This window comes from Actinoallomurus sp. NBC_01490 (genome assembly GCF_036227085.1).
GTDB classification, from domain to species: Bacteria; Actinomycetota; Actinomycetes; order Streptosporangiales; family Streptosporangiaceae; genus Actinoallomurus; species Actinoallomurus oryzae.
On record NZ_CP109433.1, the window covers coordinates 6465332 to 6579261 of the forward strand.

Sequence of the window (113930 nt, forward strand, 5' to 3'; positions counted from 1 at the left end):
CGACGGCGAAGCCGAGCACCGCGCACAGCACGGCGACGATGAGCTGTCCACGGTTGAGGCGCGGGCGCAGCAGCCCCTTCCTCCCGGCCGCACCCGGGTTCTCCCCTCCGCCGGAAGGGGACTCCGGCTCACCGCTCCCCTCACCCACCGGTCCTCCCCCGCCGGAAGAGACCTCAGGCACACCACGCTCGCCGCTCCCCTCACCCACCGGTCCTCCCCCGCCGGAAGAGACCTCAGGCACACCACGCTCGCCGCTCCCCTCACCCACCGGTCCTCCCCCGCCGGAAGAGACCTCAGGCACACCACGCTCGCCGCTCCCCTCACCCACCGGTCCTCCCCCGCCGGAAGAGACCTCAGGCACACCACGCTCGCCGCTCCCCTCACCCACCGGCTCTCCTTCGGCGGAGGAGGCCTCAGGCGCGCCGGTCCGCTCGCTCTGCTCGCTCATGCCTGGAAGAGCTTGCGCCGGATCGCGGCGACGTTGGAGAAGATGCGGATGCCGAGGACGACCACGACGCCCGTGGACAGCTGCGAGCCCACGCCGAGCTGGTCGCCGAAGAACACGATGAGCGCCGCGATGATCGTGTTGCTGAGGAACGACACGACGAACACCTTGTCGTCGAAGACGCCGTCGAGCCGGGCCCGCAGGCCGCCGAACATGGCGTCGAGCGCGGCCACGATGGCGATCGGCAGGTACGGCTGAAGCCACAGCGGCACCCCGGGGTGGAAGACGAAGCCGAGCACGACTCCGGCGGCGAGGCCGATGAGGGCGATCACTTGGGGGTCTCCTCCGGCTGGGCGTAGCGGAGTTGCGGGGCGGGCGCCGCGGGGAGCCGCACGTCGTCCTCCTGGCGGATGTCGAAGCGAATGCCGAACGTGGCCTCGAGGGTACGGAAGGCGCGGCCCGCCGGGGAACCGGCGAAGTCCTTGCCGATGCCGTCGTCGCCGAGGGCGGTCACGACGTACGGGGGCGAGAGCGGCCGGTAGTCGACCAGGATGGCGTCGCCCGCGGAGCGGATCGCGGTCGTGGCGGTCATCCGCTGGCCGTTGACGGCGACCGCCGTCGCGCCGACCGCCCAGAGCCCGTTGACGAGCCGTTGCAGGTCCTGGTCGTAGATGCGACCGTCCTGCTGGGCGGTCGCGCCGTGCGCGGCGTGGGAGTCGTCCACCGTGACGACCACCCCCGCGCCGGAGGCGGGCGCCGCCGCCGCCTCGCCGGCGGCGCGGTCGAGCGACTGGTGGGCGTTCTGACCGGCGTCGCTGCGGGCCAGCGCCGAGCGGCGGAGGCTCTCGGTCTGCCGCTGCAGGGAGTCGGCCTGCCGCTGGAGGGAGTCGGTCTCGTCGGTACGCTGGCGGATCTGCGCGATCAGGGCGTTCCGCTGGCGTTCGGCGACCGGCGCGCCCCGGCGCACCTGGATGACCGCGACGGCGCCGAGCAGGCCGAGGAGCAGGGTCGCCGCGAGCAGCCGCGACACCCGCCCGGCACGGCCCGTCCGGCGGTCGGACCCGCCCGAGGCGGCCCGGCGCGCGGCGGCCTCCTCGTACCCCGGGTCGAGGCCGGAGCCGGACAGCAGGTCGGCGAGCAACGACATGGAGGCGTCCGGCCGGTCCCACCGCCTCCTCGCTCCCTCTTCGCTCATCAGATGTGCGGCGTGAAGTCCTCGGCTTTCAGGCCGGTGAGAGAACGCCGCTCCCTCCTTGGAATGTCGGTGACGGTGGTTAGCGTGTTCACATGCGGTTTCGGCTTCAGCCCACACCCACCCAGGAGCAGGTGTTGCTGGAGCACTGCACACACGCCCGATATGTGTGGAATCTCGCCTGTGAGCAGCAGAAACATTGGCGGCCGGGACGGGCGAGCACACCAGGCCATGCCGAGCAGTCCCGCCAGCTGACGGAAGCGAGGAAGGCGTTCGGGTGGCTGGCGGCAGGTTCGCAGACGGTGCAACAGCAGGCGTTGCGAGATTTCGCGCAGGCCATGGCGAACTTCTTCGCCGGGACGCATCGGCGGCCGACGTGGCGTAAGGCGGGCGTGCACGAGGGGTTCCGGATCGTCGGCCGACGTGGCAGCCATTGGGACGTACGCCGGTTGTCCCGCAAGGTGGGTGAGGTGCGGATACCGAAGGTGGGCTGGGTGCGGTTCCGCTGGTCTCGTCAGTTGCCCGGCGAGGCCAGGTCGTTTCGCGTGAACCGGGATCGGGCGGGGCGCTGGCATGTCGCATTCGCACTGATCCCTCCACCGGTGAGCGGGCCGGGTACGGATGCGGTCATCGGTGTGGACCGTGGCGTGGCCGTCTCGGCCGCCCTTTCCACCGGTGAGTTGTTGAGGGTGCCTGGCCTGCGCGAAACCGAGGCTGGACGCCTGGTGCGCTTGCAGCGCAGGCTGGCCCGTGCGCGGCGTGGGTCGAACCGCCGAAGGCGGGTCAAAGCCGCGATCGGCCGGTTGAAGGCCCGTGAGGTCGATCGGCGCCGGGACTGGGTGGAGCGGACCTCCACCGATCTGGCGCGCCGTTTCGACCTCATCCGCGTCGAAGACCTGAAGATCCGCAACATGGTCCGTTCCGCACGCGGCACCATCCACGCGCCGGGCAGCAACGTGCAGGCCAAGGCCGGACTCAACCGCTCGATCCACGCGGCGGGCTGGGGACGGCTGGTGCAGCGTTTGGAGGACAAGGCCACGGGCCGGGTGGAGAAAGTCGCTTCCGTCTACACGTCCCAGACCTGTAACGCCTGTGGGCACTGCGCAGCGGACAACCGTGAGAGCCAAGCGGTCTTTCGCTGTCGCGCCTGCGGGCACACCGACAACGCGGATGTGAACGCGGCCAAGAACATCGCGGCAGGACGTGCCGTGACAGCGCGGGGAGCCCTCCAGCCATTGGGCGGGGCTGCGAACCGCGAACCTCAACCTGCTCTCTCCTCCGCGTAGGAATGAGTGGCTTGGAATCCCCTGCCGTCAGGCGGGGGAGGACGTCAACCGCCCCATTGTGGCAAGCCCGCACCACTCACCGAACCGTGCGGGCGCTACAGACGGCTTCAGGGGAAATACTGTGGAGTTTCCGCACGGTCGGCCGGACACTTCCGGCATGACGCCGACGCAGAGTGCGCTGATCGTGCCCGTGCCCGAGGCCGAGGAGGCGGTCGCCCCGCACCGCGCGTCCCTCGACACCGCCGCCTCCTGGGGTGTGCCCGCGCACGTCACCGTGCTCTATCCGTTCCTGCCGCCCGGCCGGATCGACGACGAGGCGCTCGCCCGTGTCGCCGGCGCGGTCGCCGCCGTACCCCGGTTCGCGATGACCCTGCGGAGCGTCCGCTGGTTCGGCGACGCGGTCGTCTGGCTGGCGCCCGAGCCCGGCGAGCCCTTCCGGGAGCTCACCGCGGCCGTCTGGAGGCGGTTCCCCGAGACGCCGCCGTACGGTGGCGCGCACCCTGACTCGACACCGCACCTGACGATCGGGCACGACGCGCCCCGCCCGCTGCTGGAGCGGGCGGCCGACGCGGTCACGGCGCACCTGCCGATCCGCGCCGCCGTCGGCTCCGTCTCCCTCATCGTGGGGTCACCGGAGCCGGACTCCTGGCGCGCCGTCGCCGAGTTCCCGCTGGGCGACGGCGGGCGAACTCCCAGGGAACTCTGAGCGGGCTCGCACGTGTTCCCCAGGGCCCACCGGTGGACTGGACCCCGGCACACTCCGACGGTGGGGGGTCATCGATGGGACACACGGGGGAGGTTCCGCTCCTGCGGCTGCCGATCAGCGGCTGGACGGTGCGGGTGGGCCGGGGCGCCGCCGACCGCGCGGCGCTGGAGGTGTACGAGGGATCCCGGATGGCGGACGTCTGCGTCGCCACGCCCGTGTCGGTCTCGGTCCTGCGCGGGGCCTGGCGCAGCCCGCGCGGCGGCGTGCCCTGGGCTCTCGCCTGGGGCCAGCTTCCCACCGGGACGACCTCGGTCACCGCGGGGTTCACCACCGGCGGGCTCAGGCCGGGGGTGCGGCGGATCCCGGCGGTCGTCATCGAGGGCATCTACTGGGTGGCCGAGGCCGCGGGCGGCTTCGCCGGCGTGACCGTGCACGCGGGCCCGGTCCTGGTCAGCGGCCGGCTCCGCCGCGCACGCGCCCGCTGAGAGAGCCTTGTCAGGGACGGCGCCGGGCCGCGAGGCCCTCGACGGCGCGGGCGACCTCGCCCGGCGAGGAGATCATGGTCAGGTGACGGGCGCCCGGGATGAGGGTGGGCGGCGGGGCCCCGATCCGCCGGGCCGTGTCGGCCGCCGACGTCTTGGCGAAGACGTGGTCGTCCGCGCCGTACACGACCGCCTTGGGCAGGCTCACCCCGCGCAGCAGCTCCAGCCGGTGAGCCGGCAGGCCCGCGACGCCGTTCCGCAGCATGCCCCAGACCCCGGCCTCCGCCCCCGCGACCTCGTACGGGCGGCGCCACACGTCCACCCCGGCGGCGTCCAGGCGCGGGCAGGCCGGCCCGCACTGGGACGAGTAGATCTCGCGGATCAGCCAGTCGGAATGCACGACCATGCGCAGGAGCGTGATCCGGTACGGCGGGATCAGCAGGTGGCGGAGGACGGCCGGTGGGCCTGCGCCGCCGGCCAGCGCGTCGCCGTCGAGGAGCAGCAGCCCGCCGGCACGCGCGGGGGCGCGCAGCACCGCCTCGGCCACGATCGCGGCGCCGGCCGAGTGGCCGACGAGCACCGGCCGGTCGAGCCGCATCGCGTCCAGGAACGCCAGCAGCTGCCGTGTCTGGTGGTCCACCGTGTACGGTCCGCGGCGGGTCGTGTAGCCGGCGCCGTCCAGGTCGATGGCGTACACGCGGTGGTCGCGGGCGAGGAGCGGCGCGAGACGCGCCCAGGTGTCGGCGGACTCCGCGGCGCCGTGCACGAGCACGATCGGCGAGCCGCCGCTCCCCCACACGCGGTACCGCGTCCTCAGGTCGCCGGTCCGCACGTACGTCAGGCCGGCCGGAGGGCGCGCGCGGCCGGCCGTCGCCGCGTTGTAGATGAACGAGAAGACCGTCGCCGTCACGATGAGCGCCGCGACGACCGCCGCCAGGCGCCGCAGCCACCGCCGGACCCGGGACCGCCTCCGCGGGACGGGCGTGCCCTCGGCCGGCGCCTCCGCGGCCTCTTCCGCGCCGATCAACTACCGGCGCTCTCGACCACGCGCGCCCAGTCCTGCAGGAGGTCCTGGGCGGTGTCGCGGTCGGCTCCCTCGGCCCACAGGTGGGTGACGGCCTCCGCGGGGTCCGGCAGCACCAGGATCCAGCTCGTGTCGTCCTCGATGACGCGTACGCCGTCGGTGGTGTCGACCCGGCGGTCGCCGGCGGCCTCCACGACGTGGCGCATCACGCTGCCCTTGGCCGCCCACGGCGTGGGCACGGACCGTTTGAGCAGGTGCGCCTCGGGGATCCGATGGTCGATCTGGGACAGGGTCAGGCGCGTGCGGGCGACCAGCCCGAGCATCCGGATGAACGCCGCGATGCCGTCCACCGTCGGGCTGAACTCCGGGATGATGAACCCTCCGCGCCCGTCGCCGGCGAAGATGTTGTCCTCCGCGGCGGCGGCCTTGGTCAGCACGTCCTGCGAGGTCGAGGTCCACTCGACCTGCACGCCGTGGAAGCGGCACACCTGCTCGGCCACGCGCGTGGTGGTGACCGGCAGGGCCACGCGGCCGCCGCGCCGCTCGGAGGCGACCAGGTCGAGCACGACGAGGAGGCCGCGGTCGTCGCTGATCAGCTCGCCGTTCTCGTTGACGAGGGTGATGCGCTCGCCGACCGGGTCGAACCGCACGCCGAACGCCGCGCGCGAGGACGACACGAGCTCGCCGAGGCGCTGCAGGTCGCGCATGCGCTCGGCGAGGGTCTCGGTGGGCGACACCTCGTCGAGCCGGTTGTTGACGGTGAGGACCTCCACGCCGAGCCGGCCGAGGAGCTGCGGCAGGACGAGCGACGCGGTGCCGCCCGCGCAGTCGATGACGATCTTGAGCTCGGCCTCGCGGACGCCGCGCATGTCGATGCAGCGCTGCAGGTCGCGGACGTAGGTCTCCACGACGCGGGAGGGGTAGGTCAGCTCGGCGATCTCACCGGGGAACGCCCGGCGGTACTCCTGCCGCCCGAACACCCGCTCCAGCTTCCGCTGGGCCGCCTGGGACAGGTCGGCGCCGTGCTCGTCGAGGAAGACGATGTCGACGCCCTGCGAGTCGCCGGGCGTCGTGCGGATCACGATGCCGCCCGCGCAGTCCTCGCGCGCCGTCTCGTACCGCGCGACGGGGATCGGGCACGCCTCCAGGTCCCGTACGTTGATCGCGCTGGCGGTGAGCGCGCTCTGCACGGCCCGGTTGAGCGTGCGGGCGGCGCGCGAGGCGTCGCGGGAGGCGGTGACGCCGGCGCCCTTCTTCAGGGTCGTGGCGTACGCGCTGGCGAGCCGTACCGCGAGCTCGGGGGTGATCTCGACGTTGATCAGGCCGGAGACGCCGCGCGGGCCGAACAGGGTGCGCTGGCCGCGCGACTCCCAGATGACGCTCGTGTTGACGACCGCCCCGGCCTCGATCGTCTTGAACGGGTACACCTTGACGTCGCTGGAGACGTACGCCTCGGACTCGATCACGCACTCGTCGCCGATGACCGCGCCCTCCTCGATGCGGGCGCCGGCCATGACGTCGGTGTTCTTGCCGACGACGCAACCGCGGAGGTTCGTCGACGGCCCGATGAAGACGTTGTCGTGCACGACGGCGCGGTGCAGGAACGCGCCCTCCTTGACCACGACGTTGCTGCCGAGCACGGTGAACTCCCGCAGTTCGGCGCCGGCCTCGACCTTGGCGTAGTCGCCGATGTAGAGCGGGCCCTTCAGCACCGCCTCGGAGTCGACCTCCGCGCCCTCGGCGACCCACACTCCCGGGGAGACCTCGAAGCCGTCGGGCTCGATGTCGATCTTGCCCGACAGCATGTCGGCCTGGGCCTTGAGGTAGCTCTCGTGGGTGCCGACGTCCTCCCAGTAGCCGTCGGCGACGTAGCCGTACAGCGGGGCGCCCTCGGCGAGGAGCTTGGGGAACACGTCGCCGGACCAGTCGACCGGCTCGCCCGCCGCGACGTGGTCGAGGACCTCCGGCTCCATGACGTAGATGCCGGTGTTGGCGGTGTCGGAGAAGACCTGGCCCCACGTGGGCTTCTCCAGGAACCGCTGCACGCGGCCGTCGTCATCGATGATGATGATGCCGAACTCCAGCGGGTTGGGCACCCGCTTGAGCGCGATGGTGACGAGCGCGCCGTTCTCCTTGTGGAAGCGCACCAGGTCGGTCAGGTCGATGTCGGTGAGCGCGTCGCCGGAGATCACCAGGAAGCGCTCGTCGCGCAGGGCGTCCTGGGCGTTCTTGACGCTGCCGGCGGTGCCGAGCGGCATCTCCTCGGTCGCGTAGCTGAGGCTCATGCCGATCTCCTCGCCGTCACCGAAGTAGTTGCGCACGAGCGCGGCGAGGAACTGCACCGTCACGACGGTCTCGGTGAAGCCGTGCCGCTTCAGCAGGCGCAGCACGTGTTCCATGATCGGTTTGTTGACCACCGGCAGCAGTGGCTTCGGCTGGTTGGCCGTCATGGGCCGCAGCCGCGTCCCTTCCCCACCCGCCATCACAACCGCTTTCACGGGAGCCACTCCTTTGCGATGGGTGCGCCGATCATGGTCTGGGTTCCGCTCCCTTCAGTTCGCCGGGGCTGTGCACGGTCCGGACGAGCTGCCGGGTCTGGGCGGTGTAGAGCGCCGCCGCCCACCAGTACAGGCCGGTCCCCCAGAGCGTGAACGCCCAGCCGACGACCTTCGGGACCGTGGCCCACGCGCCCGAGTGGGCGCCCAGCAGCAGGAGCGGGAAGGCGTAGAGCAGGCAGAGGGTCGCGGCCTTGCCCACGAAGTGGACCGGGAGCGCCCCGTAGCCGTGCCGCCTGAGCACGTAGAGGGGGACGCCCATGTAGACCTCGCGGGCGACGAGCAGGACCGCGAGCCACAGCGGGACGATGTCGCGGACGACCAGGCCGATGAGCGTGGCGAAGATGTAGAGGCGGTCCGCCGCGGGGTCCAGGAGCGTGCCGATCCGGCTGGTCTGGTCGAGCATCCGGGCGAGCTTGCCGTCCAGCCAGTCCGAGAGCCCGGCGAAGACCAGAATGCCCAGTGCCCACCAGTCCTGCTCGATCAGTATGAGCCACAGAAAGACGGGGACACCGAGCAGACGGGCCAAGCTCAATGCGTTCGGCCACGTCCACAGACGGTCGTTCAACGGCCACCTCCCGCTCCCCAGCGCTGGTCATGACCTTACCTGTCGGTACTGGCGTGCCGAATAAGTGGTGCTGGACACAACCGGAACAGGCCATTGACGGCGCACGCTGCCCGGACATCTGACCTGCGCTCCGCCGGTCGCGGGCCGGGTCCGATCTTCGCGGGCCGGGCCCGTCCGGCATCGGCCAGCCACGGAGACGGCGCTGGCCCGGACCGCGCGCCGCATGTTATTGATCCGGCCCGCGGGCCGGCCGGAGCACCGCCGGATCGGGCCGTGGCGCCGCGTCCCGGCCCGCCGCCCCGGCGGCGTGAACGCCTCCGCCGGCCGCCCGCCGAGCGCCTCCATCGGCCGCTTCCGCGGGGGCCCGTGCCACCTCGACGCAGTTTCCACTCGGATTGCTCCGGCTGCTCTTTCGCCAAGCCGCAGCGGGGAGACCTGACCGCGGGTCGCTGCCGACAGGACGCATCCCCGCCCCCTTTTGAACGACACCCTCACGGGTCGTGAGCCACCACGGACCAGCGGACGCGATGGCGGTGAATGATCGGCGAGGAGACCCACGGCCCGGCACGCACACATCCGATTTGCGGACATCATAGATCCTGCACATACCCGGTGCACGTGCATATCGGCGGACCAGGTTCCGGACGCATTCGAATTCATCGATGGAGTCGGCCAAATCGCACAATAACGTCGACCGTCCACCGATGCGGCGACCGCATGAAGGGGCGCCGGGCGCACACGGCCTTGGCTGCCTGAGCCGGCGCGGCGTCCAGCGCCCGTATCGCCGGCCCCCGGATGCGCGTCAGGGCCGGCCAGTGACGGAGCCGGACCTTCTGGGGCGGATCGGGACCCCGTCATCTTCTTCTCGTTCCGCCGGCCACACGGGTTGGGCGGTGCGATTCGTTGGAGATCCACAGAGGATCGGCACACCCGCTGACCTGGTGGAACACTTCGAACGTAACTCCATGTGTCACGGCGGCGGAAGAGGATCGGGCGGACGGAAATTCGCAACGGGCGCGGCCCCGGATCCGTAACTCGCCGACGCCCCGGGCGCCGCTCGCCCCGCCGGCCGGGGCAGCTCACGACGCGGTCGTCGGCCAGGGCACCTGCGGTGAGCGGTAGTAGTTCACCGACAGCGCCGACCAGCGGGGGCCCTGCGCGGCGAGACGCAGCCGGAAGTCGCTCCACGTGCGCGCCGCCCGCGGCGACCAGCCGATCTCGGCGATGGCCGGCAGCCGCGGGAAGGCCATGTAGTCGATGTCGTCGTCGGTGACGATGGTCTCCGACCACAGCGGGGCCTCCACGCCGAGGACGTCCTTTTCGGTCACGCCGTCGACCAGCGAGGCGGGGTCCCAGTCATAGGCGTCCCGGACCTCGACGAGACCGGCCCAGTCCTGCCCCAGCCGGGTGTTCTCGTCGTACTTCATGTCGAGGTAGGCGCGGTTCGCCGGGGACATCACGACCTTGGCGCCCTGGGCGACGGCCTCGCGCACGGTCCTGGTGCCGCTCTCCGAGCCCGTGGCGGTGTTCCAGTACTGCGCGACCGACCCGGCCGGGAGTCTCCCCGCGCCGATCTCGTTCCAGCCCGCCATCTTCTTGCCGTGCCCGGTGACGATCGGGCCGATCCTGCCGATGTACGTCGCGTAGTCGGCGGCCGTCGTGCTGTGCGCCTCGTCGCCGCCGATGTGGAGATACGGCCCGGGGGTCAGCCGGGCGAGCCGGCCGAGCACGTCGTCGAGCAACTCGTACGTCACGGGCTTGGCGATGCACCAGGAGCTGAACCCGACGTCGGTGCCGGTGTAGAGCGGCGGCGCCTTGTCGTCGCAGTTGAGCCTGGCGTACGAGGCGAGGGCGGCGTTGGTGTGGCCGGGCCCGTCGATCTCCGGGACGACCGTGATGTAGCGCTCGGCGGCGTAGCGGACGATCCGGGTGTAGTCGGCCTGCGTGTAGTGGCCGCCCTTCCCCCCGCCGACCTCGGTGCTCCCGCCGTAGGAGGCCAGGCGCGGCCAGCGGTCGATCGCGATGCGCCAGCCCTGGTCGTCGCTCAGGTGCAGGTGCAAGGTGTTGATCTTGTACAGCGCGGCCAGGTCGATGTAGCGCTCGACCTGGCCCACGGTGAAGAAGTGCCGGGCGACGTCGAGCATCGTGCCGCGCCACGCGAAGCGCGGGGAGTCCTCCACCCGCACGCCGGGCACGGTCCACGGGCCGCGCTGGACGGTCGACGCCTCCACGGACGGCGGGAGGAGCTGGCGGAGCGTCTGGACGCCGCGGAACAGACCCTCCGCCGTGCCGGCCTCCAGCCGCACGGACGTCCTGCTCACGGCGAGGCGGTAGGCCTCGCCCTTCTCCCGGCCGGACAGGGCGAGCGAGATGACGTCGTGCGGGGCGCCGCCGGTGATCACCGGCAGGCGGTAGCCCGTGGAGCGGCGCAGGATGCCGGCGAGGTAGGTCCCGGCCGTGCCCGATCCGGGCCGCGCGACGATCCGGGTGGCACGGGTGAGGGTGAACGTCACCCCGGGGACGGCCCGCACCGACGAGGGCTCCGGCACCAGACGCGGCGAGGCGACGTGCGGGGTGGCCGTGGCCCGCCGGGCGGTCGCGGGAGCGCCGGGGACGCAGACGAGGGCCGTGGCCGCCGCCCCGGCGGCCAGGACACGGCGTCCGCGGTCGGTGCGCCCGGCGAGAGTGCCGCCGGGACGGTCGGACCGGGCCGGTGGTGCACCTGCCACGCGAACCTCCGCTGGGAACGGGCGGCCCGCGCGGGCCGCGTGCGCCCGGGCCCCGCCCCGCCCGGCGGTGCTCGGCCGACGTTTGTTAGGAAGGTTTCCTATATGACCCGCGACGATAAGGAAACTCTCCGACCACGTCAAGACGGTTCCTCGCCGACCATCCTAACCGTCGGTCATGGCGCGCGTCAGGACGCGCGCCCGCCTTCCGTACGAGCCGTACGGGGGTGAGCCCGGCGCGTACGCCATCGGACGTCGCGGACGACCCGGCGCCGGCGATCGCGTACCGCGAGGCGGCCCCCGGGCGGTGAGCCGGGGGCCGGGTGCGGCGCGACGAGGCGTAGCGTCGAAGGTACGGCGAGTTCGGAGGTCGGACATGAACGCGGACATGAACACCGTCGAGGAGAACCGCCACATCCCGGTCGCGGACGTCATCCTGGAGGCCGACGTCGCCGTCCCGGCCCAGGCCCGCGGGGTGGTGCTGTTCGCGCACGGCAGCGGGAGCAGCCGGCACAGCCCCCGCAACCGCCACGTCGCGAGCGTGCTGCGCGAGGCGGGCCTGGCCACCGTCCTGGTCGACCTGCTCACCCCGGCGGAGGAGCAGCGCGACGCCTGGACCGCGGAGCTCCGGTTCGCGATCGGCATGCTCGCCACACGCGTCGCGGCGCTGGCCGACTGGGTCTCGGCGTTCTCCCGCACCGAGGGGCTGGGCATCGGGCTGTTCGGCGCCAGCACGGGTGCGGCGGCCGCGCTCGTCGCGGCGGCGGAGCGGCCCGAGATCGTCCAGGCGGTCGTCTCCCGGGGCGGACGGCCGGATCTCGCCGGGGAGTACCTGCACCTGGTCCGCCAGCCCACGCTGCTGATCGTCGGAGAGAACGATCCGGCCGTCATCGACCTGAACCGCCGGGCGCTGCGCGAGCTGCCCGGCGAGGGGCGCCTGGAGATCGTCCCGGGCGCGTCGCACCTCTTCGAGGAGCCCGGGGCGCTGGAGCAGGTGTCGTCGCTGGCCCGTGACTGGTTCCTGCTGCACCTGCGGCCGGTGGCGCACGTCGTCGGGGGCTGACGCCCCCGGGTGCCGGCCGCCGTCACAGCTCCGACAGCGCGATGGCGACCCAGTGCTCGAAGCGCCCGTAGCGGTCGGCGACCTCCTGCGTGCGCGGGACCGGCATGTCCAGGATCGCGTCGGCCGCGTCGGTGAGGTCCCAGTACGGGTGCCGCAGGTCCCGGCCGGACGCCTCGCGGTAGGCCTCCTGGAACCGCGCGGCGACCTCCACCCCGTACTCGGCGGCCAGGTTGAGCCGCATCCGCGCCAGGTCGATCCCGTACGGTCCGTGGCTGCCGGTGGTCCAGTCGACGATGCCGGTCAGGCGGTCGCCGGACCACACCGTCTGGCCCGGATGGAAGTCACGGTGGATGAAGCCCGAGGGCGTCTCCGGCGCGTCCCCCGCCAGGGCGGCGAACACGCGCTCCCACAGCTCGGGGCCGGCCGACCACTCCGGCGGGCGCCGCTCACCGCGTACGGCCGGGTCGTGGTACGGGGCGTACGGCGGCAGCGCGGTGTCGAGCGGCACCTCGTGGACGCGCGCCATCGCCTGGGCCATCGAGGCGAGGAAGCCCGCCATGTCCCAGGGCCGTACGGCGGGGCGGCCGGGCACCCGCGTGGTCAGCAGCGCCGGAACGTCGCAGATCCGCCCGTACGGGTCGGCGGCGAGCAGGCGCGGCGCGGGCACCTCGGTGTCGTCGAGCAGCTCGAGCACGGCCGCCTCGTTGGCCGGGATGTACCAGGGGTCGGAGCGCAGCCGCTCGGTGTCGTGGAAGCGGCGGACGACGAGCCGCCGCGGTGGTTCGCCCGCGTCGATGGCGTGCAGGGTGGTCGAGCGGATGCCCATCGAGCGGATCGAGGAGATGCGCCCGCCGACCACGTCGCGTACCCAGCCGAGCACCGTCTCCGGCGGATGCGGAGATGCCATCTACCCGTCGGCGGTGAGAAGGCCGAGTGCGAATACCACCGGTACGCCCGCCCTGGTGACGTCCACGTGCCCACCTTCTTCCCCGTCGATACTCCGGCGTCTCCTGCTGGACACCGTCCGTTCGCCGAACACGGCTAGCGTCGCTGGGCCACATCCGACGACAAGAGGCTCAATGGCTAATTCCGATCGCATCTCCGAGGTCTACAAGGGCGAGATCTGGGCCGAAAGCACCCAGCAGGTCGCTCGTGATCGTATCGACTGGCTCGTCGCGCAGGCCACCGGAGACGTCCTGGACATCGGTTGTTCGCAGGGCATCGCCTCGATTCTGTGCGCACGGCGCGGGCTGACCGTCATCGGGGTGGACATCCAGGCCGACCGCGTCGAGTACGCGAAGGCGGAACGCGAGAACGAGCCCGAGGACGTACGGGCCCGGCTGGACTTCCGGCTCGCCGACGGCACCGCGCTCGACTTTCCCGACGGGTCGTTCGACACCGTTCTCATGGGCGAGATCGTCGAGCACTCCCCGGACGCCTCCCCGCTGCTCGCCGAGGCGGCCCGGGTGCTGCGGCCGACGGGCCGGCTCGTGCTCACCACGCCGTTCGGGCTGAGCCGCCACCACGACCACTACGCCACCTTCTACGTGGACTCCCTGGTGCGCCTGCTCGCGCCCCACTTCACCGTCGAGGACCTCGACATCGTCGACCGGTACCTGCGTGCCGTCGGGCGGCCGGGGGCGATGGCCGACCCGGACGGTCTGGTCATCGCGTCGCAGCCGCTCATGGAGCGGGCGCTGATCGCGATTCAGGAGGCGGTGCAGGACGAGAAGGAGCGGATGCGCCGCTACGACATCGCCATCGCGCGGTACGAGCAGGTCAACGCGCGGATGAAGAACCTCGAGGCACGGCTGGCGCACCAGTCCTACCGCACCGAGTACGTCACCTGGCAGCTGAAGTCGGCCAAGTCGCGCAAGTGGTGGCGGCTCGGCGAGGCGCTGTGGAGCGCCAAGCACCCGTCGCAGGCGCTGCGGCTGCCCAGGAACGTCGCCACCGCGCTGCGGGCCGCACCGCGCCTGGAGGAGCCCAGGCCGGCGGCGACGGCGGGCTCCCCCGACCGGTCGGGTCACTACTCGGCGATCAACATCCCCGAGGTGCCCGTCCCGGACGGGCCGTCGGCGCGCGACATCAAGGTCGCGGTCATCCTCGACGTGTTCTCCACGGGCGCCTTCCGGTACGAGTGGCAGCAGGTCGCCTTCGGCCCGGACGACTGGCGCGAGGTGCTCGAACGCGAACGGCCGTCGCTGCTGTTCGTCGAGTCGGCCTGGCACGGCAACGACGGCCGCTGGGCCACGATGATGAGCGCGGCGGGCGCACCCAAGCAGCCGGTGCGCGACCTGGTCGCCTGGTGCAAGGAGCAGGACATCCCGACGGTCTTCTGGAACAAGGAGGACCCGCCGAACTTCGACCGGTTCATCGAGACGGCCAAGCTGTTCGACCACGTCTTCACCGTGGACGCCGACTGTGTCCCGCGCTACGTCGAGGCGGTCGGCCACGACCGCGTCGCGCTGCTGCCCTTCGGCGCCCAGCCGCGCATCCACAACCCGGTCGCGGTGCCGGGCGGGCGCAGGCACGAGGTCGCGTTCGCCGGGACGTACCACGCGAAGAAGTACCCCGAGCGCGCCGCGCAGATGGAGACGATCCTCGGGCCCGCCCGCGAGTTCGACCTGCACATCTACAGCCGGATCTCCGACGACCCGGACTTCGCCTTCCCGCCCGAGTACACCGACCACATCGTCGGCTCGCTTCCGTACGAGCGGATGCTCGCGGCCTACAAGGCGTACAAGGTCTTCCTGAACGTCAACTCGGTCACCGAGTCGCCGACGATGTGCGCCCGGCGGGTGTTCGAGCTGTCCGCGTGCGCGACGCCGGTCGTGTCGGGCCACTCCCGCGCGCTGGAGAATGTCTTCGGCGACCTCGTCCGCCTGTCGTCCACGCCCGAGCAGACCACCGAGGCGCTCGTCGACCTGATGAAGGACGCCGACCTGCGCGACCGCGTCGGTCACCTGGCCATGCGGGAGGTCTTCGCCGAGCACCTGTACGGCCACCGGGCCGAGACCGTGCTGACGGCCGCCGGGATATCCGCGCCCCGCCGCGAGCGCTCCGTCTCGGTGATCCTGCCGACCAACCGGCCCGACCAGATCGACCACGCCATCGCCCAGGTCGCCGCGCAGGACCACCGGCCGCTCCAGCTCGTCCTCGTGCTGCACGGCATCCCCGCGGACGGCGTGGAGGCGCGGGCACGGGCCGCCGGGCTGGAGGACGTCGTCGTGCTGTCCGCCGACGCCTCCCTCACGCTCGGCGCGATCCTCAACCTCGGCATCGACGCCGCCGACGGCGCGTACCTGGCCAAGATGGACGATGACAACCTCTACGGGCGCCACTACCTGAGCGACCTGGCGTACGCCTTCGACTACACGACGGCGGGCCTGGTCGGCAAGGGCGCGCACTACTGCGAGATGCGCACGCACGGCGTCACGCTGCTGCGCTTCCCGCACCTGGAGCACACCGAGGCCGAGCTGATCCAGGGCGGCACGATCCTGGCCGACGGCGACGCGCTGCGGAAGCTGCGCTTCTCCGACCTGCCGCGCGCGGTCGACAGCGACCTGCTGCGGCGCGCGCGGGCCGAGGGCGTCGGGATCTACTCCGGTGACCGCTTCAACTTCGTGTCCGTACGCGGCGACCGTGAGGCGCACACCTGGAAGGTGAGCGACGCGGAGCTGATGCGGCACGGACGCGTCGCATTCCACGGGCCGGCCGGGGAGCACGTGCTGTTCTGATGCTCGACACCGCTTCCGAGCCGGTCGCCGAGCGGCGCGCGGCGCCCGCCTGGCGTCCGGCGGTCGTTCTCGGCGCCGTCCTGACACTGCTGTACGCCGTGGTGCTGCTGTGCGACCTGTCCGTGCCGCAGCCGGTCGACCACAGCCGCTACATGGACGCGGCCCGGTCGTTCCCGTCACGGCCGAAGGACCCGATCTTCGACCACCAGTACCTGCGCATCGGCCTGACCGGGCCGACCGCGCTGGTCATGAAGGTGTTCGGGTACTCCGAGGTGACCTACCACGCGTTCCCCGTAGCGGCGGCGCTGCTGCTGTTCGCCTCGGTGTACGCGATCGGCTGCCTGCTGTTCGGGCGTCTCGTCGGCGCGCTGTCGGCGGCCGTGCTCGGCTGCGTGGGGATCGTCGTGGTGGCGGGTACCGAGTTGCTGCCGGACCTGCCCGCGACGGCGCTGTTCACCGCGGCGGTCGCGCTGACGGTCGCGGTGCGCGAGGGGCTGCTGCCCTGGCGTCGCCTCTGGCTTGTCGTCATCGGCGTGCTGCTGGGGTGGAGCTACCTCACGCGCGAGTTCATCGTGTTCGTCTGGCCGCTGGTGCCCGCGCTGCTGTGGCGGCGGATCGGGCGGTGGGAGTGGCTGTGGGGGCTCGTGCCGGTCGCCCTCACCGGGATCGGCGAGACGGTGCTCAACGCCCACCTGTACGGCGACCCGCTCGCACGGCTGCACGCCGGGTCGGGGCTCGGTGACCTGCCCTCCCGCCCGGAGGTCGCCAGGACGTTCCACGACCTGCCGCTGTGGGTGTACCTGTGGCGGCTCCCCCAGCAGCTCGGCCACCTGGCCGAGGCGCCGGGAATGCTGCTGCTGCTCGCGCTGACGGTGGTGGCCGGGGTGTACGTCGCCGTCCGGCTGGTGCGCCGCACGTCCACGCTCCCCGAACGCCGGGTGGGCGTGTTCGCGCTGTGGCTGATGCTGCTGTGGGTGCCGCTCACGCTGGAGGGCGGCGTGCTGAACCCCGCCCACCCGAAGCTGCGGCTGCAGCTGCTGCGCTACTGGTACCCGATCTTCCCGGCGTTCGTGCTGGGCGGCATCGCCGCGCTGTGGGTCGCCGTCCGCGCGCTGCGGCCGGCCGGCCGCCGGCGGGCGGGCGCGGTGATCTCGTGCGTCGCGGTGGCCACGGCCGCGCTCGCCGTCGTCGGCCGGCCCGGCATACCGGGCTGGATCGGGTCGGACCGGGTCCGTTCGGACGCGCTGCCGGAGTTCCGCTCCTGGCTGGCCCGCTCCCCGGCGCGGACCGTGTGGGTGGACGTCAAGCTCTTCCGGATCCTGCCGATCTACTTCGTGACCTCGACGGGCCACCGGATCTGGCACGGGCGCATGCGCCCGATGACCTCATCGGCCCGGCCGCCGTCGGGCGACTACGTGGTGGTCTACAGCGTCGGCGGTGATGCCTGCCCGCGCTGCGGCGACGCCGCGCGTGCCGTCCTGCCCTCGGTGCCGCCGACGTGGCGGCCGGTCATGACCAGCCACGACCACCTCCTGCACGTGTGGCGGGTGGGCTGACCGGATGCCGGTCAGCCTCCGCTTGTGCTCTTCCTTCGAAAGGTCACTGACGCGTTACACCGGCGGGCGGCAGCGGATCGCGGTGACCTCGCCGCGCAGCACGCACTCGCCCGAGGCGTACGGGACCAGCAGCGTGTGACCGGCGCGCACCTCGACCGGCTCGGCGTGCGCGGACTCCAGCGTGCCCGCCCCCTCGACGACCACGACGAGCGAGAAGGCCGGGTCCAGCACGCTGACCGGGCCGGGCCGCAGGCGCTCGGCGGCGAAGAAGGCGTCCGCGGCCTCGGGGAACAGCCGGTCGACGCCCGGGCGTACACCGCGGCCCGCGCGGCGGGCCCGGCGCAGGTCCTCGATCCGCCCGGCGTCCCAGGAGGCGCGGTCGACGCAGCGCAGCGCCTGGTCGAACCCGAGCCCGAGGTGACCCGCGTCGGCCTCGATGTCGTAGCCCTCCCACTCCAGCAGGACCGAGAAGTCGGTGGGCTCCTGGACCTCGACGAGCAGGATGCCCTCGCCGATCGCGTGCGGAACACCCGCCGGGCAGAGGACGGCGTCCCCCGGCCGCACCGGGACGCGGTTCGTCGCGGCCAGCATCGCGGCCACCCGCTGGCCGCCGACCCAGCCCGCGAGCTCCTCCGGGTCGACGTCCCGCGCGAACCCGAGGTGCACGGCGGCGTCCGGCGCGGCGTCGACGATGACCCACGCCTCCGTCTTGCCGTACGGCGAGGCCAGGTGGGCACGGGCGAACGCGCGGTCCGGGTGGACGTGCAGCGGCAGCCGCTCCCCCGCGTCGAGGAGCTTGACGAGGATCGCCGGGTCCGCGCCGTGCGCGGCGACGTGCCCCGGGCCGAGCCACCGCTCGGGGTCCGCGGCGATCGCCTCGGCGAGGGTCCGCCCGTCCGGCAGCGTGCTCAGCCCGGCGGGCGCCGCGCCGGCGCGCGCGGTCACCGACCCGATCCAGTCCTCCGGGTGGTACGGGTCGGCCGGCAGCGGGTCACCGCGGAGACGTTCGATGCGCCCCGCACCCCGGTAGAACGAACGCGGCATGTTGGCGGAAAGCAGGAGAGGTCGCACAGTCCCCATCCTCCTATGGCGGCGATGGACCGGATCGGACGGCCCGGCGACATCGGCCGATGTCGCCGCCTTCCTCGTCTCCGGCGACGCCCGCCGGGCGACCGGCCACCTCCTGGACGCCACGGCGGCACGTTCCCCGGACCCCGCGTCCCGGCGGCCGGACGGGATACTGGCGGCGTGGGGAACGACGATGGCGAGCCGCTCGCCGGCGGGCGGATGACGCCGAGCGTCCTGCGCCGTGGCGAGCGGGTGCTGCGTCCCCTGGGGCCGTGGTCGGAGGCGGTCCACGAGTACCTCCGCCATCTGGAGAGCGTGGGCTTTCCCGGTGCTCCCCGCGTCCTCGGCGTCGAGGGAGACCGCGAGGTCGTGACCTACCTGGACGGGGAGGTGGCCGCCGATCCGAGCCGGCAGCCGGGCCACGGGCACCGCCTTCCCGCGCCCGCTCGCGGCGATGAGGCGCTCGTCGCCGCCGGACGGCTCGTCCGCGACCTCCATGAGGCGTCGCGAGGGTTCCGCCCCCACCGCACCGGCTACCGCTTCCACCCCTGCCCGCCTCGCCCCGGCCAGATCGTCTCCCACGGCGACCTCGGCCCCTGGAACACCGTCTACCGCGACGGCCGGCCCGCGGCGTTCATCGACTTCGACAGCGCGGGACCGGTCGATCCCGTGGACGAGCTGGCCGCGGCCGCGTGGGCCTTCGTGCCCCTGGCGCCCGATCGGCGCCTGCGCGAGGCCGGATTCGACCCGGTCCCCGACCTGCCGCGCCGACTGGGCCTGTTCGTGGACGCCTACGGCCTGCCCGACCGCCGCGCCGTCCTGCCCGCCCTGCGGCGCAGCGTCCTGGCCGGCGCGGAGCGCATCGCCACGTGGCCGCTGTCCCCGGCCGAGACGGCCGCCTCCCTGGAGTACCTGGCCGGCGAGCTCCGCTGGCTCCACACCGTGACCCCCGCCCTCGAACGCGCTCTCGGCGGGCGGGCCGGCGCCGGCCCGTGAGCGCGTCGCGGGACATGACGATCAAGGTTGGCCCAGCATTCCCTGCCCGTTTCCCCGCCTGCCGCGCATCGTTGCCGGGCGCTTGAGAGCACTGTCTCGCCCCACCGAGCCGATTTCTGAGGCAGGCTGTCATGACCGGCATCAACCGGCGAAGATTCATGCAACTGGCGGGCGGCACCGCTGCGGCGTCCGCGCTCTCCACCAGCATCGCCCGCGCCGCCGAGATCCCCGCGAACCGCCGCACCGGCACGCTGCACGACGTCGAGCACATCGTCGTCCTGATGCAGGAGAACCGCTCCTTCGACCACTACTTCGGCACGCTCCGCGGCGTACGCGGCTTCGGCGACCCGCACCCGGTGACCCTGCCGAGCGGCAAGCCGGTCTGGTACCAGTCCGACGGGACGCGGGACGTACTGCCCTTCCGCCCCGAGGTCGACGACCTTGGCATGGTGTTCCTGCAGGACCTGGACCACAGCTGGAACGGCGGGCACGCCGCGCTGAACCAGGGCCGCTACGACCGGTGGATCCCGGCCAAGACCGCCACGACGATGGCGTACTTCACACGCGAGGACATCCCGTTCCACTACGCGCTGGCGGACGCGTTCACGATCTGCGACGCCTACCACTGCTCGCTGCTCGGGCCGACCGACCCGAACCGCTACTACATGTGGAGCGGATACACCGGCAACGACGGCGAGGGCGGCGGCCCGGTCCTCGGCAACGACGAGCTGGGCTACTCCTGGACGACCTATCCCGAGCGGCTCGAGCAGGCCGGGATCTCCTGGAAGATCTACCAGGACGCGGGCGAGGGCCTGGACGCCACGGGCTCGTGGGGCTGGACCCAGGACGCCTACATCGGCAACTACGGCGACAACTCGCTGCTCTACTTCGACCCGTACCGCGGCGCGAAGCCGGGCGACCCGCTGTACGACAAGGCCCGCACCGGTACGAACGCCAAGGGCGGCCAGGACTTCTTCGAGATCCTCAAGGCCGACGTGTCGAGTGGGCGGCTCCCGCAGATCTCCTGGATCGTCGCGCCCGAGGCGTTCACCGAGCACCCGAACTGGCCCGCCAACTACGGCGCCTGGTACGTCTCACGGATCCTCGACACGCTGACCGCCGACCCTGACGTGTGGAGCCGCACCGCCCTGTTCATCTGCTACGACGAGAACGATGGCTTCTTCGACCACGTCGTGCCCCCGTACGCTCCCGGGGACCAGGCCCGCTCGACCGTGGATCTCACCGGGGAGCTGTACCGGCCGCCGGCCGGGGACGGGAACGCCGCCGGGCCGTACGGCCTGGGCCAGCGGGTGCCGATGTTCGTCGTGTCGCCGTGGAGCACGGGCGGCTGGGTCGACTCCGAGGTGTTCGACCACACCTCGATCATCCGGTTCATGGAGCGGCGCTTCGGCGTGCGCGAGCCGAACATCTCGCCGTGGCGGCGCGCGGTGTGCGGCGACCTGACCTCGGCGTTCGACTTCGGGCGTACCGCCACGCGGGTGCCCCGGCTACCCGACACCAGCCGCTACACGCCGCCCGACCGCGACCGGCACGACGACTACGTGCCCAAGCTCCCGGCGAAGCCGGCGCTGCCGCGGCAGGAGCCCGGCTCGCGTCCCGCCCGGCCGCTGCCGTACGACCTGGCCGCCGACGGCCGGGTCGCCGCCGGCGGCCTGCGGATCGACTTCGCCAGCCGCGGCACGGCCGGGGCGAGCTTCCACGTGACGTCGGCGACGCACACGGACGGGCCGTGGACCTTCACCGTCGGTGCCGGCCGGCGTCTGTCCGGCGAGTGGACGCCGGGCGCGTACGACGTCACGGTGCACGGCCCGAACGGCTTCCTGCGACGGCTGCGGGGCCCCGGGACGGCGGGCCCGGAGGTGTCCGCGCGCCACGACGGCGCGGGCGAGCGGGTGCGGCTGGTGCTGACCAACGCCGGGAGCACGATCGTCCGTCTCACGGTCGAGGACGCCGGCGGACACAGGTCCGAGTACCGGATCCGCCCCGGCGGCAGCGCGACGCACGAGGCGCGGACACGCGTCAGCCACGGCTGGTACGACCTGACGGTCACCTCCGACCAGGACACGGCGTTCCTGCGTCGCCTCGCCGGCCACGTGGAGACCGGCCGGCCCAGCGCGAGCGACCCCGCGCTCGGCGCGCGCTGAGCCTTTCCCGAGCGGCACCGCCCCGGGTGCGGGGCGGTGCCGTGGCCTTCCGGTCAGGGTTTGCGGCCGACCGCGGCGACGGCGAGGCGGAGTACGGGGTGTTCCTCGGCCGAGTCCTCGGTGCCGTTGGGCCGCCAGTCGGGCACGCGCACCAGGCCCGGCTCGACCAGTTCCAGGCCGTCGAGGAACGCGCGGACCTGGTCGGGGGTGCGGAAGAAGCCGCGGCCCATGCCCTGGCGCATCGCGGCCTCGGCGGCCTTTTCACCGGGCGTGCCGGCCTGGACCAGGTGGTGGAGGAACACGTGACTGCCGGACGGGAGCGCCGCGACCAGGCGGGCGATGAGGCCGGCCGGGTCCTCCTCGTCGCTGATGTAGTGGACGATGCCGCAGAGCAGCAGCCCGATGGGCCGGTCGAAGTCGATCTCGGCGCGCAGTTCGGGGGCCTCGAGCAGCCGCTCGGGCTCGCGCAGGTCGCGATCCACCACCGCCACGCCGGAGCTGCCGGCCAGCAGCGCGCGTGCGTGCGCCAGCACGATCGGATCGTTGTCGGTGTAGACCACGTGCGTCTCCGGGGCGATGCTCCGGGCGACCTCGTGCACGTTCCCGGCGGTGGGCAACCCGGACCCGATGTCGACCAACTGGCGGATCCCGGCCTCGCCGACCAGGTAGCGGATCGCCCGGCCCAGCACCATCCGCTGGGCGCGCACGCCGAGGTGGACCTCGGGCAGGGCCTTCTTGATCTGGTCGCCGAGCTCGCGGTCCGGGGGGAAGTTGTCCTTTCCGCCGAGAAGGTAGTCATAGACCCGGGCGATGCTCGGCCGGGTGACGTCGACTCCCTGCGGCAGTCGCCCTCCGGCATCGGTCGTCCATCCGCCGCCCCCCACACCCGTCACGGCGCATCCCCCTCCGAAATGTCCAAAAGATCATGAATCGCGCCAGCTTAGTCCTCGGGGCCGGGTCGCGCCGCTCCGCGGCCGGGTCCGGTAATCTTGCGGTCTCCGGCGACCGAGGAGGTGAGCCCCATTACCGCCAGAGCAGGCCGGGCGCTCTCATCTGCCTCGACTCGCCTCGGATAGGTGACGCGAGGGCGCCCTCACTCACACCGGAAAGGCGCTCTCTTGACTTCTTCCGCCCTCGTGAACGAGGGGGATTCCCGCGGCTCGCGCCGTAGGCCTTCCTGCTTCAGCACCGACAGCCCCGACCGGGAGGAATCCCACCCGAGGTCTTACACCGGCTCCACAGGCCGACACCGCCGGCCCGGCGGCCAGAAGGTTCTTCGCCGCGTTCACGTCCCGGTCATGGGTCGTGCCGCAGCCGCACGTCCACATGCGGACGTTGAGGGGCATCGTGCCGGCCACGGTTCCGCAGGCCGAGCACAGTTTGCAGGAGGGGAACCAGCGGTCGGCCACGATCACCTCGCGGCCGTACCATCGCGCTTTGTACTCGAGCATGCGCCGGAATTCGCTCCATGCGGCATCGGAGATGGCGCGGGCCAGTGTGTGGTTCTTCAGCTTCTTCGCCTTGAAACGCGGATACCTCACCGGATTGGCGAAGAAGTTCGTGAACGCGGTCTGCAAATGCCGCAACGCCTGCTGAAGCGGAACGCTGGACACCTCGTTCAAGAACGCCAGTTCCTCGGTCTTCTTCCACGCCGTCAACATCGCCGAGGTGGCGTTGTAGCCGACGCGTTCCCGCCGCGACCGCCACGCCTCGCTGCGGGCCTCCAGCGCCAGATTGTAGACCTTCCGCACACACCCGAACGTGCGCGACAGCTCCGCCGCCTGCGCGTCGGTAGGATAGAAGCGGTACTTGAAAGCACGCTTCACACGGGGGATGGTCACAGTCCGCAAACTAGCGCGTCAGAGTGTGACCGTACACGGGTTTCCGGTGGTGGACGCCGAATCGCCGTGACGGCGATCCGGCTTCACTTGCTCTGCTCCGCAGGGGTCCGACTCCTCCCCGGAGGATTCAGATGACCGAGCGAAGCGAGGGAATCGAAAACACAGCTCCCGTGGTCACTCCTCCCGGCGAGGGAAGGCCTCGGGTCTCACCGCTCTCCCTCTCCGCCGTCGTCACCAGGCTGCGCGCCGCCGGCTGCGTCTTCGCCGAGGACGAGGCGCGGCTGCTCGTCTCCGCCGCGCGGACGCCGGACGACCTCACCGCCATGGTCGAACGCCGGGCCTCCGGGCTGCCGCTCGAGCACGTCCTCGGCTGGGCGGAGTTCTGCGGCCTGCGCGTCGCCGTCGACACCGGGGTCTTCGTGCCCCGCCGCCGTACCGAGTTCCTCGTCCGCCGGGCCGTCGCGCTGGCCCGCGAGGCGCCCCGGCCGCTCGTCGTGGTGGACCTGTGCTGCGGATCGGGCGCGGTGGGGCTCGCGCTGGCGGCGGCGCTGGCACCGGTCGAGCTGCACGCCGCCGACGTCGACCCGGCCGCCGTGCGGTGCGCCCGGCGCAACCTCGCGGGCACGGGCCGGGTCCACGAGGGTGACCTGTACGAGCCGCTCCCCGATGCGCTGCGGGGGCGCGTCGGCGTCCTGGCCGCGAACGTGCCGTACGTGCCCACCGACGAGGTCGCGCTGCTGCCGGCGGAGGCGCGCGAGCACGAGGCGCGGGTCGCCCTCGACGGCGGCGCCGACGGTCTCGACGTCGTACGGCGCGCGGCGGCGGAGGCGCCCGCCTGGCTCGCGCCCGGCGGCCACCTGCTCGTGGAGACGAGCGAGCGTCAGGCGCCGTCGGCGGCCGCGGCCTTCGCCCTCGCCGGGCTGCTGCCCCGGGTCACCACCTCGGAGGAGGCGCACGCCACGGTGGTCACCGGCACCCGCCCGTCGTGAACGCCGCGCGCCCGCGCCGGCCCCAGACCACGAGTGACCGGCCTGACCTGCGTCACCGGGCCGGCTCTCCGGCCAGCCTGCCGATGAAGTGGCGGCGGCAGCCCGGGCTGCAGAATCCGTAGGTCGTGCCCTCGTGTTCCAGGATCGCCACCATGTCGCTGGCGACCATGCCGCACACCGGGTCGACCAGCGCGTTGGGATCGTCCGGGACCGGGATGTCGGTCTTGGCGTCGCTGATCATCTCCATGAGCTCCGTCTGGCCGACGATCCGGCCGAACACTCCGTATCCACCCTCCGGCACGCCGATGACATGGACTTCGACGCTCGGCTCACGGCGGCAACGCTCGGGCTCGGGGTCGGCCTGGGCGAGCGCCCGGGTGATGGCGGCGATGAGGAACGGGCTCATGGGCTTGCGCCAGGGTCCGGGTACGTACACGCGTGCCACATGGCGGGGAGGCTCGGCCGGGGTCAGCGCACGCCCGCCGGCGATCCACGTGCCGATCTCGTGCACGACGACATGGTTGATCGATTCGAGGAGGTCGAGCACCCCGGGGTTGGCGCTGGAGCCCTCGGCGGCGCCGATCACATCGCGGATGGCGTCCACATGGGTCAGCAACCGCTTCATGGTGAGGCTCTCGGCGAGCCGGCGTAGCTGTTCGTCGCTGTACGTCCCACGTGGGACGAACAGCTCGAGGAACATCATTTCAGATCCTCCGCGCTCGGCTGAGTCGGCGCTGGTCACGCGCCTCGAACGTGCTCCGCCTCACACTAGCGCGACGACGTGTCAGATCACCGTCAACCGAGTGTCAGCCGCCGGCCGGCCGACACGCTCCGATCGGTGTTCCGGACGTGCCGGCGGCCGGTCACGGGTTCACCGTCTCGGCCTCCCGGTGCGGAGCGGCCTCCTGCCGGGTGCGCAGGACGCCGGCCGTGACGGCGGCGGTGACGCAGAACGCCACGGGCAGGAAGAACGCGACGTTGAGCGGCATGAGCCGGGTCAGCGGGCCGATGACCGCGGGACCGGCGAGCATGCCGAGGTAGCCGATTCCGGCGACGCGGGAGACGTTGGTGGCGGCGGCGTCCCGATCGGCGTGCCCGGCGGCGCTGAACAGCTGGGGCACGCAGCCGGACAGTCCGGCCCCGAACACCGCCCAGCCCGCCAGGGCCAGCGGGACCCAGGGCGAGAGCGCGGCGGCGGTCAGGCCGAGCGCGGCGGCGGACGCCCCGCGGCGGAGCACGGCCGCCGGGCCGACGCGTGCGGCCACCCGGTCGGCGACCAGGCGGCCCGCGGTCATAGCGGCGGAGAAGGCGCCGTACGCGAACGCGGCGGTGGAGGCGGGCGCGTCCAGCACGTTGCGCAGGTGCAGCACGCTCCAGTCGTTCGCGACGCCCTCGCACAGCATGATCATCAGGGCGAGCGCGGCCAGCGTCCAGATGTGCCGCGGCGTCCGGCGCCGCGTCCGTACGGGCATGGCCGCCTCCGGGGCCCGGGGCTCGGCCCGCAGCAGCGCCGGCGCCGCGAGCGCGGTGGCGGCCAGGCCCAGGACGGCGACCGCGCCGAGCGACGTCGCGGGGCTCCAGCCCCAGCTCAGCGTGCGGGCGCCGACGAGTGAGGCCAAGACGCCGCCGATCGAGTAGGTGGCGTGGAACGCGGACATGACGGGCCGCGGGTAGCCGCGCTCGACCTGGACGGCGTGCGCGTTCATGGAGACGTCCATGGCGCCGGTGCCGAAGCCGTACACGACCAGCGCCGCGGCGAGCGTCCCGGCGTTCGCGGCCAGGCCGGGCAGGACCACGGACGCGGCGCAGAAGAAGGCGCTGAGCGGCACGATGACACGGGCCCCGAAGCGGTCGGTGAGCGGGCCGGAGACCTGCATCCCGGCGAAGGCTCCCGCGCCGAGCACCAGCAGAAGCCAGCCGAGCACGGCGTGGTCGATGCCCACCCGGTGCTCGACGCTGGGGATGTGGACGACCCACATGCCCATCAGGAAGCCGTTCAGGGCGAAGTAGGCGAACGTGGCCAGCCGACCGGCGCGCAGCGATCTCTCCATGCTGCGAACATAACGAACATCTTTTTTGTTCGTAAGGCTGTTTTTCGCGCGGAGATTGTGTTCAATGGGCGCCATGACCGGGACGGACCGTCTGAGACAGATCACCGAGGCCGTATGCGAGGCGGGCAGCCTCGGCGTCGCGGAGCTGGCGCGGCTCACCGGCGCCTCGGAGATGACCATCCGCCGCGACCTGGAGGTCCTCGCCGCGCAGGGCGTGCTCCAACGGTACCGGGGAGGGGCGAGAAGCCTGGTCCTGCGCGGCGAGGGGCCGCCCTTCGCGCTGCGGTCCCAGGACGGGCTGGAGGCCAAGCGGCGCATCGCGGCCGAGACCGCCGCGCTCATCGCCGACGGCGAGTCCGTCGTCCTGGACAGCGGCACCACCTGCCTGGAGGTGGCACGGGCCCTCGAACGGCGGCGCGTGACCGTGATGCCGCTGTCGCTGCACGCGGTCAACGCGCTGACCGGTGCCCCGGAGGTGACGTTGCTGGTGCCCGGCGGGCACCCCCGGCCGGGCGAACTGGCGCTGGCCGGCCCGCTGACCCAGGCCTCACTGGCCGCGCTGCGCTTCGACACGGCGGTCATCGGCTGCTGCGGCCTGAACGCGGCCAACGGACTGACCGCCTACGACCTCGACGACGCCGCCGTCAAGCGCGCCGCGATCGCCTCGTCCCGCCGCGTCGTCGCCGTCACCGAGGCCGCCAAGCTGACCCGTACGGCCCTCGCCCACGTCGCCCCGGTCTCCGCCCTGCACGCGGTCGTCACCGACGCTTCGGCCCCGGAGGAGGAGACCGCCCGCCTGACCGCGGCGGGCACGGTCGTCCACCGGGCCTGACCGCCCCGCCCCGGCTCAGCGTGCCTCCTCGCGCCGCACCTGCTCCGGCCGTTTGTCGACGCGGAGGCCGCGCCAGCTCGGATGCCTGAGGTGACCGTCGCCGGTCCACTCGGTGAAGGCGACCTCGCCGACGAGTTCCGGTTCGGTCCAGTGGGCCGCGCGGGCGACGACGCCCGGCACGGTCGTGTCGAACGGGTTCGTCTCGCGCCGGAGCGGGTCCAGCCGCCCGGCGAGGTCGCGCAGTGAGACCTCGGTGAAGCCGGTGCCGACGTTGCCGACGTAGCGCAGGCCGTGCTCGTCGTACACGCCGAGGACGAGAGAGCCGATCATGTCCGCCCGACGGCCCTCGCCCGGGGTCCAGCCGGCCACGATGACCTCCTGGTGGCGCACGTTCTTCACCTTGATCCACGGGCCGCGCCGGCCGGGCAGGTAGCGGGAGGTGAGCGGTTTTCCCACGACGCCCTCGAGCCCCTGCTCGACGCTCGCCGTGAGCACCGCGTCGCCGCCGCCGCGCCACCAGGGCGGCGTGTGGACCGGGTCATCGTCCAGGCCGAGCGCCTCCAGGGCCTCGCGGCGGGCCGTGTACGGCTCGCCCAGCAGCGAGCGGTCGTCTCGGTGGAGCAGGTCGAACACGTAGTACAGCACCGGCGCCGCGGCGACCAGCCGGGCCGGCGGGCGCCGGACGTGCATCCGCGACTGCAGCAGCCCGAAGTCCGGCCGCCCGTCCCGCAACGTGATGATCTCTCCGTCGAGGACGACCGGCTCGGTGACCATGCCGCCGAGCGCGGCGAGCTCCGGGTAGGAGCCGGACATGTCCTTGTCGTTCCTCGACATGAGGGTGACCCGGTCGCCGGCCACGTACGCGACGGCGCGCACGCCGTCCCACTTCAGCTCCCATCCGTAGGCGTCGTCATCGTCGGGCATGCCGTGCCGCAGCACGGCCATCATCGGCCTGATCAGGTGTGGTAGCTCACTCATCGGATGTCCCCCGACGGGGGACCTACCCACCACGAGCACCTCGCGGATCCGCCGGGTTCACGACCCCGTACGAGCCCCTGACGGGGCCGGTGGACGGCCGCCCAGCGGCCCTGGAACGATGCATGGCCATGAGCGAGACCCCGCGTCTGCGACCCGCGAAGCGCGACGACTACGACCGCATCGTCGGTGTGGTGGATGACTGGTGGGGCCGGCCGATCAGCTCGAGCCTGCCCCGGCTGTTCCTGGACCACTTCCACCGCACCAGCCTGGTGGCCGAAGACGGCGACGGGCTGGCGGGATTCCTCATCGGGCTGCTCTCACCCTCGATGCCCGACTCGGCCTACATCCATTTCGTCGGCGTCGCGCCACGCGCCCGTCGTGGCGGGCTGGCCCGCGGCCTCTACCAGCGGTTCTTCGATCTCGCCGCGGCCGAGGGCCGTACGAAGGTCAAGGCGATCACCTCGCCGCGGAACCAGCGGTCCATCGCCTTCCACACCGCGATGGGCTTCACCGTCACCGGCCCGGTCGCCGACTACGACGGCCCCGCCGTCGACCGCATCGTCTTCCAGCGGGAGCTACCGCTCCCCTGACGCGGCGCACCGTGCCGAAGCCCGCCCGGGCGCGACGCGCCGTGTGCCCTGGTCGTCGGCCGGGTCACGCTCGGTCCCTGTCCTCTTCGTACCGGTCGCGCGCCGAGGCGAGGATCCGGTCGAAGTCGTGCTGGGTGGCGTCGCACCAGTGCATCAGGTCCGACAGCAGCATCCGCAGATTCGCGGTCGGGCCCTGCCTCCAGCCGTCGGCCGAGAGGGTGTAGGCCCGCATCGCCTCACCGGCGCGCTCCACGTTCCGGTCGATCGTCGCCACGGTGTCCGCCCTTCCCCCTCCTCGCACCGGCCGCCCCGGGTGCGATCACCGCCGCCGGCCCTTCCGGCGAATCTTGATGTCGCGCATGTCCGTCACCGCCACCCGGAGTATCCGGCAGGGATGTCCGTGCGCCTCCAGCGCCGCGACGGCCCGCTCGGTGGCCTCCTTCTCACCGTCCTCCGGACTCGCCGGCACCTGGCAGCGGAAGGTGAACGCCGAGAAACCGCGGTCGCTGGTGAAGGTGCCCGCCTCGGTGAAGGCGGCCCCGAAGGCGTCGTCCCCGGTGAGAACGGCGGCGCGGTCGGCGGCGCCGAGCTCGCCGAACGTGCCGCGAATCGTCACTCTGAACACGGTCGGTCCTCTCGTACGGCGTAGGCGAGCAGGCGTTCGCCGAGCAGTGCCTCGACGGTGTCGAGGAGGTCGAGCACCGCCGTGGCGATCTCGTCGGGGCCCTGACCGGCCGTCACGCGCTCGCCGATCTCGGCGAAGACCAGCCCGTGGAACCAGCCGATCTGGGCGGCCACGACGCGCGGGAGCGGGTCGTCCGGCGCCGCGCCGGCCTCCTCGGCGAGCACGGCGGCGAGGGCCCCGGTCATCTGCCGGCCCAACTCGTCCAGCCGGGCGAGCAGCGTGGGGGCGGCCCGCATCATCTCGAAGACACGGCCGAACCCCTCGGTCAGCCCCAGCCTGCGGTCACGACGGCGCACCTCTTCGCGAAGCCGCGTCAGCACCGCCCGCGCGGCGGACTCGCCGGGCGGGCGCTGCCGCACGATGTCGGCGAGCCGCTGCGGGGACGCCTCGTCCGGAGGCAGGACGAGATCCTCTTTCGCGTGGAAGTAGTTGTAGACGGTGTTGACGGACACGTCCGCCGCCGCGGCGACCTCGGCGATCGTGACGCTCTCGAAACCGCGCTCCACGAACAGACCGGTGGCCACCGCGGAGATGCGCCGCCGTGTCTCACGCTTCTTGCGCTCCCGCAGCCCCTCGGACATGAGCCGGAATATAGCCGACTCCAAACTTTAAACGCATTCCAATTTTTCAGTCCGCTTCAGCATTGTGCGCGGTGGAGAGCCACACCGGGACGGCCGGCAGGGGAGCGTCGGTGACCGCGAAGTGGCCGGCCGTGACGGTGGTGAACGGGGCGATCGCATAGCAGCCGGGCAGCTCGGCGGGAGACTCGAGCACCCCCCAGGAGAAGCCCAGACGCTGGTGGCGCCCATGGCCCGCCACGCTGAACCCGACCGCGCCCGCCATGATGCCGGGCGGAACGGTCCGGGTGATCGTGCCGGTCATGGTCGCGGTGTCGCCCCCGGTGGCGAGGCAGTCCACCTTTCCCCAGGCCTCCCCGGTCACGGGCCTGCCGTCGGCACCGATGCCGCTGTGACGGAAGTGGAACGTGCCGCGCGCGAGGGTGTAGAAGCCATGGGCGTCGAAGTCGAACCGGATGTCGTCATCGGGTGCGTAGGCGTAGTGGATCTTCGCGCTGCCGACCAGGGCGGGCTCTTTCGGCGCTCCGGCCGTCGGTGTGCCGGCCGAGGCGGTCGCGCCGGTCACGGTGAGCGCGACCAGAGCGCCGATGGAGACCAGGGCCGTACGGGAGCTGAGCGAACGGTTCACGGTGTTTCCTCATCAGTTGGGCGTCGGCGCCGTCATCCGGCGCTGTCCGCAATCCTTCGGCCCGTGCCATGCCGGCGGCCTCCCCCGTGAGCGCCGGTCCCCTCCCCCGCAGGTACCGGCCCGGCACGGACTCCGGGTGTGCCGACGGCCGCGCGACCTGATTGGCTGGACGGTCATGGACTACACGCAACTCGGACGGACCGGGCTCAAGGTGAGCCGGTTGGTACTCGGCACGATGAACTTCGGACCGCTGACCGACGAGCCCGACGCCCACGCGATCATGGACGCGGCGCTCGACGCGGGCATCAACCTCTTCGACACCGCGAACGTCTACGGCTGGGGCGAGAACAAGGGGCGCACCGAAGAGATCGTCGGCACCTGGTTCGCCCAGGGCGGAGGCCGGCGTGACAAGACGGTCCTGGCCACGAAGGTCTACGGGAACATGGCCGGGGACGGCGAGGCCTGGCCGAACCACGACCGGCTGTCCGCGGTCAACATCCGCCGGGCCGTCGACGCCTCCCTCAGGCGGCTCGGCACCGACCGCATCGACCTCTACCAGTTCCACCACATCGACCGGAACACGCCCTGGGACGAGATCTGGCAGGCGATGGACGTCCTGGTCCAGCAGGGCAAGGTCCTCTACGTCGGCTCCTCCAACTTCCCCGGCTGGAGCATCGCCCGGGCGAACGAGACGGCGGCGCGGCGCGGCTCGCTCGGGCTCGTCAGCGAGCAGTGCCTGTACAACCCGGCCGAACGGCGGGCCGAGATGGAGGTCATCCCGGCCGCGGAGGCGTACGGCCTCGGAGTGATCCCCTGGTCCCCGCTGCACGGCGGCCTGCTCGGCGGTGTCCTGCGCAAGGAGCAGGAGGGCCGGCGCTCGACGTCCGGGCGCGCGGCGGCGGCGCTGGCCGACCCCGACGAGCGGGCGCGGATCCAGGCGTACGAGGACCTGTGCGACAAGCACGAGGTGCAGCCCGGCGAGGCCACTCTCGCATGGCTGCTCACCCGGCCCGGCGTGACCGGGCCGATCGTCGGCCCCCGCACGCGCGAACAGCTCGACTCGGCGCTGCGGGCGGTGGCACTGGAGCTGCCGCAGGAGTTCCTCGACGGTGTGGACGAGATCTTCCCCGGCCCCGGCCCCTCTCCGGAGGCGTTCGCCTGGTGAGACGGTGCCCTGGGGCGCGTCTCCGGGTTCCGCCGTCCTCCTGCGCGCCGCTCGCTACGGTCGGGGACTTCGGGACGCGTCCTGGGGCAGCGTGCTCCGCTCGGGCAGCACCTTCTCCAGGGCGCGGATGACCTGGGCTACGTGCCGGCGGGCCGCCTGTTCGGCGGCGGCGGTGTCGCCGGACAGGAGCGCGTCCACGATCTCCACGTGCTCGTCCAGGCTCGCCGATGGACGGCCGGGGACGGCGGTGGTGAGGTTGTGCCCGAGCCGCAGCTGGGCGGTCAGCAGGTCGGCGATGGCGGTCAGGCGCCGGTTGGCCGAGCCGCGCCAGATGAGCGCGTGGAACTCCCGGTCCAGTTCGGCGTACGCCTCCACGTCGCCCGCCTTCAGCGCGGTCCGCTGGCCCTCGATCAGCTCGCCGAGCCGGTCGAGCAGGCCGGCGGGCCGGGTGCGCGCGATGTGGCGCGCCGCGAGGGCGTCGATCGCCGACCGCAGCTCGTAGATGTCGCGCATGTCCGCGGCGGTCATCTCGGCGACGAAGTAGCCCGAGTGCTTGCGCGCGACGAGGAACCCCTCGCGTTCGAGGACGGCGAGCGCCGCCTTGACCGGGGTCGGCGAGATGCCGAGCCGCTCGGCGAACGGGCGTACGGTGACGCGCTCGCCGGGCAGCAGCCGGCGTTCGAGCACGGCCTGGCGCACGGCCTCGTACGCCGAACGGACCAGGCTGTTCAGCTCCGGGGGCGCTTCAGTCACCGGTCCCCCAGGCCGGGCGCATCGGCACGAGACGGTGCCGCGTCCAGGGCTCCAGCTGGTCGGCGTAGTGCCGGTCGCCGGGCCGGCCGGAGGCTCCGCCCGGGATCACCCACCCGGACCCGTCCAGGTCGGCGAGGTCCAGCACCTGCCGGTACACCGACAGGTTCGTGATGTCGAACGGCGTGCCCTCCTTCCAGCCGTACGCGCCGTTCTGGATGGTCTCGTTGTCACCGCCGATGCCGGCCGGAGGCGGGTCGAGGCCGGGGCCGGCGACCGCGCGCAGGGTGTGCCGCGCGGCCGTACGGTGAACCTCGCCCCAGGGCGGCGGGGACTCCGCGTCCCCGCACGCCTGCCGCCAGGCCGCGTCGAGCGCCTCGGTGAGCAGATCGTCGCCGAGCGAGGCCGCCGGCCACGCGCCGTCGTCCGGACGCGGCCACGTGAGCGCGGCGAACCAGCGCCGCAGCAGCACCGGGACCCCGGGCAGACCTGACCCCATCAACCACGAGCGCGTGTCCGCGCCGAGCTCACGATCCAGCAGGCGCCGCGCCAGCGCGCGACGGAAACAGGCATGCACCAGGCCGACGGTACTCGTGGCGGCGAGGTCGCCACCACCGGCGGCGAGAAGCGCGCGGGCCCGTTCGGCCGCCCCGGCGTACGGCCCGCGCCCGGCGAGCAACCGTCCCCACCGCCGCGCCGCGACCGAGACCGTGTCCCCCTGCCAGGCCACCATGTCGCCCGCCTCGCAGATCTCCGACGCGGCGGCGAGCTCGTGGATCCGCTCCGAGCGGTAGCAGTCGTTCATCGAATGTGACACGAACGGCCGTTCGGCGGCGGTCACGGTGTTGTTCGCGGTGACGATGATGCCCTCGGGCGGGTCCTCCATCCGGGGCATCTCGGTGAACGGCACGCGTCCGCGCCAGCCGTGGCCCGGCTCCCAGCCGGGCACCGGGACCTGGGTGGGCGCCAGGGTGTCCCGTGCGGGCAGCTCGCCGCGCAGCAGGTAGCCGATGTGCCCGCCGGTGTCGGCGGCGACCAGGTTGTTCAGCGGGTCGACCCAGCCCTCCTGCCCGTCCAGCAGGGAGCGTACGTCGCCGGCCAGCAGCATCCGCCGGAGCACGCCGAACTGCGCGCACGGCCGGTCCGTCGCGGTCCAGCGCAGCGAGAGCGCGGCACCGCTCGCGGGGTCGCCGTGCACGACCGGGCCGTTCGGCGTCGCGTGGCACCGCTCGACGTGCTCCTCGCCGCCCCGTACGGCGATCCGCTCCTCGCGCACCGGCACCGGCTCCCAGCCGGTCGCCGTGCGCACTTCCGTGCCGCCGCGGCGGAACTGCTCGACGTAGAGGTCCTGCGCGTCGCCCGCGGCGTTCGTGATCGCCCAGCCGACCCGGCCGTTGTGCCCGAAGTGCGGGAAGCCCGGGAGGCCGGGGAAGGTGGCGCCCGACACGGTGAACTCCGGGCAGCGCAGGTGCGCCTGCCAGTAGGCGTTCGGCGTGTCGAGGGCGCGGTGGGAGTCGTTGACCAGCAGCGGCCGGCCCGTCCTCGTACGCCCGGCGCCGATCGCCCACGCGTTGGATCCGCCCTCGGCCTCCGCCAGGAAGCCGAGGTACGCGGCGGCGCTCTCGACATCTTCGCGCGCCTGCTCGGCCAGGGCCGCCCGCGGGTCCTCGCGCGGGACGCGGCCCAGCGGCGGCACCGTCACCCGCATGCCGGGCAGCGGCCGGGGGTCGAAGGCGTCGGCCGCCCGGCGTCCCGCACGCGCGCGCAGCACGGCGCGGGCGACCTTGTACTGCCAGACGCCCATCAGCACGTGCCGGATCTTGAACGCCAGCACCGAGTCGCGGGGCGTCCACTCCTCCCACCCGATCCCGGCGACCGCGTACTCCGGCGGCAGCCCGGACGCGCGGACGTACGCGTTGACCCCGTCGGCGTACCGCTCGAACGTCGCGGCGGTGACCGGGTCCATCGCGGCCAGGTCCCGTTCGGCCGCGTCGGCCAGCCGGAGCCGCCGGGCCAGCCGGTCGGCCGGCAGCGCCGCCGCCCCCACCACCTCGGCCCACCGTCCGCGCGCCCGCCGGCGGTCGTACTCGAGCTGCCACAGGCGGTCCTCCGCGGCCGCCCAGCCCAGCCCGAACCAGGCGAGCGGCTCGGACTCCGCGTCGATCGAGGGGATCCCGTACGCGTCCCGGGTGATCGTGAGACCGTCCGGCAGGCTCATGCCGCACCGGCCCGCGACGACTCGGCGTAGTGGCAGGCCGCCTTACGTTCCGTGCCGGGCAGCGCGCGCAGCGGCGGGTCCTCGGCGCGGCACAGGGCGGTCGCGAGCGGACAGCGCGGGGCGAACGCGCAGCCGCGGCCGCGGCCCAGGGCGCTCGGCGTGTCCCCCGCGACCGTGACCGGCGTCGTGTCCCGGTCGCGTACGCGCGGGCGCGGGGCGGCGGCGAGCAGCAGCCGCGTGTACGGGTGCCGCGGATCGGTGAACAGCTCGCCGGCCGACCCCTCCTCGACGATCCGGCCGAGGTACATCACCGCGACCCGCTGCGCGAGGTGACGCACGAGCGCCAGGTCGTGGCTGATGAACAGGTACGTGATGCCGCGCTCGTCCTGCAACCGCCGCAGCAGGTTGACCACCTGGGCCTGCACCGACACGTCGAGCGCGGACACCGGCTCGTCGCAGACGACGAAGGCCGGGTCGAGCGCGATGGCGCGGGCGATCGCCACCCGCTGGCGCTGGCCGCCGGACAGCTCGTGCGGGTACCGGCTCGCGAGCGCGGGATCGAGGCTCACCGTCGTCAGCAGCTCGCGCACCCGGGCCGGGAGGTCGCCGTCGACGCGGTGGACCCGCAGCGGTTCGGCGACGATCCGCTCGACGGTCATCCGGGCGTTGAGCGCGTCGTAGGGGTCCTGGAAGACCGGCTGCATGGTGCGGCGCAGCGCGCGCAGGTCGCGCCGGCCCAGACCGTGCACCTCCTGGCCGGCCACGGTGACGCGGCCGGCGTCGGGGCGTTCGAGCGCGAGCAGCAGCCGGCCCGTCGTGGACTTGCCGCAACCGGACTCGCCGACGAGCGCGAGCGTGGTGCCGCGCTCGACGCGCAGATCGACGCCGTCGACCGCGGCGAGCATGCCGCGCCCGCGTACGGGATAGCGCTTGACCAGCCCCTCGGCCACCACCAGGTCGTCAGTCATGAGCACTCCCTCGTGCCTCCGTGAGCTCGTGCGGGTGCCAGCAGGCGACGGCGCCACCGGGGCCGGCCGGGGTCAGGTCCGGTGGGGTCAGGCACCGGTCGCTCGCCCGCGCGCAGCGGGGGCGGAACGGGCAGCCCTCGATCCGCTCGCCGACGGCCGGGACCTGGCCGGGGATGGTCGGCAGCTCGCCCGCGACCGGGCGGTCGGGGTCGGGCACGGACCGCAGGAGCGCCGCGGTGTACGGATGGCGCGGAGCGTCGAGCACGTCGCGGACCGGGCCGGTCTCGACGATCTTCCCCGCGTACATCACCGCGACCCGGTCCGCGATCTCGGCGACGACGCCCATGTCGTGGGTGATGAACAGCAGGACCGTGTCGCGGGCGCGTTCGCGCAACAGCGCGAGCACCTGGGCCTGCACGGTCACGTCCAGCGCGGTGGTGGGCTCGTCGGCGACCAGCAGGTCCGGCCGGCCCGCGAGCGCGATGGAGATCATCACTCGCTGGCGCATCCCGCCGGACAGCTGGTGCGGCATCTGCCGTGCCCGCGCGGCGGCGTCGGGGATGCCCACCGACTCCATCAGCTCCACCGCCCGGCGGCGCCGCGCGGACCGGCTCATCCGCGTGTGGATGGCCAGCACCTCGGCGATCTGCGCGCCGACCGGCGTGGTGGGGTTGAGGGAGCTCATCGGGTCCTGGAACACCATGCCGGCGCGGGCGCCGCGGATTCGCCGCAGCGCGCGCTCTTCCCGGCCGACCAGCTCGGTGCCGTCCAGCACCGCCGAGCCGGTCGCGCTCGCGCCGGGAGGCAGCAGGCCCAGGAGCGCGAGCGCGGTGAGGCTCTTGCCGCAGCCGGACTCCCCCACGAGCGCGACGGTCTCGCCGCGTTCGGCGCTCAGGTCGACGCCGCGCACGGCCTCGCGCCCCGGGCCGAAGCCGACCCTGAGGTCGCGGATCCGCAGGAACTCCGTCGCCGGCTCAGTCATGGGCGGGCCGATCGAGCCGGTCCAGGGTGACCGTGCGTCCGCCCTCCTGGGCCCGGTGGTGCGCGGCCAGGTCACGTACGGTCGGGGTGCACAGCTCGGCGTCGGCGACGACCGGCGCGAGCAGTTCCTCCAGGGCCGCGACGCGTGCGGGACGGCCGGACAGCCACGGATGCACGGTGATCATGCAGAGCGTGCCGTGCCTCTTGGCGGCGGCGATCTCGGCGGCCCAGGCGTCGCGCACCGGGCCGGTCGGCGCGGGCGGACGCGGGTCGCCGCCGACGTAGCGGTAGTACGGCGCGTCGTCGGTGGCCCAGTCGACCGGGACCTCCACGACGCCGTCCACCTCGTACGGGCGGTCGTCGCCCATCAGCGAGCTGTCGTAGCCGATGCCCAGCGCCCGCAGCACCGGGAAGACGCCGCCGGTCATGTCCCAGCTCGGCGACCGGTAGCCGACCGGGCGTTCGCCGGAGATCCCCTCCAGCGCACGGATCGCCCGGTCGAGGGTCGCGTGCAGGTCGTCGCCGGTCAGGCCCGTCGGCGGCTCATGGCACCAGCCGTGCAGGGCCAGCTCGTGCCCTCGCCGGTGGACCTCGGCGACCTGCTCGGGGTAGGTCGCGGCGATCCAGCCGGGCACGAACACCGTCGCCCGCAGGCCCAGGCCGTCCATCATCGACAGCAGGTTCGCCATGCCGCGGCGCGGGCCGTACCGGCGCTGTTCGAGCTCGCCGACGGCGTCGTCACGCCGGTCCCGGTTACGCCACAGGTACGGCGACTCGCCGTCGAAGTCGAGCGTGAAGCACACGGCGGCCCGCGCGCCGCCCGGCCATGGATAGCTCAATTCGCACTCCCGTTCTGCCTCGCTGCCGGGACGAAGTCGCCGGCGGTACGGCCGCCGTCGACGTCGAGGGTGGTGCCGGTGACGAATGAGGCCGCGCCGGAGCACAGCCACAGGACCGCCGCGGGCGCGTCGTTCGGTCCGGAGGTACGGCCGAGCGGGATGCCCGCCCGCATCTTGGCGACGTGATCGGCGGGCAGCTCGCTCACCTCGCTGCCCGGCGCGAAGCCCGGGCCGACGGCGACGACCCGGATCCCCGCCTCGCCCGACTCCAGGGCGAGCGAGCGGGTCAGCATCTCCAGCGCGGCCTTGCTCGCGGCGTAGACGCCGCCGGTACGGGTCGGGCGCCTGGCCGCGCCGGAGGTGAGGTTCACGACGCAGCCGCGCACGCCCTCGCGGGTCATGGTGCCGATCACGTGCTGGGCGAGCTGGTACGGCGCGACCACGTTGATGTCGAGGATCCGCTCGACCGCGGCGCGGTCGGTGGTCGCCAGCGGCGTGCGGGGATAGACGCCGGCGTTGTTGATGAGGATGTCGGCCGAGCGCCAGCGCTCGTCCAGGGCCGCGATCAGCGCGGCGACGCCGTCGGCGGTGCTCAGGTCCGCGACCGCGGTGTGCGCGCCGAGGGCCTCGCCGAGCTCGGTGAGGGCCTCGGCGCGCGCGTCGGACAACAGCAGCTCCGCGCCCTGGGCGCGGAACGCCTCGGCGGTCCACCGGCCGATCACTCCGGCCGCCCCGGTGATGAGCACCCGCTTGCCGGCGAACTCACGGCCGTAGTCGGGGATCATGAAGCCTCCTGACACTGTGATCTCGCTTCGCCGCCGTGCTCGCTGATCCGCTCGCTCACGCCGGTGCCTCCGCCGTACGGGGGCGCCGGAGGAACCGGCGGCGTGTCACCGTCGCGCGCTTGGCCGGGTCGAGCCGGTCGCGCGCGGCGTCGCCGAGGAGGTTCACCGCGAGCACGAGGACGAACAGGGCGAGGCCGGGGAACGTGGCGAGCCACCAGGCCGTCGCGATGTACTGCTGCCCGTCGGACAGGATCGACCCCCACGAGGCCGTCGGCGGCTGCACGCCCAGGCCGAGGAAGGACAGCGACGCCTCGTACACCACCATCAGCCCGAACTCCAGCGTGCCCACGACGATCGCCACCGGCAGCACCTCGGGCAGCACGTGCCGGGCCAGGATCCAGCCGCCGGACGCCCCGGTCGCCGTCGCCGCCCGTACGAAACCGCGGCCCCGGGTCTGCAGGGTGGTGGAGTAGGCCACCCGGGCGTACCTCGGCCAGCGCACGATCGCCAGGCACACCACGACGTTGACCAGGCTGGGGCCGAGAACGACGACGACCAGCACGGCGAGCAGGAAGAACGGCACCGACAGGACGACGTCGACGATCCGCATGACGACCGCGCCGAGCCAGCCGCCCCGCCAGCCCGCGACCATGCCGAGCGCGACGCCGGCGACGCCCGCCACCACCACCGCCGCCGCGGCGACGAGCAGCGAGACCCGCGTGCCGTACATCACGCGCGACAGTACGTCGCGGCCGAGGGCGTCGGTGCCCATGAGGTGGTGTGCCTGGGGCGGCAGCAGCCGCCGGGCCAGCGCGACGGCGTTGGGGTCGTCCGGGGCGAGCAGCGGCGCGAACACCGCCAGCAGCACGTACAGGCCGACGATGACCAGCGGGATCGTGAGACGGGACCGGCCGTTCATGCGGTACCTCCTCCGGCGGCCACGCGCCGGTCGATGACGCCGTACAGCAGGTCGGTGGCGAGGTTGACCACGACGTACACGGCCGAGGCGAGCAGGACGATCGCCTGCACGACCGGGAAGTCGCGCGCCTCGACGGACTGGACGGTGAGCTGGCCGAGCCCCGGCCAGGCGAAGATGACCTCGGTGACGACCGCGCCGCCGAGCAGGTTGGCCAGCTCCAGCGCGGCCACGGTGAGCACCGGGATCGCGGTGTTGCGCGCGAGGTGGCGGGTGACCAGGCGCCAGGTGCCGGCGCCCTTGGCGCGCGCCGTGCGCACGTAGTCCTGGGCGAGCTGCTCCAGCATCGCGGCCCGGGTCACGCGGGCGATGGCCGCGGCGGACAGCGCGGCGAGCGTGACGCTGGGCAGCAGCAGCGACAGCGGGCCGTCGTACCCGGTCGAGGGCAGCCAGCGCAGGCCGACCGAGAACACCAGCACGAGGAGCAGCCCGGTCCAGAACGCCGGCATCGCCTGGCCCGCGAGGACGATCGGCATCAGCACCCGCTCCTGCCACCGTCCGCGCCGCAGCGCGGTGACGGTGCCGACCGTGACGCCGAAGAGCAGCGACAGCACCAGCGCCGCGACCGCGAGGTTGGCGGTGTAGGGCAGCCGCTCGGCGAGCAGGTCCGTGGCCGGGCGGTTCTGCACATACGAGTAGCCGAGGTTCCCGTGGACGGCGTTGCCGAGGAAGGTCGTGTACTGGTGCCAGAGCGAGTCGTTCAGGCCGAGCCGGTCGCGCACCCGGGCGATGTCGGCGGCCGTGGCGCCCTCGGGCACCAGCAGCCGGGCCGGGTCGCCCGAGAGGCGCAGCGCGAAGAACACGATCGTCACCACGCCGAACAGGGCCAGCAGCGCCTGCCCGGCCCGGCCGGCGATGTAGCGGGGTGTGGCGGGGAGGGCGGCGAGACGCCGCCGGGGGATCACGGCCGTCATCGTCAGCGCACCTTCATCGTGTCGAGGAAGAAGCTCTCCTGGGCGTCCGGCGTCCAGGAGACCCGGGAGTTCGCGCCGTAGATCGCGTAGTCCTGGAACAGCCCGAGGCCGGGCAGGTCGCGGGCCAGCACCTGGAACGCCTGGTCATAGAGGGCACCGCGCCGCTTCGGGTCGATCACCCGGCGGGCCTGCTCGACGAGCCGGTCGAAGGACGGGTTGGTGTAGGAGCTCCAGATGCCGCCGGTGTGGAAGAGCGGGTAGATCACGCCGTCGGCGTCCAGGCACGAGCACGACCAGCGGCCGAACCGGATCGATCCCCAGTCGTGCCCGGGGTCCTGCACCTTCTTGAGGTACGTCGGCTGGTCGGTGCCGCGGATCTGGACCTTCAGTCCCACGGCCGCGAGGTTCGCCTGGATCGCCTGGACGATCTGCGGGTTGAACGACGGAGACGTCGCCATCACGACGGTCGCACCCTTCGCGCCGGCCTCGGCGACCAGCCGCCGGGCGGCGGCCGGGTCGTACCGGGCGTCCGGCAGTTTCGTGTCGTAGCCGAACGCGAGCGGGGTGAGCAGGGAGTTGATCGGTTTGGCGTACCCGCGCTGGAGGTTCTCGATGAGGGCGCGGTAGTCGATCGCGGCGGCGACGGCCCGCCGCACGCGCGGGTCGTTGGTCGGACCGCCCTTGATGGTGTTGAAGGCCAGGTAGGCGATCCGCTCGGTCGGCGTGGACAGGACGGCGAGCCGGGGGTCGCGCTTGATCTGGTCGGCGGCGTCGGGGGTGAGGCCGGTGGCCAGGTCCGCCTTGCGCGACTGCAGGTCGACGACGCGGCTCGCCACGTTGGGCACCGCGCGGAACACCGCGGCGCGCACGCCCGGCCGGCCGTGCCACCACAGCGGGTTGGCCTTCAGCTCGACCTGGGATCCGGCCGTCGCCGAGACGAGCATGTACGCGCCGGAGCCGATCGGCTTGGCGGCGAACTTCTCGTCGCCGACCCGCCGGACGTAACGCTCGGGCACGATGGACAGGGTGGTCAGGTAGGTCAGCAGCGTCGGCGCGGGCTGCGCCGTGTGGATGACCAGGTCACCGCCGTCGGTGGTGGCCTTGCTGATCATCGAGAAGTTGGCGAACTGCTGGCTGGCGAACTTCTTGTCCAGGATCCGGTTGACGCTGAACGCCGCGTCCGCCGCGGTGAGCGGGCTGCCGTCGCTGAACCGCACGCCGCGCCGGATGGCGAACCGCCAGGTCGTCGCGTCGGTCTGCCGCCAGGAGGTGGCGATCCACGGCACGAGCGCCTGCGTTCTGGGGTTCCGGCGCAGGAGCTGGTCGAAGATGTTGCGGTAGACCGCGTAGGTGTCGGAGTCGTACTGCTTGCCGGGATCCAGGGTGGACGGGTAGTTCGCGGTGTCGATGACGAGGGTGCCGGGGTCGCGCTCGGCGGTCGCGGGACGGATGCCGCAGGCCGCGAGGCTCAGCCCGGCCACGGCGAGGGCGGCGTGGGCGCGGAGACGCTTCGCTCGCATGGCGATCGGATCCAATTTCCTCAGCCGCGGGCGGGAATGCGGTCGTCCTTGGCCAGCAGCGGCACGTCGACACGTACGGTCTCGGGGTACTTCACGCCCGCGCCGGTGTTGAGCACGACCACCTCGTCGTCGGCGCCGAGGTACCCGGCGTCGCGGAGCCTCCCCAGCGCGGCGAAGCAGGCCGCGCCCTCGGGGCAGATGAAGGCGCCCTCCAGCTCGGCGAGCTCGGCCTGGGCGGCGAGGAGCTCCTCGTCGGTGACCGCGACCGCGGTGCCGCCGGTCTCGCGGACCGCCCGCAGGACGAGGAAGTCACCGAGCGCCTTGGGCACCGTGATGCCGAAGGCGACCGTGCGGGCGCCGGGGAACGGCGTGCTCTCCTCCGCGCCGCTCTCGTACGCCTCGACGATCGGCGCGCAGCCGGCGGCCTGCACCGCCACCAGGCGCGGCAGGTCGCCGGTGATCCAGCCGAGCTCCTTGAGCTCCAGCAGCGCCTTGTGGATGCCGATGATGCCGACGCCGCCGCCGGTCGGGTACAGGATGACGTCGGGCATCCGCCAGCCGAGCTGCTCGGCGATCTCATAGCCCATGGTCTTCTTGCCCTCGAGCCGGTAGGGCTCCTTGAGCGTGGAGACCTCCTGGTAGCCGTCCCGCTCCCCCACCGCGGCGCCGACGAGCCGTCCGGCGTCGCCGATGAGGCCGTCGACGCGGTACAGCTCGGCCCCGGCGACCTGGCACTCGGCCATGGTGATCGGCGGCGCGTCGTCCGGCATCGCGATGAGACTGCCCAGGCCGGCCCGCGCGGCGTACAGCGCCCAGGCCGCGCCGGCGTTGCCGTTCGTCGGCATCGCGACGCCCTTGGCGCCCAGCTCGGCGGCGCGGGAGACCCCGACCGCCGCGCCGCGCGCCTTGAAGGTGCCGGTGGGGATCAGGCCCTCGTCCTTCATCAGGAGGCGGTTCAGCCCGGCGCGGCGGCCGTACGCGGGCAGCGGCAGCAGGGGCGTCATCCCCTCACCGAGGCTGATCGCGCGCTCGGGGTCCCGCACGGGCAGGACCTCGTGGTACCGCCAGAGGGTCGGGTCGCGGCGGGCGATGTCGTCCGGGGTCACCGCCTCCCGTACGCGGTCGAGGTCGTACCGGGCGAGCAACGGCGCTCCGGCGGCGGAGGTGCCCTGAAGGACGTCGGCGTCGTAGCGCTCGCCCGTCCGCGAGCACTCCAGGTGGCTGAGGAACGAATAGGTCACGGCCTCTCCTCGTGAGGGGGATGCACGAGGCCGCAATTTTGGATCCAAAATCAGGTGGGCGTCAATAGGCCATCCATGTTCTGGACAATACCGACATGGATTGTTCCCGGGCCCGGCTGGGGTCGATCCGCGTCGTGGATTCGGCGGCTGAAATCCCGTATTTGGCCTGGTAGATACCATGTGTTATGCGCTGGAGCCCGCTCGCGCTTCCGCCACCTTGGATGCGCCCTTCGGTACCGCTCGGCGTTCTCGTGCTGGTGGTGGGCGTCCCGGCGGAGACCGTGCTCGTCGCCCTGCTCAGCATGGTCACATCGGTCCTGTCGCTGGACGTGGTCTACCTGTTCGGCGTGGTGCTGATCTCCGCGGTCTGGGGACTGGGGCTGGGGCTGGTGGCCGCGGCGGCCAGCGCCGTCGCCTTCGGCCTGTACTTCGCCACGTCCACGCCGAACCCGCACGGCATGTGGATCATGCTCCTCGCGAACCTCGTGGCCTACTCGATCGTGGCGGTGCTGTCCTGCTCGGTCTGTGCCTCGACGCGGCTGCTGGCGCGCGAGGTGGACGCACGCGTCGACGCCGACCTGTCCGCCACTCTGGCCCGTCTGCTGCTGCGCGCCCCCGACCTGCGGTCCGCGATGCCCGCGGCGGCCCGGGGACTGGCTCGCACGCTGGGTCTGCCGTCGGCCTCGATCCACCCCGGATCCGTACGCCCCCGGGAGGGGCACACGGCGTTCCCGCTCCGCGGCGACGGGATGCTCGCCACCCTCATCGTCCCCGCCGACGTGACCGGGTCCACGCTCCGGCGGCTGCGCGACCGCGCGGTGCCCTCGCTGGAGTTGCTGCTGGGGGCCGCGCACGAGCGTGAGCGCACGGCGGACGCGCTGCGCGTCAGCCGGGACCAGCTCCAGCGGATCGTCGACGAGCAGACCTCGCTGCGGCACCTGGCCACCCTGGTGGCGTGCGGCGCCCCGCCGACGGAGGTCTTCGACGCCGTCGCCCGTGAGATGGGCATGAACCTCGGCGTGGAGCACACCGTGGTCGTCCGCTACCGCCCGGACGACACGGCGGTGGTCACCGCCGGGAGCTGGAACTACCAGGGGATCGTCGAGCACGGCTCGCACTGGGTGCTGGAACCGGGAACCGTCACCGAACTGGTCCACCGCACGCGTTCACCCGCGCGGGTGAGCGCCTACACCGGCGACGGGGCGCTGTCCAAGCGGCTGCGCGACCGCGGGATCGTCTCGTCCGTCGGCTGTCCGATCATGGTCGGCAGCTTCCTGTGGGGCATCGCGATCGCGTCCTCGAAGAAGGAGGAGCCGCTGCCGCCCGACACCGAACGGCGGATGCACGAGTTCACCGAGCTGGCCTCCGCCGCCATCGCCAACGCCCAGAGCCACACCGACCTGATCGCCTCGCGGGCCCGGGTCGTCGCCGCCGCGGATGAGACCCGCCGCCGCATCGAACGCGATCTGCACGACGGCACCCAGCAGCACCTGGTCACGATCGCCCTCGACATGCGGGGCATCGAGGTCGGCCTGCCGCCGGAGCTGGACGAGACGCGGCACCGGCTCTCGGGGGCGGCGCGGGCGCTGGAGGAGGCGCTCGCGGAGCTGCGGGAGATCTCCCGCGGCCTGCACCCGGCGATCCTGGCGAAGGGCGGCCTGAAGGTCGCGCTGACCGCGCTCGCCGGCCGCTCATCCGTCCCGGTCGAACTCGCCGTGAACGGCACGGCCCGGCTGCCCGAACGCGTCGAGGTGAGCATCTACTACGTCGTCTCCGAGGCGCTGACCAACGCGGCCAAGCACGCGAACGCGACGGCGATCAGGGTCGACCTGTCCGTGGAGGAGACCGTGGTACGGCTGTCCGTCCGCGACGACGGCGCCGGAGGCGCCGATCCGAACCACGGGTCCGGACTGACCGGCCTCTCCGACCGCGTCCAGGCTCTCGGCGGTCGGCTGCAGATCATCAGCCGTCCCGGCGAAGGGACCACGTTGTTCGCCGAGATCCCATATCAGCCATGACGACGGCGAAACGGCGAACAGGCCGCCCCTGTGCCGATTGTGGCCAATCCACTACGTAAAGTGTTCGTCGCCCCCTCGCGGGTTAGAAACATGACGAAGGTGATCCGGCAGGCACGGAAGACGGCGTGGGGCGAGAACCGCGGGGGTGCGGCTCCCGCCTCGCGTCGAACGGCCCCCGCGGGCGGGACGGCGTCAGGGCAGCAGGACGAGTTTCCGGCCGCCGGCCCGGCCGGCGGCCACTCGGCTCAGCGCCGACGGGCCCTCGGCGAGCGGCATCGCCTCGGGCGTGAGCCGGAGGCGGCCGGCGACGACGTCGTCGGCGAGCGCGGCGAGCTGTGCCGGGTCCGGCCGGACGTAGAGGTTGGTGCTCGCCACGTCCCGGCGTGGCGGCGGCGCGTCCGACGTCAGCGAGCAGAGCAGGCCGCCGTCGCGTACGAGGCCCATCGCCTCGACGGCGGTGCCCTCGGCGGCGACGAGCGCGGCGTCGAAGCCGCCCTCCAGCCGTGTGGTCCAGCCGCGGTCGTGGTAGTCGGCCACCTCGGCCGCGCCGAGCTCGTGCAGCCGCCGGGCGCTCGACTCCGACGCGGTCGTGGACACCGTGAGGCCGGCGGCCACGGCGAGCTGGAGCGCGAGTGATCCGGTGACGCCTCCCCCGCCGGTGATCAGGAGCCGCTGCCCCGGCTCGAGCGAGAGCAGGTCGATCGCCTGCCGCGCGGTGAGGCCGGCGACGGGCAGCGCGGCGGCGGTCTCCGGATCGAGATCGTCCGGGCGCCGGGTGAGCGCCTCCGCGGTGAGCAGGACACGCTCGGCCCAGAAGCCGCTGCCGCCGGGCAGCGGTGCCTCGTGCACCAGCACGGCGTCGCCGTCGGCCGGCTCCTCGACGCCCTCACCGGTGGCGATCACCCGCCCGGTCCCCTCGACGCCCAGCGCGGCGGGCGGGACCAGGCCCACATCCCACCCGCCGGTGTGCAGTAGCCGGTCCCAGGCGCCGACTCCGGCGGCCTCGACGGCCACCACGACCTGGCCGGCGCCGGGCGGGCCCGGGTCCGGCAGTTCCAGCGCCCGGACCCTCCCGCCGGCCTCGGTCACTCCACAGGCTCGCATCCGGCGTTCCTCCTCCCCGCCACGCGACCGCGGGTGAGCACACCCCCTGGATCCAGGATCGATCCACCGGACCGAAGATCGCCACCCGGGGTCAGTGCAGCAGGCCGGCCCGCCGGGCGCCGTGGCGCAGCCGGTCGCGGTGGTCCGGGTGCGCGATGGCGATGAGGGCCTCGGCGCGGCGGGACAGGCTCCGCCCTCGCAGCTCGGCGACGCCGTACTCGGTCACCACGTGGTCGACCGTGTTCTTCAGCGTCGTGACCGGGCTGCCCGGTGACAGGTCGACGGTGATCCTGCTGGTGCCGTCGTGGGTGGTCGCGTGGGTCACCAGGAAGGCCCGTCCGCCCGCCGAGTACATCGCGCCGCGGGCGAAGTCGGCCTGGCCGCCCGAGCCGGACCAGTACCGCCCGGCGATGGTCTCGCTGGCGGCCTGACCGCGCAGGTCGACCTCGCTCGTGGCGTTGATCGAGACCATCCGCGGCTCGCGGGCGATGACGCGGGGGTTGTTCACCCACTCCACCGGCAGCAGCGCCACCGAGCGGTTGTCGTCGAGCCAGTCGAAGAACCGGCGGCTGCCGACGCAGAACGTCGCGACGTGCTTGTTGCGCTGCTGGTGCTTGCGCGCGCCGGTCAGCGCCCCGCACTCCACCAGGTCCATGAGGCCGTCGGACATCGCCTCGGTGTGCACGCCGAGATGGCGGTGGCCGCGCAGCGAGGCCAGGAGGGCGTTCGGGATCCGGCCGACCCCGATCTGGAGGCAGGCTCCGTCCGGCACGCGCTCCGCGACGTACTCGGCGATCCTGGCGTCGCGTTCGTCGGGCTCGGGCGGCACCGTCTCGGCGAGCGGGTAGTCCGCCTCGCACCAGCCGGCGATCTGGCTGATGTGCAGCTGGTTCTGCCCGGACGTCCGCGGCATCCGCGCGTTGACCTCCAGGAAGAACGGCGTCTCTCCGATGAAGGAGGCCGCGTAGTCGGCGTTCGTACCGAGGCTGAAGTAGCCGTGCCGGTCGGGCGGGCTCGCCGCCGCCAGCACCAGGTCACGGCGCGTGGTCTGGCGCAGCAGGAGCGGCACCTCGCTGAAGTGCGCGGGCACGAGTTCGCAGGTGCCGTTCCAGTAGGCCCGGCGGTCGCCGGGGCCGAGGAAGTAGCTGACGTGCTCCAGCCGCCCGGGGAACTCTCCTCGGATGTACGGACGCTCGCGCACCGGGTCCATCTGGTGCACCCGTACGCCGGTGAGCTCCGCGGCGCCCGCCTCCAGGGCGTCCATGACCGTGTGCGGCTCTCCGTTGAACAGCGGGACGATCAGGTCCGCGCCGGCGGTGACGTGCTCGAGCACGTCACCGGGAGCGTTCGGCCGGTCGAGCCGGGCGGTCCCCGTCACGAGGACTCGCCGTCGTCGGCCGGGAGGCCGGCGGCGGCGCGCGAACGGCGGTCCCACTCGGGCTGGACGTCGGCGAAGCGCGGCCCGTGGCCGCGCTTGTAGACCAGCAGCGTGCGCTCGAAGGTGATGACGATCCTTCCCTCGGCGGTGAACCCGACCGTACGGACGGTGACGACGCCGACGTCCGGGCGGGACTTGGAGGGCCGGGCGGACAGGACCTCGGACTGGGAGTAGACGGTGTCGCCCTCGAACAGCGGGTTCGGCATCCGCACCCGGTCCCACCCGAGGTTGGCCATCACGTGCTGGGAGATGTCGGTCACGCTCTGCCCGGTGACCAGCGCGAGCGTGAACGTCGAGTCGACCAGCGGCCTGCCGAACTCGGTCTGGGACGCGTAGTGGGTGTCGAAGTGCAGCGGCGCGGTGTTCTGGGTCAGCAGCGTCAGCCAGGCGTTGTCGGTCGCGGTCACGGTGCGCCCGAGCGGATGCCGGTACACGTCACCGACCGTGAAGTCCTCGAAGTAGCGGCCGGTCCAGGACACCGTGCCGCCGGACCGCTCCGGCCCGCCCGTGTTCGGTTCGTTCATCTTCGCCACTCCTTCACGTGTTCGCCGCCTCGGTCCCATCGTTCCCGACCCGCTCGGGCCGCCCGCGCCCGCCCCGGTGTCACGCGCGGGCCCGGGCGGCGCGGGCGAACTGGTCGTCGAAGCGGCGCGGGAACGGCATCATCCGGTGCCGGTCCGCCCACGGGGCGGCCTGCCGTACGGCGTTGCAGCCGGCGGCGGTGACGATCCGCTCCGCGCCGGCGAACAGCGGCCACGCCGGGTAGACGTCGAGGTGGGCGACGTCGTCCGGCAGTGTCGCGGGGCGGCTCGGCGACACGAGCGTGAACCGTGGCCGTACGCCCTCCAGCGCGGCGGTCTCCCGCGCGTACGCGACCAGCTCCGCGGTCTCGCCGGGCGGGCCGGAGTGCACGACCAGCCAGCCACCGGGCGGAGCCGCCGGAGGCGCGGCGGGGGGTTCGGCGAGTTCCAGCGGGGCGAGGGCGGCGGACACCGACCGCAGATACGCCTCGTGTCCGGCGGTCACCGGCTCCACGAGCCAGGTCTCGTCGAAGGCGAGCGGCTCGGCCGGCAGCAGCGGCCGGTACTCGTCCCAGCGCAGCAGCCGCGCCAGGTGCACGACGCGGACGCCGGGCGGAACGGCTCGCGCGGACAGCTCTCCGGCCAGCCCGGCGGGGAACGCGTCCACCACGAGTTCGGCGGGCGCGAGCTCCGCCAGCGTGGCGGCGGCCCATCGGGTGAGCCCGTCGCGGTCGAGGCCGGCCGGCGCGGACCGTACGGGACGGCCGCCGGTGACGCGCGGGTCGGCGGCGAACGGCGAGCCGGTCAGGATCGTGACCGGCCCGCGCGCCTCCCGCGTGTGCAGGTACGCCCGGATGCGCGTGAGGTGCCCGAGTCCGCCGCCGTGCGCGTAACAGACGATCAGCGGTCGCTCCCGGTCTCCCGGAGGACGGCCAGGTAACCCGCCGTCTCCGCCGCCGGGGTGAAGTCGCGGCGCACCCGCTCTTCGGCGGCGGCGCCCAGCTTGGCCAGTTCGTCGCCGGTCGCGCGCGCCGCGCGGCGGACGGCCGCCCGGCAGCCGTGCGGGTCGCCGGCGGTGAACGTGAAGCCGATCTCGTCGTCGGCCAGGTCGGCGAGGCCGCCCGCGTCCGAGGCGAGCAGCGGTACGCCCAGGGCGGCCGCCTCCAGCGCGACGTTCGGCAGGCCGTCGTAGAACGAGGGCAGGGCGACGAGGTCACAGGCCGCGTACACGGCGGGCAGCGCGAACCGGTCGAGGAAGGGCATCCGCGTCCAGGCGACGGCGTCGAGCCGCTCGGCGACACCGTCCTCCAGCTCCCCGACGAACAGCAGGTGGAACCGCTCCGCGTGGCCGGAGCCGAGCAGCGCGTCCAGCAGGAACCCGACGCCCTTCTTGTTCTTCAGCTGCCCGACGAGACCGAGGACCCGGCGGCCGGGCGCGACGGCGGAGGCCCGCCACGCCTGCGCGCGGGACCGCTCGGAGGGCAGGATCTCCCAGTTCGCCGTGTCGATCCCGTTGGCCACCCAGGTCACGGCCACCTCGGGCACGAGCGCGGAGACCAGTGGCGCGTGCGAGCGGGCGACCACGCAGACGCGCGCCGAGGCGCGCAGCGCGCTCATCAGCGTCTCGCGGCGCCGCAGCGAGAAGACCCCGGTGTCGAAGTCGTTGCCGCGCAGGCAGGTGACCAGCGGCACGCCGAGCCAGGCGGCGATGACCGGGGCGCCCAGCAGCGCGTGGGTGCCGCCGAACGCGACGACGTGCGTGTAGGCATGACCGGCGAGCACGGTCCAGAGGCGGCGCAGCGCGTGCTCGGGGCCGTCGCCGAGCGGCACGGTCAGCAGTCCGCCGCCGTACTCCCGCTCGTTCCCCCACGGCCGGTCGCGCCGGGTCAGGTGCGCGACGTCGACCTCCACGCCCGCACCGCGCAGGCCGCGGACGATCCGGTCGCACGACTCGGCCATGCCGCCGCGGCTCGGCGGGTAGTGCTCGGTGAGCCACAGCACGCGCATCAGCTGTCGTCCCAGCCGCCGTCACCGGAGCCGTCGCCGAGGTCCCCGCCGATGTCGAAGTCATCGCCGGAGTCGCCGGAGTCGCCGCCCTGGTCGAAGCCCTCCCGGTCGTAGCCGTCGTAGGTGTCGTACAGGACCGGGTCGCCGTAGTCGTAGGAGGTCCGCTGGTAGTGCGCGCGACGGTAGCCGCGCGCCCAGCCCGGGCGGTAAGGGTCGGCGTAGCCCTGGACGCCGGAGCACTCCGGGCACAGACCCTGGGCGTCCACGTGCTCCGCGCACACCGGGCGGCCACAGCGGCACGCGGTGACCGCGGGGCGGTCACAGCGGCCGAGGACGAAGAACCCGGTGGTCGCTCCGCAGGGGTTCACGCGGTCCTCCCCGAGGCCTGCGGCGGGGTCCAGCGGAACAACTCGGCGACGACCGTGAGGATCGCCTGGAGCTGGTCGTTCTCCTCGGGCACGCGGGGAAGCTTGGCGGTCGCGTTCAGCGCGACCCGCTTGCCGTCCTTGACCCGCACCCGGATCCACGCGGGCGGCGCGGTGCCCGGACGCCGCACCGCGGCGTCCCGCGCCAGCGTGCGCTTGGCGTCGATGCGCTGCACCGCCTTCTTCTTGGTCTTCCACTTGTGCTTGCCGCGGGCGTTGACCCGGTGGATCTTCCGGTGGCGAATCCGGTCGGTGACCCGGATCTCCAGGACGCTGCCGTCCCGCAGCTCCGCGCGCACCTGGAGCCAGGGGTCCAGGACGAACCACTCGGTAAGCCGGCGGACGCGCCCGCCGACGGGCAGGTCACGTTCGGGGCCCTTCTTACCGGGCGCGCCGGGCCCGCGGAGGTCGGCGGCGACACCGATCGCGCCGTCGGGCGCCGTGTCCTCCGACAGCACGTGGATGATCGGGACGAGGACCGCCGTCGTCCGCGACGGCAGCCGCCATTTTCGTCGTCTCACCGTCGCCTCGTGCTGGGAAAGGCTCGCCAGAACGGCCGCCCACTCGCCGGGAACGGACGACGCCGAGACCGTGCGCTCCAGCGTCAGCCGCTGGTGCGCGGGGTGGAAGCGGCCGATCGCTTCGCGGGTCTTCCGCCAGAACATGAGGCGGACACTATCAATTGTCCATATTCGAAGTCATAGACCGATAAATCATGGCCATTTTCGCCCGCGTCGCCGCCCAGCCGAACTCCTCCCGTACGCGCCGGCGCCCGCGCTCCCCCATGGCTCGCGCGGCCTCCGGGTACTCCAGCAGGACGCGGATGACACGCGCCAGCTCCGCGGGACGGTCCGGGGCGACCAGGCGCCCGTGCGCGCCGTCGGCCATGATCTCCCGTACGGCGGGAAGCCCGGACGCGACCACCGGCGTACCGGCGGCCATCGACTCGAGGATCTTCAGCGGCGCGCAGCCCTGGTCGACGTTGCGCGCGCAGCCGGTCAGCGGCGCCACGGACACCTCCGCCCCGGCGAGCCAGGCGGCCACCTCGGCGTGCGGCAGCGTGAACCGCCAGACGATCCGGTCGGCGACGCCGAGCCGCCCGGCGAGCCGGCGCAGCGCCCGCGCCCGGCGTTCCGGCACGGACGAGCAGATGACCAGTCGGAGCCCGGTCAGGTCGGCGAGCCGGGCGAACGCGCGGAGCAGCACGTCGAGCCCCTGCCACGGCTGCAGCGCGCCCACGTAGACGATGTACCGCTCCGGCGCGTCGGGCGGGCGCGGCGTCTCGGAGGGCACGTCGGCGCCGTTCGGCACCAGGTGGATCCTGCCCTCGGGCACGCCCCGCCGCACGAGCGCGGAAGCGATCACGTTCGAGGGCACCACGACCGCGTCCGCCCGCTCCAGGCAGCGGTCCTCCAGCCCGGCGATCGCGGCGAGCGTGGCCGGCGGCGCGAGCGGCCAGGTGTGGGCCAGCTCGATGGAGGGCAGCCCGTTCACCTCGTACACCACGCGGTAGCCCCGGCCGGGCGCGGTCACGACGGGCAGGGCGCTCCACGGGTCGCGGACGTGACAGACGCGCAGCGTGGAAACGTGCGGCGCCAGGTGCGCGGCGACCCAGGCGGAGTAGGCCTCCGCTCGGTCGATGAGGTTGGGAATCCGCTCGCCGAATCGGGCGATCTCGACGCCGCGGTCCGGCTCCCACTGGTAACGCGGCAGGCCGCCCCCGCCGAGCACGCCGAGCAGGCCGCCGCCGAACTCCTCGAACAGCGCGGCCGCCATCTGCCCGATGTGCACCGCGGAGCCCTTGCTGGAGGGAAACCGGTCGAAGGCGAAGTACGCCGCGCGGACCTCCCGCCACCGCGCCGGCCCCGGCGCGGTCACACCGACCGCCCGGCGGGGCGCGCGAGCCCCGCACCGGAAGCACCCGGCGGCTCGGCACCGGCGGCGTAGGAGGGCTCGGCTCCGGCGGCGCACGGCCGCCCGGCGCTCGCGGCGCGTGGCGGTTCGGCACCGGCGGCGTACGGGGGCTCGGCTCCGGCGGCATACGGCGGCTCGGGATCCGCGGCGTGCGGGGGTTCGGGGTACGCGGCGCGGCGGCGGTGCCAGGCGATCTGGTCGGTGAGGCCCTCGGCCAGGCCGATGCGGGGAAACCAGCCGAGGAGGCGGGCGGCCTCGCCGCTGTCGGCCCAGGTGCGGGCCGCGTCGCCGGGCACGGCGGCCCGGTGGTCGATCCGTGGTCGTACGCCGAGCAGGCCGGCCAGCAGGTCGATCGCGTCCCGTACCGGGACGTGCGCCGGGTGGCCGACGTTGAGCACGGTGCCGGGCGGCAGGCCGGTCGTGGCGGCGGCGACGGTGGCCGCGACGACGTCTGCGACGTGGGTGAAGGCGCGCGACTGGCCGCCGTCGCCGAAGACCGGCAACGGCCGGCCGGCGAGTCCCGCCTCGATGAACCGGTGGAAGGCCATGTCCGGCCGCTGCCGGGGACCGTAGACGGAGAAGTACCGCAGCACGACGGTCGGCAGCCCGCGCGCGGCGGCCCGTGCGGCGAGGCGTTCCATCGCGGCCTTGCTGGAGGCGTACGGGCTGGCGGGCCGCAGTGGGTCCCGTTCGGTGTTCGGGCGGCCGCCGGCCGAGCCGTACACCGAGGAGCTGGAGGCGACCACGACGCGCGGCGGCGCGGCGGCGGCCTCACAGGCGGCGAGCAGCCGGCGGGTGGCGGTCACGTTGTCGCGGACGGCGGCGGCGCGGCCCTCACCCCACGAGCTGCGGACACCGGGCCGGCCGGCCAGGTGCACGACGACGTCCGCGCGTACGAGGGAGGTGAGGTCGTCGATGGCGAGGTCGGTCTCGACCCGGTGGACGCCGGACCGGTCCGCGAGACCCGCCCAGTTCACCCGCGCGGCGGCGGGCGAGGCGGAACGCGCGGGCGCGTCGACGGCGACCACCTCGTGCCCGGCACGGGCCATCGCCTCCGCCACATGGCTCCCGATGAACCCGGCCGCCCCCGTCACCACCGCCCGCACGGTGCGCACCATAGCGGATCCCCCCCGTACCGGTACGTTCCGGTGGCCTGCGCTCGATGACCTCCTGGAGCCCTCGTCCGTCGGGAGCGGTGTCCAGGGGTCGCGTCGCCCTCGTCGGGCGGAGGGGTGAGTCAGCCTCTTTTCGGCCGGCGGCACCCTGCGGCGCGTGGGGGGCCGGGTGGTCGCTCAGAGCCGGATGACGACGAGGGCGGTGTCGTCCGCGGCGCCGCCGGCCACGCCGAGATCGGACAGGAGCACCTCGGCCAGCGGCTCGGGGTCGAGCGGGGCGTGCCGGCGAAGGCCCTCGGTGAGGCGGCGCAACCCGTCGCCGATGTCCTCGCCGCGGCGCTCCACGAGGCCGTCGGTGTACAGGACGAGGGTGGCGCCGGGGGCGTACGCCAGCTCCACCTGGGGCCTGGGGAGGTCGGTCACGCGGACGCCCAGGGGCGGGTCGGTGGACTGGTCGAGGAAGTGGACGGTGCCGTCGGGCTGGAGGAGCTCGCCGCACACGTTGAGCGAGTCGACGGCGGGCAGGTAGCGCACGGCCACGTCGGCGCGGGAGCCGCCGTCGGCCGCGGGCAGCATGGCCCGCTGGAGGGTCAGCGCGACCTTCCGCTCCCGCGCGTAGGCCATCCCGAGCTTCTCGTTGACCTCGTACAGCTCGGTGGCGCGAGAGTAGAGCTCGGCCTCCAGGACCGGGAACGCGTCCGGGCCATCGCCGTCACCGCTCCGCCGTGACCGGAGGCGACGCCGGTGCGCGACGAACTCGGTCACGTCCTCGGAGCGGGTGATGAAGAACACGGCATCGCCGTCGGGGCCGAGGACCGGGCTGGTGACCGTGCTCCAGTACCGCCTGGTCGAACTCCCCCGGACGGTCCTTCACCGGGATGTCGTGCTGGATCGGCCCTTGAACGTCGCGTCTCCCCGTGACCGACGCCCGGCGCACCGACGCCTGCATGCTGCGGGTGCTGCGCTCCCAGCCGTCGGGATCGGGGCCGCCGCGCGGGAACGAGAACGCCGGATCCAGGGCTCCTGACGCGAAAAGAATGATCTGCCCCGAATGCCCCGGGACAGCGGATATCGCGTGACGCTACGGTCGGCTTGGCCGATCATCGGATCGGCGACGAAATCGGCACCGGCGGAGCGTCCATGACCAAGCGCGGCGAGAAAACCGAAGGGCCCGGCCGCCCGGCCCACCTCTCCGGCGAAGGAGGGCCCATGACCGAGCGCGAGCGAGCGGATCGAAAACGCGGTCGCATGGCGCATCTCCCCGACGAAGGAGGGCCCATGACCGAGCGCAGCGAGGGAATCGAAGACACGGCCGCATGGCGCATCTCCCCGACGAAGGAGGGCCCATGACGCCCTACCCTCCGGCGCCTGCGGTCGCCCCGCCCGGCGGTGCGGCGCCGCGCCGCGGTCCGGGGCTGCTCCTCCTCATTCCGGCGGCGCTGACCTGGCTGGTCACGCTGGTCGTGCCGAGCGTGCAGACCATCGCGCGGAGCTTCCAGGCGGGCGGTGGTATCCGGGGTACCGCGCACTCCGCCGGCCTGCGCAACTACACGTACTTCCTGGGACACGGCGCGTTCTGGAAGGCCCTGGCCTTCTCGCTGTCGTTCGCCCTGGTGCCGCTGCTGATCCTGCTGGTGGTCGGGCCCGCGCTCGCCGCGGCGCTCGACCGGGCCGGCACCTGGCCGCGTCGCGTCGGCCGGGTGCTGCTGTCGTTGCCGCTCGTGACGTTCTCTCTGGTCGCGATCGCCGCCGCGTGGCTCATCGGGCAGCGCGACGGCGGGATCGCGACGATGTTCGGCCGGGTGCCCTCCAGGAGCGCGTGGTCGCCCTCCTCGCAGCTCATCACGTCCGCGGCGATGTTCGGTCTGCTGTGCGGGCTGGCGCTGCTCGTCTTCCTGCCCATCTTCCGCGGCCGGGCGCGGGGGCGCCGACTCACGCCGGCGTTCCTCGCGGTCGGCTCGATCGTCGTGCTGGCGGGCATCGCCGTGGCGCTCCAGGCGCTCTCGGTCAGCCTGACGATGAGTCCCCGGCCGACGCTCGCGGCGCTGGAGTACACGAGCGCGTTCCTCTACATGGACTTCGGCAGCGCCGCGGCCGTCGCGACCGTGAGCGGGCTGGCGCTCGGCGTGCTCGGCATCGTCGCGACGGTCATCGCCGTACGGACCGGGCTGCGGATCGAACTCGGACCGGGCGACGAAGCGGCGCCGAGGCGGCCGGACGCCGGAGGCCGCCTCGTGATCGGCGCTCTGGCCCTCGTCGTCGTCGTGATCGTCGGCGTCGTCTGCGCATGGCCGTGGCTGTCGGCCCTCTTCTCGGCCGAGCACACCGCTCCGCTGCGGCCGTCCGCGGCGCGGATCCTGCTCAACACCTGGGCACCGCCGGTGCTGGGTGCGATCGTCTCGGTCGGCACGGCGTTCCTGGCCGCGCTCGGGATCGGTGGCCTGCGTCCGCTCGGCCGGCACAGCGAGTGGCTGCTGCTGGTCTTCTCACCGTGGCTGTTCGTCGGCGTGGCGCCGCTGAGCATCGCCGGCTTCGACAACGCCCGGCATCTCGGCCTGCTCAACCACTTCATCGGACTGGTGCCGCCGGTCCTGCTGAGCGTGCCGTCGCTGCTCGTGCTCACGCTGTTCTGCCGGACCCGCGCGGCGCGGTGGCGCGCCGGTGGACCCGGCTTCTTCTCGCAGGTCGTGGTGCCCGCGCTGCCGCTCGCCGCGCTCATGGGCGGCGTGACCGTCCTGTTCGGCGCGCACGGGGTGCTGTGGCCGTTCATCGTGGGTACCACCCCCGAGTCCCGGACCGCGCCCATCGCCGTGCTGGCGGACCTGCGCGGTTACACGTCCAACCCGTCCGTCGGCGCGGCGACGCCGCTCCTCGTGGTGATCGTGCTGTTCCTCGCCCTGGGAGCGCTGCAGATCTTCTACCTCGACCGGCTGGTCATCACCACCGGCCCGGCGGGCGACGCCGAGGCGGACGCGCGTTCGCTTCCGCCGGCACACGCGCCGTGGCCCGGCCCCGGCTACGGCTCCGCGCCGCCTGCCCCGTACGGCCCTCCGCCCGGAGCGTACGCTCCGCCACCCGGCGCGTACGGCCCTCCGCCCGGAGCGTACGGCCCACCACCCGGCGCGTACGAGCCTCAGCCCGGCGGGTATGCGCCGCCACCCGGCGCGGGCGATCCACCACCCGGCCCGTACGGCCCGCCCCCTGGTCCGTACGGCACTCCGCCCGGCCCCGGCGGCTACCGGCCTCCGCCCGGCTACGGCCCACCGCCGCCTCCCGCACCACCGGCGGAAGGCGCGACGCGCCCGGCGAGCGGAACGGACGAGCCGCAGGACACACGGGCGGAACCCGCCGAACCCGACGGCCAGGAGCCGGATCCCCCTCGCTGAAGGTGTCCTCGGCCGGACGGCGGGCCCCGGGGCCCGCCGTCCGGTATGCACGTTTGCGGATGGAGAGGAGGGTATTCACCTCGTCAGTTCCGATCGACGACGAGGGAACGAGGAGGCCGTATGGGCGCCGATGGTCTGAAAACGATCGAGACGGATGTGCCCGCACGGCTGGACCGGCTCCCCTGGGCGCGCTGGCACTGGCTGATCCTCGTCGGCCTGGGCACCGTGTGGATCCTCGACGGCCTCGAGGTGAACGTCGTCGGGGTGATCGGCCCGCGGCTGACCTCCAAGGCCGGCGGACTGGGGCTGAGCGACGCGCAGGTCGGCCTGGGCGCGGCGCTGTACGTGGCCGGGGCGTGCGCCGGCGCGCTCGTCTTCGGGTATCTCACCGACCGGTTCGGACGTAAGAAGCTCTTCCTCGTCACGCTCGCGGTCTACCTGCTCGCGACCGTGGCGACCGCGTTCTCCTTCACCCCTCTGTGGTTCTATCTCTGCCGGATCGTCACCGGCATGGGGATCGGCGGCGAGTACGCGGCGGTCAACTCCGCCATCGACGAGCTGATCCCGGCCCGGCTGCGCGGCACCGTCGACATCGTGGTGAACGGGTCGTTCTGGCTGGGCACGACCTTCGCGGCGCTGCTGTCGGTGCCGGTGCTCAACGCCTCACTGCTGCCGGAGAACGTCGGCTGGCGGCTGCTGTTCGCGCTCGGCGCCGTTCTCGGCGTCGGCATCCTCTTCGTCCGGCGGATCGTCCCGGAGAGCCCGCGGTGGCTGTTCATCCACGGGCGGGAACACGAGGCCAAGGAGGTCGTCCGCGGCATCGAGCGGGAGGTCGCCGACGAGAGCGGGCGACCGCTCGGCGCGGTGGACGACACGATCACCATCCGCCAGCGTCACACGATCGGCTTCGGCGAGATCGTCCGCACCGCCGTGAACCGCTACCCGCGGCGCACCGTCCTGGGACTCTCGCTCTTCGTCGGCCAGGCCTTCCTGTACAACGCGGTGTTCTTCACGTACGCGCTGGTCCTGTCGAAGTTCTTCAAGACGCCCGACGACCACGCCGGCTGGTACCTGATCCCGATCGGCCTCGGCAACTTCTGCGGCGCGTTCGTGCTCGGCCGCCTGTTCGACCGGCTGGGCCGCAAGGTGATGATCTCCGGCACGTACATCCTGTCGGGGGTGCTGCTGATCGGCACCGCGATGCTGTTCCGCGGCGGCCACCTGTCCGCCGTGACACTCACGGTCTGCTGGGTCGTGGTGTTCTTCTTCGCCTCGGCCGGCGCCAGCTCCGCCTACCTGACCGTCTCGGAGATCTTCCCGATGGAGACCCGCGCGATGGCCATCGCCGCGTTCTACGCCGTCGGGACCGCGCTCGGCGGCATCATCGGCCCGCTGCTGTTCGGCAAGCTCGTCGACACCGGCCACGCGGGCACGGTCGCCGACGGTTACCTGCTGGGCGCGGGTCTGATGATCATCGCCGGCATCGTGGAACTGGTCATCGGCGTGGAGGCCGCGGGGCGTTCGCTGGAGGACATCGCCGCTCCGCTCTCCGCCGAGCGGCCCGCCGTGAGCGCCGCCCGGTAGAGCGGCCACGCCGAGCCGTCCGTCCGTCCGTACGCCCGGCTCCCCCGACCGTGCCACGTGACACAGCGGGCCGTCCCGGGCGCGCTCATCATGGGGGCGGAGCCTGGGGGTGGGATGGAAGAGACGCCATCGGCCGACACCGTACGAGACGACGACGGAGAGCAAGAGCAGGACGACATCCCCGGCGGACGCACCGCCGCCGGGCAGGACGACGCCTCAGACGACGCCGCGCCGGGCACGGGCGACACCCCCGGGAAGGAAGACGTCCTGCCGACGGTGGCGACGCTTCACTGGTACGACCACGCCGAGGCGGCGGCGACCGCGCGGTTCACGGCCGTCGCCCGCCGGCTGCCCGCGCTGGTCGGCCAGGCGCTGCGCCTGGCCTGGCGCGCGGGGCCCGCCGACACGGTCACCACGGTCGCGCTGAACCTGATGTCGGGCGTCTTCACCGCGCTGGGCCTGCTCGCCACCACCGGTGTGCTCGACGCCCTGCTCGCCGCGGGCCCGACGCCGGAACGGGTACGCGCGGCGCTGCCGTCCCTGCTCCTCGTCGGCGGGGCGGCGATCCTGCGGTCGCTGCTGTCGGCCGCCGCCGGATGGGCTCAGGCCAGGCTGACACCGCGGGTGCAGCAGCGGGCCGAGGTGGAGCTGTACGAGGTGACGAGCCGCATCGACCTGGCCAGCTACGACGACTCGGAGTTCTACGAGGCCCTCATGCGCGCCGAGGGGCCGGGCGCCTCGGCGGCGCAGCAGGTGGTCTCGGCCACGATCGACATCGTCACCGGTGTGACCTCCTTCGCGGCCGCCGCGATCGCCATCACCACGCTGCATCCGGTGCTGCTCCCGCTCCTGCTCGTCACCGCGCTGCCCGAGGCCTGGGCGGCGATCCGCGTCGCGCGCTCGCGGTACGTGATGATGGTGCAGACCGTCGGTCCCCGCTACCACTCGGTGATCCTGGGCGACCTGCTCAGCAACCGCCGGTACGCCGCCGACCTGCGCTCGTACACCCTCCAGGGCCTTCTGCTCGCCCAGTACCGGCGGGTGGCGGACGTCTACCGCGACGCCCAGCTCCGACTCGCGCGCAAGAACGTCGCCACCCGGCTCGCCGGGGACGCCGGGTCCGGGCTGGCCGGTGGACTGGTCTACCTCGTGCTCGCGCTGCTGCTCGCCGCGGCGTGGCTGCCCCTCGCCGTCGCCGGCACCGCCGTCCTGGCCATCCGTACGAGCCGGGCCGCGCTGTCCCAGCTGGTCCACGCGGTGAACGAGTGCTACGAGCAGGGCCTGTACCTCACCGACTACACGACGTTCCTCGCGACCGCGCGCACCCACCTGCCGCCGCCGGCCACCACCGACGTCTCCGGCGGCTTCGCCGCGATCACCGTGGAGAACGTGTCGTTCACCTATCCCGGGGCCGACGAACCGGCCCTGCGGGACGTGTCGCTCACCCTGCCCGCCGGGCAGATCATGGCACTGGTCGGGGAGAACGGATCGGGCAAGAGCACGCTGGCCAAGCTGCTCGCCCACCTGTACACGCCGGGGTCCGGCCGCATCCGCTGGGACGGGGTGGACCTCGCGAACGCCGACGCCCAGGCCGTACGCTCACGGGTCGCGGTCATCGCGCAGGACCACGCCCACTGGCCGATGACCGCGCGCGCCAACGTGGTGCTGGGCGATGAGGACGACCCCGCGCGCCTCGACCGGGCCGCCGTCTCCGCCGGCACCGACGAGGTGGTCGCCTCGCTGCCCCATGGCTGGGAGACCATGCTGGACCGCCGGTTCAAGGACTCCCACGAGCTGTCCGGCGGGCAGTGGCAGCGCGTCGCCGTCTCCCGCGGCTTCTACCGCGACGCACCGTTGATCATCTGCGACGAGCCGTCCTCGAACCTGGACGCGCGCGCCGAGCACACGCTCTTCGAGGCGATCCGACGGCACATGCGCGGCCGTACCGTGGTCCTGATCACCCATCGCCTGGCCAACATCCGCGACGCCGACGTGATCCACGTGCTCGAGCACGGCCGGATCACCGCCAGCGGCACCCACGATGAGCTCATGGCGCGCGAGGGCGCCTACCGCGAGCTGTACCTCCTGCAGGCCGCCGCGTACGAGACCACCCCGGAAGCCGCCGAGGAAGACGTCCGATCGTCTCTGGCGTGAACGCGCCGTGCCACCGCCGGGCGTCACCGGGGAGGTCGAACCGGCGTCTGCCAACCGTTCAGCCGAGGAGCGGCCGGACCTGCCCGGCCGCGAACCGTACGAAACCCTCCGGGTCGGGCTCGTCGCCGGTCGGCTCCAGGACGACGGTGGTGGCGCCGGCGTCCGCCCACCGCCGGACGGCGTCGGCGACCGTACGCGCGTCACCGGCGACGCCGGCCGTCCGGTCGTGGCCGGCGCGGCGCAGCTGGGCCGCCAGCCGCTCCTCCGCGCCCTGCCCGGTCGCGGTGAGAAGGTAGACGATCATCTGATGCGGGCCGGTGCGTCCGGCCGCCGCGCGGCCCTCGTCCACGAGCCGGCGAGCCTCTCGTACGTCGTCCGGCGCCGTGCCCGCGGTGAGAATCGTGCCGTCGGCGGCCTCACCGCACAGCCGGAGCGTGCACGGCCCGGTCGCGCCCGCGACGATCGGCGGAGGCGTCCGGGGCGGCCAGTCCAGCTTGACCTTGTCGAGGTGAACGTACCGTCCGTCGGCGGTGACCTCCTCCCCGCCGAGCAGCGCACGCAGGGCGGCGAGATGCTCGCGCAGGAGCGTCACGGGCGACTCGGCCTTCGCGCCGACCTGCGCCATCCAGTCCTGGACACCGTGGCCGACGCCGATCGTCGCGCGGCCGGGGAAGAGCCGGTGCAGCGCCGCGATCTCCATCGCCGCGAGGGCGACGTTGCGCAGCGGCACGGGCAGCAGCCCGACTCCCACGCGCAGCCGCCCGGTCCAGCCGAGCACGGCGGCCGCGGTGGCGACGCCGCTCCCCCAGAAACAGTCCTCCCAGAGCCACAGCTCCTCCAGCCCCGCGTCGTCGGCCACACGGGCGAGGTCGCGCAGGCGTTCGGGTGGCAGCTGGGGCAGGCTGACGGCGCCGAGTACGGTCATGAGCCCATCCTCACGGACCCGCTGCGCGCGCGGAAGATCTCCCGATACTTCCCCGAACCGGCTCCGACGGTGCGGCGGAGGAGCGGGCGCCGACGGCGGACGCGGGAGTGTTGACGGCGAGGTGCGCCTGCCGCGCGGGCCTGGGTACGGAGGCACGCGTACGAAGGACGTGTACGGGGACACACGAGAAGGCACGGGTGTACACGAAGGCGCACGGGCGAGCCAAGGCGGTACGGGGATGGTCCGATGGCCCGGGACGATGCCGGGGCGGGACGACGTCGGTGACGAGACGTACGCGCGGCCCGCGCCGCCGGAGCGGTCCCCCGGTCAGGAGAACGCCGGAGACGGGACAATGCCCGCGACGGGACGTACGCGGGCCGCGCCACCGGAGCGGACCGCGGTCAAGAGAATGCCCGGGATGGCGCGATATCGGTGACGGGCGTACGCGAAGCAGCGCCACCGGATCGGCCCATGCCACCGGATCGGCTGTGGCCGCCGGGTCGGTCCGCGGGGAGAAGGGTGCCGGAGGGCCGGTCCGCCGACGGGTGCCGTACCGCACGATGAGAGTCTGACGTCACCGGACGTGCCCCGGACGCGGCGATCCGTGCCGCGCCGGTCCGCCCGCCGACCGCGATGAGGAGAGACATGGGTTCACCATTGCCCGACCTCGGCCTGACCGTTCCGGTGCTCGCGGCGCCGATGGCCGGAGGAGCCGGCACCCCGGCGCTGGTCACGGCCGCCGCGCGGGCGGGCGGTTTGGGCTTCCTCGCCGCCGGCTACAAGACGCCGGAGGCGCTGGCCGGACAGATCGCCGCCGTACGGGCCGAGGGCGTGCCGTTCGGGGTCAACGTGTTCGCGCCCAACCCGGTGCCCGTGGACCTCGACGCGTACCGCCGGTACGCACGGGCGATCCAGCCCGAGGCCGAGCCGTACGGGCTCGATCTGACCGCCGGCGAACCGGTCGAGGACGACGACCGATGGAAGGACAAGATCGACCTGCTGCTCGCCGATCCCGTTCCGGTCGTGAGCTTCACGTTCGGGGTGCCGGAGCCGGCCGTGGTCGGGGCCCTGCGCGCCGCGGGCAGCCTGGTCGCCCAGACCGTCACGTCGGCCGAGGAGGCACGCCGCGCGGAGGAGGCGGGAGCCGGGCTGCTCGTCGTCCAGTGCTCGGCGGCGGGCGCGCACTCGGGCACGCTCACGCCGGAGCGGATGCCGGAGGAGATCCCGCTCACCGAACTGCTCGCCCGGGTACGGCGGGCGACCGAACTTCCGCTGATCGCGGCGGGCGGCCTCGCCACGCCGGACGACGTCGCCGGGGCACTGCGGGCGGGCGCGGCCGCGGCCATGGTCGGCACGGTCCTGCTGCGATCGGAGGAGAGCGGCGCCTCCGCCGCACACCGCGCGGCACTGGCCGACCCGGCGCGCGACCGCACCGTCGTGACCCGCGCGTTCACCGGCCGCCCCGCACGCGGGCTGCGCAACCGCTTCACGGACCGGTACGGCGACAGCGCTCCGTCGGGCTACCCCGCCGTACACCACCTGACCAGCCCACTGCGCAAGGCAGCGGCGACAGCGAACGACCAGGAGATACTCCACCTGTGGGCGGGCACCGGCCACCGACACGCCACCGCGGAACCGGCGGCCGACATCCTCACCCGGCTGGCCGGGAAGCTCTGATCCACTTGTGGACAAGCAGGGGGAAGTGTCGGTGGTGGTGTTTAGGCTGACGGGCGTGAGCGGAGAGGACGGGCGGGCGGCGGGGCCGCAAGAGCGCCATGCCGACCCGGCCGAGGAGCCGCAAGACCGCTACGCCGACCCGGCCGAGGGACCGCAAGACCGCTACGCCGACCCGGCCGAGGAGCCGCAAGACCGCTACGCCGACCCGGCCGAGGGACCGCAAGACCGCTACGCCGACCCGGCCGAGGAGCCGCAAGACCGCTACGCCGACCCGGCCGAGGAGCCGCAAGACCGCTACGCCGACCCGGCCGAGGGACCGCAAGACCGCTACGCCGACCCGGCCGAGGAGCCGCAAGACCGCTACGCCGACCTGGTCGAGGAGATGACCGCGATCGACGGCGTCGACCCGCCGAGCGGCGGCCGCGGCTTCGGCCGGACGGCGTTGCGCTTCCACGGCAAGATCTTCGCGATGTTCGTCCGGGACCGGCTGGTGCTCAAACTACCCGCCGACCGTGTCGGGGAGCTGGTCTCCACCGGCGAGGGCGTGCGATTCGATGCGAACAAGGGCACGCCGATGCGCGAATGGCTGAGCCTCGACCCACACTCCGGCCGTGACTGGCCGGCCCTGGCTCACGAGGCCCTGGCCTTCGCCCGCGCCAACCGCCGCCCCGATTAGGGACACATCCCGTCCGTCCCCCGGCCGGCTCCCCCGCTGGTCCCGCAGGCCCCTTCGCCGGTGTCCCCGCCCGGAACGGTCGGCTGGTCGGCGACGCTCGCCGTCCCACGCCGCCTCGCCGCCCTGCGCAGCACGTTCGACCGATCACAGTGCTGCCAAAGGTCAGCGATCACCCACAGGTCGGCGATCACAGTGCTGCCGCAGGTCGGCGTGGGGCTGCCAGGTCAGCGCCTCCGGCTCGGCAGCCGCACGGCCCCGGGGCGAGGGGCCAGGACCATCCCTGCGGATTCCTCGCGGTCACCGCCAGGTCGGCGGGTGGTTGTCAGGTCAGCGGGTAGTGGCCGGTCGGCGGGTGGTTGCCAGGTCAGCGTCTCCGGCTCGGCAGCCGCACGGCCATGGGTCAGGGGTCAGGGGTCAGGGCCATCACTGCGGCGCCCTCGTGGTCGGCGTCGTGCCGCTTCCGCCGTCGCCGCGTAGCGCGTCGGCCGGCCGGTATGAGTGTGCTGCCCAGTGGGAACGTCTCCGCAGGTCACGGGTTCGGCAGCTGCTGGGAGGAGCCATGATGCGGCTGAGTGCGCGTAACCAGGTCCGGGCCAGAGTCGTCGGTGTCACGGAAGGCGAGGCGACGGCCAACGTCGAGCTGGATGCGAGCGGCGTGCGCATGGTCGCGTCCATCACGGTTGAGGCGGCGCGCGAGCTGAAGCTGTCCGAGGGTCGGGAGGTCGTCGCCGTGATCAAGGCCTCGGACGTCATGCTGGCCATTCCCGACTGAGAACCAGGCCGGAGTGTGGAATGACCTCATGCTGATCCTCCTCGGCTGCCCTGGAGAGCGAGTACGTCACGCTGATCGCCCCGGCTGGTTTCCGAGGCCAGCGCGTCACGCTCGTCACCCCGGCTGGTTCCCGGCCCAGCGCGTCACGCTGATCCTCCGGCCGGCCCCCAAAGCGAGCGCGTCACGCTGATCCCTCCGGCTGGTTTCCGAGGCCAGCGCGTCACGCTGATCCTCCGGCCGGCCCCCAAAGCGAGCGCGTCACGCTGATCCCTCCGGCTGGTTTCCGAGGCCAGCGCGTCACGCTCGTCACCCCGGCTGGTTCCCGGCCCAGCGCGTCACGCTGATCCTCCGGCCGGCCCCCAAAGCGAGCGCGTCACGCTGATCCCTCCGGCTGGTTTCCGAGGCCAGCGCGTCACGCTGATCCCCCGGCCGACCCCCAGGCGAGCACGCCACGCTAAGCCCCCTCGGACGGGCTGAGTACCGGGCGGACGACACCGCGCGGCTTTCCTCGGCTGTCCCGGGCGAGGACATCCCACTGATCCGCCTCAGGTGCGAGCCGGTGGAGGACGTCAGGCCGGCGGATCCTCGGCTGAGAACGCGGTGGAAGTCGTCGCACGGGCATTCCCCGGGTTGAGGCACCGTAGGCAGAAACTGGCGCAAGGAGCTCAACCACGTGGCATATGCGCCGCTACGACGGCTTCATGGGTGGAATATGCGATAGTACGGTGGCGTGACAGGACGGCCGCGGTGGCGCGTGGTCCGAGTGCCGTCGCAGGGTCCCAAACCCCGCCCCTCCCCCAGGGGCACCTGCACGAGGAGACCAAGATGATCGAACGTCTGCCCCGGGGCGTCCGGGTACTGCTCGCGGCCGTGCTCGGGACGAGTCTCACGCTGGCGGCCGGATGCGGGAGCACGGATGACGACTCGTCCGGGTCCTCCGGCTCGGGCGGCAAGACGCTCTTCGTCTTCGCCGCCGCGTCGCTGACCGAGACGTTCAACTCGTTGGGCAAGACCTTCGAGTCCTCCCACCCGGGGGTGAAGGTGAAGTTCAACTTCGGCGGCAGTTCCGCGCTGGCCCAGCAGATCACGCAGGGCGCCCCGGCCGACGTGTTCGCCGCCGCCAGCCCGGCCACCATGAAGACGGTGACCGACGCCAAGGACACCGACGGTGCGCCGACGACCTTCGTCCGTAACCGGCTGGAGATCGCCGTGCCGCCCAGCAATCCCGGCAAGGTCAAGACGCTCAAGGACCTGACCAACCCCAAGCTCAAGGTGGTCGAATGCGCGCCGCAGGTGCCATGCGGCGCCGCCGCCCTCAAGGCTCTCGCGGCGGCCGGGCTGAAGGTCGAGCCGGTCTCGCAGGAGCAGGACGTCAAGGCGGCCCTCACCAAGGTGCAGCTCAACGAGGCCGACGCCGCGCTCGTCTACCGCACCGACGTCAAGTCCGCCGGCGGCAAGGTGACCGGCATCGACTTCCCCGAGGCGGCCCAGGCGATCAACGACTACCCGATCGCCACGCTGGCCCACGCGCCGCAGCCCGCCCTCGCCAAGGAGTTCCTCCAGCTCGTTATGTCCAGCCAGGGCAAGTCCGTCCTCGAACAGGCCGGGTTCGAGAGCCCCTGACCGGTGGCGGGGACCCTCCGGAGCGGGTCCCCGCCGCCACCTCGGCGACCGTACGGCGGACGGCGCCTCTGACCGTACGGCACCCCTCCAGGCCTCTCCGGACCTGCCCCGGCACCGTACGGCGCCCCCAGGCTCCATGCGGACCTCTCAGCGCCGGACGACGCTGTGCCTGTCGCGGGGCAACGCCTCGATCATCACGCTCGGAAGGTCGACGGTGTCCGCGCTGACCAGCGGCAGAGCCACGCGGGTCAAGTCGCGGATCCCTGACCGCGGCTGGAGCATTAGAACGACGAGGCGCGGGTAGGGCGCCGCCCATGGCGGAGATAACACTGCGGGTCAACGGATCGACGCGCGAACTGGACACCGATCCCCGCACCTCACTGCTCGACCTGCTCCGGGAGCGCCTGGGGCTGACCGGCACGAAGAAGGGGTGTGACCACGGGCAGTGCGGCGCCTGCACGGTTCTGCTCGACGGGCGGCGGGCCAACGCGTGTCTCGCCCTCGCGGTCGCCTGTGACGGGGCCGAGGTCACCACCGTCGAGGGCCTCGGCGACGAGCCGTATCCCCTGCGGGCCGCCTTCGTGGAACGGGACGCCTTCCAGTGCGGCTACTGCACGCCCGGCCAGCTCTGCTCGGCGGCCGGCATGCTCAGCGAGCGCGGGCCGAGCGCGGTCACCCCCGACCTCACCGGCGACGATCCTCCGCTGACGCCGGAGGAGATCCGCGAACGCATGAGCGGCAACCTGTGCCGCTGCGGCGCGTACGTCAACATCGTCGCGGCGATCCAGGAGGCGGCGCGGTGAGGCTTTTCGAGTATTCACGCGCCGCCGACGCGCGGGAGGCGCTGGAGCGGTTCCGGCCCGGCACGATGTACCTCGGGGGCGGCACCAACCTCGTCGACCTGATGCGCCTCGGCGTCGCCCGGCCGGACTCCCTCGTCGACGTCACGCGCCTGCCGTACGACACGATCGACACCGACGGCGGCGACGGCCTGCGCATCGGCGCCGCCGTGCGCAACAGCGACCTGGCCGCGCATCCGGCGGTCCGTGACCGGTACCCGATGCTGGCCCGCGCCGTGCTCAGCGGCGCCTCCGGCCAGGTGCGCAACATGGCGACGACCGCCGGCAACCTGCTGCAGCGCACCCGCTGCCCGTACTTCCAGGACGTCTCGCGGCCCTGCAACAAGCGCCGGCCCGCCTCGGGGTGCCCGGCGATCCCGGGCGACCACGAGAATCTGGCGATCTTCGGGCACTCCGAGCACTGCGTGGCGACCCATCCCTCCGACATGGCGGTGGCGCTCGCCGCGCTCGGCGCACAGGTGCACGTCACCGGCCCCGCCGGCGACCGGGTCGTGCCGATCCCGGGCCTGCACCGGCTTCCCGGGGCCGCGCCGGAACGCGACACGGTGCTGGTGCCCGGCGAGCTGATCACGGCGGTCGTGCTGCCTCCGCCGCCCCCGGGCCGCTCCCACTACCGGAAGGTACGCGAGCGGGCGTCGTTCGCCTTCGCGCTCGTCTCGGTCGCCGCGGTGCTCGACGTCGACGAGGCGAGCGGCACCGTACGCGACTGCCGGCTCGCCCTCGGCGGCGTCGCGCACGCGCCATGGCGGGCCGAGCGGGCGGAGGCGGCGCTCCGGGGCGCCCCGGCGACCGAGGAGGAGTTCATCCGGGCGGCCGAGGCCGAGCTCGCCGAGGCCCGGCCGCTGCCGCGCAACGCCTACAAGGTGCCACTCGCCCGCAACCTGATCGTCCGGACCCTGCAGGAGCTGGTCAGATGAACCGCGTCGAGGGACGTGAGAAGGTCACCGGCCGCGCACGGTACGCGGTCGAGTACCCGGTCGAGGACGTCGCGTACGTCCATCCCGTCCAGGCGCCGGTCACCCGCGGGCGGGTCCGCTCGATCGACGCCGCCGACGCCCTCGCGACGCCGGGCGTGCTGGCCGTGCTGTCCTGTGCGGATCCGCCGGCGCTCGGGTCCCGGGAGGACGCCGAGCTCGCGCTGTTCCAGAGCGACCGGGTCGCCTACCGCGGGCAGCTCGTGGCGGCGGTGGTGGCGACGACGCTGGAGACGGCGCGGGAGGCCGCCGAACACGGCGTGCGGATCGCCTACGACGCCGAACCACACGATGTGCTGCTGCGCGCGGACCACCCCGGCCTCTACACCCCGGAGAAGGTCAACCCGGCGTTCCCGGCCGAGACCCGGCGGGGCGACGTCGAGGCCGGGTTCGCCGAGGCGGCGGTCAGGGTCGACGCGACCTACACGACGCCCACGCTGCACAACAACCCGATGGAACCGCACGCCACGATGGCCGTCTGGGAGGAGAACGGCGACCTGACGCTGTACGACTCGACCCAGGGCGCCTCCGGCGACCGCGACACGATCGCCGACGTGCTCGGCCTGCCGCCGGAGCGCGTACGCGTGGTCGCGCCGCACGTCGGAGGCGGCTTCGGGTCCAAGGGCACCACGCGGCCGAACGCGATCCTCGCGGCGCTCGCGGCGCGGGCCGCCGGGCGTCCGGTGAAGCTGGCGCTGACCCGGCAGCAGATGTACGACCTCACCGGCTACCGCACGCCCACCATCCAGCGTGTCCGGCTCGGCGCGGACGCCGAGGGGCGGCTGACCGCGATCAGCCACGAGGCCGTCGAGCAGTCCTCGACGCTCATGGAGTTCGCCGAGCAGACCGCCACGCCCACGCGGGTCATGTACGCGGCGCCGAACCGCCGGACGACCCACCGGCTCGTCCGGCTCGACGTGCCCACGCCGTCGTGGATGCGCGCGCCCGGCGAGTGCCCCGGGATGTTCGCGCTGGAGTCGGCCATGGACGAACTCGCGGTCGCCGCGGGCATCGACCCGATCGAGCTGCGCATACGCAACGAACCCGAGGTCGACCCGGAGAACGACCTGCCGTTCAGCTCCCGCAACCTGGTCGCCTGCCTGCGGGAGGGCGCCCGCCGGTTCGGCTGGGAGCGGCGCGACCCCCGGCCCGGTATCCGGCTCGACGGGCGCTGGCTCGTCGGTACGGGCGTGGCCGCCTCCACGTATCCGGCCCGACGGATGGCGTCCGCGGCCGGCGCCACGGTCGAGGACGGCGACTTCGTCATCCGGATCGCCGCCGCCGACATCGGCACCGGCGCCCGTACGGTCCTCACGCGGATCGCGGCCGAGACGCTGGGCACCGCCCCCGAGCGCGTGCGCGTCGAGGTCGGCGACAGCGCGCTGCCGCGCGCCTCGGTCGCGGGCGGCTCGATGGGGACGGCGTCGTGGGGGTCGGCGGTCGTACGGGCCTGCGAGGCGCTGCTGAAGAACGGTGAGCGCGGCACCGCCGACACCACCGAGGACGTCGAGGCCGACTCCGGCTTCTCCCGGCACGCGTTCGGCGCGCAGTTCGCCGAGGTACGGGTCGACCTCGACACCGGCGAGGTCCGGGTGCCGCGGCTGCTCGGCGTGTTCGCCGCCGGGCGGATCCTGGAGCCGAAGCTGGCGCGGTCGCAGTTCATCGGCGGCATGACGATGGGCATGGGCATGGCCCTGATGGAGCGGACGGTCGTGGACGAGCGCGACGGCGGTTTCCTGAACCGCGACCTCGCGCAGTACCACGTGGCCGCGTGCGCCGACGTCCAGGACATCGACGCGGTGTGGGTCGAGGAGGAGGACCCCCACCTCAACCCGATGGGCTCCAAGGGCATCGGGGAGATCGGCATCGTCGGCACCGCCGCCGCCGTCGCCAACGCCGTCCACCACGCCACCGGGCGGCGCGTGCGCGACCTTCCGATCACCCCGCCGAAACTGGTCGGCTGACGCGGGGACGAAGCGGATCTCGCTACCCTGAGATCCTGCCTTTGGACGGTGCCGCGCGGCGTTCGCGCGGGCCGGAGACGAGTTGACGCAGGGAGCAGGGGTACCCGATGAGCGCGCCGACGCAACAGGAGAGGTTCAGCTTTCAGGCCGAGGTCGTCCAGCTTCTCGACCTGATGATCCACTCGCTGTACAGCAACAAGGAGATCTTCCTGCGGGAGCTGATCTCCAACGCCTCCGACGCGATCGACCGGCTGCGGTTCGCGCAGCTGACCGAGCCCGGCCTCGAGGAGGAGGGTGCGGACAAGGAGGAGCTGCGGATCCACGTCTCGTTCGACAAGGACGCGCGCACGATCACCATCACCGACAACGGCATCGGTATGAGCCGGCAGGAGGTGATGGACAACATCGGCACCATCGCCAAGTCCGGCACCCGTGAGTTCTTCCAGGCGCTGACCGGCGACCAGCGCAAGGACGCCACGCTCATCGGCCAGTTCGGCGTCGGCTTCTACTCCTCGTTCATCGTGGCCGACCGGGTGACCCTGACCACCCGCCGCGCCGGGCTGCCCGCCGAGGAGGCCGTGCGCTGGGAGTCGGACGGCCGCGGGGAGTACGCCCTGGAGGCCGTCGAGCGCGCGCAGCGCGGCACCGAACTCGTCCTGCACCTGCGCGAGGGCGAGGACGACCTGCTCAACCAGCACCGGCTGCGCACGATCATCCAGAAGTACTCCGACCACATCAGCCTGCCGATCGTGATGCCGCAGGAGGGCGACGAGGCCGGCGAGGAGACCGTCAACCGCGCCTCCGCGCTGTGGGCCCGCCCGAAGAACGAGATCAGCGACGCCGACTACAACGAGTTCTACAAGCACGTCGCGCACGACTTCGCCGACCCGCTCGCCCATCTGCACAGCAAGATGGAGGGCACCTACGAGTACACCCTGCTGCTGTTCATCCCGGCGACCGCGCCGTTCGACCTGTGGATGCCCGAGGCGCGCCACGGCGTGAAGCTGCACGTCCAGCGGGTGTTCATCATGGACGACACCGGCCAGTTGATGCCGAACTACCTGCGGTTCGTCCGCGGGGTCATCGACTCGGCCGACCTGCCGCTCAACGTCTCCCGCGAGATCCTGCAGAGCAGCCGGGTGGTCGACAACATCCGCTCCAGCGCGGTCAAGAAGGTGCTGCGGCTGCTGAAGGACCTCGCCGAGAAGGATCCGGAGAAGTACGCCACGTTCTGGCGGGAGTTCGGCGACGTCCTGAAGGAGGGCGTGGCCGAGGACTACTCCAACCGCGACGAGATCGCCAAGCTGCTGCGGTTCACCACCACGAAGTCCGCGACCGACGAGCCGGACACCTCCCTCGGCGACTACGTCGAGCGGATGAAGGAGGGCCAGGACAAGATCTACTACCTCCTCGCCCCGACGCCCGCCGCGGCCAAGAGCAGCCCGCACCTGGAGATCTTCCGCAAGAAGGGCATCGAGGTGCTGCTGCTGGGCCAGGCCATCGACAACTGGCTGGTGACGAGCCTGCCGGACTTCGAGGGCAAGCGGCTCCAGTCGGTCGCCCAGGGCGTCTCCGACCTCGGCGCGATGGAGGACGAGGCCGAGAAGGAGGCGGGTGAGAAGGCCGGCACCGAGCTCAGCGGCCTGGTCGAGCGGCTGAAGGAGGCCCTCGGCGACAAGGTGTCCGACGTGCGGACCACGAACCGGCTCACCACCTCCCCGGCCTGCATCGTGGCCGACGAGCCGGACATCGAGATGAACCTCATGCGCCGCATGCGGGGTTCGGGGATGCCGAGCCGGCCGATCCTGGAGATCAACCCCGAGCACACCCTCGTACGCCGCCTGGACGGGGAGACCGACGAGCAGCGCCTCGCCGACTGGGCGCACGTGCTCTACAACCAGTCCGTGCTGACGCTCGGCGCCCGCATCGACGACCCGGCCGAGTTCGTCGAGCGGCTCAACGGCCTGCTCATGACGCTCGCGGACGGCACCGGAGAGGGCGCGCAGGAGACCGAGAAGGCGGACACCGAGGCGGGCTCGGGCGAGGAGTGACGGCGTGGTCCGGGGCGCCGGCCGGTGCCCCGGACCACCCGCTCCCCCTGTCAGGTGCCGTAGACCTGGAACTCCCACAGCGAGTAGCCGTACGGCGTGCCGCGCTGTGTGCCGTACATCCGCACGTACCGGCCCGACCCGGAGACGCTCACGTCCTGCACTCCCCCGGTGCCGCTGGTCGTCGAGTAGACCGTCGTCCAGTTCGTGCCGTCGGTGGACCTTTGGATCTGGAACGCTTTGCCGTAGGCGGCCTCCCAGTTCAGGATGACGTGGCTGAGCTGGCGCACCGAGCCGAGGTCGACCTGGAGCCACTGCGGGTCACTGAACGCACTGGACCAGCGTGAGCCCGTGTTGCCGTCGGTGGCGTTGGCCGCGGCGGTGCCGGGCGCCTCGGTGGACGAGGCGGTCGTCGGGCGTCCCTGGGACAGGTTCGTCCCCGTGTCACCGCCTCCGCCCGGCGCCTTGTTGTAGACCGCGACGTAGTCGATGTTGAGCGAGCCGCCGGAGACGGTCGAGGCGCCCGGCCCACCGCCGAACGCGTCGGGGAACCCTCCGCCCATCGCCAGGTCGAAGATGATGAAGAACGGGTGGTCGACGGCGTTCGCCCAGGTGGTGGCGTCCACACGGTCGGCGGCCAGCGTGAAGTAGTTGTTGCCGTCGAGGTACCAGCGGATCTGCTCCGGCGACACCGACCGGTCGATCTGCACGGCGTAGGTGTGGTAACCGGTCTGGCAGCCGCCGCAGGCGCGCTCACCGCTGCCGATCCCGGTGGACTCGTTGCAGGGACCGCCGGGGTTCGTACCGCAGTGGAGGGTGCCGAACACCGAGCTGCGGCCGTTGATGTCCTCGAGGATGTCGACCTCGCCGGAGGTCGGCCACGGCGTACCGGTGCGCAGCGTTGATCCGAGCATCCAGAACGCCGGCCAGTAACCGGCCCCGTTGGCGGTGGTCACGTTGGGCTGCTGGATCGACGCCTGCATCATGACGACGCCGCCGGCGGGCGCGCCGAACGTCGCGGCCTGCGTCTCGACCCGCCCGGAGGTCCAGCCGGCGCGCGGGTCCGAGCCGGAGTGGAGCGCCTTGAGGACGAGATGTCCCGCGCCGTCCTGGTAGACGTTCGCGGTGCTGTTGGTCATGGTCTCGATCTCACCGGTGCCGAAGCCGCTGCCCGGCCCGGTGTCGTACTTCCACGTGCCGGTGTTCAGGCCGGTGCCGGCCGCGCCGGTGAAGTCGTCGCTCCACGTGGTGGTGAACCCGGCGGGCGGGGCCGGCACCGCGGCGGGCCGGGCGGGAGCCGCCCCGGCGGGCGCGCTCGCGGCGACGGTGGCGGGCGTGATCACGCCGACGGCGAGGAGGAGGGCGCCGGCTCCGACCTTGAGCCGGTGCGCCCACGAGGCGCGGAGGTGCCTGTCTTGCCGATCGAACAACACGGTGTGCTCCTTTGCGGGGGCCGTACAGACCCACCCGTACGACCCCCTTGGCGAGGTGACGGTCGACTTCCGATGGAGCGCTTTCAGGCGCGGCCGGGGCGGCTCACCAGCCGACGGCGACGAGGAGGTACTGCGGGTCGCCGTGGGAGATGAACGAGGACTGGCCCGCGACGTCGTCGTAGGGGAAGCCGTAGGCCAGGTGGTTGATCGCGTGGTCGTGCCAGAACTTGGCGTAGTAGTTGGCCGGCGCGGCCTTGTAGTACTGGCTCGGGTCCGACTGCTGCGACTGCCCGGCGACGTGCCGGTTGAGCGCGGCGCACATGTTCGGGTTGCCGGCCAGCGAGCCCGCGCATCCGAACACGTTGGACGTGGGTTCGTTCACGCCGTTCGCCTGGGCGTAGCTCGTGAAGTAGTTCGCGTACTGCCCGCCGGAGCGGAACGCGCTGTCGCTGCCCGGCGCGGGGATGTAGTACGGGGCCTGGACCGTCGCCAGGTGCTTGAACTCGGCCGGGACCTCGTTCTGGAACCGCTGGAAGGTCGCGGACCGGTCCTCGGCGAACGTCGCCTGGTCCTCGCCGACCTGCGTGTCGTAGCCGTCGTGGGCGTGCAGCCGCAGGGCCAGTTTCAGCCCGAAGCCGTCGACGCGCGTCGTGTTGCCGTTGAAGACGTCCGGCCCGACGGTGAACTCGATGAAGTCCCGGTACTGGCTGTTCGGCGAGCCCAGGTAGAAGTACATCCGGCCGGCGGAGTTGGCGGGCATGTCGAAGTAGGGCTGTTCGGCGATCGAGTGCGTCTGCCCGTTGAAGCTCCAGTAGACCTGGCTGTCGGGGTAGTGGCCGTTCGTCCGGTTGAGGATCTTCAGCTCGAGGACGTTGTGCGCGGCCGGGATGTCACTGGTGTCGCCCCAGAAGGAGTCCGGCGGCGGCGTCGTGGTGGTCGCGGAGTAGACCGCGAACTCCCACAGCGAGTAGCCGTACTGGGTGCTGCGCGTGGTGCCGTACATCCGGATGTAGCGGCCGGTGCCGCCGACGTTCAGCGTCTGGGTGCCGCCCGTGCCGGTCGTGGTGCTGTAGACGGTGGTCCAGGTGGAGGCGTTGTCGGACACCTGGATCTGGAAGGCCTTGGCGTAGGCCGTCTCCCAGGTGAGTGTGACCTGGCAGATCTGCTGCGAGGAGCCGAGGTCCACCTGGAGCCACTGCGGGTCGCTGAAGGCGCTGGACCAGCGGGTGCCGGTGTTGCCGTCCACGGCCGCCGACGCGGGGGTGCCGGAGTTCTCCGTGGACGACGCGGTCGCCGGCCGGTTCAGCGCGACGTCGCTCCCGCCGCACGCGGCGGCCTTGGGAGTCCCGGCCGCGCCGGCGGTGAGCGGGGTGCCGGCCACGAGGAAGCCGACGAGAAGCATGATCGCGGCGGACGCGATCGCCATGAGGTGGGCGGGCGCGCGACGGCGCGCCGGAGGACGGAGGGTGGGTCGCACGTGGCGTCTCCCTTTCTGGGGGTAGGGAGGCGCGGCTACGGCGGTGGCGGCCGCCGAAGCCGCGATCCGGCGACGGACGTCGCTCGGTCGTGGGGCGGTCTTGCTTTCTGAGAGCGCTCTCAGGCCTGACGGTGGACGCCATTCCAACTCCCGTCAAGGGAGTCAAGACATAACGTTTCGGTAACGGCCGTCGCCCGCCTTGCCCCACCAAGTCCGGACATATGCCCTGGCCAGGGTATTTGTTGCTCCGCACCCCATTACTCGGTCGCGGCGTGCGTGTCGAAGTCGAGCCGGACCGGGATCGTCGATGTCGCCGTCATGCCATCGAACCGAGAAGACGGACGGCCCAGGAGTATGGTCCATTTTCATGGCGAAAACCTGGGCCATCTCGGGCGTGGAGCTGCATCTGGAGGTGACCGGCGCCCGCGTGGGCGCGGCGCTGGAGTCCGCGCTGCGCGAGGCGGTGCAAACGGGCCGGCTGGCCGAGGGGACGCGCCTGCCCTCCTCCCGGGCGCTGGCCGGTGACCTGGGGGTCGCGCGCAACACGGTCGCCGCCGCGTACAGCCGGCTCGTCGCCGAGGGCTGGCTCACGGCACGTTCCGGCGCGGGCACCCGCGTCGCCGCCCGGCCGTCCGTCCCCACCGGACCGGCCGGGCCGGGACGCCCGGCGTCCGATGCGATCCGGTCCGGCGCGACCGGACCGGGGCGTGCCGCGCCGTCGCGCACGCGCCCCGCGGTCCGGCACGACCTGCGGCCCGGCTCGCCGGACGTGTCGCTGTTCCCCCGCACGGCCTGGGCGGCCGCGTCGCGCCGTGCTCTGCAGGCCGCGCCGCCCGACGTCCTGACCTACGGGCACACGCGCGGGCTTCCCGCGCTGCGGACCGCCCTGGCCGGCTACCTCGCCCGCGCCCGCGGCGTGCACACCGACCCCGAGCGGATCGTCGTGTGCGCGGGCTTCACCCAGGCCCTGGGCCTGCTGACGCGGGTGCTGCGGGCGCGGGGTTCGGCGACCGTGGGCATCGAGGCGTACGGTGACCGGCAGCACGCCGAGGTCATCTCCGCCGCCGGGCTGCGGACCCACCCGGTGCCGGTCGACGAGCACGGCGCCGTCATCGGTCCGGCGGCCGACGCGCTGCTGCTGACGCCGGCGCACCAGTTCCCGCTGGGCGTGCCGCTGGCCCCGGACCGGCGGGCCGAGGCCGTACGCTGGGCGCACGAGACGGGCGGTCTGATCATCGAGGACGACTACGACGGCGAGTTCCGCTACGACCGCCGGCCGGTGGGCGCCCTGCAGGCGCTGGCGCCCGAGCACGTCGTGTACGCCGGCACCGCGAGCAAGAGCCTGGCGCCGGGCCTCCGCCTGGCGTGGCTGGTGCTCCCGGCCGGGCTCGTGGAGGAGGTCGCCGAGGCCAAGCGGCTCGCGGACGGCCACACGAGCACGCTCGAACAGCTGACGCTGGCCGAGTTCGTGGCCTGCGGCGGTTACGACCGGCAGATGCGCCGCTGCCGGCTGGCCTATCGCCGTCGTCGCGACCGCCTGGTGAGCGCGCTGCGCCGCGAGGCGCCGCGGGTGCGCGTCACCGGCCTGGCCGCCGGTCTGCACGCGTTGCTCGAACTCCCGCCCGGCGCGGACGAGAAGGAGATCGTGGCGCGCGCCCACCGGCGCGGCCTCGCGCTGGAGGGCCTCGACGACTACCGCCGGGCGGAGGACGCCGGCCGGCCCGCCCTGGTCGTGGGCTACGCGACCCCGCCGGAACACGCCTACACCGCCGCGCTCGCCCGCCTGTGCGCCACGCTCGCGCGGCGCTGAACGTGTGGTTGGGGTCTCGGGCCCGGCCACGAGACCCCAACGGGTCACCGCCTGATCGCGGGCTGCGTGTTCAGACGGTCAGCAGCAGCCACAGCCGCAGCCCCACCAGTAGTAGTCGTAGGTCCAGCCGCGGTGCCTCCAGGCGCGGTGCCTCCAGCGCCGGTGTCTGTCGACGATGGAGTAGCTCGTGACGGCATGCCGCGGCGTGACGGTCGGGGCCTGCGCCTGTGCGCTCGCCGGCCCCGCAGTACCGAGAGTCACCACCGTCGCTCCCGCGAAGGCCAGGCCCGAGATCGCCACTCCCATTCGCCGTGAGATTCCCATGGAAGCCACCTCCTTTGATCGGCTTACGCGTGACGACACGTCGGTCACGCCAATGCCTTGTAAAAGCGCGCATTTTCTGCGACTTATCCGACTATGACACCGTTAATCCGCAGGTAACAACGGCCCCGACGGCCCCAGACGTCAATCTTGACGATTGCTTCGCGTCTGTTTTGCGGATGAATTCCCGAGTTTTTGAGTCCCGGTGCGGTGATCTACGGCCGCTTGACTCCAGGGGTCATCGGCGGTTTACCCGCCGGAGGCGATCATTCCTCCGCGCGCAGGAGGACGACGTCGAACTCGACCTCGCGGAACCGGTCCGGCAGGCCCAGCTCGGCCGCGCGCACCGGGTCCTCCACGACGGCGAAGTCGCGTACGAGGCCGGGCTTGACCCCGAAGACCGCGTCGGAGTCCAGGTACGGGCTGTCGGCGGCGAACACGTGCGTGGTCACCGGCGCGTACCCCGCGGCGCGTACGAGGAAGTGGATGTGGGCCGGCCGGTACGGATGGCGGCCGGTGGCCTCGAGCAGCGCGCCGACGGGCCCGTCGGCGGGGATCGGGTAGTAGCGGGGCATCACCGTGCGGAACCAGAACCGGCCGTCGGTCTCCGTCGTGAACAGGCCGCGCAGGTTCGACAGGGGGACCTCCCCGGGCCGTTGCACGTCGTAGTACCCCTCCGCGTCGGCCTGCCAGACGTCCACCGTGGCCCCGCCGACCGGCTCGCCGTCCGGCCCGGTGACACGTCCGGTGACCAGGCAGGGTTCGCCCCGGTCGTCGAGGGAGATGTTCGCGCCGAGGGGCCGCGGCGGGGACTCCACGACGTGGAAGGGGCCGAGGACGGTCGACTCGGTCGCGACGCCCTTCGCCCGGTGGTTGATGGTCTCGACCAGCATCGAGACGCCCAGGACGTCGGAGAGCAGCACGAACTCCTGGCGCACGTCGTCGCACTTGTGCCCGGTCGCGGTGAGGAAGGCGATCGCGGCGTTCCACTCGTCCTCGGTCGGCTCGACGTCCTTGACGAAGTCGTGCAGGTGCCGGACGAGCGAGCCCAGCACCTGCCGCAGCCGGGGATCGCGGGTGCCCTCCAGGCTCGCCTCCACGACCTCGGCCGAACGCTCCTCGCTGAACAGCTCCCGCCGGTCCGCTCCCGCCGCCATGCCCGACCTCCCGTCGTCGCGGTGATCCGGCCACCGCCCGATGAGCCGATCCTGACACGGCCGCGCACCCGGAGCACCCGTACGCCGGATCCACGCGCCGAACGTCGTGGCGCTGGCATACGCTCCCCGCATGACGGACTTCGACGCGTACGAACGCGACCTGTGGGCCGGGCGTGCCGGCGTGTACGCCCGCGGGTTCGCCCGGCTGACCGTGCACACCATCGCACCGCTCCTCGACGCCGCACGGGTCGGACCGGGGAGCCGGGTGCTCGACCTGGGCACCGGGCCGGGGTTCGTGGCCGCCGAGGCCGTGCGCCGGGGCGCGAAGGTCTCGGCCGTGGACGCCGATCCGCTGATGGCCGAGACCGCCGCGCGCAACGCCCCCGACGCCGACGTACGCGTGGCGGTCCTGCCCGCGCTGCCCTACGAGGACGAGACGTTCGACGCCGTGGTGGGCAACTTCGTCATCAACCATGTCGGCGACCCCGAGGCGACGCTCGCGGAGCTGCGCCGGGTGTTGCGCCCGGGCGGGCGCCTCGCCCTGACGTGCTGGACGATGCCGGGCAGCGGGGTCCTGGCCGTCGTGCACGACGCCATGGAGGAGGTCGGCGTCCCCTGGCCGGACGACGTACCGCCGAGCCCGTTCATGACCTACGGCCGGCCGGACGCGTTCGCCGCCCTGGTCGACGGCGTGTTCCGCGAGGCCCGGGTGGAGCACCTCGACTGGGACTTCACGTTCGAGCCGGACGAATGGTGGGAGAACGGCGCGATGGCCAGGGTCGGCTCGAACGCCGTCGTCCTGCTCCGCCAGGACCCGCCGACCATCGCCCGCGTCAAGGAGGTCTACGACCGGCGGCTGACGACGTACGCCACGGGCGACGGGCGGGTGTCCGTCCCGGCGCACGCACTGCTCGCCCACGGAACCCGCTGACCGGTCCCCGGATCGGCCCCGGCAGCCCTGGCGGCCAGGGGCTTTCCCGCCGGGTCGTCCGGATATTCGAGAGTCGTTTGACGGAGGGCCCCGGGGACGAGAGACTCCCCCGGAAACACAGAAGATGGACGGTCGCCTTGGGTTGGAGGAGCGCGTTCCGCAGGCTGGTGGCGGTGGCGTGCGGCGTCGCCCTGCTCGTCGTCGGCCCCGCGTCCGTACGGGCGCGCACCCTGGCCCGTGAGCCCAGCGCCCCCGTCTGGGTGGGCACCTGGGAGAGCGCGGTCGCCACCGCGGCCGCCAGCCGCTGCGTCGACTGCACGATCCGCGACGTGGTGCACACGAGCGTCGGCGGCACGGCGCTGCGCGTACGGCTGTCCAACGCCTTCGGCACCGCTCCCCTGCTCGTCGCGCACACCACGGTGGCGCTTCCGGCGGTCGCCGGCGCCCAGGTGGCGCCGGGCACCCTGCGCCAGGTCAGGTTCCACCGCAGCGCCTCCGTCTCCATCGCCCCCGGCGCCGAGGCCGTCAGCGATCCGGTCCGCCTCAGGGTTCCCGCGGCGCACGACCTGTTCGTCACGACCTACACCCCCGGGTACGCCACCCCGCTGAGCGTCCACCCGATCGGGCTGCGCCGCTCCCTGCTGGCGAGCGGCACCGACGCGGCGGACGCGCTGGACGCCGGCGTGTTCTCGGCGGTCACGCACGCGGGGCACCTCGTCTCGGGCGTCGACGTCACCGGCGGTGGCGCGCGGGGCGCGATCGTCGCCCTCGGCGACTCCATCACCGACGGCTACCGGTCGACCGACGGCGCCGACCACCGCTGGACCGACGTCCTCGCCGCCCGGCTGGCCCGGGGCCGCCGCCCGCTCGCCGTGCTGAACGCCGGGATCGGCGGCAACCGGATCCTGCTCGGCGGAGGCTCACGCGGTGAGCCGGCGCTCCAACGGCTCGACCGGGACGTCCTCAGCCGCCCCGGCGTGCGCACGGTGATCGTGCTGGAGGGCATCAACGACATCCACCTGCCGCCGCGCCAGCGCGACCCCGCCCGGATCACCGCGGGGCTCGCGACGATCGTCGCCCGCGCCCACGCCCGCCGCCTGCGTGTGATCGGCGGCACGCTCACACCGTTCAGGGGCAGCGTGTACTACTCCCCGCGCGAGGAACTCGTCCGGCGGGCGGTCAACGCCTGGATCCGCAGGAGCGGGACGTTCGACGCGGTGATCGACTTCGACGCGCTCGTACGCGACCCGGCCGACCCCCGCCGCCTGTTCCCGCCGTACGACTCCGGCGACCACCTGCACCCGAACGACGCCGGCTACGCCGCGATCGGCAACGGCGTGGACCTGGGCGCGCTGTGAGCGATGTACGAGGTTGGGCGTGCAGTGCCGCTATCGGACTGGTTTCGACGCCTATATCCGGCTATCTCGGTGCGGCGTGGTGGTTCGGACACAGGGCAAAGCGGTACCGTTGATGAGCCTTCATTGGTGCGACGTCAACCGCACGATGTAAGTCGTGGATACAAGGCGGAGTGATGACCGAGAACACAGATCTCAATCGGTACGTCAATTACGGCAAGCTGTTGACAGCCGCCGAGGGTGCCGCGAATACCGCTCGCGGCCTGCGGAAACACACCGACGACCTGGCCGAGGGCTGTGTATCGGCGGCCGCCGGTCACGAGGCGTTCGACTGGCACGGGAAGCTCTTGGAGCTGCACGTGGCCTGGCACCAGCACGTTCACGGCCACGCTACCGACATCCATGGCTACTACGACCGGCTGGTCGAGACGCACTACAACAGCGAGCGTGCCAAACATGGCGCTGAGGCCGACGTCAACCGGCTGCGGGGGTTGACGCCTCCCCAGGAGATCTGAACATGTCCGTCACTTATGGCGATGTCATGAAGGCCGATCCGCCGAAGCTCAGAGCGACCGCCGGGGTGTGGAAGGAATGGGCGGACGCCGTTCTGGTCCACGCCGGATATCTGAAGGAACAGGTCGGTCACCACATCGACAACCCGAGCTGGGACGGCCCGCCGGCCGTGCTCGCACGCGAAAAGGTCGACGGCACGCACTCCGGCCTGAAGTACTCGGCCGAAAAGCTGGGGAACGTCGAGACGGTGCTGATCGACGCGGGCGAGGCATTCGACAAGGCCAAGAACACACTCATCGGCCTGACTCACCAGGCGCAGGGCTATGGTCTCACGGTCGACGCCAAGACCGGACAGCTGTCCTACACCCCGCCCGCGGTCGGCACGGTCACGATGGACACGCACGGAAAGAAGTCGTTGACCCAGGCCGACGTCAACAAACTCGTCCACGACGCCCAGACGCACATCAACGATCTCCAGCCGAAGATCGACGCCGCGGTGGCGAAGGCGGGGCGTGCGGACACCGACCTGGCGCAGGCGCTGGCCGGACTGAGTCCTACGAATCCCGGCAACGGCCATCCCACCGGCCCTCCCGCCGCGCCGTACGGAACGAGCGGCTCTCATGGACACGGTCCGTCGCCGAGTGGCGACACCAGCACGCACAGCGCCTCCGCGAAGGAGGCGCAGGCGTACGCCAGGTCGCTGATGGCCCAGTACGGCTGGAGCGACGACGGCAACTGGGAATCGCTGGTCAAGCTCTGGAACCAGGAAAGCGGTTGGAACGCCAACGCCGTCAACCCGTCGAGCGGAGCGGCCGGCATCCCCCAGGCGCTCGGCCACGGCCACGTGTTCGATCTCGGTGACTACAAGGCACAGATCCAGTGGGGTCTCAACTACATCCGCGACCGATACGGAAGCCCCAGCGCCGCATGGGCACACGAGGTCTCCCACAACTGGTACTGACCGCGACATGACCCCCGGCACGGCCGCGACTACATCAGGTACCAGCACTCCAGCCGCACTTGGAACTCGAGACGGCCACCGCTGCGATCACGTAAGCGTGTCGCACGCAGATGACCGGCGGTGGCCGCCGTCCGATGTGGTCCGTCAGAGGTATCGCGCGGCCCCGGCGTACTCGTCCGCGTACCGGTGTTCGTCCACTTTGACGATCTCCAGCGGGCTCTCCTCGGTCGCGCTGTTGGCGGGGGCGTCGATCTCGTACCCGTCGCCGATGTACATGCCGACATGGTGGATCGATCCGGTGCCGTGGTCGTGGGCGTAGAAGATCAGATCGCCGGGTCGCAGGTCGGCCCGGTCCACCGGCCGCCCTCCGTCCTTCTGGGCGTCGGAGTCGCGCGGGATCGTGATGCCGTTCAGGTCATAGACGGTGTGGGTGAACCCGGAGCAGTCGAAGCCGAACGACGACGTGCCCGCCCACAGGTAGTGCAGCCCGGCGAACATCTTGGCGGTGCGGACCAGGTCGGCGCCCGTGGGCCGGGGCAGACTCGCCGCCGCGTCCAGCACCCGCACGTCGCGGGCGGGCAGCCAGCGCCCGCCGCGGTCGGGCGTGGCGACGAGCACCGCCGGGCCGGACCGCCTCAGCACCGGCAGACGGGTGTCGGCCGACAGCTCCATCTCGTGGTGGCGGCCGGCCGGGTCGGTGGACAACCACGCGCTCGCGGAGGTCACCGTCGCGACGGGTCGCGACCGCCGCAGCGTGGCGAAGCCCGCGTTCCGGGTCAGCTGGCGCGCGGGCACCCAGCCCGGGTAGCCGAGCGGGTCGCGCGGCGTCGGCTGGCCGGTGACGGCGACGTGCACCCAGTCTCCCTGCCGTTCGAGGATCCGCACGGGCGTGCCGTAGAGCGCCTGGGTCTCCAGCCGGCCGACAAGGGCGGCGCGCTGCGCCAGCGTCATGTCCGCGGTCCACTTCCGTATGTCGGCCGGGTTCGCCACGGCCGGCGCGTCGACGGGCCGGTCGAGCCCGGGCCGCACCCACGCGGTGGCCACCGCGACGTCGACGTACGCCGTGGCCGGCTCCGCCGCGGAAGACGGCGTGGCCGCCAGGACGCCGGACGGCGCTAGCAGGGCGAGCAGGGCGACGAGCAACCGGGAAAGAGTCTTCACATCGACATTCGACCGGGCGCGCGGGCCGATGTCCAGAGCCACCGCGGGAAGGCGTCTCACCGTCGGACGGGTCCCGGCGAGCGTGCGGTGGTCCGGCGGGGGCCACCGCACGCTCTGCGGCGGTCAGGAGACGGCGAAGTCGTCGGCGTAGACCGGGCCCTGGGCGTACCAGCCGTGGGCGTACACCGTGACCTTGCCCGTCGCGCCGGTCGTGAACGGCACGGTCAGCTTGGTCCAGCCGCTGGACGACGCCCAGGTGCTCGCCGTCGCGTCGCCGGAGACCCCGGCGAACGCGTAGGCGCCCTGGACCCAGCCGGTCAGCGTGTAGGCGTGGTTCGGCTGGAGCGTGAGCGACTGGTCGCACTCACCCGTCTGGCTCGAGGTGGCGGCGACCTGCAGCGCGTGACCGCCCGAGTGCGCCGGCGAGGACACGACGGTCCCGCCCGGCTGGCAGGTCCACGGGCTCAGGCCCGACTCGAAGCCGCCGTTGACCAGCGAACCGCCGCCACCGCCCGGGCCGTTGACGGTGAGCGTGAAGGTGGTGCTGTGGCTGCCCGAGGCCGCCTTTCCGGTGACCGTGATCGAATGGCCGCCGGGTGCGGCGGCCGACGTCGTGGTCAGCTTCAGCGTGGCGGATCCGCCCGCGGTCACCGACGCCGGGCTGACCGAGACGGTGACCCCGGAGGGCGCGCCGCTCACCGTCAGCGCGACCGACTGGGCGGACCCGGACGTCACCGCCGTGTTGATCGTCGCGGATGTGGAGCCGCCGGGGTCGACGGCCGCCGCGGAGGGCGCGACCGCGATCGAGAAGTCGTTCGCGGGCGTGCCGCCCCCACCGGTGAACGGCTCGAACGCGTGGCTGAAGAACCAGGTGTCCTGCGCGACGCCCGAGCAGTCATTCGCGCCGCCGGTGCCCGGGCAGCCGCCGTTGTCCCGCTGGAGCGCCCAGAACGACAACGTGTTGATCCCGGTGCTCGCGGCCCACTGCTCGACCGGTGCGGCGTCGGCCGTGGTGAACGTCTCGGCCGGTCCGAAGTCGTCGATCCCGGGCATCTCCGTGACGCCGATCATGTTCCACAGCTCCGCCGAGCTCTTGCCCGGGTAGAGGCCGGCGAGCTGGCCGTGCAGGCCGGTGGCGGCGGTCTTGGTGTCGTTCGCCATCTCGTGCGAGGCGTTGTCGTAGTAGTCGAAGGTCATGATGTTGACGACGTCGATCCGGGCGTTGTTGGACACCGCGTTCCGCAGCACGTTGAGCCCGCTCGCCGCCAGGCCGCCGGTCGTCGTGGGCAGCGTGTAGGAGAACTGCACCGTACGGCCGTTCGCGGCGGCCCAGTCCTCCACCTGTTTGACCGCCTTGTTGCGGCGGTCGATGCCGGCGGAGTTCGTCAGCGAGTTGTCCTCGGTGTCGAGGTCGATCCGCGTGATGCCGTACGTCGTGATGACCTTCTCGTACGCCGCGGCGATCTGGCCGACATCGGTGCAGCTGTCGGCGATCTCGGTGCCGGTGTTGTCGGCCGTGTAGCCGCCGAAGGACGGGATGACGTCGCCGCCGGCGGACTGGATCGAGGAGATCGAGGCGCCGAAGGAGGACGAGGCGATCGGCGATCCGGTGTCGCCGTTCCAGTACGGCGTGCACGATCCCTGGGCGGCGGCCTGGATGAACGCCATGGTCAGATACTTGGCGCCGGACTGCTGGGACAGGGCCGCGGGGTCGTCCCCCGTCCAGGCCTCGAAGTAGGGGGCGAACACGTGGGTGGGCAGGCCGGCGGCGCCGGCGGTCGTCGTGGTGACCGTGACGAGGCCGAAGGCGGACAGGATCAGCGCGGTTGTGGCGAGGAGGGCACGCAGGGGCGTATGTGGTCGCATGGGGGCTCCTGGGGGGTGACGGCCGCGCCCCGCCCTGGGGCAGGCGGAGCACGGCGGACTCCCGGCCTCGGCCGGGTGAGGACGTCACGAAGTCGGGCGAGCAGGGATGCGGATCCGCGTGCGCACCATCGTCAGACCGCACGCCATATCTGTCAAGGTTCTTAACAGTTACGCGTCCAGGCCCCGTGCGCGGGCGCCGACGGAGCCGGGAAGCGCGGCGCGGCCGGGACGGGAAGCCCCCGCGCGGGGCCGGGACGGGAAGCCCCCCGCGCGGGGCCGGGACGGGAAGCCCCCCGCGCGGGGCCGGGACGGGAAGCCCCCCGCGCAGGGCCGGGATGAGAAGGTCGGCGCGGCCGGGACGGGAAGCCCGGCAGGGTGGGGAGCGGTGAGCGCGCGACGGAGGCCCGGGCGCACCGGAGCCGACGCCGCTTCCGGCGGCCACATCGGCCTTTACCAGCGTCGATAACATAGCGTAGCGATATGCAGCTTCGGCATGTCGAGTCTTTTCTCGCGGTGGTCGAGGAAGGGCAGTTCGCGCGCGCGGCGAGCAGGTTGTTCCTGTCTCCGCCCGCGGTGACGGGACATGTCCGCCAGCTCGAGCGGGACCTGGGAACCCCGCTCCTGCACCGCTCGCCGGTGTCGCTGACGCCGGCTGGTACGCGGTTCCTGCCCCACGCCCAGGCCATGGTCGCCGCCGCGAACGCCGCGTCCGCCGCCGTGAAGGACCTGCACGGTACCCGTGAGACGGTGATCCGCGTGGGCGTCATGGCCCCCGGCGCCGCGGAGCTGACGCCCGCCATCCTGCGCGCCTTCTGCCGTGCGCAGCCGCGCACCCGCCTCGTGGTCGAGAGCCTCGGCTTCACCGACTTCCTGTCGGCCGTCCTCGAACACCGGGTGGACGTCGCCTTCATCCGGCCGGCTCCCCACGACGAACGCGTGGTCACCGACACCCTCACCGTCGAGCCCCGGATCCTCCTCACGGTGGCGGCCGGCGATCTCGCCGACGCGGAGGGCGTACGGCTCGCGGACGTTCTCGACCTGGACTTCGTCCGTTTTCCCGAGACCACACCCCGGCTGCTGTCGGACTACGGGAGCTTCGCGGCGGCCCGCAACGGCATGGAGACCCGCTGGGGCGTGGGCCGGGCGACCTCCGCGCAGGACCTGATGACCAGCATCGCCGCCGGATGGGGCGTCGCGGGCACGCTGCACTCGCTCGGGCGCTACTACCGCGCTCCCGGCACGTGCGCCATACCGGTCGTCGACGCGCCGTGGGAGGCGAGCGCGCTGATCAGCCGGAGAGACGATCTCCGGCCCGAGATCAAGGCGTTCCGCGACCTGGCGGTGGCCCTGGCCCGCGATCCCGAGCTGGGCCGCCTTCGCCCTCCGGTCCCTCCCTGGCACTGACGGCCGTCCCCGCACCTGACCGCCGCGCGCTTCGGTTGGGTCTGGTCCCGACCCCGGTTCCGCGCGATGCTGCGCGAAACGAAGGAGGACCCATGGCGGACACCGAGACGGCCGACGACGCACGGGACACCCGGGCGGTGGGCTACGACAGACTGGCGATCGCGTCGATCACCTTGAGCGTGGTCGGGCTCGTGCTGGCGGTGGCCACGTGGGCCGCCTGGCTTCTGCTGATCCGCCCCACCCCGTTACGGATCTACCGGACGGGTCTGGCCGGCCCGGTGTCGCCGTACATGGACATCGTCGGGCGCACCGTCACCTATGTGATCGGCTCCCTGTGGTTCGCGGTGCTGCCCGTCTCGGTGCTGTCGGTCGTGCTCGCCTGGCTCGAACTGCGACTCGGCCCCCGGCCCGAGTCCGAGGCCGTCGCCCGCGCGGCCGTCGTGGCCGGGGCCGTGGCACTGCTGCTCGCGCTCGCGGGCGCGATCGTGTTCAGCATCAGGATGGGCCAGGCGCCGGTGATCCCTCTGCAGAACGAGGGAGCGTGATCCGCGGCGGTCCGTGCACCGCTCCCCGGCGCGGGAGACGGGACCGCGCGTGGTACGGCGACGGCCGGCGGGGCGCCCGTCCGGTCAGCGAGCGCCGGGGCATTCGTCGATGCCGTGGTTGTGCCGCCAGCAGCCTCCCGTCGGCGCCGTGTCGAAGCGGACGGGAGCGTCGGCGTTGCCCGTCAGGTCGTTGTCGTGGATCCAGCCCCCGCCGCAGACGCCGTCCTCGGTGATGGCCAGGCCGTGGGTCTGGGTCTTGCGCGCCTGGCCGTCCCAGACGCGGTTGTCGCGGATCGTGGGGTCGTGCACGCCGGCGGCCAGGGTGATGCCGGCCCGGACGCGGGGCGTGCCGGGCAGCCGGTACGGCACACCGGGCTCGGGCGTGCCCTCGGCCCATGCCGTCGTCGCGCCGGGGCGCACCGGGGCGAGGACGAGCTCGTTCTCGGTGTTGGCCATGACGACGGCCTGCTGCGCGTCGGCCGTGACCCACTTGCCGATGTGCCCGTTCGGCCGCCAGCAGGCGGCGGTGTCGATCAGCGACTGCGCGGTGTAGGCGACCGTCTCGCCGCCGCCGCTCGCCGCCGGCTCGACCCGCCGGCCGTTGTTGCGGATCCGGTTCCCGCCGATGGCCGGGTCGCGGAGCGCCGAGGCGACGTAGATCCCCTCCAGGCCGTTGCCCCAGAACTCGTTGGCCTCGATGATCATGTCCGCCGCCGCCTCCTGCGCGCCGCCGGACAGGTTGTGCTGCCAGTACCCGTAGCGGCCGTTGCAGCTGATCCGGTTGCCCGAGACGGTGTAGGGGCCGGGGGTGTTCCCGATGGCGACGCCGTCCCAGACGTTGTCCTCGATCACGCAGCCGGTCACGATCCCGCCGCGCCCGGCGACCGCCGAGGTGCCCAGCGCCGAGACGTCGTAGCCGGCCTGGTGGTTGGCGATGAGCGTGCAGCCGGAGACGATGAGCCCCTCGGCACCCCAGTCGGAGATCCCGAACCGGTTGCCCTCCGAATGGCAGCCGATCACCCGGAGACCGCGGGTCGGCGCCCAGCGGCGGTTCTGCAGCTCGAAGAAGATCCCGTTGGTGCCGTTGCGCACGGTGGTGCAGGAGGAGACGGTGCACCGCTCGGTGGGCCCCCAGCCGCCGGTCCCGATGCCGATGCCGGCTCCGCCCAGCCACTCGCCGTGCTCCAGCCGCCCGCAGTGCACGACGAGAAGCCCCTCCACGAAGGAGTCCTGCAGGAAGTCACAGCCGAACCCGGTCGCGGGCGTGTCGTGGATGTACAGGTCGCGGAACCGGCCGCGGAGCACGAACTGCAGGCCCAGTCCCTTGGCGTACACGTCGTACTCGGGCAGGATCATGTCCGAGCCGTCGATCTCGAAGTGCGCGAAGGTGCAGTCGGCGATCGGGTTGCCGGGGCTCGCCCCGTGCTGCAGGGCGGTGAAGAACGCCAGCGGCGTGGCGGCCTCCGCGTTGCCGGGGTTGGACAGGGTGAACCGCGTGGCCGCCGGGCCGGCCCCGATCAGGGAGACTCCGCTGCGCCAGACGGTGGCCTCGTCCTGGATGGAGTACACCCCCGACGGGCAGTAGATCGTCCGGGGCCGGCCGTCCGCGGCGTAGGCGTCCCCCAGCTTGTGCACGATGGCCTGCAGCGCGGGCTGGTCGTTGGTCTTACCGTCGCCGGCCAGGCCGTGCTCACGAGCGTTGTGGACGAACAGGTCCGGCATCCGCTCCTCCCAGGTCCGCGCCCATGCCGACCGTCGGGGAGGCCCGGACCTCCAGGCCGTCGATCAGGGCGCGGCAGCGTTCCAGGTTCTGCAGCGCACGCTCGCGCAGCACCGCGAAGCGCTGCCGCAGGCGTTCGGTGCAGGCGTCGCGTTCGTCCCACAGCCGGTCGAGCTCGGCCAGGAGGGGCCCGGTCTCCCTCCTGGCCACGCCGGTCAGGGCGGGCGCGCCGACCACCTGCGCGAAGTCGAAGACCTTGCCGGCGTAGGGCAGCGGCAGGACCGGGACGCCGGCCCGCGCGGCGAACATCACGAAGTGCAGGCGCATGCCCACGGCGAAGTCCAGGTGACGCATCAGCCCGGCGATCTGCGCTGGACGGTACGCGCGGTTGAGGATCCGCGCGGTCTCGGGGGCGTTCATCGCCGACAGCACCGCGTGGGCGTGCGCGATGTCGCCCCGCTCCATCGGCACGAACACCGTCTGGGCCTGGAGCCGGTAGGTCATGAAGTCCGCGGCGTTCGCGAGCAGCTCGTGGTAGCTGGCCTCGTCGAGGTGGTCGGCCGCCCGGCCCGGCTCGCGTACCGACATGCCGACCAGGCGGTCGTGGTCGTCGATGCCCTCACGCAGCAGCATCTCCTCGGTGAAGTCCTCCGGCTCCAGCAGGACCGCGGCGTCGGCGGTCACCGAGATCGGCCGGCCGACCCCGGCGTTCTCCAGCACCAGGATCGACTCGTGGTCCCGTACCGTCAGGTCGGTCATGTTCTCCACGACCTCGCGGACGAGGCGGATCTCCGCCCGGTCGGTCAGCGGCCCGGCGCCGATCGCGTAGCCGAAGGTGGGGATGCCGAGTTCCTGCGCCAGCCGTACCGGCCGCGTGATCGCGCCCGCCTGGCCGTCGTGGAGCACGCCGCCTCCCCCGAGGACCAGCAGGTCCAGCCCGGTCTCCGCCTCGATCAACTGGCTCTGCGGCACCCCCGTGTAGGGCACCGCGGTCATGCCGAAACGGCGCCGGCTGTCCTCCGGGTGACGACTGAAGATGATCAGTTCCGCGGTCGGGCGGATCTGCCGGAGGCCGTCCAGCACGCAGGTGAGGATCGCCTCGTCGCCGAGGTTCAGTCCCCCGTAGGAGCCGAGCACCCCGATCCGGAGCGCGCGGTCCCCGAAATCCGCCATCCCCCGATCACCACCTCGACACATGCCTGTGACGATGTGTGTTCACTCCACCATCGCACCCCGCGACGGACCTGCGTCAACAGGGCACCGGGGACATCTTCGCCCCGGGTCCGGCGCGTGCCTCGGGGCCGAGGTCGTTCACTTGGGGACGGGCGGCGCGTGCTCGGCGACGAGGCGGGCCAGCTCGACGCGCGAGCCGATGCCGAGTTTGCGGAAGACCTGGCCGAGGTGGAACTTCACGGTGTGCGGTGAGATGAACATGCGGGTGGCGACCTGGGGGTTGGTCAGCCCCTCCGCGACGAGCGCCGCGATGGCGCGCTCGGTGTCGGTGAGCGCGGCCCACCCGGAGGCCGGGCGCTCCGCCTGGTGGTCGCGGCGCCGCACCCCGAACTCCCGCAGCCGGGCGCGGACCCGTGCCGCGTCCCGCACCGCGCCGACGTGCCGGTAGCCGGCCAGCGCCTCGTCCAGGTCACGGATCGCCGCCTCGCGGGTGGCCGGCGTACGGGCGCGCAGGACGCCCAGGTCCTCGGCCGCCGAGGCGCGGCTCCAGGGTTCGAGGTAGGTCGCGACGGCCCGGGCCAGCGCCGTCGGGTCCGCGTCCGCGATCCCCCGCGCGTGAGCGGCGGAGGCGGCGTAGGTCGGGAAGCCGGGGTTGTCGCGGGCGAGGGTCTCGGCCATCGCGGTGAGGGCCTCCCCGACCGGCCGTTCGCCGGCGGCGAGGGCGGTACGGGTCAGCCAGGCGGCGGCGTTGGGCTCGGTCATGAGCAGCCGGCGGTGTTCGAGGGTGCCCAGAAACCGCGAGTGGAACTCCTCGATCGCCCGCTCCGCGCCCGCCCGGGCGTCGACGACCCGGGTGACGGCCCAGTCGCCCCAGCGCATCCCGTACGTCGCGCCCCTGCCCCGGCGGTGCGAGGACTCGTACCGCTCCACACTCCGCACGGCGGCGTCGATGTCGCCGCGGAGCACGCCGACGAGAGCGAGCACCGCGAAGGCCAGCAGGTCGAACGCGTGCGTGCCCACTTCGTCGGCTCTGCCGAGCCCCGCCCGTGCCTCGGCGGCGGCGTCGTCGAGCCGGCCCTGCGCGAGTCGCAGCCGGGCGCGGAAAATCGCCGGGCACGGGCTGTACGCGGTGTGGCCGAGCGCCGTGATCTCCTCGTCGGCGATCCGCAGGACGCTCTCGGCCTCCTCGAGCTGCCGGGTGTCGGTGAGCAGGCTGATCAGGTGCAGGCGCGGGTGCGCGTACTGGGCCTTGAGCGGCCCGCCCGCCGCGATGCGGGTGGCCTCGCGGATGTGCCCGATCGCCTCGGCGCACCGCCCTTCGGCCCAGGTGTCGGTGCTGAGCAGCATGTGCGCGCCGGTCAGGGCGATCGGGCCGTGGCGTTCGCCGCCGGCCACGACCGCCTCCGCCCGCTCGTGCCCGCGCCGGTCGTGGTTGGCGAACATGCCGCGGAACAGTACCTGCTCGGCGACGCCGCGCAGCTCGTCCGGCAGGTCCCGCTGTTCGAGCACCCGCTCCGCCTCCGCCACCGCCTCGGCGGCCCGCCCGGCGAGCATGAGCGTGCACGCGAGTTCGTGCCGCAGCCGGGCGGCCTGCCGGGGCCCCGTGGCCCGCTTCAGCGCGGTGCGTGCGAGCTCGGCCGCGTCGGCCGGCCGTCCGGCGTTGCTGAGCGTGGAGATGGCCGTCACCGTACGGTCGAACCGGCCGGCGTCGGAGGGCGGGGTGAGTTCGAGGGCGCGCAGGGCGAGTTCGGCCGCGGTCTGCGGGGAGGACGGCAGCACCTCGCGTACCGCCCGGTCGAGCCCTGCCACGGCCTCCGGGTCGCCCGGCCCGGCCGAGCGCAGCAGGTGCGCGGCGGCGCGGATGCACGAGCCGCTACGGTCGAGCAGCATGCCCGCGGCCTGGCGGTGCAGGGCCCGGCGCATGGGCTCCGGCATGCTCTCGGTCATCGCCCGCCACAGCAGGTCGTGCCGGAACGCCAGCAGGTCCCCGTCCGGCACGACGACTCCCGCCGCCTCCGCCTCCTCGACCGCGGGCAGCAGCCGGCTGGGCAGCTCGCCGAGCATGTCGGCGAGGTCGTTCGCGTCGAACGAGCGGCCGAGGACGGCCGCCACCTGCAGGACACGACGGCAGTGCGCGGACAACCGCCCCAGCCGGCGTCGCGCCGTCTCCTGCACCCGGTGCGGGAGCCGCTGGGAGACCAGGCGCGCGTGACCGTCACCGAGTTTCACCGCGCTCTCGTCGAGGAGGCCGCCGAGCAGCTCGACGAGCATGAACGGATTGCCGCCCGCGCCGGCGGCCAGCGCCAGCACCTCGGCGTCGGGCGTCGCGCCGAGCACGTCGGCGACGACCTCGGCCACCGCCCGGTCGTCGAGCGCGCCGAGGCTCATCCGCGTGGCGCCCTCGCGTTCGAGCACCTCGTACAGCCGGTCCACGCCGGCGCCGTTTCCGGTCGTACGGGACAGGATCCACACGAGCGGGTACGAGGCCAGCTCCGGGATCAGGGTGCGCAGCGCGAGCAGCGTCGTCGGGTCGGCCCAGTGCAGGTCGTCGAGCGTCACCAGGAGCGGGCCCCGGGTGACGCGCCGCTCCAGCCGGGCCTGGAGCTCCTGAACCAGCCACAGCCGCAGGTCGGACGCGTCGCCGCGGATGTTCGCCACGGAGGCCAGCAGCGTCTGGGTGGACTCCCCCAGGGCCGCCGTCAGCGGCGCCAGCGGCTCCAGCCGCCCCGGCTCCTCCACCCCGCCCCGGGCGACCGTGAAGCCCCGGGTCGCCGCCGTCTCGGCAGCCGCGGCGAGCAGCCGGGTCTTGCCCATGCCCGACTGGCCGTCGATCAGCACCACTCCGCCGCGGCCGGCCTCGGCCGCGCTCAGCGTACGGGTCAGTACGTGCCACTCCCGGTCCCGGCCACGCAGACCGGCCCGCGGCGGCCGGAGGCGCGCGGCCGGAGCACCCGGAGCGGACGTCCACTCACCCGCCGGGAGACGAGAGCCCACGCGACCAACGTACCTGGTCAGCGCCTTGCGGCCGGACCGCTCGCGGGAGTCCGCCGCGCGCCCGTCACCGGGCGGAGCGAGGGAGTCGGCGGCACGCTCCGGCGGTCGCCGCCTCCGGCGTCGGCGCACCCCCGCCCGCGCCGCCGGTCACGGCAGCCGGGAGCGTCCGCGGGCGAGGCCCGGCAGGTGGCGCCAGCCGAGCGTCTGGATCAGGCCGGCCACGTCGGGCGGAAGGTTGTCCAGGACCAGCCGCCGGCCGGGCGAGGTGCGCAGGGCGTAGGTGACCAGGAGGCTGAGGATGCCCAGGTCGAGAAAGCGCACCTCCGCGAAGTCCAGGTGCGCGTCGGCGGCGGCGCCGATCGAGGTGAGCGCGGTCAGCAACGGCTCCTGGCGTGCGGTGTCGAGCTCGCCGGCGAGCCGCAGGCCGTCGGGCGCGTGGCTGCGGGTGATGCGGAGGACGCCGTCGTCGAACACGGGGTTGGCGGTCACCCGCAGACGGTGGGTGCCGGTCAGCGCCCTGACCTGCTCGGCGGGGCAGCGGCTGCGGTCGAGCTGGCAGATCGCCATCACGGCGGTCTCGGCCGCGATGGCCTCGGCGAACCGGGCCTCGCAGGCCAGCATCAGCGGGTACGCACCGGGCCGGCGGAGCGCCCAGCTCATGTCGGCGGTGAGCCGGACCGCCGGATATCCCTGCTCGGCGGCCTCGGTGACCTCCCGGCCGATCACCGCGAACATCCGGTCGGGGTCGAAACGGCCCTGGGACAGCCAGACCACGCCGCTCGGGATGACCCGTAGCTGCCCCGTACGGACGAGACGGTCGGCGTCGGCGGGGTCGCCGAGCCCGGGAAGCCCGCGATGGCCCCTCTCACCGACGTAGATGACCTTCTGGCGGGCGGCCAGGCCGTCCCGGAGGAACGGCCCGATGACCTGCGCCTGTTCCGCGGCCGTCGCGAACGGGAACGCGGCATGGTCACCCGGCCGGATCTCGCCCACCGGTAGTGCCGTAATGCGGGTTCCCATTTGCAGTCCACAAAGTAGTCGTCCGGCTACCACCCGTGAGTGTACGCCGAACGCCTGTCGGCTCTGGGCGACTCCGCTCGACGCGGACGTTCCGCCAGGACATCAGGCGCCCGGCCCGCCGGCCGTCGAACGCGGCTCCCCCGGGCCGCCGCCGCCCGCCTGCGGGAAGTCCCCCGGTCAGCGGGGCACGGGCCGGACCAGCGGAAGGAACACCAGGTCGACGATCTCCGCGATCGTCTCGTCGGAGATGCCCCCCGGCCCCCTCATGGTGAGCTCGTCGCGGAGCAGGGCCACAGGAACGGTGGCGACGCGCGGCACCAGGGCCTCCGGGCGCGCCTCACCGCGGGCGACCGCGCGCGCCAGCAGGATCAGCATGGTGCCCGGTTCGCTGCGGACGAAGTCGTCGCGCAGGGCGGCCATCAGCTCCGGATCGCGGCGCGCGTCCATCATCAGGCCGCGCAGCACCCCGGCGCCGGACGGGGAGGCCAGCCGGTCGGCGACCGAACGCAGCAGCTCGATGACGTCCGATCGAAGGTCGCCGGTGTCCGGCGGGTCGTCCGGCCGGGCGACCATCTCGCGGTAGGCCGCGAGCGCCAGCGAGCTGCGGCTGGACCAGCGCCGGTAGATCGCCGTCTTGTTGGTGCCCGCCCGGGCGGCGACCCGGTCCATGGTGAACCCGTCGTACCCGCGTTCGGTCAGCTCGTCCACCGCGGCCCGCAGGACGGCCCGCTCGACCTCCTCGCCCCGGCGTCGTGTGCGCCGCACCGCGCCGCCGGTGTCCGCGTCCGAGCCGCGCGGCGTCGTGTCCGGTCGCATGCACGCCCTCCCATGGGTCGGAAAGTACCTTGCCGTTGCTCGAAGCGCATGTTAGCGTGCCTCGACTAGGTACCACCAGTCCTCTAATCTCCGGACGCGGTTCGGCGCCGGACAGCCGTTCCCGCGCCGGTCGCCGGCGGCGGTTCAGCGCCCCGGCGAAGAGTCCGCCGCGCCGGAGCGCGCCGACCCCGCGAATGACGGCTCCGCCCGGAGACGCTTCTCGAACCGGATCATCGCGCCCTGCAGAGGACGGCTCTCGATCCGCAGGTTCTCCGACAGGGCGTCGATGATCTGCAGGCCGCGTCCGTGCTCGGCGGTGGCCACCTGGTCGGCGTGGACCTTGTTCAGCAGCGCGGAGTCGAATCCACGGCCCGTGTCGACGACCTCCACCACGCATCGCGCGTTCGTCACCTGGACCCTGACCTCGTACTCATCGCTCGGGTCGGCGTGCTGGATGACGTTGGCGCACGCCTCCCCCAGAGCCAGCGTGATGTCGTCACGGATGTCGCTCGCCACCTCCAGCGTGGCCAGGGAGGCATCGAGGATCTCCCGGGTGACGCGGACGGTTTCGGCGTCCCTGGGCAGGCACAGCACGAGCGATACCTTCACGAGCACTCCCCACGGTCGACACTTTCCATCGGCCGGAGACGTACCCTCCCCGCCAGGGTGAAACGGCGGATGCCGGAGGTGCCCCCGCGGACGGCGCCCCGGACGCCCATCTGGCCATATATCCGCGAATGCCCTGGTGCGGGCGCCTTCGGCTGGGTAGGTCCTGCGGTGAGCCCCCCCATGACGTCAGGGAGGAGACATGCCCAAGACGACCAGGAAGGGCACCGCCAAGCCGAGCGAACTGCCCGACACGATCAAACGGTCCGACGCGAAGGCCCAGCGCACGTTCGCCAAGGCCCACGACTCCGCGGTCGCGCAGTACGGCGAGGGACAGCGGGCGCACCGCGTCGCGTACGGCGCGCTCAAGCACACGCACGAGAAGGTGGGCGATCACTGGGAGCCCAAGAACAAGGGCGCCAAAGGCCCCTCGGACGAGCAGTCCGCGGGCGGACGCTACACGTCGCTGCCGTCGGCCGGCGGCGTCGACGCGAACGCCTCCAAGGAGCACCTGTACGACCTCGCCAGGCGGATGGACGTGCCCGGCCGGTCACGGATGAGCAAGGGCGAGCTGGTCCAGGCTCTGCAGAAGGCCAATGACCGCGCCACCGCCAGCGCGCGCTCCTGACCGCGGCCGTACGCGACCCGGCACGCCGGTCCGCGCCGACGACGGCGCCCCGGCACGAGTCCATCCGCTTCGCGATTCGCCAGATCCGTCACATTCGCCTCGCCGACCCCGAACCCCTCGGCATGTTTTCTGGTCGATCCCGGCTCATGGAGGCCTCTCTTCACCAGCCACATCACTGGGCGTGACTCGGCTTGTGAGGAGCATGTAACATGAAATTTATATAGTTCGCTAATACAAGTTGGCGGAAGGTGATCATCGAGCTACGCGCCGTATGGGATCGACTGCCTGTTGGAGGTTGTATGTGTGGAATCACCGGGTGGGTGTCGTTCGAGCGTGATCTGCGCGCCGAACGCGCCACTGTCGACGCGATGACCGAGACCATGGCCTGCCGCGGTCCGGACGACCGGGGTACCTGGATCACCGATCACGCCGCTCTCGGGCACCGGCGGCTGGCCATCATCGACCTGCCGGGCGGCCGGCAGCCGATGAGCGTCGACACCCCGAACGGGCCGGTCGTGATGGTGTACTCCGGCGAGGCCTACAACTTCACCGAGCTCCGCGACGAGCTCACCGGCCGTGGACACCGGTTCCGCACCGACTCCGACACCGAGGTCGTGCTGCGCGCCTACCTCGAATGGGGGGACGCGTTCGCCGAGCGGCTCAACGGCATGTACGCCTTCGCGATCTGGGACTCCCGGGAGAACCGGCTCGTCATGGTCCGCGACCGGATGGGCATCAAGCCGTTCTACTACTACGAGACCGCCGACGGCGTGCTGTTCGGCTCCGAGCCCAAGGCGATCCTGGCCAACCCGCTCGCCGAGCGCACCCTGACCCTCGACGGCCTGCACGAGCTGTTCGCGTTCGTCAAGACGCCCGGCCACGCGATCTGGGAGGGCATGCGCGAGGTCGAGCCGGGCACCATCGTCACCGTCGGCGCGAACGGCCTGCGCACCACCCGCTACTGGACGCTGCGCACCACCGAGCACACCGACGACCAGGCCGCCTCGGTCGCCCACGTGCGCGAGCTGCTCGAGGACATCGTCCGCCGCCAGCTCGTCTCCGACGTGCCGCGGTGCACCCTGCTGTCCGGCGGGCTCGACTCGTCCGCGATGACGGCGATCGCCGCGAAGCAACTCGCCGAGGTCGGTCAGACCGTCCGCAGCTTCGCCGTGGACTTCGTCGGCCAGACCGAGAACTTCATCCCCGACGACCTGCGCGCCACGCCGGACACGCCGTACGTGCACGACGTCGCGGCGCTGTCCCGCACCGATCACCAGGACATCGTCCTGAACTCCGACCAGCTCGCCGACCCGGAGGTACGCTCCAAGGTCATCCGGGCTCGTGACATCCCGGCCGGGATGGGCGACATGGACGCCTCGCTGTACCTGCTGTTCAAGGCCATCCGTGAGCACTCGACGGTGGCGCTGTCCGGCGAGTCGGCCGATGAGGTGTTCGGCGGTTACCAGCAGTTCTTCGACCCCGAGGCCCAGCGCGCCAGCACGTTCCCCTGGCTCGTGCGGTTCGCCAACCGTTTCGTCAACGACGGCGACATCCTCGCGCCCGACCTGGCCAAGGCCATGGACCTGCGGCGCTATGTCCAGAACGCCTATGACACGTCCATCGCCGACATCGAGCGCCTCGACGGCGAGAGCGAGTTCGAGTGGCGGATGCGCAAGGTCTGCTACCTGCACCTGACCCACTTCGTGCGGATCCTGCTCGACCGCAAGGACCGCGCCTCGATGGCGGTCGGCCTCGAGGTGCGCGTGCCGTTCTGCGACCACCGCCTGGTGGAGTACGTCTACAACACGCCGTGGTCCCTCAAGACCTACGACGGCCGGGAGAAGTCGCTGTTGCGCGGCGCCGCCCGCGACGTACTGCCGCAGTCGGTGGCGGAGCGGGTCAAGTCGCCGTACCCGTCCACCCAGGACCCCAAGTACGCGGTGAAGCTGCAGGACAACGCGCGGGAGTACCTGTCGGCGCCGGGCCACCCGGTGTTCGACATCGTCAGCCGCGACTGGCTCGCCCGTGCGGTCGAGGTCGACACGCCGCAGATCACGCAGGAGTCTCGACACGGTCTCGAACGCGCGCTTGACCTGGCCTTGTGGCTGGACATGTACAAACCGACGCTGAAACTATCCTGAGCATGACTGCGAGGACGGTGAGCGCCGACGAGACGCTGCACGTCGTGATCGCGATGCACCGCCTCATGCGCCGCCTGCGGCGTACTGGTCACAACGGCACAGTGCACCCGACGCAGCTCATCGTCCTCGCCCTGCTCAACCAGTACGGCCCGCTGCGGATCGGCGAGATCGCCCGCCGCGTGCCGTGCTCCCAGCCGACCGCCACGACCGTGGTGGCGGGCCTGCGGTCGGCCGGGTTCGTCGACCGCGAGGCCGACCCCACCGACGGCCGCGCGACCCGCGTGGCCGCCACCCCGGCGGGCCTGACCGTGCTGCGGTCGTTGGCGCACGGCGAGGCCGAGGTGCTCGCCACGCTGATGGCGGAGCTCCCGGAGGACGACGCCCGCCTGGTGATCGCGGCCGGGCCCGTCCTCGACACCCTCGCCGACCTGCCGGCCCACGACGAGGCACCGCTCCCCCGCACCTGACGGGTCGGGGCGGGCGACCACAGGGGCGCGTCCTTGATTTCCTCGCCGCGCTCGGTCATGAGCCCTCCTACGTCGGGAGAGGGTGACCACCCGGGGACGCGCCCAGGATTCCCTCGCTCCGCTCGGTCATGGCTCCTGCCGTCGGCGCCCCGCGCCTCCGCGGATGCCGAAGGCCACCACGGCCAGCGCGACCACGATGAGGATCGCCAGGCCGGTGCGCCCGGTCGCGAAGGAGGCGAGCGTGCCGGTCGTACGGGACCACAGCCCGCCGCCGGACGACCCGGCGCTCTCCCCCAGCCAGATCGACCCGTCCGAGGCCGTCGCCGGACGGGTCCCCGACGCCTTGACGGTCTGCGGCAGCCCCGGCTGCCGCTGCCGCATCTGCGCGGCGCTGAGCCGGGTGGGGTCGAGCCGGCTGAAGTCCACGCCGCCGAGCGTCATCTTGTACGTGACGACGCCCCGGCCCTCGTGGACGGTGTGCCGGTAGGTGAACTCCCCGCGCTGGATCGAGTGGACGTAATCGTCGAACACCTGGCGGGGCCGCCAGCCGTTCGTGAGCTTGGCCGGGCCGATGTCACCCGAGTCGATCAGCTTGTCGAACGACGTGTGGTGACCCTCCTGGTGGCGCTGCCGGATCCACTCGGCCACCACACGGGCCAGGAAGGCGCGGCGGATCGGAGCGTACTCCGGCGCCGTGTTGACCGCCTCGACGATCTTGGGGACCACCAGCGTCTGCTCGAGCCGCTCGTTCCGCGCGTCGGCCGCCGGGTCCGACGGGCAGGCGTAGTTGCCGCTGAGATGGTCCGTTTTGGCCTTGACGTTGAGAGACGCCTTGATGACGTACAGCGACGATCCGTCCTCGCGGACCTCGACGTCGCCGGGCACGATCCACATCCGGGAGGTGTAGCAGGTCTTCTTCGCCGAGCCGAGGAGCGCGTTCCAGTAGCGTTCGCCGAGCGCGGTCTTGGGGTTGAGCAGCCTGCCCTCGGTGCGCTTCATCGCCAGGTCGGCGTCGAGCAGCGCGCGCCCGGCGTTCGTCTCGCCCAGAGCGGGGTCGATGATCCGGTCGGGCTCGGTGGGGTTGAGGTTGACCCAGAACTTGTTCGGGTTCAGCACCAGCCAGGTGCGCAGGTCCGCCGTGCTCGTCGTGGCCGCGTCGAGGGCGGCGAGCGGGTTCTGTTCGGCGCCGGGAGCGGCCGGGCTCGCGGAGAAGGAGTACTTCACCGATCCCGGGCTGTCGGACAGGTAGCGCAGCTCCAGGGTGGAGAAGTCCACGCCGCCCAGGTCCTTGGAGTCGAGCGCGTGCGAGAGCCCGTCGTCGCCCGAGCAGTCAGCGGCGGAGGCCGCCGGCACGCCCCGCGCCATCATGCCGCCGATGCTCTCCTTTTTCTCGCCGCCGGGGCAGTTGAGGCCCAGGTTGGCCCGCAGTTGCTCCTTCTTCTGCCGTTTGGCGGCCTGTCGCTTCCTGTCCAGAGCGGCCAGCGCGTCGCGCAGTTCGGTCTGGTTGTTGACGATCTTGACGCCGGCGAGCCGGAGCCGGTCGGCCAGCTGGGACTTGAGCCCCTTGGGAGCCACGAGGATGACGGGCTTGCCGGCCGGATTCGCGAGTGGGTTGTTCCGCAGGCCCAAGCGGCTGGGGGTGCCCAGGATCTGGGTGGCCTTGCCGGATCCCTCACCGACGGTCACCTCGACGATGGCCGTCGCCGTCTCGACGTCGATCTCGGCGTCGCGGTTCGCCGTGTCGCCCTGCTGCGCTCTGCGCTGCCTGTCCAGAGGCGACTCGCGGAACTTCTGGTTGAAGCCGATGACCTGGGGGCGGATCGCACCGGCGATGACGGCCTCCCAGTAGCGTTCGCCCTGCTGTTTGGTGGCGGTCGACTGGCGCAGCGCATAGTCGATCTTCGCGTCCACGACCCGCCGGGCCTGCTGGTCGATCACGCCCTGCAGCCTGTTCGCGGCCTGCTGGCCCCTTGACGTGGTGTCCTGCCGCGCCTTGGCCCAGAGGCTCCTGAGCTTGGCGATCTCCTCGTCGGCCGCGTCGAAGTCGTTGGCCTTCAGGTCGGCGTCGATGCGCTGGACGATCGCGTTCGGATCCTCGTCCGCCACGGCCGCCGTGGCGGCCGAGCCCGCGGCGCGCGGCGGCGCGAACGCGCCGGGGGCCGCGGAGGCGAGCGTGATGACGGCCGCGGCGAGGACCGCCGTACGGCGAGGGCTACGGGTGCGCACCGTGACCTCCTCCTGCCGGGTACGGACCGGGGTACGGCGGAGCGGCCGCGAGCAGGCCGGTGGCCCGCAGGTAGCCGGCGAGGGCCGGGGGCGGGCCCGCCGCCGGTTGCCCGAACCGCCCCGGTCCGGGGGCCGGTGGCGGCGCGGGGCGCCGCGTCGTTTTCTCCCCTTTGCGCAGGGCCAGGACGCCGGCGGCGGCCAGGGCGCCGGCCGTCAGCATGACGACCATCGCGACTCCGGCCATCGACGTCCGGGTGGAGCACGGCTTGCGGAGGCCCATGTGCGGCTTGTTCAGGCTCATCGTCGGCTTGTAGACGTAGCCGACGTTGCACGCCGACGCGGGCGGCGCGGACAGCGGGAGCACGAGGCAGGCCAGCAGGAACGCGCCCGCGGCGACGCCCGTCGCACGGCGCGCCGCGGTCACGGTGTCACCGCCGGGGCGGTGGGCGTCCTCAGTCTCGCGACCTTCGTACGCAATCGGTCACCCTCCTCACGGCTCGCGGCGTCGTCGGCGCGTTGCGGCTCCAGGCGCCGGGCGGCCAGGTCGAGCTGCGCGGACTGCAGGCGGTACAGCGCCAGCGCCGTGGCGCGGCCGTACCAGCGCCAGGTGTTCACCAGCGCCCAGAAGCGCAGTGCCGGATCGGCCAGGTATGACGCCTCGGCCTTGGTGATGGCCACGCCCTCCGCCGCCTCGGCGGCCACGCAGTCGCGTGCCGCCGCCGCACGCTCGCGCCACCCGGTCACCAGCAGCATGAAGACCACGACGATGAACGGCGCCTGCGGCAGCAGCCACAGGAACGGCGAGATCACCAGGGTGTCCGCGGCTCCCCCGACGTCGACGTGATCGGAGGTCAGATGGGAGATCCAGGCCGAGAGCGTCTCGGCGGCCACCGCGCCGCCGATCGCCGCCACCAGCGCGCCGCCCGCGACGAGCCGCCGGGCCCGGACCGTGGGCGCCCGGGCGGCGATGCCGAGCCCGGCCCCCGCCAGCGCGCCGAACGTCACCTGCCCGCCGAGCAGGCCGATGGACTGCCGGATCCAGTACTCGAAGCCGCTGGTCGCGCCGGTGAACATGCTCAGCGAGCCGTACAGCTTGACCAGCAGGACGCTCTCCACGAAGTTGTAGCCGAGCCCGGCGGCGGCGCCCAGGATCAGGCCGGTGAGCGCGTCGGTGACGCGATGCCGGAACAGGAGCAGCAGGAGCAGGACGCCGGCCGCCGTGATCAGCGTGTCCACGGCGGCGAGGTGCACCACCCCGATGTCGAGCAGGCGGTACTGGGTCGAGAGCTGCCGGCTGAGGTCGGTGCCCGTACCCTTGGCGAGGTAGCCGTTGAGGGTGCCGAACGCCAGGCCGGTGTAGGCGCGGCCCAGGCCGAACACGATCAGGGCGCCCCAGCCGAACGCCGCCAGCAGCATCGGCAGCGGCACCCGCGCGAACCGCTGGCCGTGGTGCAGCAGCCACAGCACGAACGCGGTGCTGGGCAGGCACAAGAGGGCGACCAGCGGAAACGCCCCGGCGGCGGCCAGGGAGATCAGCGAGAACGGTCCCAGCAGCGCCACCAGGATCGCCCAGGTCGCGGTGACCGCGCGGCGGCCCTGGGGGCGGGTGATGAGGACCACGCCCTGGATGACCGCGCCCACCACGATGCCGGCCAGCACGGCCCAGAAGACGGCGCGGGGCATGGAGAGCAGCCGGCCGAGCGAGCCGGACCCGCCGGGCAGCCTCTGGAAGATCGACAGCGTGGGCTCGCCGCGCAGCACGTGCGGGCGGGTCAGGTTGAGCAGGAGCTCGACGAGGTAGAGGGCGATGGCGAGCCGGGCGATGAGGAGCGCGCGCGCCCGCACCAGAGAGTCGTCACGGATCCGCCCACCCGCGGCGGGACGGCCCGCGCCCTCGGGACTCCCAGGGCCACCGGGACCCGCGGGACCCCAGCCGGGGCCGCCGGGACCCACGGGACCGCCGCCTGGGCCCCCGGGGCCGCGTGGGCCGCCTGGGCCGGGCCCGCCGGGACCCGGTCGGGCGGCCGGCGGGCCGGGGATCATGGAGCGCTCCCGGGAACGGTGGGCAGGTCCGTCGGCAGAGACGGCATGGACGGCATGGACGGCAGGGTGGGGAGATTCGACGGAAGGTTCGACGGAAGGCCGGACGGGAAGTTGGAGGGCATCGACGGCAGCGGCGTCGGGTACCCGGTGGGCATCCGCGGCGTCTCCGGCTGGTTGAGCCCGGCGAGGTCGACCACGAGTGACACGCCCAGCAGCGCCACTCCGATCACCGCGCCGATCGTCATCAGCAGAAACTGCAGCGTCAGCACTTCTCCGGTCCTGACTGAACGGATCAGCTGCATTGTCCTTCTTACGGCGGGCCCGCGAGTCGCAGGCGTCGGGCGTTCGGCCGAGTCGGGAAGGGGTTGTCAATATAACCGGGAGAACACGCCCCAGGAATTGATTATCGGAAATCGGCCCGGTCGTGGTCAATAAAGGAAACATCCGATATGCAAAATGCATATCCGAGCACTCGCCGAACTTCGCAAATGCCCCATAAAGGCTTCGTGGGCTCCAGGGGCCGAGCGGGCGGTCAGGCGTACGGCAGGTCCAGCTCCGGCGCGTACGGCCGGGGGTCGACGTCCTCGAACCGCGCGCGTTCGAAGGCGGCGGCGAGCCGGAACGGCACGCTCGCGTCGAAGATCGTCTTGGCGGTGGTGCCGAGGGCGGGCAGTGCGGGGTTGTAGTCGGGCCCCTGGATGGGATCGAGCACATGGCCGGCGACACCGGGAATGGTGATGATGTCCACGTCGCCCTGCATGCAGGTCTGCATCGCCCACAGCCCGTCGTCGGTGTCGAAGACGGCGACGTCCCGATCGATGAGAATGACGTTCTTCAACTCCGCGTACACCCCGAACGCCACCAGCGCGGCCTGCCACGCCCGGCCGTCGTCGAAGGCACTGCTCTTGGCGCACTTGAGGACGGCCAGGATGGCATGTCCAGCAGGATGCCCACCCGCTCGCGGCTCGCCATCAGGCCCACCAGCACGCGTGCGCCGGGGTGTCCCACGATGCCGTTGAAGATCATCGCTGGTCCGACGCGTGTGGGGCGCGCCACGGTCCCGCCGGCGCCCACCCGCTTGTAGACCCGGCGAGTCGCGCGTTCGGGTCCACCGGACGATCGGTTCCGACCGGTTGACCGGGGAACCCTCTCAGGCGCTCCAGCGCCGGCCGCGGATCCGTGATCGGCGGCGGTCCGGCGCCGTCCGGCCGCTCCTCCGCGGTCATGAGCCCTCCTTCGTCGGGGAGAGTGACCGCAGGGGCGGGTCATGGACCGTGGCTCCCCTCCCCCGTACGCGTGGGGGCGAGGTGGGTCCTACCCTCGATCACCGCCACCGACCCCGGGGTGCGGGGCGGACGCCGCGATCATCGGCGGCCGCACGCTCGCCCGTCTCTTGATCCCGGCCAAGTGACGCCGCCCGCCGTACCGTGCGTCGTCACCGGTCCGCCACGGGCCGGAGGGTCGCGGACGGCCGAGAGCCCACGGGGCGCGGTTCCCGTCCACGCGGGCGGTCGGCCCCGGCCGGGCCGCCGTCGCCGGTCCCCAGGCCGGACGTCGCCCACGTACACCCGTCCGCGCCGACGGCGAACGCCTCGTAGCCGGGCAGGTCCTCGACCCACGCGCGGGCTCCCTCTCCCATGACGAACGCCGCGGTCGCGTAGGCGTCGGCCAGTGTGAGGCTCGGCCCGACCACGGTCATCGAGGCGAGTCCGCCGTCCGGCGGCCGGCCGGTGCGCGGGTCGAGGATGTGCGCGCCGCGCTCGGCCGTCCCCGAGGTCGCGACGGCCATGTCCCGTCCGGTGAGGACGGCGGCGAGTGCCCCGGGACGCCGTGGATCGGCGATGCCCACGCGCCAGGGACGGCCGGGCTCCGGCGCGTGCCCGAGCCGGATGTCGCCTCCGCCGCCCACGCTGTACCGGGGGCAGCCGGCCTCGTCCAGCATGGCGCCGGCCCGCTCGATCGCCCAGCCCTTCACCACGCCCGAGGGGTCGAGCTCTCCCCTGGCGTACGCGCTGAAGCAGCCGCCGGTGACCTCGGCCAGCTCCTCGCACAGGCCGAGGATCTCCGCGACCTCCGGCCCGCAGTCGCCGATGCGCATCTCTCCGCGGCCGAGACGGCTGATGTCGCTGTCCGGCCGGTAGGTGGAGAAGGTCGCGTCGATCCGGTGCAGCCAGGCGATGACCCGCTCCAGCGTCCCGTCCGGAGGGTACGGCGGCCTCAGGTCGAAGGAGAAGACCGTGCCCATGCACGGCTCGGCGCGCCGTCGGGGGATCACGAGTCCTCCTTCGTCGGAGGGAGTGCCCACGGGGAGCGTGCCCCCGGCTCCCTCGCTCCGCCCGGTCACGGAACCTGCTCCGTCGGCCTCGCGACCACGATGCTGTGCCTCCGGACTCCCTCGCAGCACGAGGTCACGGAACCTCCTTCGTCGGCCCGTGACCACGGTGCCGTGTTCACCGGTTCCCTCACTCCGCTCGGTCACGTGCCCGCCTTGTCGAGGGCGCTCTGCAGCGACTGGATGTAGCCCTGGCTGGTGTAGGTGGCGCCGGAGACCATGTCGATCCGGGCGTTCTGGGCGGACAGCGCCTCCTGTTCGAGCTGCGGCACCGCGAAGTCGTTGATCTCCAGGTCGCGCGGGTTGTCGCTCGGCAGCTGGACCGCCCGCACCTTGGTGATCCTGCCGTCGTCCAGTGTGACCTCGACCTGAACCGGGCCCCAGCGGGTGTCGACGGTGTCTCCGGTGACCGTACGGCTCTTGCCGCTGTCACCGCCGCCGGAGCCGGCGCTCGGTGTGGACGTGGCACTCTCGCTCGGCGCGGGCGTGGCGGCGGTGCCCGGGTCGGCGCCCGCCCCGGCGCCGGCGATGGCGCCCGTTCCGGCCGCCGGGTGGGTCTTGAAGCTGAGCAGCAGCACCAGCCCGCAGACGGTGCCGATGACGGCGAGGACGGCTCGTTTCATGGTCGGCCCCTCAGAACTCGAATGACTCGTGGTGGATGTGGCGGCGCGGCACGCCCGCCCGGCGCAGCGCCGCCCTGGCCGCCGTCGTCATGCCGTCCGGCCCGCAGACGTACACGTCGTGGGCCGCGAGGTCGGGCAGGATCCGGGTCAGGACCGCCGGCGACAGCGGATCGCGGCCCAGGTCCCTTCGCGACCCGACCAGGTAGTGCAGGGCCGCGCCGCGGGACTCGGCGATGCGCAGCAGCTCGTCGGAGAAGACGACGTCGGCCCACTCGGTCGCCCGGTAGATCAGGGTGAGCTCGCCGGGCACGGCCGGGAGCGTTTCGAACAGCGCGCGTATCGGGGTGATGCCGACACCGCCGGCCAGCAGCAGAACCTTCCGCCGTCGGCGCCGGCCGGCGGTGAAGGCCCCGTACGGCCCCTCCGCGAAGACGGGGGTGCCCGGCCGCAGCCGGCTCAGGGCTCCGCTGTGCTCCCCGAACGTCTTCACGGTGATGCGGAGCATGTCCGTGGCCGGGGGCGCGGACAGCGAGTACGGGTTGGCGGCCCACCACAGCTCGCGGGTGAGGAAGCGCCACCGGAAGAACTGGCCCGCCTCGGCGCGCAGCTCGTCCAGGTGCCGCCCCCGGATCCACACCGAGACCGCCCCGGGGCCCTCGGCGTACACCCCGTGCACGCGCAGCCGGTGCCGGAGGGCCCGGCGCAGCGGCGTCACGAACCGGTACCAGAGCAGCAGGGCGCCCACGGCCACGTACAGCGCGGACCACAGGACGCGGGCCGGCCGGCTCGTCATGAAGTCGGCGCCGGTCGCGAACTGGTGGCTGAACGCCAGCGCGATCGCCAGGTAGGTGTACAGGTGCAGGTAGTACCAGGTCTCGTAGTTCATCCGGCGCCGCGCGGCGCGGGCGGACACGATGCCGACGCCGACCAGGAGCAGGCCCGCGACGGTGGCCATCAGCACGTCCGGATAGCTCACCAGGAGCGTCTTCGTCTGGTGGACGACGCCGGTGTGCGCGGTGACGGCGTACCCCCAGATGATGAGCAGGGCGTGCGCGACGACCAGGCCGACCATGTAGCGTCCGCCCATCGCGTGCCAGCGCGCGAGCCGGTCGGTGCCCACGCCCCGTTCGAGCGCCGGGATCCGCGCCATCAGCGCCACCAGGACGACGGCCGCGAACCCGGCGAGCAGACCGGTGACGCGGCCCGCGTTGGTGAGCCAGTCGCCGAACCCGGTGATGGCGGGCGTGTCGTGCCACCACAGGGCGATCACGGCGGCCCCTCCCAGCGCGATGGGCCCGAGGACGTGCTCCGGCCGGGCGCGCACCGGCGGCCGATGGGCATGCGGGCCGCGTACGGCTCTGCGCTCGTCCAGAGTGGCCACGAAGTCTTCCCCCCCGTCGGTCGGTCGTTCGGGGTTCAACTCTCGGGTCCGTACCTGAAGGATTTTTCTGAAAGGTGTATGTGTCTCCACTGAAAAGGCCGTGACCTGCGGATATGTATCCGCTTCACACGATCTTCTGAGACAATTCACATCTTCGGCAGATCCGCAGCGTGCAGCGTAGGTGGCGATGAGAACCCCCGACTCCCCCGGTACGCCGGCCGCCCGCCACCCGCTCATGACCCGTCCCGACGGGTCGCCCGTACGGGTGCTGGTCGTCGACGACGAGCTCAGCCTCGCCGAGGTCCTGGCCGGCGTCCTGCGCTACGAGGGCTGGGAGGTGACGACCGCCGGCGACGGGGCCGAGGCGGTACGGGTGGGACGGGAGTTCCGGCCGGACGCCGTCCTGCTCGACGTGATGCTCCCCGACTCCGACGGCCTGGAGGTGCTGCGCCGGCTGCGCGAGGCCGACCCGGACGTCGGCGTGCTCTTCCTGACCGCGCGCGACTCCGTCGAGGACCGCGTCGCGGGCATCACCGCGGGCGGAGACGACTACGTCACCAAGCCGTTCAGCCTGGAAGAGGTGCTGGTCCGCCTGCGCGGCCTGCTCCGGCGGTCCGGGCGGGCCCGGACGCGAGGCGGTGAGATCCTCACCGTCGCCGACCTCACGCTGGACGAGGAGGCGCGGGAGGTCAGCCGGGGCGGCGAGCCGGTCGAACTGACGGCCACCGAGTTCGCCCTGCTGCGCCACTTCATGCGCAACCCGCGCCGGGTGCTGCCCAAGGCGCAGATCCTCGACGCGGTGTGGAACTACGACTTCGGCGGGCAGGCCCACGTCGTCGAGCTGTACGTCAGCTACCTGCGCAAGAAGATCGACGCCGGCCGCGAGCCCCTGATCCACACGGTCCGCGGCGTGGGCTACGTCCTCCGGCCGCCCACCCCATGACCTCCCGCCTCCGCGCCCTGGTGGCCCGTCTCCGCGTCCGTACGCTGCGGGGCCGGCTCATCGTGGGCTCGCTGCTGCTGTTCACCCTCGCCTGCGGCGTCGTCGGGGTCGTGACGACGCTGTCCCTGCGCGGATTCCTGGTCAACCGGCTGGACCAGCAGCTCGCCGCCGCCGGCGACCGGTACGCCGTCAGCCTGGAGCACCACCGGCAGCGGGGTCTCGGCGACGTCGAGGGCCAGTCCGTCGGCACGCTCGGGGCGCGCATCGCCGGCGGCCGGGTCACCGAGTGCGGCGTGGTGAGCGACCAGAGCGGCCGGGTCGCGCTGCCCGCCACGGACTCCGCCCGTATCGCCGGGCTGCCCGCCGACGCCCGTCCGCGTACCCTGCGGCTCGAGTCGCTCGGCGAGTACCGGGTGATCGCCACGCCGGGCCGGGACGGCGACGTCCTGGTCACCGGCCTGCCGCTGCGCCGTGTCGACGACGTGCTCGGCCGGCTGGAGCTCATCGAGGTCCTGGTGTTCGGCGCCGTGCTCGTGGCGTCGGCCTTCGCCGTGTCCACGCTGGTACGGCTCGCGCTGCGGCCGCTGCGCCGCGTCGCCGCCACCGCCGCGCATGTCGCCGAGCTGCCGCTGGCCAGCGGGGAGGTGGCGCTGCCCGCGCGGGTGCCCGGCACCGACCCCGAGACCGAGGTCGGGCAGGTCAGCACGGCCTTCAACCACATGCTGGAGCACGTCGAGTCGGCGCTGGCGCAGCGGCACGCGAGCGAGGACCGGCTGCGCCGGTTCATCGCCGACGCCAGCCACGAGCTGCGCACCCCGCTCGCCACGATCCGGGGCCACGCCGAGCTGGCCCGCCGGGACGCCTCACGCGTCGAACGCGCGCTGTACCGCATCGAGTCCGAGTCCGCGCGCATGGGACATCTCGTGGACGACCTGCTGCTGCTGGCCCGGCTCGACGCCGGGCGACCGCTCGCGCACGAGCCGGTCGACCTGACCCGGATGGCCATCGACACGACCAGCGACGCCCACGCCGCCGCGCCCGGCCACCGCTGGTCGCTGGACCTGCCGGAGGAGCCGGTCACGGTGTACGGGGACGAGTTCCGGCTCCAGCAGGTCGTCGCGAACCTCCTCGGGAACGCCCACGCTCACACGCCGGCCGGGACGGAGGTCACCGTACGCCTCCGCCCCGCCGATCCGGCCGGCGTGGTGACCCTCGACGTGCTCGACGACGGCCCCGGGATCCCGGCCGGGCTGCGCGAGGACGTCTTCGAGCGGTTCGCCCGCGGGGACGGCTCGCGGTCGCGCAAGGCGGGCGGCACCGGACTCGGGCTGGCGATCGTGTCGGCCGTCGTCCAGGCGCACGGCGGGACGGTCGGCCTCACCAGCGAACCCGGGGACACCCGCTTCCGCATCCGGCTGCCCCGGGGCGCGCCCTCTTCGCCGTGAACCACGGCTTGGAACGCGCGGCCTCCCAGGATGCCCCATGCGGCGCTCGACCTTCAGGTGCGGGCGGGGGTCGGCCCCGGATCACCGCGACTTCGCGCTCGCGCCCGTCGTCAGTAGCCGGTCACCGGCGGCCAGCGGAGTTCGACGCCGCACCGGACGAGCAGGCTCTGGTAGTCCGACAGCATCTCTTCCTTCTCGCGGACGGCGTGCGGGGGCATGTCGCCCGCGAGGCAGAACGCCGCGAGCGTGCCCGCCGCCTCGCCGATGTTCCACTCGACGGGGTGCAGCCGGTAGGCGCCGTTCGTGATGTGGGTCGTGCCGATGTTCTTGGCCGCCGCCAGCAGGTTGTCCACGCGCTGCGGGATCAGGGCGCCCAACGGGATCTCGAACGGCGAGCAGCCCACGTCGATGTAGTTGTCGCCGCCGGTGGAGGGGTGCAGGTCGATCCGGTAGAGCCCGATGCCCACCGAGTCGTCGTAGGAGACCGCTCCCCTGTCGCCGCGTACGGCGAGGGCGATGTCCTGCTCGGGGACGGTGTAGAGGGCACGGATCCGGCGGGACTCGCGGATGTAGGGCGCCTGGGCGAGGCCGTCGGCGCCGCCGCCGACGACGTCGCCGCGCAGCCGCAGCCCGGGGTAGCCGGTGCCGCCGTCCGGGCGCGGCGCCTCGGTCTGCATCCAGTACAGCATCGACCGGGAGAGCTCGCGCGCGGCCTGGACGTGCCGGTCGGCGTCCGGCACATCGATGATCGAACCGTCGAAATAGTCGATCATCGGCCAGTTCACCAGCGTGATGTCGCTGGCGTAGGCGCCGTCCTCGAAGTTGCGCCGGGCGGCGATCCGGCGGAACGTCCACAGGTCCATGTCGCCGCCGGGACGCTGCAGGTCGCCCAGCACCTGGGTCGGGTCCTCATCCGGGTTCGGGGTGAACGAGCGTTCGACCGGCTCCAGCGTGCGGGGCGTCGGGGCGCGCCATGACAGCAGGCGGTCGCCCCAGAACGACGGCCGGTACTCCCGCCAGTGGTCGTAGGTCGCCGGACGCTCGATCGTGTGGTCGCCGTCCACGTGGTCGACGGCGAAGCACACCGAGATGGCCTGCATGTTCTGCGGCTGGGCCTCGTCGGGGGCGCTCGGCTCGCCGGTCTCGGCCCGCGACTCGAAGCCGGTGACGTACTCGGTGCCGGTCAGCGGTAGCAGCTCGCCGGTCTCGGTGGCGTCCAGGACGATCCGGGCCCGTACGGTCGTCCGCGCGCCGGTGTCGCGGTGCGCCAGGGTGACGGCCTTCACGCGGTCGCCGTCGACGTCCGCGCCCACCGGCCGGTACGGCTGCAGCACGCGCAGCCGGCCGGAGCCGCGGTACGGCGCGAGCATGGACTCGATCACCGCGACGGCGACGCGGGGCTCATGGCAGAGACGGCTCACGCAGCCGGCGCCGGGGTTGAGCTCCCGCCAGGCGCGGGACCGCTCGGTCAGCGGGTAGTGGCTCCGGTAGTAGTCGCGGATGCCGTCGCGCAGGGCGCGATAGGAGGCCGTGACGCCGAAGCGCTCGACCCAGGGGTGCTCGTCCGGGGGAACGGCCTGGCTGGTCAGCTGCCCGCCGAGCCAGTCGTACTCCTCGGTGAGGACCACCGAGGAACCTGCCCTGAGCAGTGCCAGTGCGGCGGCGACGCCGCCCAGACCTCCGCCCACGACGAGGGCATCGGTATGAATCTCCATTGGGGGGATCAGACTTCCTTGGACCGCGGTCACGGCGGCGCTCGCGGCTCCCGGGGAAAGGGGGAGGCGTCGCGCGGCCGAAAGGAGGGCGTGCCGCAGCCATGGGGGTGGGGTCAGTTACCTCATCCAGCCTACCCCCACATCTCCGCAGGTCAAAGGCCATTCCCGAGTCGATCAACGCCGCCGCTGCGGTCGCCCCCGCCACCGGTGATCACGGGCTCCCGGGGCGCGGCACGGTCACGGGCCACGGACGCCGGGCACGGGTTCCGGCCCGCCCTCGACGGTGGTACCGGATTCGGCCCTCACGTGCGCACGGCACAATGTTCCGTCTGACAGGCAATGGTCGGCGAGAAAGGGACCCCTGCATGAAGTGTCCGGCATGTGAGAACGACGTCCCCTCGGGTCGGTCCGCCTGCACCTGGTGCGGCGCGCCGCTTCCGGCGGCGGGCGAGCGTCCCGGGCCGGAGCCGGGCTCGCTGTTCCGACCCCTGAACGACCCGGAGCCGCAGGCCGGGCCGTCGAACCCCAAGACCGAGCCGCTGCCGGTGACCGACTGGGAGGCGGCCGGCGAACCGCCGGCGACCCCGCCGCCCGCGTCGCCCGCGTCGCCCGCGTCGCCCAGGACCTCCTATCCGGTGGCGCCGCCGGAGCCGCCCAGGAACGCCGGCCGCGTGTCGGTACCGGAGCCGTACGGAGACCTCGGCCCGTACGGGGATCCGAACCCGTTCGGAGACCCGAGCCCGTTCGGGTCTCCGGGACCGGTGCCGGGGCCGGGGGCGGGCGCCGGTTCGACGCCGGCTGCCGGGCCGGGGGCGGGCCCGACGCCGCCCGCGACCGAGGCGGCCACGCAGTACCTGGCCAACCCCGGCCCGGCCGGTCCCGTCCCGGGCGGCCCGATGGCGGAGCCGGCGCCGTACGGATATCCGCCGCTCGCCGGCGAGCCGGGTGCGCCGGGAGTCCCGGTCGCGCCGGGGGACGATCACCCCGGGAAGAACCGGAAGACGCTGCTGCTGGCCTGCGGCGTCGCGGCGGTGGTCGTGCTCGGCGGCGGTCTGATCTACGCCCTCACGCAGGGGCTCTCCGGCTCGAAGGACGACGGCGCGCAGGCGTCCGGCGCGACGGCGGGCACGGGGACCGCCGCGCAGCAGGCCGCCGCCGTCGAGAAGATCCTCGAGACGGGCAAGACCGCGCGCGGGCATCTGCCCGCTCCCCTGCGGACCTGCGACGACGTCGCCGCGGGCGTCTCCGGCTTCCAGCAGGTCGTACGCGACCGCCAGCAGGAGCTGTCGCAGTCCAAGGGCCTGAAGGTCGATCGGCTGCGCGACGGCGCACGGCTCCGCCGTTGGATGATCAACGCGTACCAGAACTCCCTCGACGCCGACCAGGCCTACCTCGCCTGGGCGCGTGAGGTCCAGGCGCGCGGCTGCGGCGGCCGGATCGCCCCGCTGACGGCGCACTACCGGGCCGCCATCGCCGCCAACGACAAGGCGGGCCCGGCCAAGCGGCAGGTGGTCAAGCTCTGGAGGCCCATCGCGAAAAGCCAGGGCCTGCCCACGTACGCGTGGAACCGTCTCTGACCCCGGCCGCATCAAGGCGTCGCCGGGGACGGCCGCTCAGCCTCCGGCGGGGGCGCCGGTCACCGTCAGGGTCGGCGCGGGGGCCGGCGGCCTCGGGTCCGGCTTGAGCGGCGGCATCGGCGGCACGCTGCAGTGGTGGTTGTGCGCGCACGGATCCGCCTGGCCGGCGCCGGAGTCGCGTGTCGTCGCGTGCGCCGCTCGCTGACGCGACGCCGCCGATGCCCGCGCCGTCACCGCGTGGTGCCGTCTCGCTCTACGGTGCGGTGTCGGCGTGGGGGCGGGCGTGAGGCTCGGTGTCACGACCGGATCCGGGGACACGGGGGTCCGCCCGGCCACGGTGTGCGTACGGTGCCCGCCGAAGGTGATCAGCCCGGCCGCCACGGCCACCACCGCCACCAGGAGCACGCCCGACAGGATCATCCAGCGCTTCGTCATGAGAGAACCCGGACCTCGATCGCCTGAGAACGGACGCTTACGGCACGTCCCGCGGACGAGGCGCGGCGATGGCGCCTCTTCGCCCAAGGTCGGACGGAAGCGGATAGAAGTTACCAATCCCCCATCCGCTCCGCCACCACCCGGCGGCCACGCCGCCACGCCCCGTACGAAACCGGGTTTCGAGACGTCTCCGGACGCCGACCGACGCCGCGGCGAGGGCCGTTCGCAGCGAACGGTTCTCGCGGGGAACGTCGCGGCGTCGATGCCGTCGCCCGCGGGCGGGAACTCCCGTCGATTCGCGCCGCGGGACCGATTAGGCGGCCTCACTCAAGATCATTAAGATCCACCGGCGTGATCATCAGACGTGGCCCCGCCGCGGGCCTGCTCCTCGCCGTGCTGGCGGGCGTGACGGCGCTGGGCGCGGT

At 72.8% G+C, this 113930-nt stretch carries 101 protein-coding genes and 1 pseudogene (2 of these 102 running past the window's edge); 39 read left to right on the forward strand and 63 right to left on the reverse strand.

Annotated elements, in window-relative coordinates:
- The 3 genes from OG417_RS30265 to OG417_RS30275 all read right to left on the reverse strand — a co-directional run.
- Positions 1-148: the 5' end (the start) of a DUF881 domain-containing protein gene (locus OG417_RS30265; protein ID WP_329235725.1), read on the reverse strand. Its footprint begins 587 nt before the window's first position; the window shows 148 of its 735 coding nt (coding positions 1-148); its start codon is at positions 146-148; its stop codon lies off the left edge, out of view.
- A gap of 296 nt (positions 149-444) precedes the next feature.
- Positions 445-777: a small basic family protein gene (locus tag OG417_RS30270; protein ID WP_285576105.1), complete on the reverse strand. Its 333-nt coding sequence runs from the start codon at positions 775-777 to the stop codon at positions 445-447.
- A complete protein-coding gene (locus tag OG417_RS30275) occupies positions 774-1640 on the reverse strand; it encodes a DUF881 domain-containing protein (protein WP_329235727.1) in 867 nt (288 codons plus the stop codon). Before OG417_RS30275 ends, OG417_RS30270 begins: the two co-directional genes overlap by 4 nt.
- 92 nt (positions 1641-1732) lie before the next feature.
- Between OG417_RS30275 and OG417_RS30280 the strand changes: the two genes are divergently transcribed.
- The 3 genes from OG417_RS30280 (at position 1733) to OG417_RS30290 (ending at position 4114) form a co-directional block, all read left to right on the forward strand.
- A complete protein-coding gene (locus tag OG417_RS30280) occupies positions 1733-2923 on the forward strand; it encodes an RNA-guided endonuclease InsQ/TnpB family protein (RefSeq protein WP_329235729.1) in 1191 nt (396 codons plus the stop codon).
- A 157-nt stretch (positions 2924-3080) separates the two neighbouring features.
- Positions 3081-3629: a 2'-5' RNA ligase family protein gene (locus OG417_RS30285; RefSeq protein ID WP_329235731.1), complete on the forward strand. Its 549-nt coding sequence runs from the start codon at positions 3081-3083 to the stop codon at positions 3627-3629.
- A gap of 74 nt (positions 3630-3703) precedes the next feature.
- Entirely contained in the window at positions 3704-4114 is a 411-nt protein-coding gene (locus tag OG417_RS30290; RefSeq protein ID WP_329235733.1) for a hypothetical protein, read from the forward strand.
- A 10-nt stretch (positions 4115-4124) separates the two neighbouring features.
- Here the strand turns inward: OG417_RS30290 and OG417_RS30295 are convergent, their stop codons facing one another.
- From OG417_RS30295 to OG417_RS30315, 5 genes are all read right to left on the reverse strand, one after another.
- A complete protein-coding gene (locus OG417_RS30295; protein ID WP_329235735.1) occupies positions 4125-5138 on the reverse strand; it encodes an alpha/beta fold hydrolase in 1014 nt (337 codons plus the stop codon).
- Positions 5135-7633: a mannose-1-phosphate guanyltransferase gene (locus tag OG417_RS30300; RefSeq protein WP_329235737.1), complete on the reverse strand. Its 2499-nt coding sequence runs from the start codon at positions 7631-7633 to the stop codon at positions 5135-5137. The genes OG417_RS30295 and OG417_RS30300 overlap by 4 nt, the downstream gene beginning before the upstream one ends.
- 31 nt (positions 7634-7664) lie before the next feature.
- Entirely contained in the window at positions 7665-8258 is a 594-nt protein-coding gene (locus OG417_RS30305) for a CDP-alcohol phosphatidyltransferase family protein (RefSeq protein WP_442875586.1), read from the reverse strand.
- A 226-nt stretch (positions 8259-8484) separates the two neighbouring features.
- Positions 8485-8865 carry a DUF397 domain-containing protein gene (locus OG417_RS30310; RefSeq protein WP_329262728.1) on the reverse strand — a complete coding sequence of 127 codons (381 nt, stop codon included), beginning with the start codon at positions 8863-8865 and terminating at the stop codon, positions 8485-8487.
- 472 nt (positions 8866-9337) lie between these two features.
- Positions 9338-10987 (reverse strand): beta-N-acetylhexosaminidase, encoded by a 1650-nt coding sequence (locus OG417_RS30315; protein WP_329235739.1) that lies wholly within the window; start codon positions 10985-10987, stop codon positions 9338-9340.
- A 373-nt stretch (positions 10988-11360) separates the two neighbouring features.
- On the opposite strand from OG417_RS30315, the gene OG417_RS30320 reads away from it, so the two are divergent.
- Positions 11361-12047, forward strand: coding sequence for a dienelactone hydrolase family protein (locus tag OG417_RS30320; RefSeq protein WP_329235741.1), 687 nt, complete (start codon positions 11361-11363; stop codon positions 12045-12047).
- Positions 12048-12069: 22 nt separating this feature from the next.
- Here OG417_RS30320 and OG417_RS30325 read toward each other — a convergent pair whose 3' ends face one another.
- Positions 12070-12954: a phosphotransferase family protein gene (locus OG417_RS30325; RefSeq protein WP_329235743.1), complete on the reverse strand. Its 885-nt coding sequence runs from the start codon at positions 12952-12954 to the stop codon at positions 12070-12072.
- A gap of 172 nt (positions 12955-13126) precedes the next feature.
- Between OG417_RS30325 and OG417_RS30330 the strand changes: the two genes are divergently transcribed.
- Entirely contained in the window at positions 13127-15787 is a 2661-nt protein-coding gene (locus tag OG417_RS30330) for a methyltransferase domain-containing protein (RefSeq protein ID WP_329235745.1), read from the forward strand.
- Positions 15787-17343, forward strand: coding sequence for a glycosyltransferase family 39 protein (locus OG417_RS30335; RefSeq protein WP_329235747.1), 1557 nt, complete (start codon positions 15787-15789; stop codon positions 17341-17343). Before OG417_RS30330 ends, OG417_RS30335 begins: the two co-directional genes overlap by 1 nt.
- Before the next feature lie 54 nt (positions 17344-17397).
- Here the strand turns inward: OG417_RS30335 and OG417_RS30340 are convergent, their stop codons facing one another.
- Positions 17398-18414, reverse strand: a complete 1017-nt coding sequence (locus OG417_RS30340; protein ID WP_329235749.1) for a class I mannose-6-phosphate isomerase — start codon at positions 18412-18414, stop codon at positions 17398-17400.
- A gap of 177 nt (positions 18415-18591) precedes the next feature.
- Here OG417_RS30340 and OG417_RS30345 point away from each other — a divergent pair, with 177 nt between their 5' ends.
- Both OG417_RS30345 and OG417_RS30350 read left to right on the forward strand, forming a co-directional pair.
- Entirely contained in the window at positions 18592-19407 is an 816-nt protein-coding gene (locus OG417_RS30345; RefSeq protein ID WP_329235751.1) for a phosphotransferase, read from the forward strand.
- Positions 19408-19538: 131 nt separating this feature from the next.
- Positions 19539-21572, forward strand: a complete 2034-nt coding sequence (locus OG417_RS30350; RefSeq protein ID WP_329235753.1) for a phosphocholine-specific phospholipase C — start codon at positions 19539-19541, stop codon at positions 21570-21572.
- Positions 21573-21625: 53 nt separating this feature from the next.
- On the opposite strand, the gene OG417_RS30355 is transcribed toward OG417_RS30350, so the two are convergent.
- Together OG417_RS30355 and OG417_RS30360 are read right to left on the reverse strand one after the other, a co-directional pair.
- Complete coding sequence (locus tag OG417_RS30355) at positions 21626-22465, reverse strand: SAM-dependent methyltransferase (RefSeq protein ID WP_329235755.1); 840 nt, start codon at positions 22463-22465, stop codon at positions 21626-21628.
- A gap of 278 nt (positions 22466-22743) precedes the next feature.
- Positions 22744-23398 (reverse strand): annotated as a pseudogene (locus OG417_RS30360) (RNA-guided endonuclease TnpB family protein); the annotation flags it as partial.
- A gap of 185 nt (positions 23399-23583) precedes the next feature.
- On the opposite strand from OG417_RS30360, the gene OG417_RS30365 reads away from it, so the two are divergent.
- Positions 23584-24402, forward strand: a complete 819-nt coding sequence (locus OG417_RS30365; RefSeq protein WP_329235759.1) for a putative protein N(5)-glutamine methyltransferase — start codon at positions 23584-23586, stop codon at positions 24400-24402.
- 52 nt (positions 24403-24454) lie between these two features.
- Here the strand turns inward: OG417_RS30365 and OG417_RS30370 are convergent, their stop codons facing one another.
- Both OG417_RS30370 and OG417_RS30375 read right to left on the reverse strand, forming a co-directional pair.
- On the reverse strand, positions 24455-25105 hold the full coding sequence (locus OG417_RS30370; protein ID WP_329235762.1) for a YHS domain protein: 651 nt from the start codon (positions 25103-25105) through the stop codon (positions 24455-24457).
- Positions 25106-25265: 160 nt separating this feature from the next.
- Complete coding sequence (locus OG417_RS30375) at positions 25266-26453, reverse strand: MFS transporter (RefSeq protein ID WP_329235765.1); 1188 nt, start codon at positions 26451-26453, stop codon at positions 25266-25268.
- A gap of 73 nt (positions 26454-26526) precedes the next feature.
- On the opposite strand from OG417_RS30375, the gene OG417_RS30380 reads away from it, so the two are divergent.
- A complete protein-coding gene (locus tag OG417_RS30380; RefSeq protein ID WP_329235770.1) occupies positions 26527-27285 on the forward strand; it encodes a DeoR/GlpR family DNA-binding transcription regulator in 759 nt (252 codons plus the stop codon).
- A 15-nt stretch (positions 27286-27300) separates the two neighbouring features.
- On the opposite strand, the gene ligD is transcribed toward OG417_RS30380, so the two are convergent.
- Positions 27301-28263: a non-homologous end-joining DNA ligase gene (ligD, locus tag OG417_RS30385; protein ID WP_329235773.1), complete on the reverse strand. Its 963-nt coding sequence runs from the start codon at positions 28261-28263 to the stop codon at positions 27301-27303.
- Positions 28264-28391: 128 nt separating this feature from the next.
- On the opposite strand from ligD, the gene OG417_RS30390 reads away from it, so the two are divergent.
- Entirely contained in the window at positions 28392-28853 is a 462-nt protein-coding gene (locus OG417_RS30390) for a GNAT family N-acetyltransferase (RefSeq protein ID WP_329235776.1), read from the forward strand.
- A gap of 64 nt (positions 28854-28917) precedes the next feature.
- Here the strand turns inward: OG417_RS30390 and OG417_RS30395 are convergent, their stop codons facing one another.
- Genes OG417_RS30395 through OG417_RS30410 form a run of 4 tightly spaced genes read right to left on the reverse strand, consistent with a single transcriptional unit; the run spans position 28918 to position 30744 of the window.
- A complete protein-coding gene (locus OG417_RS30395; protein ID WP_329235780.1) occupies positions 28918-29127 on the reverse strand; it encodes a hypothetical protein in 210 nt (69 codons plus the stop codon).
- 45 nt (positions 29128-29172) lie between these two features.
- Positions 29173-29478, reverse strand: coding sequence for a DUF6204 family protein (locus tag OG417_RS30400; protein ID WP_329235784.1), 306 nt, complete (start codon positions 29476-29478; stop codon positions 29173-29175).
- Positions 29466-30119, reverse strand: coding sequence for a TetR/AcrR family transcriptional regulator (locus tag OG417_RS30405; protein ID WP_329235787.1), 654 nt, complete (start codon positions 30117-30119; stop codon positions 29466-29468). Before OG417_RS30405 ends, OG417_RS30400 begins: the two co-directional genes overlap by 13 nt.
- A 46-nt stretch (positions 30120-30165) precedes the next feature.
- Positions 30166-30744, reverse strand: a complete 579-nt coding sequence (locus OG417_RS30410; protein ID WP_329235790.1) for a hypothetical protein — start codon at positions 30742-30744, stop codon at positions 30166-30168.
- A gap of 175 nt (positions 30745-30919) precedes the next feature.
- On the opposite strand from OG417_RS30410, the gene OG417_RS30415 reads away from it, so the two are divergent.
- Positions 30920-31909 (forward strand): aldo/keto reductase, encoded by a 990-nt coding sequence (locus OG417_RS30415; protein ID WP_329235792.1) that lies wholly within the window; start codon positions 30920-30922, stop codon positions 31907-31909.
- 54 nt (positions 31910-31963) lie between these two features.
- Here the strand turns inward: OG417_RS30415 and OG417_RS30420 are convergent, their stop codons facing one another.
- The 10 genes from OG417_RS30420 to OG417_RS30465 are packed head-to-tail and all read right to left on the reverse strand — an operon-like array spanning position 31964 to position 43101.
- Complete coding sequence (locus OG417_RS30420) at positions 31964-32662, reverse strand: GntR family transcriptional regulator (protein WP_329235794.1); 699 nt, start codon at positions 32660-32662, stop codon at positions 31964-31966.
- On the reverse strand, positions 32655-34877 hold the full coding sequence (locus tag OG417_RS30425) for a penicillin acylase family protein (protein WP_329235798.1): 2223 nt from the start codon (positions 34875-34877) through the stop codon (positions 32655-32657). The genes OG417_RS30420 and OG417_RS30425 overlap by 8 nt, the downstream gene beginning before the upstream one ends.
- Positions 34874-35845, reverse strand: coding sequence for an ABC transporter ATP-binding protein (locus tag OG417_RS30430; protein WP_329235801.1), 972 nt, complete (start codon positions 35843-35845; stop codon positions 34874-34876). The genes OG417_RS30425 and OG417_RS30430 overlap by 4 nt, the downstream gene beginning before the upstream one ends.
- A complete protein-coding gene (locus tag OG417_RS30435) occupies positions 35838-36827 on the reverse strand; it encodes an ABC transporter ATP-binding protein (RefSeq protein ID WP_329235804.1) in 990 nt (329 codons plus the stop codon). The genes OG417_RS30430 and OG417_RS30435 overlap by 8 nt, the downstream gene beginning before the upstream one ends.
- Positions 36820-37665 (reverse strand): polysaccharide deacetylase family protein, encoded by an 846-nt coding sequence (locus OG417_RS30440; RefSeq protein ID WP_329235807.1) that lies wholly within the window; start codon positions 37663-37665, stop codon positions 36820-36822. Before OG417_RS30440 ends, OG417_RS30435 begins: the two co-directional genes overlap by 8 nt.
- A complete protein-coding gene (locus tag OG417_RS30445; protein WP_329235810.1) occupies positions 37662-38450 on the reverse strand; it encodes an SDR family NAD(P)-dependent oxidoreductase in 789 nt (262 codons plus the stop codon). Before OG417_RS30445 ends, OG417_RS30440 begins: the two co-directional genes overlap by 4 nt.
- Before the next feature lie 55 nt (positions 38451-38505).
- Positions 38506-39369: an ABC transporter permease gene (locus tag OG417_RS30450; protein WP_329235813.1), complete on the reverse strand. Its 864-nt coding sequence runs from the start codon at positions 39367-39369 to the stop codon at positions 38506-38508.
- Positions 39366-40340 carry an ABC transporter permease gene (locus OG417_RS30455; protein ID WP_329235815.1) on the reverse strand — a complete coding sequence of 325 codons (975 nt, stop codon included), beginning with the start codon at positions 40338-40340 and terminating at the stop codon, positions 39366-39368. Before OG417_RS30455 ends, OG417_RS30450 begins: the two co-directional genes overlap by 4 nt.
- 2 nt (positions 40341-40342) lie before the next feature.
- The gene (locus tag OG417_RS30460) at positions 40343-41860 is read right to left on the reverse strand and encodes an ABC transporter substrate-binding protein (protein WP_329235817.1); all 1518 of its coding nucleotides are present in this window, start codon (positions 41858-41860) and stop codon (positions 40343-40345) included.
- Positions 41861-41880: 20 nt separating this feature from the next.
- Complete coding sequence (locus OG417_RS30465) at positions 41881-43101, reverse strand: threonine synthase (RefSeq protein WP_329235820.1); 1221 nt, start codon at positions 43099-43101, stop codon at positions 41881-41883.
- Positions 43102-43322: 221 nt separating this feature from the next.
- On the opposite strand from OG417_RS30465, the gene OG417_RS30470 reads away from it, so the two are divergent.
- Complete coding sequence (locus tag OG417_RS30470; protein WP_329235823.1) at positions 43323-45119, forward strand: GAF domain-containing sensor histidine kinase; 1797 nt, start codon at positions 43323-43325, stop codon at positions 45117-45119.
- 192 nt (positions 45120-45311) lie between these two features.
- On the opposite strand, the gene OG417_RS30475 is transcribed toward OG417_RS30470, so the two are convergent.
- The 10 genes from OG417_RS30475 to OG417_RS30520 form a co-directional block, all read right to left on the reverse strand.
- Positions 45312-46223 carry an NADP-dependent oxidoreductase gene (locus OG417_RS30475; protein WP_329235825.1) on the reverse strand — a complete coding sequence of 304 codons (912 nt, stop codon included), beginning with the start codon at positions 46221-46223 and terminating at the stop codon, positions 45312-45314.
- Positions 46224-46314: 91 nt separating this feature from the next.
- Positions 46315-47601 (reverse strand): acetyl-CoA hydrolase/transferase family protein, encoded by a 1287-nt coding sequence (locus OG417_RS30480; protein WP_329235827.1) that lies wholly within the window; start codon positions 47599-47601, stop codon positions 46315-46317.
- A complete protein-coding gene (locus OG417_RS30485; protein WP_329235830.1) occupies positions 47598-48185 on the reverse strand; it encodes a MaoC family dehydratase in 588 nt (195 codons plus the stop codon). The genes OG417_RS30480 and OG417_RS30485 overlap by 4 nt, the downstream gene beginning before the upstream one ends.
- Positions 48186-48264: 79 nt before the next feature.
- Positions 48265-48849 (reverse strand): hypothetical protein, encoded by a 585-nt coding sequence (locus tag OG417_RS30490; protein WP_329235832.1) that lies wholly within the window; start codon positions 48847-48849, stop codon positions 48265-48267.
- Between the two features lie 233 nt (positions 48850-49082).
- Positions 49083-50189, reverse strand: coding sequence for a glycosyltransferase family 4 protein (locus OG417_RS30495; protein WP_329235835.1), 1107 nt, complete (start codon positions 50187-50189; stop codon positions 49083-49085).
- Positions 50189-50557, reverse strand: coding sequence for a hypothetical protein (locus OG417_RS30500; RefSeq protein ID WP_329235838.1), 369 nt, complete (start codon positions 50555-50557; stop codon positions 50189-50191). The genes OG417_RS30495 and OG417_RS30500 overlap by 1 nt, the downstream gene beginning before the upstream one ends.
- Positions 50554-51279: a hypothetical protein gene (locus OG417_RS30505; RefSeq protein ID WP_329235841.1), complete on the reverse strand. Its 726-nt coding sequence runs from the start codon at positions 51277-51279 to the stop codon at positions 50554-50556. Before OG417_RS30505 ends, OG417_RS30500 begins: the two co-directional genes overlap by 4 nt.
- Before the next feature lie 13 nt (positions 51280-51292).
- Positions 51293-52492, reverse strand: a complete 1200-nt coding sequence (locus OG417_RS30510) for a glycosyltransferase family 4 protein (RefSeq protein ID WP_329235844.1) — start codon at positions 52490-52492, stop codon at positions 51293-51295.
- Positions 52489-53646 (reverse strand): NAD-dependent epimerase/dehydratase family protein, encoded by a 1158-nt coding sequence (locus OG417_RS30515; protein ID WP_329235847.1) that lies wholly within the window; start codon positions 53644-53646, stop codon positions 52489-52491. Before OG417_RS30515 ends, OG417_RS30510 begins: the two co-directional genes overlap by 4 nt.
- A gap of 174 nt (positions 53647-53820) precedes the next feature.
- Positions 53821-54435 carry a PP2C family protein-serine/threonine phosphatase gene (locus OG417_RS30520; RefSeq protein WP_329235850.1) on the reverse strand — a complete coding sequence of 205 codons (615 nt, stop codon included), beginning with the start codon at positions 54433-54435 and terminating at the stop codon, positions 53821-53823.
- 417 nt (positions 54436-54852) lie between these two features.
- Between OG417_RS30520 and OG417_RS30525 the strand changes: the two genes are divergently transcribed.
- From OG417_RS30525 to OG417_RS30540, 4 genes are all read left to right on the forward strand, one after another.
- Positions 54853-54993, forward strand: a complete 141-nt coding sequence (locus OG417_RS30525; protein ID WP_329235853.1) for a hypothetical protein — start codon at positions 54853-54855, stop codon at positions 54991-54993.
- Positions 54990-57029 carry a hypothetical protein gene (locus OG417_RS30530; protein WP_329235855.1) on the forward strand — a complete coding sequence of 680 codons (2040 nt, stop codon included), beginning with the start codon at positions 54990-54992 and terminating at the stop codon, positions 57027-57029. The genes OG417_RS30525 and OG417_RS30530 overlap by 4 nt, the downstream gene beginning before the upstream one ends.
- Before the next feature lie 120 nt (positions 57030-57149).
- Complete coding sequence (locus OG417_RS30535) at positions 57150-58613, forward strand: MFS transporter (RefSeq protein WP_329235858.1); 1464 nt, start codon at positions 57150-57152, stop codon at positions 58611-58613.
- Positions 58614-58727: 114 nt separating this feature from the next.
- Positions 58728-60767 carry an ABC transporter ATP-binding protein gene (locus OG417_RS30540; protein WP_329235861.1) on the forward strand — a complete coding sequence of 680 codons (2040 nt, stop codon included), beginning with the start codon at positions 58728-58730 and terminating at the stop codon, positions 60765-60767.
- A 58-nt stretch (positions 60768-60825) separates the two neighbouring features.
- Here OG417_RS30540 and OG417_RS30545 read toward each other — a convergent pair whose 3' ends face one another.
- Positions 60826-61692: an LLM class flavin-dependent oxidoreductase gene (locus tag OG417_RS30545; protein WP_329235864.1), complete on the reverse strand. Its 867-nt coding sequence runs from the start codon at positions 61690-61692 to the stop codon at positions 60826-60828.
- A gap of 645 nt (positions 61693-62337) precedes the next feature.
- Here OG417_RS30545 and OG417_RS30550 point away from each other — a divergent pair.
- The 8 genes from OG417_RS30550 (at position 62338) to htpG (ending at position 72289) form a co-directional block, all read left to right on the forward strand.
- Positions 62338-63369 (forward strand): nitronate monooxygenase, encoded by a 1032-nt coding sequence (locus tag OG417_RS30550; RefSeq protein WP_329235867.1) that lies wholly within the window; start codon positions 62338-62340, stop codon positions 63367-63369.
- Positions 63370-63424: 55 nt separating this feature from the next.
- On the forward strand, positions 63425-64045 hold the full coding sequence (locus OG417_RS30555; protein ID WP_329235870.1) for a hypothetical protein: 621 nt from the start codon (positions 63425-63427) through the stop codon (positions 64043-64045).
- Between the two features lie 562 nt (positions 64046-64607).
- Positions 64608-64817 carry a TOBE domain-containing protein gene (locus OG417_RS30560; protein WP_329235873.1) on the forward strand — a complete coding sequence of 70 codons (210 nt, stop codon included), beginning with the start codon at positions 64608-64610 and terminating at the stop codon, positions 64815-64817.
- Between the two features lie 825 nt (positions 64818-65642).
- A complete protein-coding gene (gene modA, locus OG417_RS30565) occupies positions 65643-66440 on the forward strand; it encodes a molybdate ABC transporter substrate-binding protein (protein WP_329235876.1) in 798 nt (265 codons plus the stop codon).
- A gap of 314 nt (positions 66441-66754) precedes the next feature.
- Entirely contained in the window at positions 66755-67243 is a 489-nt protein-coding gene (locus OG417_RS30570) for a (2Fe-2S)-binding protein (RefSeq protein ID WP_329235879.1), read from the forward strand.
- Entirely contained in the window at positions 67240-68217 is a 978-nt protein-coding gene (locus OG417_RS30575) for an FAD binding domain-containing protein (protein WP_329235882.1), read from the forward strand. The genes OG417_RS30570 and OG417_RS30575 overlap by 4 nt, the downstream gene beginning before the upstream one ends.
- Positions 68214-70238 (forward strand): xanthine dehydrogenase family protein molybdopterin-binding subunit, encoded by a 2025-nt coding sequence (locus OG417_RS30580; protein ID WP_329235885.1) that lies wholly within the window; start codon positions 68214-68216, stop codon positions 70236-70238. Before OG417_RS30575 ends, OG417_RS30580 begins: the two co-directional genes overlap by 4 nt.
- A gap of 107 nt (positions 70239-70345) precedes the next feature.
- Positions 70346-72289 (forward strand): molecular chaperone HtpG, encoded by a 1944-nt coding sequence (gene htpG, locus OG417_RS30585; protein ID WP_329235888.1) that lies wholly within the window; start codon positions 70346-70348, stop codon positions 72287-72289.
- A 50-nt stretch (positions 72290-72339) separates the two neighbouring features.
- On the opposite strand, the gene OG417_RS30590 is transcribed toward htpG, so the two are convergent.
- A complete protein-coding gene (locus tag OG417_RS30590; protein WP_329235891.1) occupies positions 72340-73719 on the reverse strand; it encodes a discoidin domain-containing protein in 1380 nt (459 codons plus the stop codon).
- A gap of 103 nt (positions 73720-73822) precedes the next feature.
- The gene (locus tag OG417_RS30595; RefSeq protein WP_329235894.1) at positions 73823-75196 is read right to left on the reverse strand and encodes a beta-1,3-glucanase family protein; all 1374 of its coding nucleotides are present in this window, start codon (positions 75194-75196) and stop codon (positions 73823-73825) included.
- A gap of 367 nt (positions 75197-75563) precedes the next feature.
- Here OG417_RS30595 and pdxR point away from each other — a divergent pair, with 367 nt between their 5' ends.
- Positions 75564-77006, forward strand: a complete 1443-nt coding sequence (gene pdxR, locus OG417_RS30600; protein ID WP_329235897.1) for a MocR-like pyridoxine biosynthesis transcription factor PdxR — start codon at positions 75564-75566, stop codon at positions 77004-77006.
- Between the two features lie 78 nt (positions 77007-77084).
- Here the strand turns inward: pdxR and OG417_RS30605 are convergent, their stop codons facing one another.
- Entirely contained in the window at positions 77085-77330 is a 246-nt protein-coding gene (locus tag OG417_RS30605) for a hypothetical protein (protein WP_329235899.1), read from the reverse strand.
- Positions 77331-77593: 263 nt separating this feature from the next.
- Positions 77594-78484 carry an intradiol ring-cleavage dioxygenase gene (locus OG417_RS30610; RefSeq protein WP_329235901.1) on the reverse strand — a complete coding sequence of 297 codons (891 nt, stop codon included), beginning with the start codon at positions 78482-78484 and terminating at the stop codon, positions 77594-77596.
- A gap of 130 nt (positions 78485-78614) precedes the next feature.
- Between OG417_RS30610 and OG417_RS30615 the strand changes: the two genes are divergently transcribed.
- From OG417_RS30615 to OG417_RS30630, 4 genes are all read left to right on the forward strand, one after another.
- Positions 78615-79415: a class I SAM-dependent methyltransferase gene (locus OG417_RS30615; RefSeq protein WP_329235903.1), complete on the forward strand. Its 801-nt coding sequence runs from the start codon at positions 78615-78617 to the stop codon at positions 79413-79415.
- 137 nt (positions 79416-79552) lie between these two features.
- Positions 79553-80773: an SGNH/GDSL hydrolase family protein gene (locus tag OG417_RS30620; RefSeq protein WP_329235905.1), complete on the forward strand. Its 1221-nt coding sequence runs from the start codon at positions 79553-79555 to the stop codon at positions 80771-80773.
- Positions 80774-80946: 173 nt separating this feature from the next.
- A complete protein-coding gene (locus OG417_RS30625; RefSeq protein ID WP_329235907.1) occupies positions 80947-81285 on the forward strand; it encodes a hypothetical protein in 339 nt (112 codons plus the stop codon).
- Between the two features lie 2 nt (positions 81286-81287).
- Positions 81288-82244, forward strand: coding sequence for a hypothetical protein (locus OG417_RS30630; RefSeq protein WP_329235909.1), 957 nt, complete (start codon positions 81288-81290; stop codon positions 82242-82244).
- Between the two features lie 144 nt (positions 82245-82388).
- Here OG417_RS30630 and OG417_RS30635 read toward each other — a convergent pair whose 3' ends face one another.
- Positions 82389-83405 (reverse strand): C40 family peptidase, encoded by a 1017-nt coding sequence (locus OG417_RS30635; protein ID WP_329235911.1) that lies wholly within the window; start codon positions 83403-83405, stop codon positions 82389-82391.
- Between the two features lie 123 nt (positions 83406-83528).
- Positions 83529-85271, reverse strand: coding sequence for a carbohydrate binding domain-containing protein (locus OG417_RS30640; protein ID WP_329235913.1), 1743 nt, complete (start codon positions 85269-85271; stop codon positions 83529-83531).
- A 480-nt stretch (positions 85272-85751) separates the two neighbouring features.
- Here OG417_RS30640 and OG417_RS30645 point away from each other — a divergent pair, with 480 nt between their 5' ends.
- Positions 85752-86675, forward strand: a complete 924-nt coding sequence (locus OG417_RS30645) for a LysR family transcriptional regulator (protein ID WP_329235915.1) — start codon at positions 85752-85754, stop codon at positions 86673-86675.
- A gap of 92 nt (positions 86676-86767) precedes the next feature.
- Positions 86768-87220, forward strand: coding sequence for a hypothetical protein (locus OG417_RS30650; RefSeq protein ID WP_329235917.1), 453 nt, complete (start codon positions 86768-86770; stop codon positions 87218-87220).
- A gap of 84 nt (positions 87221-87304) precedes the next feature.
- On the opposite strand, the gene OG417_RS30655 is transcribed toward OG417_RS30650, so the two are convergent.
- The 6 genes from OG417_RS30655 to OG417_RS30680 all read right to left on the reverse strand — a co-directional run bounded on the left by OG417_RS30655 (position 87305) and on the right by OG417_RS30680 (position 95552).
- Complete coding sequence (locus tag OG417_RS30655; protein WP_329235919.1) at positions 87305-88942, reverse strand: right-handed parallel beta-helix repeat-containing protein; 1638 nt, start codon at positions 88940-88942, stop codon at positions 87305-87307.
- Entirely contained in the window at positions 88911-90113 is a 1203-nt protein-coding gene (locus OG417_RS30660) for a polysaccharide pyruvyl transferase family protein (protein ID WP_329235921.1), read from the reverse strand. The genes OG417_RS30655 and OG417_RS30660 overlap by 32 nt, the downstream gene beginning before the upstream one ends.
- Positions 90114-90251: 138 nt before the next feature.
- Positions 90252-93107, reverse strand: a complete 2856-nt coding sequence (locus tag OG417_RS30665) for a helix-turn-helix transcriptional regulator (RefSeq protein ID WP_329235922.1) — start codon at positions 93105-93107, stop codon at positions 90252-90254.
- Positions 93108-93254: 147 nt separating this feature from the next.
- Entirely contained in the window at positions 93255-94127 is an 873-nt protein-coding gene (locus OG417_RS30670) for an MEDS domain-containing protein (protein WP_329235924.1), read from the reverse strand.
- Positions 94128-94304: 177 nt separating this feature from the next.
- Positions 94305-94943 carry a TetR/AcrR family transcriptional regulator gene (locus OG417_RS30675; RefSeq protein ID WP_329235927.1) on the reverse strand — a complete coding sequence of 213 codons (639 nt, stop codon included), beginning with the start codon at positions 94941-94943 and terminating at the stop codon, positions 94305-94307.
- Between the two features lie 144 nt (positions 94944-95087).
- Positions 95088-95552, reverse strand: coding sequence for an ATP-binding protein (locus OG417_RS30680; RefSeq protein ID WP_329235929.1), 465 nt, complete (start codon positions 95550-95552; stop codon positions 95088-95090).
- Between the two features lie 199 nt (positions 95553-95751).
- Between OG417_RS30680 and OG417_RS30685 the strand changes: the two genes are divergently transcribed.
- The 3 genes from OG417_RS30685 (at position 95752) to OG417_RS30695 (ending at position 98785) form a co-directional block, all read left to right on the forward strand.
- On the forward strand, positions 95752-96177 hold the full coding sequence (locus tag OG417_RS30685) for a ChaB family protein (protein WP_329235931.1): 426 nt from the start codon (positions 95752-95754) through the stop codon (positions 96175-96177).
- A 299-nt stretch (positions 96178-96476) separates the two neighbouring features.
- Positions 96477-98318 carry an asparagine synthase (glutamine-hydrolyzing) gene (gene asnB, locus OG417_RS30690; protein ID WP_329235933.1) on the forward strand — a complete coding sequence of 614 codons (1842 nt, stop codon included), beginning with the start codon at positions 96477-96479 and terminating at the stop codon, positions 98316-98318.
- A gap of 2 nt (positions 98319-98320) precedes the next feature.
- On the forward strand, positions 98321-98785 hold the full coding sequence (locus tag OG417_RS30695) for a MarR family winged helix-turn-helix transcriptional regulator (RefSeq protein ID WP_329235935.1): 465 nt from the start codon (positions 98321-98323) through the stop codon (positions 98783-98785).
- Positions 98786-98911: 126 nt separating this feature from the next.
- On the opposite strand, the gene OG417_RS30700 is transcribed toward OG417_RS30695, so the two are convergent.
- The 9 genes from OG417_RS30700 to OG417_RS30735 form a co-directional block, all read right to left on the reverse strand.
- Entirely contained in the window at positions 98912-101011 is a 2100-nt protein-coding gene (locus OG417_RS30700; protein ID WP_329235937.1) for a hypothetical protein, read from the reverse strand.
- Positions 100998-101435, reverse strand: coding sequence for a hypothetical protein (locus OG417_RS30705; RefSeq protein WP_329235939.1), 438 nt, complete (start codon positions 101433-101435; stop codon positions 100998-101000). The genes OG417_RS30700 and OG417_RS30705 overlap by 14 nt, the downstream gene beginning before the upstream one ends.
- Entirely contained in the window at positions 101432-102856 is a 1425-nt protein-coding gene (locus OG417_RS30710; RefSeq protein WP_329235941.1) for a PrsW family glutamic-type intramembrane protease, read from the reverse strand. Before OG417_RS30710 ends, OG417_RS30705 begins: the two co-directional genes overlap by 4 nt.
- 194 nt (positions 102857-103050) lie before the next feature.
- Positions 103051-103323 carry a hypothetical protein gene (locus OG417_RS30715; protein WP_329235943.1) on the reverse strand — a complete coding sequence of 91 codons (273 nt, stop codon included), beginning with the start codon at positions 103321-103323 and terminating at the stop codon, positions 103051-103053.
- Positions 103324-103586: 263 nt separating this feature from the next.
- On the reverse strand, positions 103587-103985 hold the full coding sequence (locus OG417_RS30720) for a hypothetical protein (RefSeq protein WP_442875772.1): 399 nt from the start codon (positions 103983-103985) through the stop codon (positions 103587-103589).
- Entirely contained in the window at positions 103889-104323 is a 435-nt protein-coding gene (locus OG417_RS54480; RefSeq protein ID WP_442875587.1) for a hypothetical protein, read from the reverse strand. Before OG417_RS54480 ends, OG417_RS30720 begins: the two co-directional genes overlap by 97 nt.
- A gap of 166 nt (positions 104324-104489) precedes the next feature.
- On the reverse strand, positions 104490-105329 hold the full coding sequence (locus tag OG417_RS30725; RefSeq protein ID WP_329235945.1) for an FAD:protein FMN transferase: 840 nt from the start codon (positions 105327-105329) through the stop codon (positions 104490-104492).
- Between the two features lie 200 nt (positions 105330-105529).
- On the reverse strand, positions 105530-106009 hold the full coding sequence (locus OG417_RS30730) for an FMN-binding protein (RefSeq protein WP_329235947.1): 480 nt from the start codon (positions 106007-106009) through the stop codon (positions 105530-105532).
- Between the two features lie 10 nt (positions 106010-106019).
- Positions 106020-107390: a ferredoxin reductase family protein gene (locus OG417_RS30735; protein WP_329235949.1), complete on the reverse strand. Its 1371-nt coding sequence runs from the start codon at positions 107388-107390 to the stop codon at positions 106020-106022.
- Positions 107391-107577: 187 nt separating this feature from the next.
- Here OG417_RS30735 and OG417_RS30740 point away from each other — a divergent pair, with 187 nt between their 5' ends.
- Both OG417_RS30740 and OG417_RS30745 read left to right on the forward strand, forming a co-directional pair.
- Positions 107578-108333 (forward strand): response regulator transcription factor, encoded by a 756-nt coding sequence (locus OG417_RS30740; RefSeq protein WP_329235951.1) that lies wholly within the window; start codon positions 107578-107580, stop codon positions 108331-108333.
- A complete protein-coding gene (locus OG417_RS30745) occupies positions 108330-109778 on the forward strand; it encodes a sensor histidine kinase (RefSeq protein WP_329235953.1) in 1449 nt (482 codons plus the stop codon). Before OG417_RS30740 ends, OG417_RS30745 begins: the two co-directional genes overlap by 4 nt.
- A gap of 110 nt (positions 109779-109888) precedes the next feature.
- Here OG417_RS30745 and OG417_RS30750 read toward each other — a convergent pair whose 3' ends face one another.
- On the reverse strand, positions 109889-111493 hold the full coding sequence (locus OG417_RS30750; RefSeq protein WP_329235955.1) for an FAD-dependent oxidoreductase: 1605 nt from the start codon (positions 111491-111493) through the stop codon (positions 109889-109891).
- Between the two features lie 365 nt (positions 111494-111858).
- On the opposite strand from OG417_RS30750, the gene OG417_RS30755 reads away from it, so the two are divergent.
- Complete coding sequence (locus tag OG417_RS30755; RefSeq protein ID WP_329235957.1) at positions 111859-113070, forward strand: hypothetical protein; 1212 nt, start codon at positions 111859-111861, stop codon at positions 113068-113070.
- Between the two features lie 36 nt (positions 113071-113106).
- Here the strand turns inward: OG417_RS30755 and OG417_RS30760 are convergent, their stop codons facing one another.
- Positions 113107-113505, reverse strand: coding sequence for a hypothetical protein (locus tag OG417_RS30760; RefSeq protein WP_329235959.1), 399 nt, complete (start codon positions 113503-113505; stop codon positions 113107-113109).
- 351 nt (positions 113506-113856) lie between these two features.
- On the opposite strand from OG417_RS30760, the gene OG417_RS30765 reads away from it, so the two are divergent.
- Positions 113857-113930 carry the start of a VWA domain-containing protein gene (locus tag OG417_RS30765; RefSeq protein WP_329235961.1) on the forward strand. Its footprint extends 1216 nt past the window's final position, so 74 of the gene's 1290 nt are visible here — the first part of the coding sequence; the start codon lies at positions 113857-113859; its stop codon lies beyond the right edge, outside the window.

What these genes read in the sequence shown, in the direction of transcription:
- OG417_RS30275 (WP_329235727.1), bottom strand. Translation starts at nt 1,640, where the DNA reads ATGAGCGAAGAGGGAGCGAGGAGGCGGTGGGACCGGCCGGACGCCTCC.
- OG417_RS30280 (WP_329235729.1), top strand. Translation starts at nt 1,733, where the DNA reads ATGCGGTTTCGGCTTCAGCCCACACCCACCCAGGAGCAGGTGTTGCTG.
- OG417_RS30285 (WP_329235731.1), top strand. Translation starts at nt 3,081, where the DNA reads ATGACGCCGACGCAGAGTGCGCTGATCGTGCCCGTGCCCGAGGCCGAG.
- OG417_RS30290 (WP_329235733.1), top strand. Translation starts at nt 3,704, where the DNA reads ATGGGACACACGGGGGAGGTTCCGCTCCTGCGGCTGCCGATCAGCGGC.
- OG417_RS30310 (WP_329262728.1), bottom strand. Translation starts at nt 8,865, where the DNA reads ATGTGCAGGATCTATGATGTCCGCAAATCGGATGTGTGCGTGCCGGGC.
- OG417_RS30320 (WP_329235741.1), top strand. Translation starts at nt 11,361, where the DNA reads ATGAACGCGGACATGAACACCGTCGAGGAGAACCGCCACATCCCGGTC.
- OG417_RS30325 (WP_329235743.1), bottom strand. Translation starts at nt 12,954, where the DNA reads ATGGCATCTCCGCATCCGCCGGAGACGGTGCTCGGCTGGGTACGCGAC.
- OG417_RS30330 (WP_329235745.1), top strand. Translation starts at nt 13,127, where the DNA reads ATGGCTAATTCCGATCGCATCTCCGAGGTCTACAAGGGCGAGATCTGG.
- OG417_RS30335 (WP_329235747.1), top strand. Translation starts at nt 15,787, where the DNA reads ATGCTCGACACCGCTTCCGAGCCGGTCGCCGAGCGGCGCGCGGCGCCC.
- OG417_RS30350 (WP_329235753.1), top strand. Translation starts at nt 19,539, where the DNA reads ATGACCGGCATCAACCGGCGAAGATTCATGCAACTGGCGGGCGGCACC.
- OG417_RS30370 (WP_329235762.1), bottom strand. Translation starts at nt 25,105, where the DNA reads ATGATGTTCCTCGAGCTGTTCGTCCCACGTGGGACGTACAGCGACGAA.
- OG417_RS30375 (WP_329235765.1), bottom strand. Translation starts at nt 26,453, where the DNA reads ATGGAGAGATCGCTGCGCGCCGGTCGGCTGGCCACGTTCGCCTACTTC.
- OG417_RS30380 (WP_329235770.1), top strand. Translation starts at nt 26,527, where the DNA reads ATGACCGGGACGGACCGTCTGAGACAGATCACCGAGGCCGTATGCGAG.
- ligD (WP_329235773.1), bottom strand. Translation starts at nt 28,263, where the DNA reads ATGAGTGAGCTACCACACCTGATCAGGCCGATGATGGCCGTGCTGCGG.
- OG417_RS30390 (WP_329235776.1), top strand. Translation starts at nt 28,392, where the DNA reads ATGAGCGAGACCCCGCGTCTGCGACCCGCGAAGCGCGACGACTACGAC.
- OG417_RS30405 (WP_329235787.1), bottom strand. Translation starts at nt 30,119, where the DNA reads ATGTCCGAGGGGCTGCGGGAGCGCAAGAAGCGTGAGACACGGCGGCGC.
- OG417_RS30415 (WP_329235792.1), top strand. Translation starts at nt 30,920, where the DNA reads ATGGACTACACGCAACTCGGACGGACCGGGCTCAAGGTGAGCCGGTTG.
- OG417_RS30425 (WP_329235798.1), bottom strand. Translation starts at nt 34,877, where the DNA reads ATGAGCCTGCCGGACGGTCTCACGATCACCCGGGACGCGTACGGGATC.
- OG417_RS30430 (WP_329235801.1), bottom strand. Translation starts at nt 35,845, where the DNA reads ATGACTGACGACCTGGTGGTGGCCGAGGGGCTGGTCAAGCGCTATCCC.
- OG417_RS30435 (WP_329235804.1), bottom strand. Translation starts at nt 36,827, where the DNA reads ATGACTGAGCCGGCGACGGAGTTCCTGCGGATCCGCGACCTCAGGGTC.
- OG417_RS30445 (WP_329235810.1), bottom strand. Translation starts at nt 38,450, where the DNA reads ATGATCCCCGACTACGGCCGTGAGTTCGCCGGCAAGCGGGTGCTCATC.
- OG417_RS30450 (WP_329235813.1), bottom strand. Translation starts at nt 39,369, where the DNA reads ATGAACGGCCGGTCCCGTCTCACGATCCCGCTGGTCATCGTCGGCCTG.
- OG417_RS30455 (WP_329235815.1), bottom strand. Translation starts at nt 40,340, where the DNA reads ATGACGGCCGTGATCCCCCGGCGGCGTCTCGCCGCCCTCCCCGCCACA.
- OG417_RS30460 (WP_329235817.1), bottom strand. Translation starts at nt 41,860, where the DNA reads ATGCGAGCGAAGCGTCTCCGCGCCCACGCCGCCCTCGCCGTGGCCGGG.
- OG417_RS30470 (WP_329235823.1), top strand. Translation starts at nt 43,323, where the DNA reads ATGCGCCCTTCGGTACCGCTCGGCGTTCTCGTGCTGGTGGTGGGCGTC.
- OG417_RS30475 (WP_329235825.1), bottom strand. Translation starts at nt 46,223, where the DNA reads ATGCGAGCCTGTGGAGTGACCGAGGCCGGCGGGAGGGTCCGGGCGCTG.
- OG417_RS30485 (WP_329235830.1), bottom strand. Translation starts at nt 48,185, where the DNA reads ATGAACGAACCGAACACGGGCGGGCCGGAGCGGTCCGGCGGCACGGTG.
- OG417_RS30495 (WP_329235835.1), bottom strand. Translation starts at nt 50,189, where the DNA reads ATGCGCGTGCTGTGGCTCACCGAGCACTACCCGCCGAGCCGCGGCGGC.
- OG417_RS30505 (WP_329235841.1), bottom strand. Translation starts at nt 51,279, where the DNA reads ATGTTCTGGCGGAAGACCCGCGAAGCGATCGGCCGCTTCCACCCCGCG.
- OG417_RS30515 (WP_329235847.1), bottom strand. Translation starts at nt 53,646, where the DNA reads ATGGTGCGCACCGTGCGGGCGGTGGTGACGGGGGCGGCCGGGTTCATC.
- OG417_RS30525 (WP_329235853.1), top strand. Translation starts at nt 54,853, where the DNA reads ATGACCGAGCGCGAGCGAGCGGATCGAAAACGCGGTCGCATGGCGCAT.
- OG417_RS30530 (WP_329235855.1), top strand. Translation starts at nt 54,990, where the DNA reads ATGACGCCCTACCCTCCGGCGCCTGCGGTCGCCCCGCCCGGCGGTGCG.
- OG417_RS30535 (WP_329235858.1), top strand. Translation starts at nt 57,150, where the DNA reads ATGGGCGCCGATGGTCTGAAAACGATCGAGACGGATGTGCCCGCACGG.
- OG417_RS30540 (WP_329235861.1), top strand. Translation starts at nt 58,728, where the DNA reads ATGGAAGAGACGCCATCGGCCGACACCGTACGAGACGACGACGGAGAG.
- OG417_RS30545 (WP_329235864.1), bottom strand. Translation starts at nt 61,692, where the DNA reads ATGACCGTACTCGGCGCCGTCAGCCTGCCCCAGCTGCCACCCGAACGC.
- OG417_RS30550 (WP_329235867.1), top strand. Translation starts at nt 62,338, where the DNA reads ATGGGTTCACCATTGCCCGACCTCGGCCTGACCGTTCCGGTGCTCGCG.
- OG417_RS30560 (WP_329235873.1), top strand. Translation starts at nt 64,608, where the DNA reads ATGCGGCTGAGTGCGCGTAACCAGGTCCGGGCCAGAGTCGTCGGTGTC.
- modA (WP_329235876.1), top strand. Translation starts at nt 65,643, where the DNA reads ATGATCGAACGTCTGCCCCGGGGCGTCCGGGTACTGCTCGCGGCCGTG.
- OG417_RS30570 (WP_329235879.1), top strand. Translation starts at nt 66,755, where the DNA reads ATGGCGGAGATAACACTGCGGGTCAACGGATCGACGCGCGAACTGGAC.
- OG417_RS30580 (WP_329235885.1), top strand. Translation starts at nt 68,214, where the DNA reads ATGAACCGCGTCGAGGGACGTGAGAAGGTCACCGGCCGCGCACGGTAC.
- htpG (WP_329235888.1), top strand. Translation starts at nt 70,346, where the DNA reads ATGAGCGCGCCGACGCAACAGGAGAGGTTCAGCTTTCAGGCCGAGGTC.
- pdxR (WP_329235897.1), top strand. Translation starts at nt 75,564, where the DNA reads ATGGCGAAAACCTGGGCCATCTCGGGCGTGGAGCTGCATCTGGAGGTG.
- OG417_RS30605 (WP_329235899.1), bottom strand. Translation starts at nt 77,330, where the DNA reads ATGGGAATCTCACGGCGAATGGGAGTGGCGATCTCGGGCCTGGCCTTC.
- OG417_RS30610 (WP_329235901.1), bottom strand. Translation starts at nt 78,484, where the DNA reads ATGGCGGCGGGAGCGGACCGGCGGGAGCTGTTCAGCGAGGAGCGTTCG.
- OG417_RS30615 (WP_329235903.1), top strand. Translation starts at nt 78,615, where the DNA reads ATGACGGACTTCGACGCGTACGAACGCGACCTGTGGGCCGGGCGTGCC.
- OG417_RS30625 (WP_329235907.1), top strand. Translation starts at nt 80,947, where the DNA reads ATGACCGAGAACACAGATCTCAATCGGTACGTCAATTACGGCAAGCTG.
- OG417_RS30630 (WP_329235909.1), top strand. Translation starts at nt 81,288, where the DNA reads ATGTCCGTCACTTATGGCGATGTCATGAAGGCCGATCCGCCGAAGCTC.
- OG417_RS30640 (WP_329235913.1), bottom strand. Translation starts at nt 85,271, where the DNA reads ATGCGACCACATACGCCCCTGCGTGCCCTCCTCGCCACAACCGCGCTG.
- OG417_RS30645 (WP_329235915.1), top strand. Translation starts at nt 85,752, where the DNA reads ATGCAGCTTCGGCATGTCGAGTCTTTTCTCGCGGTGGTCGAGGAAGGG.
- OG417_RS30650 (WP_329235917.1), top strand. Translation starts at nt 86,768, where the DNA reads ATGGCGGACACCGAGACGGCCGACGACGCACGGGACACCCGGGCGGTG.
- OG417_RS30655 (WP_329235919.1), bottom strand. Translation starts at nt 88,942, where the DNA reads ATGCCGGACCTGTTCGTCCACAACGCTCGTGAGCACGGCCTGGCCGGC.
- OG417_RS30660 (WP_329235921.1), bottom strand. Translation starts at nt 90,113, where the DNA reads ATGGCGGATTTCGGGGACCGCGCGCTCCGGATCGGGGTGCTCGGCTCC.
- OG417_RS30670 (WP_329235924.1), bottom strand. Translation starts at nt 94,127, where the DNA reads ATGGGAACCCGCATTACGGCACTACCGGTGGGCGAGATCCGGCCGGGT.
- OG417_RS30675 (WP_329235927.1), bottom strand. Translation starts at nt 94,943, where the DNA reads ATGCGACCGGACACGACGCCGCGCGGCTCGGACGCGGACACCGGCGGC.
- OG417_RS30685 (WP_329235931.1), top strand. Translation starts at nt 95,752, where the DNA reads ATGCCCAAGACGACCAGGAAGGGCACCGCCAAGCCGAGCGAACTGCCC.
- asnB (WP_329235933.1), top strand. Translation starts at nt 96,477, where the DNA reads ATGTGTGGAATCACCGGGTGGGTGTCGTTCGAGCGTGATCTGCGCGCC.
- OG417_RS30695 (WP_329235935.1), top strand. Translation starts at nt 98,321, where the DNA reads ATGACTGCGAGGACGGTGAGCGCCGACGAGACGCTGCACGTCGTGATC.
- OG417_RS54480 (WP_442875587.1), bottom strand. Translation starts at nt 104,323, where the DNA reads ATGACCCGCCCCTGCGGTCACTCTCCCCGACGAAGGAGGGCTCATGAC.
- OG417_RS30730 (WP_329235947.1), bottom strand. Translation starts at nt 106,009, where the DNA reads ATGAAACGAGCCGTCCTCGCCGTCATCGGCACCGTCTGCGGGCTGGTG.
- OG417_RS30740 (WP_329235951.1), top strand. Translation starts at nt 107,578, where the DNA reads ATGAGAACCCCCGACTCCCCCGGTACGCCGGCCGCCCGCCACCCGCTC.
- OG417_RS30745 (WP_329235953.1), top strand. Translation starts at nt 108,330, where the DNA reads ATGACCTCCCGCCTCCGCGCCCTGGTGGCCCGTCTCCGCGTCCGTACG.
- OG417_RS30750 (WP_329235955.1), bottom strand. Translation starts at nt 111,493, where the DNA reads ATGGAGATTCATACCGATGCCCTCGTCGTGGGCGGAGGTCTGGGCGGC.
- OG417_RS30755 (WP_329235957.1), top strand. Translation starts at nt 111,859, where the DNA reads ATGAAGTGTCCGGCATGTGAGAACGACGTCCCCTCGGGTCGGTCCGCC.
- OG417_RS30760 (WP_329235959.1), bottom strand. Translation starts at nt 113,505, where the DNA reads ATGACGAAGCGCTGGATGATCCTGTCGGGCGTGCTCCTGGTGGCGGTG.